Origin of the sequence: Shewanella zhuhaiensis (assembly GCF_022484835.1) — a bacterium.
Lineage (GTDB): Bacteria > Pseudomonadota > Gammaproteobacteria > Enterobacterales > Shewanellaceae > Shewanella > Shewanella khirikhana.
Window position 1 is genome coordinate 403,701 of the sequence record NZ_JAKUDL010000002.1, and the last position, 113,222, is coordinate 516,922.

Annotated in this window: 114 protein-coding genes and 1 pseudogene (2 of these 115 cut by a window edge); 72 read left to right on the forward strand and 43 right to left on the reverse strand. The window is 53.6% G+C overall.

The annotated features are described in order from the left end of the window. Nucleotides 1-322, forward strand: partial view of a nucleoside recognition domain-containing protein gene (locus tag MJ923_RS07365; RefSeq protein ID WP_240590525.1) — the end only. The gene continues 905 nt to the left of window position 1, outside the view; only the last 322 of its 1,227 coding nucleotides appear in the window; the start codon falls outside the window, past its left edge; it ends in the stop codon at nt 320-322. 96 nt (nt 323-418) lie between these two features. Here the strand turns inward: MJ923_RS07365 and MJ923_RS07370 are convergent, their stop codons facing one another. The 3 genes from MJ923_RS07370 to MJ923_RS07380 all read right to left on the reverse strand — a co-directional run bounded on the left by MJ923_RS07370 (nt 419) and on the right by MJ923_RS07380 (nt 2,744). Next, nucleotides 419-1,132 (reverse strand): ChrR family anti-sigma-E factor, encoded by a 714-nt coding sequence (locus tag MJ923_RS07370; RefSeq protein WP_240590526.1) that lies wholly within the window; start codon nt 1,130-1,132, stop codon nt 419-421. Beyond that, nucleotides 1,125-1,772, reverse strand: coding sequence for a sigma-70 family RNA polymerase sigma factor (locus MJ923_RS07375; protein WP_240590527.1), 648 nt, complete (start codon nt 1,770-1,772; stop codon nt 1,125-1,127). The genes MJ923_RS07370 and MJ923_RS07375 overlap by 8 nt, the downstream gene beginning before the upstream one ends. Before the next feature lie 417 nt (nt 1,773-2,189). Beyond that, on the reverse strand, nt 2,190-2,744 hold the full coding sequence (locus MJ923_RS07380; RefSeq protein ID WP_240590528.1) for an LON peptidase substrate-binding domain-containing protein: 555 nt from the start codon (nt 2,742-2,744) through the stop codon (nt 2,190-2,192). An 80-nt stretch (nt 2,745-2,824) separates the two neighbouring features. Between MJ923_RS07380 and MJ923_RS07385 the strand changes: the two genes are divergently transcribed. Next, nucleotides 2,825-3,421: a class I SAM-dependent methyltransferase gene (locus MJ923_RS07385; protein ID WP_240590529.1), complete on the forward strand. Its 597-nt coding sequence runs from the start codon at nt 2,825-2,827 to the stop codon at nt 3,419-3,421. 198 nt (nt 3,422-3,619) lie between these two features. Here the strand turns inward: MJ923_RS07385 and MJ923_RS07390 are convergent, their stop codons facing one another. Continuing rightward, the gene (locus MJ923_RS07390) at nt 3,620-4,144 is read right to left on the reverse strand and encodes a lipocalin family protein (protein WP_240590530.1); all 525 of its coding nucleotides are present in this window, start codon (nt 4,142-4,144) and stop codon (nt 3,620-3,622) included. 209 nt (nt 4,145-4,353) lie between these two features. Here MJ923_RS07390 and MJ923_RS07395 point away from each other — a divergent pair, with 209 nt between their 5' ends. Next, a complete protein-coding gene (locus tag MJ923_RS07395; RefSeq protein WP_240590531.1) occupies nt 4,354-5,295 on the forward strand; it encodes a chemotaxis protein CheV in 942 nt (313 codons plus the stop codon). Here the strand turns inward: MJ923_RS07395 and MJ923_RS07400 are convergent. Beyond that, entirely contained in the window at nt 5,292-5,939 is a 648-nt protein-coding gene (locus MJ923_RS07400) for a hypothetical protein (RefSeq protein ID WP_240590532.1), read from the reverse strand. The genes MJ923_RS07395 and MJ923_RS07400 overlap by 4 nt on opposite strands. After that, nucleotides 5,936-6,295 carry a DUF2750 domain-containing protein gene (locus tag MJ923_RS07405; RefSeq protein WP_126167166.1) on the reverse strand — a complete coding sequence of 120 codons (360 nt, stop codon included), beginning with the start codon at nt 6,293-6,295 and terminating at the stop codon, nt 5,936-5,938. The genes MJ923_RS07400 and MJ923_RS07405 overlap by 4 nt, the downstream gene beginning before the upstream one ends. A gap of 216 nt (nt 6,296-6,511) precedes the next feature. On the opposite strand from MJ923_RS07405, the gene MJ923_RS07410 reads away from it, so the two are divergent. The 3 genes from MJ923_RS07410 to MJ923_RS07420 all read left to right on the forward strand — a co-directional run bounded on the left by MJ923_RS07410 (nt 6,512) and on the right by MJ923_RS07420 (nt 9,202). After that, nucleotides 6,512-7,717, forward strand: a complete 1,206-nt coding sequence (locus tag MJ923_RS07410; protein ID WP_240590533.1) for a lytic murein transglycosylase — start codon at nt 6,512-6,514, stop codon at nt 7,715-7,717. A 65-nt stretch (nt 7,718-7,782) separates the two neighbouring features. After that, nucleotides 7,783-8,655: a WYL domain-containing protein gene (locus MJ923_RS07415; protein ID WP_126167164.1), complete on the forward strand. Its 873-nt coding sequence runs from the start codon at nt 7,783-7,785 to the stop codon at nt 8,653-8,655. Between the two features lie 64 nt (nt 8,656-8,719). Beyond that, entirely contained in the window at nt 8,720-9,202 is a 483-nt protein-coding gene (locus MJ923_RS07420; RefSeq protein ID WP_240590534.1) for an FKBP-type peptidyl-prolyl cis-trans isomerase, read from the forward strand. A 70-nt stretch (nt 9,203-9,272) separates the two neighbouring features. On the opposite strand, the gene MJ923_RS07425 is transcribed toward MJ923_RS07420, so the two are convergent. Next, complete coding sequence (locus tag MJ923_RS07425) at nt 9,273-11,138, reverse strand: M1 family metallopeptidase (protein WP_420854426.1); 1,866 nt, start codon at nt 11,136-11,138, stop codon at nt 9,273-9,275. Between the two features lie 318 nt (nt 11,139-11,456). After that, nucleotides 11,457-12,494, reverse strand: a complete 1,038-nt coding sequence (locus MJ923_RS07430; RefSeq protein WP_240590536.1) for a phosphotransferase family protein — start codon at nt 12,492-12,494, stop codon at nt 11,457-11,459. A 90-nt stretch (nt 12,495-12,584) separates the two neighbouring features. Here MJ923_RS07430 and MJ923_RS07435 point away from each other — a divergent pair, with 90 nt between their 5' ends. From MJ923_RS07435 to MJ923_RS07450, 4 genes are all read left to right on the forward strand, one after another. Next, entirely contained in the window at nt 12,585-12,809 is a 225-nt protein-coding gene (locus MJ923_RS07435; RefSeq protein WP_240590537.1) for a DUF3389 family protein, read from the forward strand. A gap of 8 nt (nt 12,810-12,817) precedes the next feature. Beyond that, nucleotides 12,818-13,498: an alpha/beta hydrolase gene (locus MJ923_RS07440; protein ID WP_240590538.1), complete on the forward strand. Its 681-nt coding sequence runs from the start codon at nt 12,818-12,820 to the stop codon at nt 13,496-13,498. Nucleotides 13,499-13,856: 358 nt separating this feature from the next. Then, nucleotides 13,857-15,572: a bifunctional UDP-sugar hydrolase/5'-nucleotidase UshA gene (gene ushA, locus MJ923_RS07445; RefSeq protein WP_240590539.1), complete on the forward strand. Its 1,716-nt coding sequence runs from the start codon at nt 13,857-13,859 to the stop codon at nt 15,570-15,572. 220 nt (nt 15,573-15,792) lie between these two features. Continuing rightward, entirely contained in the window at nt 15,793-16,236 is a 444-nt protein-coding gene (locus tag MJ923_RS07450) for an Hsp20 family protein (RefSeq protein ID WP_240590540.1), read from the forward strand. 52 nt (nt 16,237-16,288) lie between these two features. On the opposite strand, the gene MJ923_RS07455 is transcribed toward MJ923_RS07450, so the two are convergent. Beyond that, on the reverse strand, nt 16,289-16,582 hold the full coding sequence (locus MJ923_RS07455) for an antibiotic biosynthesis monooxygenase family protein (protein WP_240590541.1): 294 nt from the start codon (nt 16,580-16,582) through the stop codon (nt 16,289-16,291). A gap of 29 nt (nt 16,583-16,611) precedes the next feature. Further along, the gene (locus tag MJ923_RS07460) at nt 16,612-17,073 is read right to left on the reverse strand and encodes a hypothetical protein (RefSeq protein WP_240590542.1); all 462 of its coding nucleotides are present in this window, start codon (nt 17,071-17,073) and stop codon (nt 16,612-16,614) included. Between the two features lie 144 nt (nt 17,074-17,217). Here MJ923_RS07460 and MJ923_RS07465 point away from each other — a divergent pair, with 144 nt between their 5' ends. Next, on the forward strand, nt 17,218-17,661 hold the full coding sequence (locus tag MJ923_RS07465; RefSeq protein WP_240590543.1) for a MarR family winged helix-turn-helix transcriptional regulator: 444 nt from the start codon (nt 17,218-17,220) through the stop codon (nt 17,659-17,661). A gap of 43 nt (nt 17,662-17,704) precedes the next feature. Here MJ923_RS07465 and MJ923_RS07470 read toward each other — a convergent pair whose 3' ends face one another. From MJ923_RS07470 to MJ923_RS07490, 5 genes are all read right to left on the reverse strand, one after another. Then, nucleotides 17,705-18,361, reverse strand: coding sequence for a hypothetical protein (locus MJ923_RS07470; protein ID WP_126167154.1), 657 nt, complete (start codon nt 18,359-18,361; stop codon nt 17,705-17,707). A gap of 231 nt (nt 18,362-18,592) precedes the next feature. After that, a complete protein-coding gene (ilvN, locus tag MJ923_RS07475; protein WP_126167153.1) occupies nt 18,593-19,087 on the reverse strand; it encodes an acetolactate synthase small subunit in 495 nt (164 codons plus the stop codon). Continuing rightward, nucleotides 19,087-20,808: an acetolactate synthase 3 large subunit gene (locus MJ923_RS07480; protein WP_240590544.1), complete on the reverse strand. Its 1,722-nt coding sequence runs from the start codon at nt 20,806-20,808 to the stop codon at nt 19,087-19,089. Before MJ923_RS07480 ends, ilvN begins: the two co-directional genes overlap by 1 nt. Before the next feature lie 387 nt (nt 20,809-21,195). After that, the gene (locus MJ923_RS07485; protein WP_420854421.1) at nt 21,196-22,410 is read right to left on the reverse strand and encodes a multidrug effflux MFS transporter; all 1,215 of its coding nucleotides are present in this window, start codon (nt 22,408-22,410) and stop codon (nt 21,196-21,198) included. Nucleotides 22,411-22,564: 154 nt separating this feature from the next. Continuing rightward, on the reverse strand, nt 22,565-23,908 hold the full coding sequence (locus MJ923_RS07490; RefSeq protein ID WP_240590545.1) for an aminotransferase-like domain-containing protein: 1,344 nt from the start codon (nt 23,906-23,908) through the stop codon (nt 22,565-22,567). A 98-nt stretch (nt 23,909-24,006) separates the two neighbouring features. On the opposite strand from MJ923_RS07490, the gene MJ923_RS07495 reads away from it, so the two are divergent. After that, entirely contained in the window at nt 24,007-24,612 is a 606-nt protein-coding gene (locus MJ923_RS07495) for a LysE family translocator (RefSeq protein ID WP_240590546.1), read from the forward strand. A 254-nt stretch (nt 24,613-24,866) separates the two neighbouring features. Beyond that, a complete protein-coding gene (locus MJ923_RS07500) occupies nt 24,867-26,627 on the forward strand; it encodes a SulP family inorganic anion transporter (protein WP_420854427.1) in 1,761 nt (586 codons plus the stop codon). Between the two features lie 106 nt (nt 26,628-26,733). On the opposite strand, the gene MJ923_RS07505 is transcribed toward MJ923_RS07500, so the two are convergent. The 3 genes and pseudogenes from MJ923_RS07505 to ppk1 all read right to left on the reverse strand — a co-directional run. Continuing rightward, nucleotides 26,734-26,931: a hypothetical protein gene (locus MJ923_RS07505; RefSeq protein ID WP_126167148.1), complete on the reverse strand. Its 198-nt coding sequence runs from the start codon at nt 26,929-26,931 to the stop codon at nt 26,734-26,736. Nucleotides 26,932-27,281: 350 nt separating this feature from the next. Beyond that, a complete protein-coding gene (locus MJ923_RS07510) occupies nt 27,282-28,754 on the reverse strand; it encodes a Ppx/GppA phosphatase family protein (RefSeq protein WP_240590877.1) in 1,473 nt (490 codons plus the stop codon). 190 nt (nt 28,755-28,944) lie between these two features. Beyond that, nucleotides 28,945-31,065 (reverse strand): annotated as a pseudogene (gene ppk1 / locus MJ923_RS07515) (polyphosphate kinase 1); the annotation flags it as partial. A gap of 285 nt (nt 31,066-31,350) precedes the next feature. Between ppk1 and yegD the strand changes: the two are divergent. Both yegD and MJ923_RS07525 read left to right on the forward strand, forming a co-directional pair. After that, nucleotides 31,351-32,712: a molecular chaperone gene (yegD, locus tag MJ923_RS07520; RefSeq protein ID WP_240590549.1), complete on the forward strand. Its 1,362-nt coding sequence runs from the start codon at nt 31,351-31,353 to the stop codon at nt 32,710-32,712. A gap of 60 nt (nt 32,713-32,772) precedes the next feature. Further along, nucleotides 32,773-33,327 (forward strand): CreA family protein, encoded by a 555-nt coding sequence (locus tag MJ923_RS07525; RefSeq protein WP_240590550.1) that lies wholly within the window; start codon nt 32,773-32,775, stop codon nt 33,325-33,327. 113 nt (nt 33,328-33,440) lie between these two features. On the opposite strand, the gene MJ923_RS07530 is transcribed toward MJ923_RS07525, so the two are convergent. Together MJ923_RS07530 and MJ923_RS07535 are read right to left on the reverse strand one after the other, a co-directional pair. After that, nucleotides 33,441-34,181, reverse strand: a complete 741-nt coding sequence (locus MJ923_RS07530; RefSeq protein ID WP_240590551.1) for a carbonic anhydrase — start codon at nt 34,179-34,181, stop codon at nt 33,441-33,443. Nucleotides 34,182-34,335: 154 nt separating this feature from the next. Beyond that, on the reverse strand, nt 34,336-35,532 hold the full coding sequence (locus MJ923_RS07535) for a cystathionine beta-lyase (RefSeq protein ID WP_240590552.1): 1,197 nt from the start codon (nt 35,530-35,532) through the stop codon (nt 34,336-34,338). Between the two features lie 58 nt (nt 35,533-35,590). Here MJ923_RS07535 and MJ923_RS07540 point away from each other — a divergent pair, with 58 nt between their 5' ends. Continuing rightward, nucleotides 35,591-35,884 (forward strand): hypothetical protein, encoded by a 294-nt coding sequence (locus tag MJ923_RS07540; RefSeq protein ID WP_240590553.1) that lies wholly within the window; start codon nt 35,591-35,593, stop codon nt 35,882-35,884. Here the strand turns inward: MJ923_RS07540 and pdsS are convergent. Together pdsS and pdsR are read right to left on the reverse strand one after the other, a co-directional pair. After that, the gene (gene pdsS / locus MJ923_RS07545) at nt 35,864-38,014 is read right to left on the reverse strand and encodes a proteobacterial dedicated sortase system histidine kinase (protein WP_240590554.1); all 2,151 of its coding nucleotides are present in this window, start codon (nt 38,012-38,014) and stop codon (nt 35,864-35,866) included. The genes MJ923_RS07540 and pdsS overlap by 21 nt on opposite strands. Then, on the reverse strand, nt 38,014-38,706 hold the full coding sequence (gene pdsR / locus MJ923_RS07550) for a proteobacterial dedicated sortase system response regulator (RefSeq protein ID WP_240590555.1): 693 nt from the start codon (nt 38,704-38,706) through the stop codon (nt 38,014-38,016). Before pdsR ends, pdsS begins: the two co-directional genes overlap by 1 nt. Nucleotides 38,707-38,939: 233 nt before the next feature. Here pdsR and pdsO point away from each other — a divergent pair, with 233 nt between their 5' ends. The 3 genes from pdsO to MJ923_RS07565 all read left to right on the forward strand — a co-directional run bounded on the left by pdsO (nt 38,940) and on the right by MJ923_RS07565 (nt 42,581). Then, complete coding sequence (gene pdsO / locus MJ923_RS07555; RefSeq protein WP_240590556.1) at nt 38,940-39,668, forward strand: sortase-associated OmpA-like protein PdsO; 729 nt, start codon at nt 38,940-38,942, stop codon at nt 39,666-39,668. A gap of 101 nt (nt 39,669-39,769) precedes the next feature. Beyond that, a complete protein-coding gene (locus MJ923_RS07560) occupies nt 39,770-41,941 on the forward strand; it encodes a marine proteobacterial sortase target protein (RefSeq protein ID WP_240590557.1) in 2,172 nt (723 codons plus the stop codon). Then, nucleotides 41,928-42,581 (forward strand): class GN sortase, encoded by a 654-nt coding sequence (locus MJ923_RS07565; RefSeq protein ID WP_240590558.1) that lies wholly within the window; start codon nt 41,928-41,930, stop codon nt 42,579-42,581. The genes MJ923_RS07560 and MJ923_RS07565 overlap by 14 nt, the downstream gene beginning before the upstream one ends. A 23-nt stretch (nt 42,582-42,604) precedes the next feature. Here the strand turns inward: MJ923_RS07565 and MJ923_RS07570 are convergent, their stop codons facing one another. The 4 genes from MJ923_RS07570 to MJ923_RS07585 form a co-directional block, all read right to left on the reverse strand. Next, a complete protein-coding gene (locus MJ923_RS07570; RefSeq protein ID WP_240590559.1) occupies nt 42,605-43,660 on the reverse strand; it encodes a GGDEF domain-containing protein in 1,056 nt (351 codons plus the stop codon). A gap of 129 nt (nt 43,661-43,789) precedes the next feature. Then, entirely contained in the window at nt 43,790-44,650 is an 861-nt protein-coding gene (locus tag MJ923_RS07575) for a hypothetical protein (protein WP_240590560.1), read from the reverse strand. Between the two features lie 203 nt (nt 44,651-44,853). Then, nucleotides 44,854-45,783: an ATP-grasp domain-containing protein gene (locus MJ923_RS07580; RefSeq protein WP_126167137.1), complete on the reverse strand. Its 930-nt coding sequence runs from the start codon at nt 45,781-45,783 to the stop codon at nt 44,854-44,856. A gap of 20 nt (nt 45,784-45,803) precedes the next feature. After that, a complete protein-coding gene (locus MJ923_RS07585; RefSeq protein ID WP_240590878.1) occupies nt 45,804-46,241 on the reverse strand; it encodes a MaoP family protein in 438 nt (145 codons plus the stop codon). 135 nt (nt 46,242-46,376) lie between these two features. Here MJ923_RS07585 and hdfR point away from each other — a divergent pair, with 135 nt between their 5' ends. Then, nucleotides 46,377-47,261 carry an HTH-type transcriptional regulator HdfR gene (gene hdfR / locus MJ923_RS07590; RefSeq protein ID WP_240590561.1) on the forward strand — a complete coding sequence of 295 codons (885 nt, stop codon included), beginning with the start codon at nt 46,377-46,379 and terminating at the stop codon, nt 47,259-47,261. 4 nt (nt 47,262-47,265) lie between these two features. Here the strand turns inward: hdfR and MJ923_RS07595 are convergent, their stop codons facing one another. Continuing rightward, complete coding sequence (locus MJ923_RS07595) at nt 47,266-47,637, reverse strand: diacylglycerol kinase (protein WP_240590562.1); 372 nt, start codon at nt 47,635-47,637, stop codon at nt 47,266-47,268. Nucleotides 47,638-47,951: 314 nt separating this feature from the next. On the opposite strand from MJ923_RS07595, the gene MJ923_RS07600 reads away from it, so the two are divergent. Together MJ923_RS07600 and MJ923_RS07605 are read left to right on the forward strand one after the other, a co-directional pair. After that, entirely contained in the window at nt 47,952-48,794 is an 843-nt protein-coding gene (locus MJ923_RS07600) for a DNA ligase (RefSeq protein WP_240590563.1), read from the forward strand. Between the two features lie 36 nt (nt 48,795-48,830). Beyond that, nucleotides 48,831-49,307, forward strand: coding sequence for a low molecular weight protein-tyrosine-phosphatase (locus MJ923_RS07605; RefSeq protein ID WP_240590564.1), 477 nt, complete (start codon nt 48,831-48,833; stop codon nt 49,305-49,307). An 82-nt stretch (nt 49,308-49,389) separates the two neighbouring features. Here the strand turns inward: MJ923_RS07605 and ylqF are convergent, their stop codons facing one another. Beyond that, nucleotides 49,390-50,334 carry a ribosome biogenesis GTPase YlqF gene (ylqF, locus tag MJ923_RS07610; protein WP_240590565.1) on the reverse strand — a complete coding sequence of 315 codons (945 nt, stop codon included), beginning with the start codon at nt 50,332-50,334 and terminating at the stop codon, nt 49,390-49,392. A gap of 104 nt (nt 50,335-50,438) precedes the next feature. Next, nucleotides 50,439-51,278: an isopenicillin N synthase family dioxygenase gene (locus MJ923_RS07615; protein WP_240590566.1), complete on the reverse strand. Its 840-nt coding sequence runs from the start codon at nt 51,276-51,278 to the stop codon at nt 50,439-50,441. Nucleotides 51,279-51,478: 200 nt separating this feature from the next. On the opposite strand from MJ923_RS07615, the gene MJ923_RS07620 reads away from it, so the two are divergent. Then, nucleotides 51,479-52,399 carry a bifunctional methionine sulfoxide reductase B/A protein gene (locus MJ923_RS07620; protein ID WP_240590567.1) on the forward strand — a complete coding sequence of 307 codons (921 nt, stop codon included), beginning with the start codon at nt 51,479-51,481 and terminating at the stop codon, nt 52,397-52,399. A 79-nt stretch (nt 52,400-52,478) separates the two neighbouring features. Here MJ923_RS07620 and MJ923_RS07625 read toward each other — a convergent pair whose 3' ends face one another. Together MJ923_RS07625 and rne are read right to left on the reverse strand one after the other, a co-directional pair. Next, complete coding sequence (locus tag MJ923_RS07625) at nt 52,479-54,035, reverse strand: SulP family inorganic anion transporter (protein ID WP_240590568.1); 1,557 nt, start codon at nt 54,033-54,035, stop codon at nt 52,479-52,481. A 209-nt stretch (nt 54,036-54,244) separates the two neighbouring features. Then, nucleotides 54,245-57,520, reverse strand: coding sequence for a ribonuclease E (gene rne / locus MJ923_RS07630; protein WP_240590569.1), 3,276 nt, complete (start codon nt 57,518-57,520; stop codon nt 54,245-54,247). A gap of 591 nt (nt 57,521-58,111) precedes the next feature. Between rne and rluC the strand changes: the two genes are divergently transcribed. Further along, a complete protein-coding gene (gene rluC / locus MJ923_RS07635; protein WP_240590570.1) occupies nt 58,112-59,074 on the forward strand; it encodes a 23S rRNA pseudouridine(955/2504/2580) synthase RluC in 963 nt (320 codons plus the stop codon). After that, entirely contained in the window at nt 59,074-59,718 is a 645-nt protein-coding gene (locus tag MJ923_RS07640) for an HAD-IIIA family hydrolase (RefSeq protein ID WP_240590571.1), read from the forward strand. The genes rluC and MJ923_RS07640 overlap by 1 nt, the downstream gene beginning before the upstream one ends. A gap of 380 nt (nt 59,719-60,098) precedes the next feature. Here MJ923_RS07640 and MJ923_RS07645 read toward each other — a convergent pair whose 3' ends face one another. Together MJ923_RS07645 and MJ923_RS07650 are read right to left on the reverse strand one after the other, a co-directional pair. Then, nucleotides 60,099-61,469 (reverse strand): GGDEF domain-containing protein, encoded by a 1,371-nt coding sequence (locus MJ923_RS07645; RefSeq protein WP_240590572.1) that lies wholly within the window; start codon nt 61,467-61,469, stop codon nt 60,099-60,101. Nucleotides 61,470-61,652: 183 nt separating this feature from the next. After that, nucleotides 61,653-62,249 (reverse strand): Maf family protein, encoded by a 597-nt coding sequence (locus tag MJ923_RS07650; RefSeq protein ID WP_240590573.1) that lies wholly within the window; start codon nt 62,247-62,249, stop codon nt 61,653-61,655. Nucleotides 62,250-62,646: 397 nt separating this feature from the next. On the opposite strand from MJ923_RS07650, the gene yceD reads away from it, so the two are divergent. The 11 genes from yceD (at nt 62,647) to MJ923_RS07705 (ending at nt 72,036) form a co-directional block, all read left to right on the forward strand. Next, complete coding sequence (gene yceD / locus MJ923_RS07655) at nt 62,647-63,171, forward strand: 23S rRNA accumulation protein YceD (protein ID WP_240590574.1); 525 nt, start codon at nt 62,647-62,649, stop codon at nt 63,169-63,171. Between the two features lie 16 nt (nt 63,172-63,187). Then, nucleotides 63,188-63,358, forward strand: a complete 171-nt coding sequence (gene rpmF / locus MJ923_RS07660; protein WP_011760097.1) for a 50S ribosomal protein L32 — start codon at nt 63,188-63,190, stop codon at nt 63,356-63,358. A 14-nt stretch (nt 63,359-63,372) separates the two neighbouring features. Then, nucleotides 63,373-64,401, forward strand: a complete 1,029-nt coding sequence (plsX, locus tag MJ923_RS07665; RefSeq protein ID WP_240590575.1) for a phosphate acyltransferase PlsX — start codon at nt 63,373-63,375, stop codon at nt 64,399-64,401. Between the two features lie 14 nt (nt 64,402-64,415). Then, nucleotides 64,416-65,375, forward strand: coding sequence for a beta-ketoacyl-ACP synthase III (locus MJ923_RS07670; protein ID WP_240590576.1), 960 nt, complete (start codon nt 64,416-64,418; stop codon nt 65,373-65,375). A 57-nt stretch (nt 65,376-65,432) separates the two neighbouring features. Next, the gene (gene fabD, locus MJ923_RS07675) at nt 65,433-66,359 is read left to right on the forward strand and encodes an ACP S-malonyltransferase (RefSeq protein WP_240590577.1); all 927 of its coding nucleotides are present in this window, start codon (nt 65,433-65,435) and stop codon (nt 66,357-66,359) included. Nucleotides 66,360-66,370: 11 nt separating this feature from the next. Further along, nucleotides 66,371-67,117, forward strand: a complete 747-nt coding sequence (gene fabG / locus MJ923_RS07680; protein WP_240590578.1) for a 3-oxoacyl-ACP reductase FabG — start codon at nt 66,371-66,373, stop codon at nt 67,115-67,117. 159 nt (nt 67,118-67,276) lie between these two features. Continuing rightward, entirely contained in the window at nt 67,277-67,510 is a 234-nt protein-coding gene (gene acpP, locus MJ923_RS07685; protein ID WP_011760092.1) for an acyl carrier protein, read from the forward strand. Nucleotides 67,511-67,671: 161 nt separating this feature from the next. Beyond that, entirely contained in the window at nt 67,672-68,910 is a 1,239-nt protein-coding gene (fabF, locus tag MJ923_RS07690; RefSeq protein ID WP_240590579.1) for a beta-ketoacyl-ACP synthase II, read from the forward strand. Between the two features lie 117 nt (nt 68,911-69,027). Next, nucleotides 69,028-69,507 (forward strand): acyl-CoA thioesterase, encoded by a 480-nt coding sequence (locus MJ923_RS07695; protein WP_240590580.1) that lies wholly within the window; start codon nt 69,028-69,030, stop codon nt 69,505-69,507. A 90-nt stretch (nt 69,508-69,597) separates the two neighbouring features. Further along, nucleotides 69,598-71,136: an FGGY-family carbohydrate kinase gene (locus MJ923_RS07700; RefSeq protein WP_240590581.1), complete on the forward strand. Its 1,539-nt coding sequence runs from the start codon at nt 69,598-69,600 to the stop codon at nt 71,134-71,136. 24 nt (nt 71,137-71,160) lie between these two features. Beyond that, a complete protein-coding gene (locus MJ923_RS07705) occupies nt 71,161-72,036 on the forward strand; it encodes an NAD(P)-dependent oxidoreductase (RefSeq protein WP_240590582.1) in 876 nt (291 codons plus the stop codon). Nucleotides 72,037-72,134: 98 nt separating this feature from the next. Here MJ923_RS07705 and cdd read toward each other — a convergent pair whose 3' ends face one another. Beyond that, on the reverse strand, nt 72,135-73,025 hold the full coding sequence (cdd, locus tag MJ923_RS07710) for a cytidine deaminase (protein ID WP_240590583.1): 891 nt from the start codon (nt 73,023-73,025) through the stop codon (nt 72,135-72,137). Between the two features lie 96 nt (nt 73,026-73,121). After that, on the reverse strand, nt 73,122-74,534 hold the full coding sequence (gene sbcB / locus MJ923_RS07715) for an exodeoxyribonuclease I (RefSeq protein WP_240590879.1): 1,413 nt from the start codon (nt 74,532-74,534) through the stop codon (nt 73,122-73,124). Nucleotides 74,535-74,717: 183 nt separating this feature from the next. On the opposite strand from sbcB, the gene MJ923_RS07720 reads away from it, so the two are divergent. Together MJ923_RS07720 and MJ923_RS07725 are read left to right on the forward strand one after the other, a co-directional pair. Next, entirely contained in the window at nt 74,718-75,905 is a 1,188-nt protein-coding gene (locus MJ923_RS07720; protein WP_240590584.1) for a tyrosine-type recombinase/integrase, read from the forward strand. 346 nt (nt 75,906-76,251) lie between these two features. After that, the gene (locus MJ923_RS07725) at nt 76,252-77,409 is read left to right on the forward strand and encodes a hypothetical protein (protein WP_240590585.1); all 1,158 of its coding nucleotides are present in this window, start codon (nt 76,252-76,254) and stop codon (nt 77,407-77,409) included. Between the two features lie 216 nt (nt 77,410-77,625). Here MJ923_RS07725 and MJ923_RS07730 read toward each other — a convergent pair whose 3' ends face one another. From MJ923_RS07730 to MJ923_RS07755, 6 genes are read right to left on the reverse strand one after another with little or no spacing between them, the layout of a single operon-like run. Then, nucleotides 77,626-79,401: a DNA cytosine methyltransferase gene (locus tag MJ923_RS07730; RefSeq protein WP_240590586.1), complete on the reverse strand. Its 1,776-nt coding sequence runs from the start codon at nt 79,399-79,401 to the stop codon at nt 77,626-77,628. After that, complete coding sequence (locus tag MJ923_RS07735) at nt 79,402-79,701, reverse strand: hypothetical protein (protein WP_240590587.1); 300 nt, start codon at nt 79,699-79,701, stop codon at nt 79,402-79,404. Continuing rightward, entirely contained in the window at nt 79,698-79,925 is a 228-nt protein-coding gene (locus MJ923_RS07740) for a helix-turn-helix transcriptional regulator (protein WP_240590588.1), read from the reverse strand. The genes MJ923_RS07735 and MJ923_RS07740 overlap by 4 nt, the downstream gene beginning before the upstream one ends. Beyond that, nucleotides 79,926-80,228, reverse strand: coding sequence for an adhesin biosynthesis transcription regulatory family protein (locus MJ923_RS07745; RefSeq protein ID WP_240590589.1), 303 nt, complete (start codon nt 80,226-80,228; stop codon nt 79,926-79,928). Then, on the reverse strand, nt 80,225-80,494 hold the full coding sequence (locus MJ923_RS07750; RefSeq protein WP_240590590.1) for a hypothetical protein: 270 nt from the start codon (nt 80,492-80,494) through the stop codon (nt 80,225-80,227). Before MJ923_RS07750 ends, MJ923_RS07745 begins: the two co-directional genes overlap by 4 nt. Before the next feature lie 9 nt (nt 80,495-80,503). Beyond that, a complete protein-coding gene (locus MJ923_RS07755) occupies nt 80,504-80,821 on the reverse strand; it encodes a hypothetical protein (RefSeq protein ID WP_240590591.1) in 318 nt (105 codons plus the stop codon). 191 nt (nt 80,822-81,012) lie between these two features. Between MJ923_RS07755 and MJ923_RS07760 the strand changes: the two genes are divergently transcribed. After that, nucleotides 81,013-81,564 carry a hypothetical protein gene (locus MJ923_RS07760; protein WP_240590592.1) on the forward strand — a complete coding sequence of 184 codons (552 nt, stop codon included), beginning with the start codon at nt 81,013-81,015 and terminating at the stop codon, nt 81,562-81,564. Between the two features lie 11 nt (nt 81,565-81,575). Here the strand turns inward: MJ923_RS07760 and MJ923_RS07765 are convergent, their stop codons facing one another. Next, on the reverse strand, nt 81,576-82,265 hold the full coding sequence (locus MJ923_RS07765) for a S24 family peptidase (protein WP_240590593.1): 690 nt from the start codon (nt 82,263-82,265) through the stop codon (nt 81,576-81,578). A gap of 108 nt (nt 82,266-82,373) precedes the next feature. Between MJ923_RS07765 and MJ923_RS07770 the strand changes: the two genes are divergently transcribed. The 32 genes from MJ923_RS07770 (at nt 82,374) to MJ923_RS07925 (ending at nt 110,646) form a co-directional block, all read left to right on the forward strand. After that, complete coding sequence (locus tag MJ923_RS07770) at nt 82,374-82,565, forward strand: Cro/CI family transcriptional regulator (RefSeq protein ID WP_240590594.1); 192 nt, start codon at nt 82,374-82,376, stop codon at nt 82,563-82,565. A 32-nt stretch (nt 82,566-82,597) separates the two neighbouring features. Continuing rightward, nucleotides 82,598-83,188, forward strand: a complete 591-nt coding sequence (locus MJ923_RS07775; protein ID WP_240590595.1) for a hypothetical protein — start codon at nt 82,598-82,600, stop codon at nt 83,186-83,188. Further along, nucleotides 83,178-83,381 carry a hypothetical protein gene (locus MJ923_RS07780; protein ID WP_240590596.1) on the forward strand — a complete coding sequence of 68 codons (204 nt, stop codon included), beginning with the start codon at nt 83,178-83,180 and terminating at the stop codon, nt 83,379-83,381. The genes MJ923_RS07775 and MJ923_RS07780 overlap by 11 nt, the downstream gene beginning before the upstream one ends. Nucleotides 83,382-83,529: 148 nt before the next feature. Then, nucleotides 83,530-84,378, forward strand: a complete 849-nt coding sequence (locus MJ923_RS07785) for a helix-turn-helix domain-containing protein (RefSeq protein WP_420854422.1) — start codon at nt 83,530-83,532, stop codon at nt 84,376-84,378. Nucleotides 84,379-84,503: 125 nt separating this feature from the next. Beyond that, nucleotides 84,504-85,106, forward strand: coding sequence for an ATP-binding protein (locus MJ923_RS07790; RefSeq protein ID WP_240590597.1), 603 nt, complete (start codon nt 84,504-84,506; stop codon nt 85,104-85,106). Further along, nucleotides 85,093-86,388, forward strand: a complete 1,296-nt coding sequence (locus tag MJ923_RS07795) for a tyrosine-type recombinase/integrase (protein WP_338092217.1) — start codon at nt 85,093-85,095, stop codon at nt 86,386-86,388. Before MJ923_RS07790 ends, MJ923_RS07795 begins: the two co-directional genes overlap by 14 nt. A gap of 100 nt (nt 86,389-86,488) precedes the next feature. Then, nucleotides 86,489-86,716 carry a helix-turn-helix domain-containing protein gene (locus tag MJ923_RS07800; RefSeq protein ID WP_240590881.1) on the forward strand — a complete coding sequence of 76 codons (228 nt, stop codon included), beginning with the start codon at nt 86,489-86,491 and terminating at the stop codon, nt 86,714-86,716. Continuing rightward, entirely contained in the window at nt 86,706-87,107 is a 402-nt protein-coding gene (locus MJ923_RS07805) for a hypothetical protein (RefSeq protein WP_240590599.1), read from the forward strand. The genes MJ923_RS07800 and MJ923_RS07805 overlap by 11 nt, the downstream gene beginning before the upstream one ends. A gap of 316 nt (nt 87,108-87,423) precedes the next feature. Further along, the gene (locus tag MJ923_RS07810; protein ID WP_240590600.1) at nt 87,424-88,635 is read left to right on the forward strand and encodes a hypothetical protein; all 1,212 of its coding nucleotides are present in this window, start codon (nt 87,424-87,426) and stop codon (nt 88,633-88,635) included. Continuing rightward, the gene (locus MJ923_RS07815; RefSeq protein WP_240590601.1) at nt 88,626-89,147 is read left to right on the forward strand and encodes a hypothetical protein; all 522 of its coding nucleotides are present in this window, start codon (nt 88,626-88,628) and stop codon (nt 89,145-89,147) included. The genes MJ923_RS07810 and MJ923_RS07815 overlap by 10 nt, the downstream gene beginning before the upstream one ends. A gap of 656 nt (nt 89,148-89,803) precedes the next feature. Beyond that, nucleotides 89,804-90,127, forward strand: a complete 324-nt coding sequence (locus tag MJ923_RS07820; protein ID WP_240590602.1) for a DUF4406 domain-containing protein — start codon at nt 89,804-89,806, stop codon at nt 90,125-90,127. Between the two features lie 154 nt (nt 90,128-90,281). Then, nucleotides 90,282-90,785 (forward strand): lysozyme, encoded by a 504-nt coding sequence (locus MJ923_RS07825; protein ID WP_240590603.1) that lies wholly within the window; start codon nt 90,282-90,284, stop codon nt 90,783-90,785. Next, nucleotides 90,769-91,257, forward strand: coding sequence for a hypothetical protein (locus tag MJ923_RS07830; protein ID WP_240590604.1), 489 nt, complete (start codon nt 90,769-90,771; stop codon nt 91,255-91,257). Before MJ923_RS07825 ends, MJ923_RS07830 begins: the two co-directional genes overlap by 17 nt. Continuing rightward, nucleotides 91,199-91,402, forward strand: coding sequence for a hypothetical protein (locus MJ923_RS07835; protein ID WP_240590605.1), 204 nt, complete (start codon nt 91,199-91,201; stop codon nt 91,400-91,402). The genes MJ923_RS07830 and MJ923_RS07835 overlap by 59 nt, the downstream gene beginning before the upstream one ends. Then, complete coding sequence (locus tag MJ923_RS07840) at nt 91,395-91,748, forward strand: hypothetical protein (RefSeq protein WP_240590606.1); 354 nt, start codon at nt 91,395-91,397, stop codon at nt 91,746-91,748. Before MJ923_RS07835 ends, MJ923_RS07840 begins: the two co-directional genes overlap by 8 nt. Further along, nucleotides 91,672-92,205: a terminase small subunit gene (locus MJ923_RS07845; RefSeq protein WP_240590607.1), complete on the forward strand. Its 534-nt coding sequence runs from the start codon at nt 91,672-91,674 to the stop codon at nt 92,203-92,205. Before MJ923_RS07840 ends, MJ923_RS07845 begins: the two co-directional genes overlap by 77 nt. Continuing rightward, the gene (locus MJ923_RS07850) at nt 92,180-94,156 is read left to right on the forward strand and encodes a phage terminase large subunit family protein (RefSeq protein WP_240590608.1); all 1,977 of its coding nucleotides are present in this window, start codon (nt 92,180-92,182) and stop codon (nt 94,154-94,156) included. Before MJ923_RS07845 ends, MJ923_RS07850 begins: the two co-directional genes overlap by 26 nt. A gap of 20 nt (nt 94,157-94,176) precedes the next feature. Then, the gene (locus MJ923_RS07855) at nt 94,177-94,383 is read left to right on the forward strand and encodes a hypothetical protein (RefSeq protein WP_240590609.1); all 207 of its coding nucleotides are present in this window, start codon (nt 94,177-94,179) and stop codon (nt 94,381-94,383) included. 25 nt (nt 94,384-94,408) lie between these two features. After that, nucleotides 94,409-96,004: a phage portal protein gene (locus MJ923_RS07860; protein ID WP_240590610.1), complete on the forward strand. Its 1,596-nt coding sequence runs from the start codon at nt 94,409-94,411 to the stop codon at nt 96,002-96,004. After that, a complete protein-coding gene (locus tag MJ923_RS07865; protein ID WP_240590611.1) occupies nt 95,913-97,967 on the forward strand; it encodes a ClpP-like prohead protease/major capsid protein fusion protein in 2,055 nt (684 codons plus the stop codon). Before MJ923_RS07860 ends, MJ923_RS07865 begins: the two co-directional genes overlap by 92 nt. 66 nt (nt 97,968-98,033) lie before the next feature. After that, a complete protein-coding gene (locus MJ923_RS07870; protein WP_240590612.1) occupies nt 98,034-98,357 on the forward strand; it encodes a DUF2190 family protein in 324 nt (107 codons plus the stop codon). After that, complete coding sequence (locus tag MJ923_RS07875; protein ID WP_240590613.1) at nt 98,350-98,724, forward strand: hypothetical protein; 375 nt, start codon at nt 98,350-98,352, stop codon at nt 98,722-98,724. The genes MJ923_RS07870 and MJ923_RS07875 overlap by 8 nt, the downstream gene beginning before the upstream one ends. Before the next feature lie 11 nt (nt 98,725-98,735). After that, a complete protein-coding gene (locus MJ923_RS07880; protein WP_240590614.1) occupies nt 98,736-99,296 on the forward strand; it encodes a hypothetical protein in 561 nt (186 codons plus the stop codon). Between the two features lie 29 nt (nt 99,297-99,325). Then, on the forward strand, nt 99,326-99,742 hold the full coding sequence (locus MJ923_RS07885; RefSeq protein ID WP_240590615.1) for a hypothetical protein: 417 nt from the start codon (nt 99,326-99,328) through the stop codon (nt 99,740-99,742). A 2-nt stretch (nt 99,743-99,744) separates the two neighbouring features. After that, on the forward strand, nt 99,745-100,470 hold the full coding sequence (locus tag MJ923_RS07890) for a phage tail tube protein (RefSeq protein ID WP_240590616.1): 726 nt from the start codon (nt 99,745-99,747) through the stop codon (nt 100,468-100,470). A 169-nt stretch (nt 100,471-100,639) separates the two neighbouring features. Beyond that, nucleotides 100,640-104,362, forward strand: coding sequence for a tape measure protein (locus tag MJ923_RS07895; protein WP_240590617.1), 3,723 nt, complete (start codon nt 100,640-100,642; stop codon nt 104,360-104,362). Nucleotides 104,363-104,376: 14 nt separating this feature from the next. Next, nucleotides 104,377-104,760: a hypothetical protein gene (locus tag MJ923_RS07900; protein ID WP_240590618.1), complete on the forward strand. Its 384-nt coding sequence runs from the start codon at nt 104,377-104,379 to the stop codon at nt 104,758-104,760. 14 nt (nt 104,761-104,774) lie between these two features. After that, on the forward strand, nt 104,775-107,246 hold the full coding sequence (locus MJ923_RS07905; protein WP_240590619.1) for a hypothetical protein: 2,472 nt from the start codon (nt 104,775-104,777) through the stop codon (nt 107,244-107,246). 30 nt (nt 107,247-107,276) lie between these two features. Further along, nucleotides 107,277-108,266 (forward strand): hypothetical protein, encoded by a 990-nt coding sequence (locus tag MJ923_RS07910; RefSeq protein WP_240590620.1) that lies wholly within the window; start codon nt 107,277-107,279, stop codon nt 108,264-108,266. Continuing rightward, nucleotides 108,259-108,555 carry a hypothetical protein gene (locus MJ923_RS07915; RefSeq protein WP_240590621.1) on the forward strand — a complete coding sequence of 99 codons (297 nt, stop codon included), beginning with the start codon at nt 108,259-108,261 and terminating at the stop codon, nt 108,553-108,555. Before MJ923_RS07910 ends, MJ923_RS07915 begins: the two co-directional genes overlap by 8 nt. After that, entirely contained in the window at nt 108,555-110,384 is a 1,830-nt protein-coding gene (locus MJ923_RS07920) for a hypothetical protein (RefSeq protein WP_240590622.1), read from the forward strand. The genes MJ923_RS07915 and MJ923_RS07920 overlap by 1 nt, the downstream gene beginning before the upstream one ends. A gap of 46 nt (nt 110,385-110,430) precedes the next feature. Then, nucleotides 110,431-110,646, forward strand: coding sequence for a hypothetical protein (locus MJ923_RS07925; RefSeq protein ID WP_240590623.1), 216 nt, complete (start codon nt 110,431-110,433; stop codon nt 110,644-110,646). A gap of 10 nt (nt 110,647-110,656) precedes the next feature. Here MJ923_RS07925 and MJ923_RS07930 read toward each other — a convergent pair whose 3' ends face one another. Beyond that, the gene (locus tag MJ923_RS07930; RefSeq protein WP_240590624.1) at nt 110,657-112,633 is read right to left on the reverse strand and encodes an NACHT domain-containing protein; all 1,977 of its coding nucleotides are present in this window, start codon (nt 112,631-112,633) and stop codon (nt 110,657-110,659) included. 576 nt (nt 112,634-113,209) lie between these two features. Between MJ923_RS07930 and MJ923_RS07935 the strand changes: the two genes are divergently transcribed. After that, nucleotides 113,210-113,222, forward strand: partial view of a LexA family protein gene (locus tag MJ923_RS07935; protein WP_240590625.1) — the start only. 395 nt of this gene lie beyond the right edge of the window; only the first 13 of its 408 coding nucleotides appear in the window; the start codon lies at nt 113,210-113,212; its stop codon lies off the right edge, out of view.

Genomic DNA, 113,222 nt, shown 5'->3' on the forward strand with positions numbered 1-113,222 from the left:
CGCCATCGCCGGGCTTGTGAGCCTGTTTGGTCTCGACACCCGCTTTGTGGATGCCATGCCCACGGCTCTGATGAAGCCGTTCAGCGGCAGTGGCGCCCGGGCTATGATGCTGGAAACCATGGCGCATCAAGGGGTGGATTCTTTCGCAGGCCGATTAGCGGCGGTGTTGCAGGGCTCAACCGAAACTACCTTCTACGTGCTGGCGGTGTACTTTGGTGCAGTGGGGATCAAATACAGCCGCCACGCGGTAGGCTGTGCCCTGACGGCAGATGTGGCCGGCATTCTGGCTGCGATTGGTGTGTGTTACTGGTTTTACGGCTAACACGGCTGACTTCCACCTGAAAACAGAAAAGCGGGCATTTGCCCGCTTTTTTCTAGTTTGAGTGTGATGTGTGATTAGCAGCCAGCAGATGCTGCGTCAGTAAATCAGCTCACCAATGGGGTTTAGCAGCTTAGACAGCCCCTTGGTGAAGTGCAGCGGCGCATCCACCAGGGTGTAGCACAGGCAGCCATCCAGGGTCTTGGGGGTATGTTGGTGGCTGGCATCGGTCAACATAAAGTCACCCGGTGCATAGTCACCCATTTCATCGCTGAAGTGACCGTGGAGCAGCAGGGTTATTTCCTGCCCCTTGTGGGTGTGCTCGGGAATTTCACCGCCTGCTGCTATGTGCAGCAGACTGGCTCTGGCCTTGCCATCCAGCGTGTTCAGTCGCATCCGGCTGACATGGCCAAGTCCGCTCCAGGGGGAGGCGAGAGCGGCGTTGTCGACAAACTGACGAAACGCCCCTGGCAGGGAGAAATCCTGACCTTTGACCTGCGTGGCTATTGGGCGGCTGTGCTCCAGGCTCAGGCTTTTCTCGCCGAGAAGCTCGTTGACGTTTGCATTACTGCTAACAGCATCGTCTTCGGCTGTGATGGCATCGAACAGATTGTCCATGCCCAGCCAGTCGGCGTCGTCGGCCTGGGTTTCGGGTAAAAAGTGCTGTGCCAACCGGCTTTGCATTGTGGCAACTTTGGCGGCGCATTCACTGCACATCTCGCAGTGAGCGCTAATCGCGATGGCAAGCCCAAGGCTTGTTTCTCCCGCCGCGTGGGCGAGCAACATATCGTCGCTGGGGTGATGTTTAATCATGGTGTTTCTCCAGCAGGCTTTTCAGCTTTTCCAGGCCCAATCGCAACCGCGACTTGATGGTGCCCAAGGGCACGCCGAGTTTCTCGGCCAACTCCTGCTGACTGAGTTCCTGCAGATAAATGCCCTGAACCACTTCCCGTTGGAGCTTTGGCAGGCGAGATAAATACTGAGTGAGCAGGTTATCGAGTTTGTGATCGCCAAACTCACCGCTGCTGCTATCGGCCTCAAACAGTGGCCAGAGGTCATCCCCAAACGCATCTTCACGGTTGTGTTTAACGCGCCTTAGCATGTCGAAGCACTGATTCCGCATGATGGCGTAAACCCAGGTGCTGACATTGCCTTTATCGGCGTCGAACAGATGTGCTTTGGTCCAGACCGTGGTGAGGGTTTCCTGTACCAGATCCATCGCCAGCCCCTGCTGAGAAAGGCGAGCTAAACCAAAAGCTTTGATTTTGGGGCCGAAATGGTCAAACAGTGCGCGAAAGGCTGCCTTGTCTCTGTGATTGGCCACAGCCACAAGTAAGCCGCGCAAACTGTCTTCGCTGTTATCCTGTACTGAGTCCTGCATATCCCTGATAGGCGTTGTTGCTGTGCTTCTATCATAGCGGGACTCGCGTTGATTTTGCCTGAAAATTTGCATGTTTTTGCTCATTCAAGGGCGATAATGCCAAGTTCCAAGTGATACCAAATTCCAACTTAGGGAAGGTGCGAACAAGTCGTCGCACAGCTCTGACTTTGATAGCGACGACAGTTCAAGGCATTCAACTGAAGGCATGCCGAGGCATGGTGAAGTTGAATAACGCCGAAATGGTGTTGCTATCAAAGCCCCGTAGGGCGTGCCTTACAGCGGTATCTGCCGCGTTACAGTTCTTGCGAAGGACTAGGGCCATTCGCTGCGAACTGTGCCTTGCATCTATCCACTTTAAGCACACGCAGAGCAAGCACGTGACTTATTCGCACCTTCCTTAGCCGCTGCACAGTCGCAAAAGACTAAATCTCGTGGTTTGCCGCTTTGTTCAGCGCTTGAGTGCCAATACGCTGGCAGCGACAGCCTGGATCAGTCTTTTTCGAAAATTTGCTCAAGCAGAGTCAGGGTGAGTTCGGCATTATCTTCACGGTAGCAGCGCTGCTTGTGTTCAAGACCAATCGGCAGTATTTCCAGCCAGCGTTGACACACCCAGGTGAGGTTGTGAAAATCGGCTTGCTCGAAAAAGGCATTTTGGCGCGGATAAGCTTGAAATAGCTCAGTAAGTTTGTCGCCGAGCACCCTATAATCCTCGGTTAACTGGCGCGGTGGCCAAGGGGCCAGGGTACGTATAGTACCGCGTTTCAGCCCATCGGACTCACTTTGCCACGAGAGCACTTCCAGCCGCTCTTTTCCGTGGACGGTAATGCCGAGCAGACCGTCTTCCAGGGTTTCAAAATCAACGATTTCGACGCGGGTGGCCACTGGCAACGGCTGATTGTCTTCCCCCAACATGCACAGGGCAAATCCCTGAGCTGTGCTTAAGGATTCACTCACCAGCCGCTTATATCTGGGCTCGAAAATCCGCAGTTGGGTGGTGCCGCCGGGAAGCAGACAAACAGGTAGTGGGAACAGCGCCAGTTGCATAGAGGCTCCAAGGTAAACTTTTCTGGAGTGTTTTACGTATTGGATGCCAAAGCGGATCAGATTTTACCTTCGGAGCATCAATGAAACTGAATCAAACCGAACGCGCCGTCGTGACATCAAAGGGCCGTGCCTGGCTGCAAACCAGCGTGGAGGCGAGGCTCTTGTTGTCTTTGTTCCGTCAGGGTTTACCTGTGGTCGACGATGCACTTGAAATTGGCTGTGGCGGCGGTCTTGGGATGCAGTTTCTGAAAGGGCGCCTGGGGGCGCAAAACGTGACTGCCATGGACTTGGACGCGCAGATGCTTGCCATCAGTGCCGCGCGCTGGCAGCAGGCGCCCTGGGCCCATTTCACTGAGGCAGATGCCTGTAATATGCCCTTTGCGGACCGTCGCTTTGATTTGGTGGCCGAGTTTGCGGTGTTCCATCATATTCCCCGCTGGCAGGACGCGCTGGCGGAAGTGGCGAGGGTCTTGCGGCCGGGCGGGCAGTTTCTTTTCTGGGACTTGTACCGCGCCGCCATTTGTAACCCCATCAGCAGGCGACTCTTCGAGCATCCAATGGAGAATCGCTTTAATCATCAAGAATTTCTGGGCGTGATACGCGAGCTTGGGTTAAGTGCCGTTTCGGCGCGGGAACTGCCGGGGCTTGCGGGTATGGGGCTGTTTATTAAACCGTGATGAAGATTGAGGCATCGACGCTCGATGCCTCAATCTTCAACTGTGGTTCTGGGAGAATTAATCCTCAACGCACATTGCCAACAGCCAAGAGCCAACAGCCCGACTGCCAATCGCCGAATCAAATGAGCCTCGGTACTTAATAAAACACTTTGTTTAGACACCGCAGCTCCAATTGGAAGCTTAGGCGCTGCCCGGCAGTTACAGTGCAGGCGAATGGGTCAGCCAAACCAGGTCGTCTGGCTGAATGCCGAGGGCACGAATTTTCTCTTTAAAGAGGTTAAGCTCATCGTCTGGCAGTGAGCGCTGTCTTGATAGCAGCCATAAATAGTCCAAGTCGTTACCGGCCACCAATGCGGTGCGGTAGCGGCCATCATTTGATTTGGTGGCAGCGAGGATTTGATAATTCCCGTAAAAGGGTCCAAAGAAGGAGACTTCCAGTCTGCCTTCGTTGGCACTGGCGACAAATCTAGCCTTACCTATGGCTTGCTGCCACTCACCACTTTGGGCCGAAAAGCCGCGGTTGATGACCTGCACAGCATCGCCCTGACGCCGATACTGCGCTGTGACCTCAGTGAGGCCACGCTCAAAGCGATTGTCGATGCGGGCAATTTCGTACCAGGTACCCAGATAATTATCCAGGTCAAAGTCCTGAATCACAGGCATGGGTTTACCGGCGCAGCCGGTCAGGATCCAAAGTGCTAAAAGTACGACGAATTTTTTCATGGTTTGGCCTTTACTGAGAGGTGTTTGTCAGGCTTTACGCAAGGCTTGCAAAAAAAGATCACCCGAAAGCTCATCAAAGCACGGCAAAATTGCGCCATGCCATGGTTGCTGTGGTGTTAAAGGCCTATAATTTAGGGCGTTGGCACTTTCTTTGCGCAGACGCTGTGTGACAATTTCGGTTTGCGCCCATCGTTAAGAGACCTGTTTTTATGGCCAAAATTCTTGAAACCGTTGACCAGCGCACTCAGTTGGTAGGGGAAAACCGGCTGGAGTTGTTGCTGTTTCGGATAAATTCGACGCAGCTGTTTGCTATCAATGTGTTCAAGGTCAAAGAGGTGGTGAAGCTGCCTCACTTAAGCTCTATGCCGGGTGCCCACCCCAGCATCAGCGGCGTGGCCAATATTCGTGGATTGTCTATTCCCGTAATTAATCTGCGCCAGGCCATTGGTTTTTCTCCACTGCCTGCGGACGGCGAAGCCAACCTTATCATCACCGAGTACAACCGCTCGGTGCAGGGCTTTTTGGTGGGCAAGGTGGAGCACATCGTCAACATGACCTGGAGCGACATCATGCCGCCGCCCAAAACTGCGGGTCGCAATAATTACCTCACCGCCATTACCCGGCTGGAATATCAGGGAGTGACTCAACTGGTTTCCATCATCGACGTGGAAAAGGTGCTGGCGGAAATCATTCACTATGATGTGCGTCTCTCCGAAGGGGTGCTCGATGAATCCCTGTTACCGCAAATGCCCGGACGTAAGCTGTTGGTGGTGGACGACTCTTCCACAGCCCGGCGGCAGGTAAAAGAAACCCTTGGTCAGCTCGGGCTGGAAATCATTGAAGTTTGTGACGGCTTGCAGGCGTTGCAATTGCTTAAGTCATGGGCGGACGAGGGCATTGATGTGCCCAAAGAGCTGCTGATGATGATCACCGATGCCGAGATGCCTGAGATGGACGGTTATAAGCTTACCCATGAAGTGCGAAGCGATAACCGTATGAAAGACTTGTATATTACTCTCAATACGTCACTCAGTGGCAGCTTCAACAACGCCATGGTGGAAAAGGTGGGCTGTAACAAGTTTATTTCCAAGTTTCAGCCAGACCGCTTGGTTGAAGTGGTGCAGGAGCGACTGCGGCAGGTGCTTGCCTAATACGCCCCCTCATCCTGTTTAAGCTCTTGCAAAAACTGCTGTTTTTGCTTGTTATCCGCGCCCCGATACAGCCCGGCCAACCGCAATGCATAACCAAAACGGTTGCGCCCGAGCAATTTAACCAGTGCACATAAAAAGGCTTCATCCAGCCCCTGGACCCGGCTGTAATGGGCAGCAGCGGTACCAAGGCTTGGAAAATGCAATCCATCGTGCTCAAAAGCCAGCGCCATTGATGCGTCTTCCAGCGGCACACCATTCACTGACAACGGCCAGCCGCGGGCATTAACCCTGTCTCTTGCCACTTCATACATAAACCAGGCGCTTTTTTTAAAACCGCCCAGAATTTTGCAATCGAAGCCTGAGTCTTCCAGCTCTTCTTTGGTCCAATTCACGCCGATGGCGAGATGCCTGGCGTATTTTTTCAGCAGCCCGTCTTTTACCCATTGGCGATATTCTGCCAGTGAGTCGAGCTCTCGGCCTTTGGCGAGTTGGCGACATTCTTTACAGGCGGGCAGGGCGCAGGAGGGCGTTTCACGCTCCCGCGGGCTGATAAAAGCAAAGAGCCCATCAGCGGGCTCTTCACAAAACCAGCAGAGATGCCTTTTATCGAAGGGCACCTCCGCCAGGGGCAACGCCTGACTCACTCGGCTTCAATCTCCGCCAGTGACTGAGCCAGGTCGATTGGGTCGCACTCCAGACACTCTTCATTGGCCTGCCAGTCTACGCCAACCAACACGCCATCGTGGTTCAGGTCTTCAACCCAGTACTCGAGGAATTCAACCAGTGGAATGGCGGTAGCCTTGTAGGTTGACCATTCGTCGGTGCAATGCTCGCTGGCCTTGGCCTCGCTTGACCACAGCGGCATGACGTCGGTTTCTTCGTACTCGCTGGAGTCACATACCACCCAGCCTTCGCCTTCAGCATCCATAAGCCCCCACAGCATTTGGGACTCTTTGACATTGTCGATGAAGCTTTTCAGCGCGCCTTGCATTTCAGTCATAGCGGGATCTCTTTGTTTGTTAATGCATTGATTATAAGGCATGCCACGACAAACCCAAGGAGTTTTACGCCGGATTGATGATGAAATGGCGTATTCGCAGGAGTTTTTTGCTCCGACAATTGCCATAGCGGACGCCATCATGCAGGATGAGGGTTCGCCTGTGTCCCTTTTTTTAGCCACCCGGCCCGACCCAGGTCACACGGAGGAGTTGAAGCTTTGAAGTATCCATTCATCCTGGCCTCATCATTGAGTTTACTGGCGCAGTTTTCTGCCGGCGCCGAATCCCTGCCATTTGACAGCTGTATTGCCAACCTGAAACAACAGGCGCAGGAAGCGGGTATCAGCCCTGCACGCGTCAATTATCTCGATGCCATCAAACCCATAGAACGGGTGGTTGAGCTCGACCGCAGCCAGCCCGAATTTACCCAAACTTTTGCCGATTACTTTAATAAGCGGGTCACCGACAGGCGCATTGAAGAAGGCCGCAAGCTGCTAAAAACCCATGGCAAACTGCTGGCGAAACTGAAGCAGGAATACGGGGTGCCACCACAGTATTTGCTGGCATTCTGGGGGCTTGAAACCAACTTTGGTGGCTATAAAGGCAAAATGCCTGTGCTGGATTCGCTGGCGACTCTTGCCTGCGATGCGCGCCGCAGCACTTACTTTACCAGCGAGCTTTTGCAGGCTCTGCGGCTGGCTGACAAATACGATTTGAGTGCCGATATCATGGTAGGCTCCTGGGCCGGTGCCATGGGGCACACCCAGTTTATGCCAACCACCTTCCTTGAATATGCCGTCGATGGTGATGGCAATGGCAAGGTGGATCTGTGGAACAGCACCGACGATGCCCTGACCTCGGCGGCCAACTTCCTGATGCACTTGGGCTGGCAGCGCAACGAGCGCTGGGGCCGTGAAGTGATGCTGCCAAAACACTACGATTTCGCCCACCTTGGCAGAAGCCACAAGCAGCCACTCAGTGTCTGGCGCGAGCTTGGCTTCAAGCAGGCCAATGGCGCTTTGGTGCCTGCCCTCGAGATGCAGGCAGCGCTCTACGTTCCTGCGGGCCACACCGGGCCTGCCTTCCTCGGCTACAGCAACTTTGAAGTCATCCAGCGCTGGAATCGCTCAGAGTTTTATGCGCTGGCGGTGGGGCATCTGGCCGATCGGATAATGGGCGCATCACCTCTGAATGTGCCTGCACCTATCCAGCCAAGACGCACCCGGGATGGCATCAAAACCATGCAAACCAAGCTGATAGAGCTTGGTTATGACATAGGTACAGCTGATGGGGTGATTGGCGGCAAGACCCGCACAGCACTCCGTGATTTTCAGTCTAAAAATCAGCTGGTTCCCGATGGCTTTGCCGACGATGCCACCCTCAGGGCTTTAGGAATCGATGTGGCGTTAATCAGCTCAAAATGATTGCATCATCGGCAAAGGCCACGTAAGTTTGGGGCATTAACTGCATCAACCACAGGGAATGCCCCATGCCATTGGATGAACTCAGCCATGGCCAGCGACAACGACTGGCCTTTATCGATTTCAGTCTGCAGTATTTTGGTGAAATCAGCCGTCAGGATCTGATAAGCCGCTTCGCCACCGGCCTGGCGGCCGCCACCCGCGACTTTGCCCTGTACCGGGAGTTGGCGCCGGACAATATGCAGCTAATCCACCAAACCAAGCGCTACCACCGTCAGCCGGGATTCAAGGCGCTGTTTCCCCACGATCCCGAATCGATTCTCCACGGTTTGGCACAGGGCTTTGGTGATGGTTTGTCTCACCCGAAAAAGCCCAGTGAAGTCTGTTTCGATGCGGTGGCGCTTATTCATCCCGAACCAGAAATTGTGGCGGGAGTGATGCGGGCGATCCAGGCCAGCGCTTCATTAAAGATACGTTACGTGTCGACATCCTCCGGCGAAACCAGCCGTGAAATCGTGCCCCATGCGCTGGTGAATAATGGCCAACGCTGGCATGTGCGGGCATTTGATCGCCACAATGGCCAGTTTACCGACTTCGTGATCAACCGGATAAAGACCATCGGCGGCTTTGGTGAGCCGGTGCTCGAGCATGAAAGAAGTGGTGCCGATGGTTTCTGGCAGCGCCAGGTGTGCCTGCTGCTGATCCCCCATCCTTCGCTGAAATTCCCCGAAGCCATAGAGCTTGATTACGGCATGCAGGAAGGCGTGCTTGAGCTGCATTGCCGCGCGGCGCTGGCCGGTTACCTGCTGCGGCAGTGGAGCGTGGATTGCAGCAGTCGCCACCAAATCAGCTCCGGGGTGTGCCAGTTGGCACTTAAAAACCTGGAAGTGCTGGATGTGATTGAGCATCGCACCATAGTCCCGGGTGCGCAGAGCCGATAAGGCTGGAGGGCGGGGCGCTTCTTTGTTAAGCTCCAGCGGTTTTAATTAATGAACAGGACAATTCATGGAAATCAAAGACGATCTGGTGGTGCAGTTCAACTACACCCTGCGTGATGAAAAGGGCGAAGTACTGGAAACCAACGAAGGCCATGATCCGGTTGCCTACCTGCACGGCCATCACAATATGATGCCCGGCGTGGAAAATGCCATCGAAGGCAAGAATGTAGGTGACAAATTCAGCGTGACTCTGCCTGCCAGCGAAACCTATGGCGAGCGCATCGAAAATGCCGAGCAGCGCGTTCCAGCCAAGCACCTGATGGGTGCCAAGGTGTGGAAGCCTGGCATGCGCGCCATTGTGAACACCGATCAGGGTCAGCGTCAGGTGACCGTGGTTAAGGTGGGTAAGTTTATGATCACCGTTGACATCAACCACCCACTGGCTGGCCGCGAGCTGACCTTCGATATCGACATCGTTGCTGCCCGTGAAGCCACAGCTGAAGAAATCGCCCATGGCCACGCCCACGGCGTAGGCGGCCATCAGCACTGATTTTTTGAATCGATGCAACAAAAAGCCCGGCGATGCCGGGCTTTTTTATGGCTTGAATTTGGCGATGAGGTCAGCGAAACAGCCGCTCGACACTTTGGGTGGTCATGGGGTGGTATCCGGCTTTGGCGCGACTGAACACGGCTTCGGCCCAGGGACGCTCCTCGCTTGCGGCCAGTTGCTCGTAGAGGGGCACAACCAAGCGGCGACGGCCAATCCGCTCAAGGTACTGACCAAGCTCAGGTTTAACTTGGTAGTAGTGACGCGCCAGTGCCAGTGAGTACCAGGCAAAGGCGATTTCGCTGTTGCAGCTTTGGCTTAGCTTAAAGCGGCTATCCAGCGCCTTGAGTCTGTCGCTATCGGATGCATCAGGCCTCAGTTGCAACTGATGTAAAAAATGCAGCCAGTGATGGGTGCTCCATTCGCTGGTTTGCATGCCGTTGATGTGGGCTTGGCTGTCACTGATGTCATCAATGCTGTTATCAATGGCAACAAAGGCCGAGCGGTCGATGGCCGGTACGGACTCGGGCAGGCCATGACCGAATATCCAGCTGGTTAGCAGTGGCTCAAGCCGTGCCTTTTCGCCGGGGAAAGCGGCAAGCAGATAATCGATAAAACCCTGGGTATCGACACTCTTAAAGGCGAAATGGTCAAAGTAGCCGGAAAGGAACTTATCGAAGGCGTCGCGGCCGAGTGTATGTTCCAGCGCCCGCAAAAACTGCTGCCCTTTAACATAGGCGACGCTGGAGAAGGCATCGTCCGGATCTCGCCGGCCAAGGTCTAGTTTCAGTGCCGTGTCACTGGTATCGAGTGTCGGCAGCTCGGCTCTCAGTTCATCATCGGCAATCGCAAGCTCCATCTGCGCCCGGGCTTTGCCGTAAAGATCTTCCATAATGCGGTTTTCCACGTAGGTGGTGAAACCTTCATTGAGCCATAAATCATCCCAGCTGGCGTTGGTGGCAAGATTTCCCGACCAGGAGTGAGCCAGTTCGTGGGCAATGAGGCTGACAAGGCTCTTATCGCCTGCAATGACGGTTGGAGTGATAAAGGACAATCTGGGATTTTCCATGCCGCCAAACGGAAAACTTGGCGGCAGCACCAGCAGATCGTAGCGCTGCCAGCGGTAGGGGCCGAAGCGGCGCTCGGCAATCTCAATCATGTGCGGCGTTTCGGCAAATTCCTGCCAGGCGGCATCCAGCATGTCCGGCTCGGCCCAAACTCCGCTTCTATCATCGAAGGCTTTGTAGTCGAGCTTGCCTGCGGCAATGGCAAACAGGTAGGCGGGAATGGCCTGGGGCATCTCAAAGCGGGTGGTGGTTTCATCGATGGGCGTACGCTGCGCGCCCATTAGCACCTGTATGCCTTTGGGGGCATGAATGATGGCGTTGAAGGTGGTGCGTACCGCCGGGGTGTCCTGCAGCGGCAGCCAACTTCTGGCATGAATAGCCTGGTTCTGGCTGAACATAAAGGGCGCCTGCTTGCCCTGAGTTTGCTCGGCGCTGAGCCACTGAAGCCCGGAGGCCTCGGTACTGCTGCGATAACGGATGCCAATCTGCGGCACCGCTGTGGCTGTTTCGATAATAATGGCTTCGCCCATGACCGGATGGAGCTGACCCATACTAAAACCAAGCGGCGTATTCGCCGAGGGCGTCACGGCCCAGACGCTATCGATATCAAGGCCGCGGCTATCCAGAATGAGTTTACCTGTGTGCTGCTGCCAATTGAGGCTCAGCAGCGCTTCGCCGACAATTTGATGCCGATTAAAATCCAGCGTTAATTCAAGCTCGATATGCTCCAATCTCACTTGCTGATAATTAGCGAAGGTAAGGGCATCTATCTGTTGCAGGGGCAGCGGCGCAGGCGTTTTTGCTGGGATAGAGGCGGCGGGGATAGAGGCTGCTGGTATAGGCGCTGCTGCGATGGCGTGCGGCGCACTCATTAACGTCAGAGCAAACAGCAGCGCAGAAAATCCAGAGGACAACACAGCAGAAAGGCTTGGCTTCCCGGCAACGCGGTTAGCTTTGGGCAGGTTTAGGGCAGACATGGCATTGAATGTGAGGCTATTGTTATTTTGCATGCATTATACACAATGTGTGAGCCATGCCTACCCAGCGCAGATGCTGCCTATGCTGGCGGATTAAAAGACATATGACTCGCTTACATCAAAGCATTGAATCCATCCGCGGATCCAATACGCGTTTTCAACCCGCTACTTCATCACACAGTTGGGCGCTACTTCAATCGCGCAGTTTGGCGCTCATTCAAAATGGTGTTTCAGGTAACCAAGGCTGCTTTGTATGCCATCTTCGAAGCCATAGCGCTCGGCATACCAAATGACGAAGGCTGCTTTTCTCAGCGCCTGAAATTGTATCCGCTCCATCAGGCTTTCAGGATCCAGTGCCTGCCAATGCGTGTCACCAAGCTCGGTTTGATAGTGCGCCAGCAGCGCCGCAAAAAAGTCTAAAGAAGTGCGTCGCCACAAAGGCGCCAAATCCATGGCCGGATCGCCAAGGCAGACATCGGAAAAATCCAGCACGCCGCCAAGACTGCCATCTGGGCCAATCAAAATATTCCCAGGACCAAAGTCGCCATGGCAAATGTGCGGCTTGGGCGGGAGATTGTGCTCAAACCTGTTCACGGCATGCTCGAAATAGGCAAGGGCGTTTCGCTGGCCGTCGCGGCTTAGGTGCGCGGCAGCAGATGGCAGAATATCTGCTAAAAAATCATCATCGCCATAGGGAAACGCATTAAGCCCGAGCCCGACAAGCTCTGGGTCTCGGGGTAGCCGGTGCAAGGATGCCAGAAACCGGGCAAGCTGCTGAGCCAGTGGTTGCTGCGCTTCGAGGCTTAAGCTGTCGATGGCACGGTGAGCGCCATCGATTTTGGGGTACAGCATCACCTCAGGCAGTATGTCAGTGGCCGTGGAGCCTGCGGTGTTTGCCTTTGACGCAGAACTTAAGATCAGGGCTGGCATCAGAGATGGGGGTAGCCCATGGTGACAAAGCGCGGTGATTATCGCCTGCTCCAATGCAAAGCGAGGCGCAGGCAGCCCCTTTTCAGGGGCAATCAGCTGCTTTGGTAATCGCAGGATCCAGTGATGATTAATGTCGATAACAAGGTTGCTCCAGCCACTGTTATTAATGGAAAGGGTGGTGATTTCAACACCTGTCTTCGACACTGTCCAATCTGCCAGCCAGTCCGCCAGACGCTCAAGGGGTAAGCCTGTTGCTGCATCTGAGTGCACCTGCAGGGCACGAGACAGGGCAATAGGGGCGGCATTGGGCCCGTCCGGCAATTGCCCTGTTATGTGTCCTGATTTATGCAAACCTTCCTGATACAATTTGCCCCCTTGTATTGACCAAGCATGCCCACGGAGCACGTCGCCATGGTACTGCAACTTGTGAATGGAAAACTTATCCTTACCCCGATGGAGCTGCTTTGCAAGCTTGAAGGGGGCGTCCAGCTCAGGGCCCTGTGTGAGGATATCAGGCTGCTTGACTCGCCCAGGTTGCTGATAGCCGATGCGGGCGCGGTCAGCTGGACATTACCGCTGGATACCGATGAGCAGCTTGCGCTGATCCGCGACTTTTATGGATTACCAAAGGAATAATAATATCAATGACTAATCAAAAACAGCCACTGGACGCCATTGTCGTCGAGCCCAAGGTCGATGCCCGCTATGCAGTGATTTGGCTCCACGGTCTGGGGGATTCAGGGGCCGGTTTTGCCCCTGTGGTGCCCGCCCTTGGTTTGCCCGATGATGCGGCTATACGTTTTGTGTTCCCCCACGCCCCCGAGCAGCCGGTGACCATCAATGGTGGCTACATTATGCGTGCCTGGTACGACATCAAGAGCATGGATTTGCACGATCGGGCCGATATGGCCGGGGTACTGGAGTCTGAGTTACAGGTGCGTGGGCTGATTGAGGCGCAGATAGCGGCCGGAGTGCCGAGTGAGCGCATTGTGCTGGCAGGCTTCAGTCAGGGCGGGGTGATGAGCCTTTTCACCGGCTTACGATTTGACAAGCCATTGGCCGGGATTATGGCATTGTCCTGTTATTTGCCCGGTGGTGAGCAGCTGCCACAGGATGCCAGCGAGGCCAATCGCATGACAGCCATATTACAGCATCATGGCGAGCAGGATGAGGTGGTGCCCTTGTTTGCCGGTCAAATGGCCAAAGACGCCCTGGTTACCGCTGGCTATCAGGTTAACTGGCAGACCTACTCCATGGGCCACAGTGTGTTGCCAGCTCAGCTTGCTGACATTCGCCGCTGGTTGTTAGAAAAATTGGTCAATTAATCATCAATTGTTCATTTTGCCTTTTGAAAACGCACCTCGGGTGCGTTTTTTATTTGGAACAGTGCAAGCCGTTTACTTTGGATATGAAAACCCCTGTTTTTGGGACTTTAACAGAATGTTTACTCAGTCGTAGGTGTTAGCGTACGTCATTTATCAGAAAATCAGCATTGAGCTTGTTCTGTGAGGTAAACAAATGCTTGGTAAAAATGCTGTCAAAACCTACATTTAGCTCACGAAAATTCATATTTCTGCCACAATTGGGCGTCAAAATTGCTATTATAGTGCGCGACCAATGGCAAGATAGCCAAGTCTGCAATTGATGATGGTTAAAAATTAATAAAATCATGGGGTTGATAATATGTCACATAAACTGATCAAAGGAATGCTGGCCACAGCGGTTTTGGCAGCTCTCACTGGCTGTATGGATGCCGATCCAAAAGAGCCGGTTGTACCAACAACGTGCGCTGAAGCCGGTGATGCCTGTAAGACCTTTACTGTGCTGCATACCAACGATAACCACGGTCGTTTTTGGGAAAACAAAGACGGCGAGTACGGCATGGCTGCCCGTAAGACGCTGATCGACCAGATCCGCGGCGAAGTGGAAGGCAATGGCGGCGAAGTGCTGCTGCTGTCCGGTGGTGACATCAACACAGGTGTGCCTGAATCTGATCTGCAGGATGCGGTTCCTGACTTCATCGGTATGACCAAAATTGGTTACGATGCCATGGCAGTAGGTAACCACGAGTTCGACAACCCTCTGAACGTGCTGGACATGCAGCGCCAGCTGGCCGACTTCCCATTCCTGTCTGCCAACATCTATAAGGCTGACGGCACTCGCTACTTCGACGCTTACAAGGTGTTTGAAGTCAATGGTGTGCGTATCGCCGTTGTGGGTCTGACAACAGAAGATACTGCCAAGATTGGTAACCCTGAATTTATCAGCGAGCTGACCTTTACCGATCCAAAAGAAGAAGTGGCCAAAGTTATCAAGGAAATCAAAGACGGCAACAAGGCCGACCTGGTTTTCGCCGTAACGCACATGGGTCACTATGCTGATGCCCAAAACGGCAGCAACGCCCCTGGTGACGTGGCCATGGCCCGCAGCCTGAACAAAGGCGATCTGCAACTGGTTATCGGTGGTCACTCTCAAAACCCAGTATGTATGGAGCCTGGCACCAACAACTACGCCGACTTCCAGCCTGGTGACGAGTGTACACCTGATCAGCAAAACGGTACCTGGATCATGCAGGCCCACGAGTGGGGCAAGTATGTTGGCCGTGCCGACTTCGAATACTTCAACGGTGAACTGCACCTGGCTTCTTACAAGCTCATTCCGGTTAACCTGAAGAAATCAGTAACAGATGAAGCCGGTAACAAGACCAAGGTACTGGTTGCCGATGCCATCGAGCCGGATGCCGAGCTGAAAGAACTGCTGCAATACTACCAGGACAAAGGCCAGGCCTCTCTGGATGAAGTGATTGCGTCAACTGACGGTCGTCTGGAAGGTGATCGCAATTTCGTTCGTAACGAGCAGACCAACCTGGGTCGTCTGATTGCCATGGCGCAGGCTGTAAAAGTGAAGGCCGATGTGGGCGTGATGAACTCTGGCGGCGTGCGTGCTTCTATCGATGCCGGTGACATCTCTTACCGCGACGTGCTGACCGTTCAGCCTTTCGGCAACATGGTTACCCTGAGCACCATGGCAGGTGCTGATCTGGCTGAGTACCTGGCGGCTGTTGCCACCATGCAGCGTGGCTCTGGTGCCTATGCTCAGATCACCGGTGTGAAGATGACTGTTGACTGTACCGCCAAGACCGTGGACATCAGCGATGTGAACGGTAAAGGTTTTGCTGCCGATGCAAGCTACACCTTCACCGTACCCAGCTTCAACGCCGCCGGTGGTGATGGCTATCCAAAATTGGCTCCGGTTCAGACTGGTTATGTTGATGCCGACGTACTGTATGAATTCTTCAAGACCAAGGGCACCATTAAGGCTGCCGATTACAACCCAGTTGGTGATATCGTTTACACCAACTCTGACAGCCCACTGGGTTGTGAAGTAACTGCTCAGTAATCTTTGATACTGTGAACCCAAAAAGGCCGGATTTCCGGCCTTTTTGTTTTTCAGGGGTTGAAAGCCAAAAAGCTGCCCCTATATAGGATAGTGAGCCGCGATAAATCGGGCTCGGGCATTGCCTTCGGGGATGCCGTTTCTGGCGCCAAACTGGCCCACAACTCTGGTGCGACAATGGTCGGCCAACACTTTTATATTGCTTTTAGATGAGGATATAACGATGCGTAACTATGATTTGACCCCCCTTTACCGCAGTGCCATTGGTTTTGACCGCCTGGCGCAACTGGCCGAACATGCCGCCGCCAACAATGGTAATGCCGGCTACCCGCCATACAACATCGAGCTTCTAGGTGAGAACCGTTATCGGATCACCATGGCTGTGGCAGGCTTTGCCATGGAAGAGCTTGAGATCAGCAGCGAAGGCGACAAGCTGGTGGTGAAAGGTAACAAGCAAGACAAGAGCGCAGAGCGTAAGTATCTTTATCAGGGCATTGCCGAGCGCGGCTTCGAGCGTACCTTTCAACTGGCCGACTATGTGACAGTCACCGGTGCCTATCTTGAAAATGGCTTATTGAACATTGATTTGGTTCGGGAAATCCCTGAAGCCTTAAAGCCACGAAAAATTGAAATTGGCGCCCGTCCTGTGCTGGAAAACGTTGAATAACCACAGCTTCAGCGTAATAAAAAACGCCGGTCTATGACCGGCGTTTTGCGTTTCAGGTGCGGATAACCCGGTATAGCGCCGGATCGCCATGTAGACCTTCGACCTCACAAGGGCCAAGGGCGGCACGCATGTTCTGCGCGGCCTGGTAAAAGGCGTCTTCCGATGCCCATTTGGCCACATTGATAAGCTCAAAGGTGGCATCTGATGTGAGGGATTGATGCAACTGGGTAGACAGATACCCGGGCTGGGTCGCCATAAAATCGCGATGCCGTTCCCAGTAAGCGATACTGTCGGCGAGTTTCCCGGCGGGAACCGTAAAGGGATTGATCAGGGTAACTTCAGACATAGTGACTCCTCAGTCGATGAGCGGGTGGGTTATTTACCTGTGAGCGTTGAAGGCTGGCCCTTTTTGCCACGGCCACTCAGTTTCAGGCCATCGCGAATATTCAGTCCCATCAGGACAAGATTGCCGGCACCACTGACAAGCTCCAGCGCCTGCAGCAGATAAAATGTCGGCGTAAATTCACCTGCAGCGGCCAAAGAATTCAGCACCAAGGCGCAGGGCAGCAGGATAAGTAGGCCATTGGCGGCAACAATTTTCATCCGCTTTTGCTTTTGTTGAACCAGCTTTCCTGTGCGACCCATGGTTGAGCCGCTGGCACCCGTGGCAATCATGGCCGGGATCAGCAGCCACAGACCGGGAAACACAATCAGGCCTTTTACCGTGGCCACCTGTGCCGGGCTGCCAAACAGCTCCGTCAGCAAGGAGCTTGAAAAGAAAGTGGCAATACAAAGGGTTGCTATGAATGCCCCGACAATATGCAGTAATTTTTTCATGATAATGCTCCGGCTTGGTTGCTGACCTGGCAAGTTTTATGGGATAGAATACGACAACAAGTTGTCAATCGTGACAGCATGTTGTCATACTCAGTTCAAGCTGTCAATAATGACAATATGTTGTCATCTTCAAAGGAGTTCACCATGCAGCGTTCAGCCAAAGGGCAGCTGTTTACAGACATAGTGTTGGAAGTGTTTAAACTCGCGGGTTTGCTTGCCAACGAAGGTGATCGGCTCGGTAAAGAGCAGGATATGAGCAGTGCCCGCTGGAAGGTGCTTGGTGCATTGGCAAGGGAGGGGGCTCCCATGACAGTGTCACAGATAGCACATTCAATGGGACAAAGCCGTCAGGGGGTACAACGGCTCGCCAACGAACTTCACGTCCTTGATGTGTTGGAGTTTGTTGATAACCCTGCCCATAAGAAAGCCAAGTTACTCAGCCTAACCCCCAAAGGGCTGCAAGTACTGCAAATGCTTGAACAACAGCAAATTCCCTGGGCCGAAAATTGTTCCAGAGGTGAAGATATTCGGCGGTTGGAAGCGACACTGGAGCAGCTTAGAGCCCTGTCCAGCAAATTTCAGGGCTAAGGTAAAAATGCCGGACAAGACCGTCTTTTGGTGCCTGACGTGATCAGGTGTTTTCGACTGAGCCATCACGGAATATTCGTAAAAACTCGACCTTGTCTTTAATACTGTCGGCGTGTTTTTCGAATTTATTCAACGTCTTGAATTCCTCCAAATCGCCAGTATCGTTGTAGCGGAAGTGGGTGATTTTGGCGTCTTTCGGATCGAAGCCAAACTTGGCCGAGTAGCGACAATGCAAATCGCCAAGGAAAATGTCCTTAAATTGCAGGAAGTACACAGTATCGTACCAGGCTACGTGCAGAACGACGCTCAGACCATGCTGCATCGGTGACTCCCAGGTCCATGCCGGTTGCACCCGGGAGCGGATAAGCAAATCGGATACTGCTATCTCTTTAAGGCAGGCCCGCACCTGGCTTTCTTCTTTAAAGTGCATCTCAACCCGGCTCAGATGGGTGGGGGCCACATCGAAATTAACCGGTGTGCCCATGCTGATAAGTTGATGTTTGGGAAACTCTTTTCGAAGCAGATTCAAGAGCTTTACAAAGGTAATGTCCTTGGTCACCCGTTTGGTTTTACCAAACACATCGGTGACGTATTGGGGCACATAATCCACTTTGGACCTGACCAGAATGTCCTCGGTGGGGATGGAAGCGACCAGGGTAACTGTGTAACCGTCTTCCTGTTTGACGTGCAGGTATTTCATGGGACTCTCCTTGTGTTATAACGCCGGGCGGCTTTGCCCGGATGAAAAAACACTTATCCCCGTAAAACCTGATTATCTTTACTGCTCTTTTATTGGTTTGTGGTTAAAAATGCTGTAATCAGGATTTGGTTAGCATATTGAACTGATTTGCTTTGTAGAATCGGTTGAAAGTCGGACATTTGCCCATAAAAAAAGCCGGATTGACCGGCTTTTTTGGATGGAGAGCGCAAATCAGGCGCGCATGGACTTTTCGCCGCGGGAGAGGCCAACCACGCCGGAGCGGGAGACTTCCACCACCTTGGTTACCTCTGCCAGGGCATTAATAAAGGCATCAAGCTTGTCGCTGGTGCCTGCCAACTGAATGGTGTAGTGGCTGGCGGTTACATCCACAATCTGGCCGCGGAAGATATCGGCGCTGCGTTTGATTTCCTCACGCACTTCGCCCTGGGCGCGCACCTTCACTAATGCCAGCTCGCGCTCAATATGGGCCGATTCGGTGATGTTGGAGACCTTGAGCACGTCAATCAGCTTGTGCAGCTGCTTCTCGATTTGCTCAAGCACCATTTCATCGGCGGCCACGGTAATGTTCATCCGCGACAGGGTGGCATCATCGGTTGGCGCTACTGTGAGGCACTCGATGTTGTAACCACGCTGGGAGAACAGGCCCACTACACGGGAGAGGGCGCCGGGTTGGTTTTCCAAAAGTACAGATATGATTCGGCGCATCAGCTTCTCTCCGTTTTGCTCAGCCACATTTCGTTCATCGCGCCCCCGCGGATTTGCATCGGGTACACGTGTTCGGTCTCATCGACGTTGATATCCACAAACACCAGTCTGTCGGTGAGCGACAGCGCTTCGGCGAGCTTACTTTCCAGCTCTTCCGGGCGGGTGATGGTGATACCCACGTGGCCATAGGCCTCGGCGATTTTGGCAAAATCGGGCACCGAATCCATGTAGGAATGGGAATGGCGGCCAGAATAAATCATGTCCTGCCACTGTTTCACCATACCCAGGAAGCGGTTGTTAAGGTTGATAATTTTCACCGGCACATCGTATTGCATGGCGGTTGACAGCTCTTGAATATTCATCTGAATGGAGCCATCGCCGGTCACACACACCACGGTTTCATCGGGCATGGCCATTTTCACGCCCATGGCGGCAGGCAGACCAAAGCCCATGGTGCCAAGTCCCCCGGAGTTAATCCAGCGACGGGGCTTGTCGAAGGGGTAGTAGAGGGCAGCAAACATCTGGTGCTGACCCACATCCGATGCCACATAGGCATCCCCCCTCGTGAGACGATACAGGGTTTCAATCACTTGCTGAGGCTTGATTTTCTCGCTGCCTGTCTCGTAAGACAGGCACTTGCGGGCGCGCCAGCTGTTGATGTCTTTCCACCAACAGTCGATGGCGGCTTCATCCATTGTGCCTTGCTGACCTTCATCGAGCAGCGCCAGCATTTCATCCAGCACCTTGTCAGCGCTGCCCACAATGGGAATGTGCGCCTGCACGGTTTTGGAAATGGATGAAGGGTCAATGTCGATATGCAGCACAGTGGCGTTGGGGCAGTATTTCTGCACGTTGTTGGTGGTGCGATCGTCGAAGCGAACCCCAATGCCGAAAATCAGGTCGCTGTCGTGCATGGTCATGTTGGCTTCGTAAGTGCCGTGCATCCCCAGCATGCCGATATGATTTGGGTGGGTACCCGGGAAGGCTCCAAGGCCCATCAGGGTGCTGACCACAGGAATATTGAGCCGCTCAGACAGCGCCAGAATTTGCTGCTGACAGGCGGAGATAATGGCGCCGCCACCCACGTAGAGCACCGGCTTCTTGGCCGCCAGCAGGGTTTGCAGGCCTCGGCGAATTTGGCCCTTGTGGCCGGATACCGTTGGGTTATACGAGCGCATTTTGACTTCGGTCGGATATTCGTAGTCAAACTTAAGCGCCGGATTCAGGGTGTCTTTTGGCAAATCCACTACCACGGGGCCCGGGCGACCGGTAGCGGCAATGTAAAAGGCCTTTTTGATGGTGCTGGGGATATCCCGCGGATCTGTCACCAAAAAGGAGTGTTTTACAATGGGGCGGGAAATACCAATCATGTCACATTCCTGAAAGGCATCGTTGCCAATCAGGCTTGAGGGTACCTGGCCCGAGAGTACGACCAGCGGCACCGAATCCATGTAAGCGGTGGCGATGCCGGTAATGGCGTTGGTGGCGCCGGGGCCTGAGGTCACCAGTACCACGCCCACCTCACCGGTGGCGCGGGCATAGCCATCGGCCATGTGTACAGCGGCTTGCTCGTGACGAACCAGAATGTGTTCTATGTTGGAACTTTCATGCAGGGCATCGTAGATATCCAGTACGGAACCGCCTGGGTAACCGAAAATATGCTTTACGCCTTCATCGATAAGAGATCGGACGATCATGCTGGCGCCGGAAAGCTTTTCCATTCGTGCATCCTCAAAAAATACCGTTACGGTAAACAGTAAATTGTTACAGCGACGGTAATCGCTCTAAAACCAAGCCCTTGGGGTACCAAGAACTCGCACAATTGCCAAAGCTTCGGGTAAGAATCTAAACACCGAACCGGATCGGCGTGGCAACTGTCACTCGTGGACAGGCCTTCATCTTTCAAAAAAGCTTGCTCAATTTCAAGCCATATTTCAAAAAAAACAACGAACTTAAAGAAAATTCAACATTCATGGTCGTAACTTCAGCAATTGAGATAGCTGACTTTATGCAGGTTTTAAATCTAATTCATTGGAATAAAACAAGAAGTTTAAGATTTGTGCCCGGCGCGGCCGCGCCGGGCGAATTGAGTGCTTTTTGCAGAATCCTTAATCCTGAGTGCGACGGCTCAGATGTTGGCACCAAAGAGCAACCACCACGGCGAGCAGCATCAGGACGGAAAATGGCAAAGCCGTGCCCGTATAGAGCAGCGCAAGCAGTGGGCCTGCGGCGGCGCCAATGCCAAACCTCAGGGTGCCGATAACCGCCGTCACTGTGCCGGTTTCCTGCTGAAACTTAAGCAACACAATGGCATCGGCATTTACCGACATCACCCCAAGACAGGCCATCAGCGGCATCAGGGTAACCATGGTAGCCATCAATCCCAGCTCAAGCGCATTGGCGCCAACCAGTAGCAGCGCAAATATGACCCCCAGTACGCTGGAAGCCCTGAGAAGCCTGAGGGACCCATAACGGCCGACAATCCGCGAGTTGATCACGTTGGCCAACATCAGCGCGCCCACATTGGCTGCAAACACCATGGCAAAATGGTGGCTATCCAGAGCGAACACTTCCATAAACACGAAAGCCGATGCGGTGAGATAACAGAAAAATGCAAACGAGGTGAGCACGCCGCTGGCGATAAAGCCCTTTACTCCGGGGCGCGACAGCACGGTTTTGTATGCCTGGATAAACCCGGGCTTTTGCTCACTCGTTTTGCCGGGCTCCGGGATTTTCAGGCCAAAAAAGACCAACACCAGCGCGGCAAAGGCGTACACAGCGAGAACATAAAACACCATCTGCCAATGGCTTATCTTCAAAATAAAACTGCCGATACTGGGCGCGATCAGCGGTGCCAGCATCATGATCAGGCTGACATAGGACATGCCCTTGGCGGTGTTGTCGCCATATAGAATTTTGACATAGCCAGGCACCACCACAGTGGCGGCGGAGCCAATCATCGCCTGGATAAACCGCAGCACGAAAAAGCTTTCAGGTGTCGTGGCATGGGCCAGCAATAGACTGCAAATACCAAAGCCACTTAGCCCCAGCAACACCAATGGGCGGCGGCCATATTTGTCCGCCAGCGGCCCAAACAGCAGCAGGCCGCAGGCGTAACCGGCAAGATAAACGCTGAGGCTTTGCTGCAGCCGGGTGATGTCGGAGTTGAGGCTGTCGGCAATGGACGACATGGCAGGCAGGTACATATCAATCGCCAGCGGCGTGATGGCGACTATGGATGCAAGCAGCGGGATAAGCCAGGTTCTGCCGGGCTGCGGGCTTGCACTTGATTGGGTGGTTTCGGGCTGTGACTGAGCTCCCACTGTTACCTCTCGTGGATGAATGTCGAAAAATCAGGCGTATCTTGGGTGATTTGGCCGGGGTCCCCACCCATGGCCGAACTTGTCATCTTAGGGCAGGGCGACAATGCCTGCCAGTCGCCTTTCGGCGTCAATTGCAAACAATTGTTGCTGCTGCTCACACCACCGCATTGGCGTGGGAAAAAAGCTCCGCCAGGGTGGCATGGATCCGGGAAAATACCTCATCTTCCTGGCCCCTTGGGATGCGCCCAAGGCTTAAGCGCACCCCATTGGCCGGGCCGCCAAAATCCGACAGACTGCGGCCAAGGATCCCCTGACTTGCCAGGGCGCCGATAAGGTGACTGGCACGGTAGCCCTCGGGCAACATCAGCAACCCATTGAGCCCACGGCTTTTTGCTTCCAGCCCTAGGTCATTTGCCATGGCGATAAAGCGCTGCTGCAGGCCGGTTATCCAGCTGTCGCGGTGCTGGTGCACGCCGCCTGCACGGATAAGATCGCAGCCAAGCTCAATCAGTAGCGGTGACACCATCCAGCACTGGGCGTGAATAAGTTGATTGATGCGGCCAAGCAGTCTTGGCGGCGTGAGCATAAAGCCAAAACGAATACCGCCGGCAAAGCGTTTCGACAAGCTGCTGATGTACACCACAGAGTCAGCATCTCCCGCCAATTGCCACAATGGCAGTTGCCACTCATCAGCGGTGCAGTAATTTACATCGTCTTCGATGACAGTGATCCCATGATGGCGGGCAAGGGCCAGTACCTGGCGCCTTTGGCGCTCGCTGTAGCCGATGCAGCCCGGGTTCTGGCTGTTGGGAGTGAGGTACATGGCCTTGGGGCTGTGGCGCAGTATTGCTTCCTCAAGGGCTGCTAAATCGAGGCCATCATCGGTTAACGCCACCCCGGCCAGATTGAGTTTAAGCTCGGCGGCGGCCTTATTCAGACCTGGATAACACCAGGCTTCGTGCAGCACCCAGTCGCCCGGTTCACAGCAACTGGCCAGTGCGGCATAGAGCGCCTGCTGCGCCCCCTGGGTGAATACCAGTTTGCCACCAAAGTCGTCTATCCCCATGTTTTTGAGGTAATCGAAAACTGTGCTGTGCTGCGCATCCAAAGGGGCGGCGTGATAATCAAGCAGGCTGGCCAGCCGATGCGGGTCGCGGCCAAGGCGATACAGTACTTCACCAAGCACAGTGGCCTGATCGGTAATGGCTTGTTGGCAGGTGGCCAAATCAAGTGGGCCTTGCTGCACGTGGCTGAGCTGACGCACATAGGTGCCGTCACCGACACGGGCCTCTACCCAGCCACGGTGGATAGCCAAGGTATAGGCGCGGGTGACAGTACCTAAGGTGATACCCAGTGCATAGGCCAGTCGCCGCTGGGGAGGCAGCTTACTGCCGGGGGTCAGAATACCTTCATCGATGGCTTCGCCGATGGCACTGGCGAGCTTTTCGTATTTGCTGCCGCTGAACTTTTCCAGCGAAGGCACCCAAATTGTACGCATGACAATATTCCCATTGATCTCATTTTGTCTCGATATAGTATGGAAATAATTCAGTGATTTCCAGCCTGTAATGTATCAATACAATTTTGAGGTTGTTTATGGATCCGACCCTGACCACTCTAATAGTTTCAGCGGCATTGTTCTGCGCCACCATGACCATGACTCCCGGCCCCAACAATGTGCTGTTGGCCCAGTCCGGGGCCAATTTTGGGGTGCGGCGCACCTTGCGCCATGTGGTGGGTATTCGGCTTGGCACTACCTCATTGCACGTGGCGGTATTGCTTGGGCTTGGCACTTTGTTTGAAGAGTTTCCGATGCTGCATCAAAGCCTTAAGCTGGTAGCACTGGCGTACCTGCTATGGCTTGCCTATAAAATTGCCACCGCGCCGACCGGGGATAACAACGGCGGGCGCACCGAACCTATGGGAGTGATGGAGGCCGCAGTCTTTCAGTGGATTAACCCCAAAAGCTGGCTTGCGGTAATGACGCTTTGCAGTGCTTTTACCCTCGCGGGCGATGGTTACTGGTACAGCGCCCTGATGATGGTGCTGGTATTCAATCTGGTGGGACTGCCCGCTTCATTCACCTGGGTGTTCCTCGGGCAGGCAATTGGTCGTTTTCTCAATACCGCCGGACGCAGACGCGGCTTTAACCTGGCCATGGCGATATGCCTTTTGGCGACTCTGCCGATGGTCGTTTTGTGATAGTGGCTCGCTAATGGTGCTAAGGTAAGCTAAGAGTTACCTCACTCACTCTCATGAGCCTGGCCCCGGAGGCGGCCGCTTTTGTGGCCTCTCTAAATGACCTCCCAAGAGACAGCAACTTTGCATCCGTTTCAGCCCATCGCACCCGAAAAGCTGACACAAATCTGTCATTCATTGGACTATTTTTGCTGGCGGGGATAGACAAATTACGCTAATTCAAGGATAAGGCAGGGAATTGACAGTGTTTGCAAGGAGTGGGCATGTCGCGTGTGTTGTCCCTGATGCCGGGACTGGCATCAATCAAAGATTATCAAAAAGACTGGTTAAAGGATGACGTCAGGGCTGCCTTGTCGGTCAGTGCAGTGGCTTTGCCGGTGGCGATTGCCTATGCCCAGCTCACGGGCGTGAATGCCCTGGTGGGTCTGTATTCCTGTATCTTGCCAATGCTGGTGTACGCGCTTTTTGGCACCTCCAGGCAGTTGATTGTTGGCCCGGATGCGGCCACCTGCGCCGTGATTGCCGCCGTGGTGACCCCACTTGCTGCTGGAGACAGCATCAAGCACTGGCAGCTGGTGATGACCATGACTGCCATGACCGGTTTTTGGTGCTTACTGGCCAGTCGCTTCAAGCTTGGGATCCTGGCCGACTTTTTGTCCAAACCCATTCTGATGGGGCTGCTCAACGGGGTGGCCATTACCATTATCGTCGGTCAGGCATCCAAAATTTTGGGCTTCAGTTTTGACGAGCGTTATCTGCTTGACCGCCTTGCCGCTGCGCCTGGCTATTTCAGTCAAATTCACTGGGCAACGCTTGCCATGAGCCTCAGTGCCGTGTTGGTGTTTTTGCTGGTAAAACGGATTAAACCCAACTGGCCAGCGGCCATGGTGGTGATTGTTGCCTGTACTCTGGTGGCCTGGGCCGGAGGGCTTGAGCGCTTCGATGTGGCGCTGGTGGGGGATTTAAGCAGCAATATGCCGACATTTCAGTTGCCTGCGTTTGATATCGGGCTTGCCCGTGAACTGGTGATGCCAGCGCTGAACCTGGCCATGGTGAGCTTTGTGAGCATGATGCTGACGGCCCGAAGCTTTGCGGCCAAAAATGGCTATGATATTGACCCCGATAAAGAATTCCGTGCCTTGGGACTTGCCAATATTGCGTCTGCTTTCTCTCAGGGCTTTGCGGTAAGTGGCGCCGATTCGCGCACGGCAGTGAATGATGCCAGTGGCGGCAAGAGTCAGTTGGTGTCGGTAATCGCCGCGCTGGTGATTGGAATTGTTGCCTGGTTTTTTACTGCGCCGCTGTCGTTTATCCCTCAGGCCGCCCTTGGCGTGGTGCTGGTGGTGGCGTCCTGGTCGCTGATTGACCTGAAAACCCTGTGGAAGCTTAGAAAACGGGACAACCGGGCGTTTTTGCTCGCGGCCACCACCTTTGTGGCTGTGCTCTTGATTGGAGTCATTCCCGGGATCACCCTGGCGGTGCTGCTGGGATTGTTTCAGTTTTTGCAGGTGGTAATGCGCCCAAGCGATCAGTGTTTAGGGCTGGATTCCAAAGGGACACTGCGAAGCCTGGACGGCTCAGATAAAGCAACTCCGGTACCCGGCGTGTTTATTTACCGTTTCAACTCGCCGCTGACCTACTTTAACGCCAGCTATTTCAAGCGCCGGCTGATAGAGAAAATCGCTGCCGAGGCGGAAACGCCGGATGTGGTGATTATCGATGCTGTGCCTTGTTTTACTCACCCTGACATCAGTGTGATGGCAATGCTGTCGGATCTGTTTAATTTCTTTAAACGGCGCCATATACGGCTGATATTGGCAGGGCGAAAACGTCAGCTGATAAGCTGGTGTGATGCCCAGGGGATCCCCACAGGGGATGGTGGCCTGCTTATTCGCTCGGATCTCTATCTGGCACTGAAGATGAGTCAGTCTTATAAGCAGGCGGTGGCAGACGGTCAGGCGCCGGTGCTGAAGCGGCCGCCGGATTTGGATTTGGTGCTGGAGCACAGCCAGATCTGATGGCAGAGTTAATTGGATACAAAAAGCCCCGCATTGGCGGGGCTTCTTTTTGTGCGTATGACTCTGGCCTGCTGCGCATCTGAATCGCGTATTTTGCGTCCCAGGTTTATTCACGTCCCAGCATATCGCAGGGGATCAGGCCTTGATAAAAATAGTATCCGGCCGGGCCCAGACTCAAACTCAACACACACCACAGCAGTTTTTGCGCGGGTGTTATTTTTGCATCGTTGCTGATGGCCTTATAGCCAAAAAGGCAATGCAACACCACAAGCAAGATAAGCAGCGATAAAATCGTGATTTCCATATACAAACCTTAAGGTTTTCCCAGAAAGGCTGCGCGTCGTGCGCTCTCCCCAATGCCTCGGATAATGGTCCCAAAAGACCCTTATCATCCTTGTTGTACCCTGAACGGTAATGCGCTTGTTATGGTTAAAAGTCCGAACAGAAACTGGTACTAACGTGCAGAAGTTTAACGGTATGACGCTCTCGTTGCCACCGTAAATTGAAAAAGGACCCAAAAATAATCCACATTTGTGAGCCACTCTTTTTGTTTGACCCAAGCCGATGCGATTTGTTCACTTGGGTCTTGCTGTTTTACCCAAGTTACGGCAGGGAAAAGAATATATCCATTAAAAACAGCGCCTTGTAAAGACGTTAGAAGTCGTCCAGTGCCGAGGGAATAATTTCGCTATCGAGCCGCAGCAGCAGCCCAAGCTGGGCCATGTGTTTCTTTTCCCGCTTTAGGTCTTTAAGCAACATGTCCACCCGCGCGCTTTGCTCGGGGATTAGCGCAAGCTCGTTATCTCCAAGGGGCGAGCAGCTTAACCGCAGCGAGCGGGCAACCCGGCCAAGGTTCACCAAAATCGCCAGTCGCAGTAAACACAGCAATTTGACCAATATTTCGCGGCGGCCATCGGGCAAGGCGTTGATATTGTCGAACTGGGGCTTTTTGTGCTGATTGCCAATCAGCATCGCAAGATCTTGCTGCAGATCTTCGGAAAAACCAGGCAAGTCACTGTTGGCAATAATGTAGTTGCCATGCTTGTGATGGGCGCGGGAGCTGATATGAATGCCGATTTCGTGCAGCGAGGCGGCGTAGGCCAACAGACGCGCATGGGGACGGATATTCCAGGCGTCGGCCACGGCATCAAACAAAGTCATGGCGGTGGTGCGTACCCGGGCGCCATGTTTGGTATCCACATGATAAAGCTGGGCAATGCTCTCTACGGTGCGGTGGCGAATGTCCTGAGACTGGTCGATTTGCGCAAGCTCATACAGCACGCCTTCACGCAGGGCGGCGGGTGTGGGCTCGAGCTTTTCAATTTCGAGGCGTTTGAAAAAGCCGATAAGGATTGCCAGGCCTGCAGGCACCAAAATAATCCGCTTGCGGTCGATATTGGCAAATTCCAGCGCATCCACATGCCCGGCCTGCACCAGCTTTAACTTAAGCTCCTTGAGCCGTGCCAGGGTCACAGTCTCTTCGCCGACGGTTTCGGCCAGCGCCTCACAGATGGCTTTTACAGAGCCGGAGCTGCCGAGTACCAGGTCCCAGCGGCCATCGAAATACTCTTTCGACAGTGAGGAAAACTGCTTGTCGGCCGCGGCCTGCGCAGCGCGAAAGGCACTTAAGCTGAGTTTGCCGTCGGCAAAGAAGCGCTCGTTGTAGCTCACACAGCCACAACGCAAACTGGATAGCTTAACTGGCTGACTTTTCTCGCCGATGACGACCTCGGTTGAGCCGCCGCCGATGTCGATAACCAGATTGTGTTTTTCCAGCACCTGACTTTGGGCAATGCCAGAATAGATAAGACGCGCCTCTTCATGGCCGGAAATCACTTCAATCGGGTAGGGCAGTACGGTCAGCGCCGCTTTGAGGAATTTATCACGGTTTCGTGCCACCCTCAGTGTGTGGGTGGCCACCAGGCGTACCCGGGTTTCACACAGATCCGAAAAGCGCAGACTGAAGTTGCGCAGACACTCGAGTCCGCGGGCGATGGCCTCATCGGACAGATAGCCCTCGGGGCTCAGGCCCTGGGCCAGCCGTACCTGTTCTTTTTCTTTGTGCAGGATCTGCAAACTGCCATCCTGCTCTCTGGCAATCATTAAATGAAAGCTGTTGGAGCCCATGTCGATGGCCACAAAATGACGCTGAAGGCTTGCTGACAAATATTTTCTCCCGATTAACTCAACCAGCGGCCGCGAGTGAAGCTGCGTCTGCGGTTTTTGACTCGGCACACGCGGCTTCAGTGTCCATTAGGTCACTGCTACCATCGCCAGCCGAAAGGCCTGTCAGCTCCTCGACTTTGGCCGCTTCTTCCGCTCTGGCTTGTGCTTCGGCCATTTCCCTGGCAACTTCCTCGGCGATGCGTGCCCGCTCAAGTTTTTCGTACTGGCAAAGATACTGATATACCGCAATTTGGGAGCGTACTTTACGTTTATTTCCGCGATTGCGATAGGGATTGCTTTGCTCTTTGTTGATGATACGCGCCTTGGTGTTGTCGGACAGCTGCAACGCCAGCAAGTCAATCACCATTTGCTTGAGGCGCGGATCATAAATAGGAGTGGTCACTTCTATTCGGCTGTCGATATTGCGGCTCATCCAGTCGGCGGAGCACAAAAACAGCTTATTTTCGCCACCGGCATAGAACTGCATCACCCGCGAGTGCTCCAGGAAACGGTCGACAATACTGATGACTTCGATGTTGTCGCTGATCCCATCGATGTGAGGGATAAGCGAGCACATGCCGCGAATGATCAGACGTATTTTCACTCCGGCCATGGAGGCATCATAGAGTTTGCCGATCAGTTGCTCGTCCACCAGGTTATTGAGCTTGAGGGTAATAGCGGCCTTGCCGCCCATGCGGGCGTTGAGGATTTCATCATCAATCAGCGAAATCAGCTTTTGTCTGGCGTCAAAGGGCGACACTATCAAATGGCAGAAGTTATCACGTCTGTAAGGATGCTCAATTAAATCAAATACCTGCTCAACTTCGCGGGCAATTTCCTGATTGGCGGTAAACAGCGAAAGGTCGGTGTACACCTTGGCGGTGCCTTCGTTGAAGTTACCTGAGCCCACATGACAATAGAGGCGGGTTTCTCCTTGTTCTTCACGGCCTATCAAACAGAGTTTCGAGTGCACCTTGAGGGTAGGAATACCGTGGTGCACCTTAACGCCGGCTTCGGCGAGGATGCGGGTCCATTCGATATTGTGCTCTTCATCGAACCGGGCGCGAAGCTCAATCACCGCGGTTACCTGCTTACCGTTTTTCACCGCATCGATAAGCGATTGCATCACCCGCGACTTTTTGGCTACCCGGTACAGGTTGATTTTGATGAATTTTACCGCCGGGTCGAAGGCGGCCTGGCGTACAAGCTCGGTAAAATGTGAGAACTTGTGGTACGGGTAGTTGAGCATGATATCGCCCTTGGCAATGGCATCGAAGCTGTTGCCACAGCGCTCAAAGCCGGCGCTGTCGAGGGCAGGAAGTTTGTCATTTTCCAGATACTTGCGCCCCGGATTGGGGAAAGCGATAAAGTCTTTGAAACTGTGATAACGGCCGCCGGGCACCAGACACTCGGTGGAACTTATTCCCAATTGTTCCTTGAGCATCATCAGCATATGCTCCGGCATATCCCGGTCGTACACCAGGCGCACCGGCTCGGCGGTCAGGCGTTTTTTCAGGCCGCGGGTCATCTTCTCAAGCTGACTTTGATCCAACTCATCGGTGATATCAAAATCGGCATCGCGGGTGAGCTTCATCGAGAACGCATCAATGCTTTCGTACTCAAAGAAGGGCGAGAACAGGTCATCAAGGCAGTGACGAATGATGTTATCAAGCAAAATCAAATGCTTTTTAGCTTTCGATTTTTCTGCAGGTAACTCAACAAAGCGGGGCACATTTTTAGTGGGTACTTCCACAAGCGCATACTGACGGCGGTCTTTTGCGTGCAGGCATACCGCCAGATAGGTGGCGTTATCGGCAATGTGTTTTACCACAGAGCGGTGGCTTGAGATGATCAGCGGCGCAATATGGCGCTTAAGGTGATCGCGAAAATGCACCTTCAGCCACTGGCTGTGAAATTCATTCAGCTGGGATTCGTTGATAAGCAGAATGTTGCGGCGAATAAGCTCGCGCATCAGCTCGCCATAAATGGTGTCAAAGCGCTCCTGCAGGGTCAGTACCCGGGTCTGGATTTTGGCCATCAAATGGCGGCTGTTATTGCGGCCTTCCTGCAAGCTGGACAGCAGGATCCCACGCCGGACTGAGGCTACCCGTACCCGGAAAAATTCATCCATGTTGGAGGAGAAGATCCCCAGAAACCGAATGCGCTCTACCAGGGGGACGTCGGGATCACAGGCTTCCTGAAGCACCCGTTCATTGAAAGACAGCCAGGAAAGTTCCTTGTCGATAAACATCTTGTCTGTATTGGGAGACACTCGAAAACTCCTTTGAGCGCACGCAGCCGGCAGGCTGATATAGGCACACAATATCAGGCGCTTATGACTTTGAAAACCGGTGGTTCACCGTAAATGCAAAGCATCGCCAAGTTATTGTGAATATTGAAAAAGTATACTCGATTGACTGAGATTACTTCAAAAATGTGTCAGATTTATGAAGTGCGGCTGCTGTGGCCGCTATCAAGGCTTTTACGCCAAAGGCTTTCAAGGCAGGCGTCAATTTGATAACGTGGCCGGCTTTTTAACGCCAGCGGGGAAATTAGCGTGTTTGCAGGATTTGACTATGGCAGTGCCAACTGTGCTCTGGCGCTGTGGGAAGAAGGCAGTGTAAAGATGTTGCCCATCGGCGATCAGGGCTCCGACTACCTGATGTCCGTGGTCTACGCGCTGGATGTCAGCTTCATCACCGAGGCTTTAGTGGCCAGGTTGCCAAAGGATAAAGCCACTGAACTTGCGGCCAATCGCAGTGCCGAGCTTGCCCGCGCCCGGCGGATGCGCAGTGAGCTTGATTTACTCGCTGGCGATGACACTGTGTTCATTGGTGAGGCGGCGCTCAGCGCCTACCTTGAAACCCCGGAAGAAGGCTTTTTCGTGCGCTCACCCAAATCCTTTTTGGGCGCAACGGGCCTTAGGGCCGAGCAGGAAGCGCTGTTTGAAGACATAGTCACCCTGATGATGCTTGAGGTAAAAAACCGTGCCGATAAACTGCTGGGTGAAGCCGGGCCCTTAAGCCGCGCCGTGATTGGCCGACCGGTCAACTTCCAGGGCATTGGCGGCGATGCGGCCAATCAGCAGGCCGAGCGGATTTTACGTACCGCAGCGGGGCGTGCAGGCTTCAAAGACGTGCACTTTTTGTTTGAGCCACTGGCGGCTGCCTTCGACTATGAAGCCAAACTCGACAGCGACAGCCGGGTGCTGGTGGTGGACGTGGGCGGCGGTACTACCGACTGCTCGCTGGTACAAATGGGCCCAAGCCGCCGTGATATCAGCGATCGTGCTGATGATTGCCTCGGCCATAGCGGCCAGCGTATCGGCGGTAACGATTTGGATATCGCGCTGGCGATGGAATGTTTGATGCCCCACTATGGCCTCGGCAGTGAGCTGTTAACCGGTAAACCTATGCCGCGGCAAACCTTTTGGCAGGCAGTGGCCATCAATGATGTGGGTGCGCAGCGGGAGTTCTTTTCTCTGGGTTACGCCACCTTGCTCAAAGAGCTGAAAAAGGATGCCAAAGATCCAGCGCCACTGACCCGGCTTGAAAAGCTTAGGCGCGATCAGCAGCATTATCAGTTGGTTAAAGCTGCTGAGCTTGGCAAAATTGCTTTAAGTGACGAGATTCAAACTCAGGTCATTCACCCCGATGGTGACCCAAGTGATATAGGTCGTGATGACTTTGATGCGGCGATTTCTCCCCTGATGGGTCGGATCGAAGCCCTGATGTTGGCAGCTGTGGGGGACAAGGGCGCGCCGGAAGTGATATATGTTACCGGCGGCAGTAGCCGTTGCCCCTCGGTGGCAAGCCGCATTGCGGCTGTGTATCCTGAGGTGCCTGTGGTGTATGGCGACCACTTTGGCTCTGTAACCTCGGGCCTTGCCCGCCGCGCCGCACTTATTTTTGCGGACTGACGTTTGCAGACTGATAGGGCTAACGCCGCAGTGCAAATCTGAACAAAAAGGAGCGAGTCCATGGGAAATCCACTGAAACAACTCAGCGCGGCCGCCTTGCTGCTCACCACCGGCCTTATCGGCGGCTGTGGTGATGATGTGGGGAAGGTCAGCCTTGGGCTTTTTACCACCAAGGATGTGGTGATAGATGCGCGAAAAGATCCCAAGGTGCCCGGGGTAACCTGTCATATCAGCCGGGTTGAAGCGGATTTGTCCCTTGCCGACCCTTCCGATATGTCGATAAGTTGCCGCCAGACCGGACCAATCCTGCCATCTCAAATTGAAGCGATTGATAAAGGTAAAAGTGGCGAGGTGGTGTTTTCAAGCTCCTTAAGCGTGCTGTTCAAAACCTTGAAAGTGAGGCGGATTTACGATGCAGACTCCCAAAGCCTGCTGTATTTGTCTTACTCGACCAAGGAAACCTCCGGCAGCCATAAACATTCGCTCTCCACAGTGCCTCTGTATGGCACTGACGCCTGGCAGGCGCCTGGCGTGATCCAGGGCAAGGTGTCCGAAAAATCGTCGGGCTCGCCAGCAAAAGCGCCCGCAACTGAGCCCACAACTACGGCCAACTGAAATTGGCGCGCAGGTTTCCCTTCATATAAAAAAGCCCGGCATTGCCGGGCTTTTCGCTATTGAGCCGTTATCCAACTGCTTTTTTACAGCGGCCTATTAGCTACTGCGCAGCATTATTCCACGACGATGCGAGCGTTTACCGGCTGTACCGGACGGGCATTGTTGGAATAGACCGAGGTGAATGCCTTCAGCTCGTCAGCAGACAGGGTTTGTACCTGCTTGAGCACCACCCAGCGCACGCCTTCAGAGCAAGGTGGCGTGGTCAGTGAACCGTTGAAACGGAAGTAATCCAGGCTCTGTGGGAAGAAGGCCTTGGGCGACAGCTCGGCGCCAAATGGCACGGCGTCAGAAGCCTTGGCCGGATAAGCCGGCGCGAGGGCGGCAAAGCCTGGGTTTGAGGCGCCTTCTTCGAACATGATGCCAATCACTGCCAGACGGCCATCGGCATCGGCGTGCACGAAGTGAGCTTCAAGCGGGTATTGCTTGCCATTGATGGTGTTTTCGCTGGGGGCGTGCATGTGCACCTGCTTCAGCTCAAAGCTGTTGCCTTCAAGGGTGAGCTGGTTGCCAGTGCCAAAGTTGGCCTGCAGGGTGTGGCCATTGTTGATCACAGACGCTACTTTGCCCTGATAATCCAGTTGCAGCGGTGACAAATCGGCATCGGCTAGGGCACGAATGTCGATTGGGCTTTGGTTTACGCCTTGTTTACACAGGGCAAATTCATTTTTCAGTGATCCCCAATGCTCAGGGGCTCCTTTGCCTTCATATGACCAGTGGCCTTCACCGGCAACCGCAGTGCCGGCAAGCGCCAGCAGGGCGCCGGCAATCACAGATTTGTTGAATGAAATGCTCATGTCAGTTCCTTTTTATTAATGTGGTTTTTGCTGATCGCGGCTAAGCTAGTGTCCAATCATTAACTGAAACTTAACAATTCCCTTGGGTGAGTGTTTCACTTAGAAAAAAACCTCACCAAAGTGAGGTTTTTGTTATAAACGTACGCCAGCCGAATTATTTGCCCGCCATCGCCTCGTGGTAGCGGGCGAAACCGGCTTCGAGATCGGCTATCAAATCCTCGGGATCTTCAAGGCCGATATGCACCCGGATAAGCGGTTTGCTGGCATCCCAGCGGGTGGCCGAGCGAATGTTCTGGATCCCCGACACCCATAAAATCAGGCTTTCATAACCACCCCAGGAAAAGCCCATTTTGAAGTGGTGCATGCCTTCCACAAAGGCGGTCATAGCTTCGGCAGTGCCTTCTTTGAGCACAAAGGAAAACAGGCCATTGCTGGCGGAAAAATCGCGCTTGAAGAACTCGTGCCCCGGGCAGCTGGGAAAGGCCGGATGGCGCAGGTGGTCTACCTCAGGACGACTTTGCAGCCAGTTGGCAACCGCAAGGGCATTCTTTTCGTGCTGCGCCATACGTACGCCCAGAGTGCGAAGACCCCGGGCGGCAAGATAGGCATCGTCCGCCGAGGTGGTTTGCCCCAGCAGATAGCTGTGTTCACGCAGCTGATCCCAGTACTGTTCAGAGGCTGTCGCCGTTCCCATCATCACGTCCGAGTGGCCAACGATGTACTTGGTGGCAGCCTGAATCGAGATATCTACGCCCATCTCGAACGGACGCGAATTGATAGGTGAGGCCCAGGTATTATCCAGCATCACAATCAAGCCGTGCTCGTGGGCAATACGCGCCAGGGTTGGCACATCCTGCACTTCCATGGTGATGGAGCCGGGTGATTCGAGGAACAGCACCTTAGTGTTGGGGCGGATAAGTGCGGCGATATCCTGGCCGATGAGCGGATCGTAATAAGTGGTTTCGATGCCGTAGCCTTTAAGCACCTTATCGCAAAGATCCCGGGTAGGCTCGTAGGCGCTGTCAACCATCAGCAGGTGATCGCCATTCTTGAGGAATGCCAGCAGACTGCCGGCAATGGCGGCGGCGCCGCTTGGGTAGAGTGCCGTGCCTGCACCGCCTTCCAGTTCAGCAATGGCGGCCTGAAAACCAAAGTGGGTAGGGGTGCCGCGACGGCCATAAAACATCTCACCATTGTGTTTGTTTTTGGCGGCAAAGCGCATCTCCTCGAGGGAGTCGAACACTATGGTGGAGGCGCGGAACACAGGTGGGTTTATCACCCCTTTGCTGTACTTTTTATCACGTCCCAAACTGACAATCTTGGTGGCGGTTTTCAGGTTTTTCTCTGTCATGGGTATATCCTGTACCTCAAGGCATATAATTTGGCCATCTTACCATGTAGATGGCTAAATGCGAGTGATCGAAGGCATCAAGGTAAAGCAAAGCCTGATTGTAAAGGCACAGCAGCCCTGGCTTACGCTCTGCGTTTTTGCTTGTTCTTTCCCGATGTTTTCCCTTCTTTTCTGGCTCTTTGTGTCTATTTTTCTATCTGTCTTTCGCGTATATGCCAACGCAGCAATTCGTCCGTCTGTACAAAAACTCACCACGGATGCAGGATTGCTGTTTTGGCAGTTCTGTTTAGCCTGCAATTGGCACAATCTAAATGGACAATCAGCAATGTCATCAGTGCTGGGGCAGCAGTAAGGTGAAAATTACTCCATCACCAGCGGGCTGGTTACTGCCGGCGAGGCTGCCGCCGTGGAAATCGGCAATCAGTCTTGCGATATAAAGCCCAAGGCCCAGGTGTGGTTTGCTGTCCTGAGTCGCGGGGCGAACGGTGATCATCGAGTCAAAAATCCGCTCCGCCATGTCCGCGGGTAGCAAGGGGCCTTTGTTGGCAACGCTCAGGCTGATTTGCCGCTGGCTATGACCAAGCGATATCTCGATGGTCGAGTCTTTTTCCATAAATTCCAGTGCATTACTAAAGAGCTTGTCGAGCAGCTGCGCCAGATATTCGGGCACGCCTTTCATCTGATAATTGCCCTCAGCTTCACTGAGCTGAATACGGATTTGAGGGTAGGTGAGCTGATAGCCCTGCACGCAGCCGCGGATAACCCTGGAGGCATCGAAACTGATGGCTTCGGCCTGGGATAGCGACTGCTCAAGCCGGGTGGCTTCACTCATATTGGCCAGAATAAGACTCAGGCGACTGACCCCTTCCTGGGCCCGTTCAACGTATTTTTGCTTATCTTCCCCGAGTGGCTGCATCGACAGATGCTCGAGACTTGAGCGTACCACGGCGACTGGGGTTCTCAGTTCATGGCCGAGGCGAGAGGACATGTTTTCCAGATACTGAGTGTACTGGGATAGCCGCTGCACCATGCCTGAAAGCGAGCGTGACAGATCGCCAATTTCATCCAGCGATTTGGATGGCACTATGCTGGCTTTTACCCGGCCCTGGGCATCGATGGCACTGTCGGCCTGATCGCGCAAATTGCGGATCCGGCTGGAAATATTGGAGGCGAAGAAAAACAGCGCCAGGGTGCCCATGCTCATAATGGTCAAAATCACGTTGAAGAGTTTTTCCAGCGCTCGGTTACGCAGGGTGCGAATACCGTGGGTGGTTTCTTCGGCCACCACGGCGCCCATCACCTTATCGTCAATCCAGATGGGGCTTGCGGCCGCGAGCACCACGGCCTTGTTGTCAGGCGTCAGGCGCCAGGTGCTGGCGGGGTTACCGTTCAGCGCACGTTGTATATGGCTGCCCTCAAGCTCGGTGGAGTCCTGCAGGCCATCGATAAAGTCCTTTGGCGGCTTGGTCAGCACCCGGTAGTAAAGCGGGTAAAGATACTGCTGCACAAAGTGCTCCAACATGCCTTCGGGTTTGTCGTTTTCGATGGCGCGGGTCCAGACACTGTCGCCATTGCGGATATCGCCCGAGCGTGCCAGCACCCGGCCATGGCGATCCACCACCCAAATACGGGCGCTGTTATGGCTCATCCCCTTGATAATGGCTTCGATTTCCGGAGAAGGTACCAGCACTGTGCCCAGATTATCCGGGGTATCTGTGGCCGAGGTACCGGTAATGCCTTCGATATCGCGAGTTCGGGGATTGTTGACATCATGGAGGGCAAAACTGATTTTGCCGCCAAGCATTTCCAGCGGGATCCTAAGCTCGATGTTGTAGCCTGTGGCCGAGGTGTGCCATTGGCCCTGAATACGCACTTCCGGTAATGCAGGCAAACTCAATGCCGCATCGGCGGGCAGCTCAAAGGCGTTTACCCAGCCATCTTTTTGGGTTGATACTACGTAACGGTGGAAAAATCCGGCGCCATCCAGAGTGGCAATGGCGAGATGATCGTTTCTGTCGACCCTCAGGCTGTTGCGGCCGCGGTACACAGGATGCGGGTCAGTGACTTCAAAAAAGGCGTACAGATAATTGCCGTAGCGGCCAATCATATGGTTGAAACTGAGCTTGCTGGTTGCCTGGGGCAGCAGCTGCATATCGGCGCCATAATGCATGGTTTTGTGCCGATAGGGCTCCCAGTCATCCAGTTTGCCGTCCAGCTGAATTGGCCCCGAAAGCGGGTGAGCATAAAGATCTTTGCGTTTTTCAACCTGGGCAAGGAAGCTGCTTTGGCTGTCAAACAGCCGTGGCCGCTCGTGCAGCGCGGTGGCAAGCGCTGCGGTGGTGCCCTCCAGGGTGCGTTCCTGACCGTGGCGCAGGTACTTTTCCATTTCCCACACATATTGGTAGCCAAGCCAGGGCAGGCACAGCAAAAACGCAGAAAGAATAATGACCTTGGAGCGCAGGCCTAGCGGCAGTCTTATCATCAGCCCTGACTATCCCAGCGGTAACCCATGCCGTACACGGTATCTATGCAGTCAAAGGCTTCATCGGCGGCAATAAACTTTTTACGAATGCGCTTTACGTGGCTGGTAATAGTGCTGTCATCCACATAGATTTTGGCTTCCTGCATCAGCTCTGTGCGGCTGCGTACATGGCCTGGGTGACGCGCCAGCGCGTGAACCATCCAGAATTCGGTGACCGTCAGTTCAATCGGGCGCTCCTGCCAGTACACCTGAATACGGTTGGCATCTATGGTCAGTGGCCCGCGCACCATCAGGTTTTCCGGTTCAGAAGGCGCACTCAACTGCTCGCAGCGGCGAAACAGCGCCGCCAGCCTTGCCAGCAAATGCGGAAAGCTCACTTCCTTGGACAGATAATCGTCGGCACCAAGCCGCAGGCCGGTCACTGTATCAAAGTCACTGTCTCTGGCGGTAAGAAAGATAATCGGCAAGGTGGCAGACATGGCCCGCAAACTCTGGCACAGGGTAAAACCACCGTCGATTTCACCTTCCAGGCCAATGTCGATAATGGCCAGATCCGGCAAGCGGGTTTGAAAGGCAACCATGGCGTCGGGGCGGTTGGCGAAGGTCTGTACCTGATAGCCGTGTGACTGCAGCACATCCTTGTAATTTTCGCGAATGGCAGCTTCATCTTCGACAATGGCGATACGTTTCATTTTCAAGCTCATTACTGCGGCCCACTGCTGGAGACCGGGGCCTGTTATCCAATCTATGGCCGACTATACAGCAATTTAGCGCTATTGAAAGCGAGCCCCGACGATTGCCATTTTGTTGCCACAATTGATAGTCGAACTGCCATTTTTGCTCCCTTCGGTTGCCATTTGACCGCGTTTTAATAAGTCCATCAACAACAGGCCGCTGCGGCGGTAAAGACAAGGAATGATGACTTATGAAAACCAAACTGATTGCCAGCCTCGTAACCCTGACACTGATGACCCCGGCTGCCTATGCCGAAGAACGTGAGCACACTGAAGAGCTGGTGGGCCTGGGTTCGGGGGCGCTGATTGGCGCAGCAGTCGGCGGCCCTGTTGGCGCCATTATCGGTGCGTTTGCCGGCGGCATTATCGGTAAGTCAGTTGGCGATGAAGAAGAGATTAAGTCGCAGCAGGTGGCAATTGCTGAGCAGGACAAGCAAATTCAGGCCCTGGCGGAGCGCAGCGCCAACTATGATGCGCTGGCAAGCGATTACGCCATGACCCGGGCTCAGCTTAACTCGCTCCACGCAGCCCGTGAAGCCAAGCTCACAGAGCTTACCCTCGGCCTTAACGTGCAGTTCAAAACCGGCTCATCGGAAATTGAGCCCCACTTCCAATCCCAGCTGGCGGCAGTGGCCAAGGTGATGGATGCCGACCCAGGTCTGTCCATCGACCTTAAAGGTTTTGCCGACCGCCGCGGCGACAGCGATTACAACCAGGCCCTGTCTGAGCAGCGTCTTGCCAATGTAATTGCCTTCCTTGAGCAGCAGGGCGTTGACAGGGGCAGATTGCAGGGCCAGGCCTTCGGCGCGACCAATCCATTAAACAGTGATGGCAGCTTCGAAACGGACTTCTTCGACAGACGCGTCACCCTTGAGCTGGTGCCCGGCGCTGCGTCCATGGCGGCCAATCAAAGCAACTGATGAGGCGTTAGGCCAACAACCCCGCCCGTTAAACCAGGGTGTTAACGGGCGAGCCCCACAGGCAGTGCCAGCGAGCTGGCAGCCAAGCACAGGAAAGCAGGATGAATATGGTAAAACGCGGAGCGGCCGCAGGGATCCGGGCGAGCATTTGTACTCTCGCACTGGGGTTTACAGCTTTTGGCAGCGCAAGTCAGTCAACCACAGCCGCGCAAGCGGCTGGCGGCGAGATTATCGGCATAGGTCAGGGTTATGTTTCCCCGGCGGCGGCAACGCCGCCTGCACCGGGTCAGGGTGGCGAGCTGGTGTTCGAGCAAGGGGGAAAGGAAGCGGCGCAGCTTGCGCTCTCCACCAATGTTGACCTTAAAGTCAGCGCCTTTGTCAGCCGGGTAACCCTGTCGCAAACCTTTGTGAATCAAAGCGGTGAACCCATTAATGGCAGCTACCGTTTTGCGTTACCACCCAATGCGGCGGTGAGCGGCATGCGTCTGGCGATTGGCGAGCGCATTCTGGAGGGGGATATTCAGGAGAAGCGCACCGCCGAGCGCACCTTTAACCAGGCAAGGCAGCAGGGAAAGCGGGCGAGTCTGGTCAGTCACAGCGAAAGTAACCTGTTCACGACCCGCATCGCCAATTTTCTACCCGGTGAAACGCTCACTGTGAGCATAGATTATCAAGAGGTGCTCAAGCCCAGGGAAGGGCGACTCGAGCTGCGGATCCCGACCGCGCAAACGCCCCGTTATGGTGCCTCTGTTGCCTCTGACTCGGCGGATGCCGCACCTCGGCGCTTGCATCCTGACAGCGCCCCAGCGCTCGATACGCCAAATGGCTTTTGGCCGCATGAGTCTCCCCAGTCCGAGCTTGCCCGGGTTGCCATGCCCAAGGTGGCGCTTAACGCCAGTATCCTGGGTTTTAATCTGGGGCAAATCGACAGTCCGAACCATAGCCTGTGTGAGCAAAGCTTTCGTGAAGGCGGCTGGCAGTTGTCGCTGTGCCCGGACGCGGACGCCGATAGGGATATGGTGCTCGGTTGGAGCGTTAACGAAGGCAGCTCGGCAGTGGCGGATTTTCTGGTGCAGCGGGGCTACAGCTACCCGGCAGAGGCACAGGAAGATATAAGTCATGGATTGGTTGCTTTTATGCCGCCGCAGCCCGCAATGGCGGCGCGGCTGCCAAGAGAGCTGATTTTGGTGATAGACACCTCAGGCTCGATGTCGGGGGACTCCATGACTCAGGCGCGCAGCGCGCTGCTGCATGCGCTGGGGGGGCTGAGGCCCGAAGACAGCTTCAATATTATCGCCTTTTCCAATCAGGCACGGCCGCTGTGGTCGGTGGCGCGCCCGGCCAGTGCGGTAAACCTTGGCATGGCACAGCAGTTTGTCCGCGGGCTTGAGGCCAATGGCGGCACCGAAATGGCCCAGGCGCTGGAGCTTGCACTGGATGGCCGAGAGACAGATGAAAGCGGGCGTTTACGCCAGGTTTTGTTTATTACCGACGGAGCCGTGAATGGCGAAGATGCCCTGTTTGCGCTGATTGAGCGCCGCCTGGGGCACTCGCGTCTGTTCCCTGTGGCCATTGGCTCGGCGCCGAACGGGTATTTCATGACCCGCGCTGCTATGGCGGGCCGGGGTACCTTCACCTTTATCGGCCACGGCGGTGAGGTGAGTGACAAGATGAGCGGGTTGCTTGGCCGAATCGAACACCCGGTCATCAGCAATCTGACCGTGACCTGGCAGGATGGCCGGGAAGTGAAGGGGTTTGTGCAAAAACTCAGCGACCTCTATGCCGGTGAAGCCCTGATGTTGAGCCTTAAAGCGGCCCCGGGCGAGCTGATGCCGCTGATTGTCCGTGGGAATACCGACGGTCAGCCCTGGGAGCGAACCCTGAGTCCAAGACCTGTGCCCGCGGCCAGTGGTCTGGATTTAACTTACGCCAAGGCCCGTGTCGATGCCCTTGCTGCAGAAGCAATGACAAATGACGCTCGCCGCGATGCCACTGTGGCCTTGGGGCTTGAATACCATCTGGTGACCGCCCATACCAGTTTGGTGGCGGTGGATAAAACCCCTGTGACCGACGGCAATGCCCGAAACGTGCGCTTGGCAGAAGCCACGCCCCATGGCTGGCAGGGTGGCCGCTTACCGCAAACTGCTACTTCAAGCCTTGGCTACCTGCTGGCGGGCATCATGTGTCTGTTGCTGGCACTGCTGGGGACCCTTGGCGGCCCCGATAAACTCGGTAGCCTGAGTATTCGGGGAAGATGCCATGACGCAATTTAACTTCAGTGCACGCAAAAAGCGCCGCTGGCCCTATTGGCTCGCCGCGATGGGACTGTTACTGCTGGGAGCCGGAGGATATATGCAAGCAAAAGCCTTTTTAGCCCAATACCTGATTGCCGATGCCTGGGAGCAAAGCCGCCGTGATGGCTTGCCCCACAAGCCCTGGAGCTGGGCCGATACCCACCCCATTGCCCGGCTTGAGCTGCGGCGCCAAAGCGGTGAGCGCGAAAGCTTCTATATTCTGGCGGGTGCCAGTGGTCGTAACCTGGCGTTTGCACCCACCTGGCTTGAAAACACCGCTGTGCCGGGTGATGGCGGCAATACCGTCATTGCCGGCCACAGGGACACTCACTTCGCGATTTTGCGAAAGGTGTCGCCGGGGGATGAGTTGTGGCTCGAAGACATGCAGGGCGAGCGGCACCAATACCGGGTGAAATACACCTCGGTGGTGCATGAAAACGAGTTGTCGGTATTGGAGCAAATATCTGACCGGCTTACGCTTATCACCTGTTTTCCCTTTTTCGGGGTGAGTGACAGAACCGATAAGCGCTTTGTGGTGGTGGCCGAACCGGATGAGCTTTGGAGCCGTCCCGAAATCGCCGCCAAAGCCATGGTGCTCAGTATGGGACATGGCCGCTAAGCTGCGGCCGGGCGTTACCTGTGTCAGCCTGAAATCGGCATAACCCGGTTGCGCCCCAACCGTTTGGCCTCGTACATCAGCTTGTCGGCGGCTTCAATCAGGGCGCGACTGTCCATTTTGGGCTGCCACTGGGCAACACCAAAGGATGCACTGATATTATCAATACGCTCATCCTTGCGTCTGTCTTTCAGGGTCAGTTTTTCAATGCCGCGGCGAATGGCTTCAGCCAACTGACGGGCGATACGCAAGTTGCTTCCCGGCACCAGCAGGGCGAACTCTTCGCCGCCATAGCGATAACATTTCACCCCATCGCGGCAGGCTTCGCTCAGGCGTCTGCCGACGAGTTTCAGCACCTGATCCCCAAGCTGGTGGCCATAGTTATCGTTAAAGGCCTTGAAGTGGTCAACGTCGCAGAGGATAAGGCAGGTGCCGTCGGGAGCCTGTGATAACAGCCCAGCCAGATCGGCATCGAAGGCGCGGCGGTTAAGGCAACCTGTGAGTGCATCGTAAAGCATGTCATGCTCGCTGGCGGCAAGCCGACTTTTAAGGGCGTCGATTTCCTGCTGCGCCTTGGATAGCTGACCAGTGAAATAGCTGGTGGAGGCGCGGATGGCGTCGGATTCCTTCACCAGGCTGCGCACCAATACCAGTACCTGCTCGAGGGTGAAACCTTCGTTTTCGATCCGGTTCAGTTTGGTGAAGTTGGCGTCGATTTTTTGCTGGAATTCAGTGGCATCGAGGTTGGTATCCTGCAACTTACTGGCCAAGTCGCTCGCCATGGCCTCGAGGTTCTGGCGCATATCGCGCACATCCAGTTCGATTGGATCGGCAATGTGCTCACGGTATAGCAGTTCCGAGGTCACCGGCGGGCAGGTTTGGTACTGACTGATTGCCTGGTTTATCGCCTGATTCAGGGCGGGCTGCTGCTCGCCCACATAGGCATACCAGAGCGCATAATTGGTCGGTGTTGTGGGAATTTGATGCTTGAGCATCAAGGGCACAGCTTTCTTCAGGCGGGTTGCGGCAGTTTGCATCAATGCCTTGGCGCCGTCATCGGGTGTCTGTGGTTTGTCAGACATGGAGAGTTCTGCCGGAAATATAAAACAATATTTCAATCATAGCGTTATTGGATGCTGATTCAACTGTCAGGGCCGTTTCAGGCAATAAAAAAGCACTCCCGGGAGTGCTTTACATGACACATTCAGCGATTAAAACTTATAACTGACTGAAATCATTGGGCCGACAAAACTGTAGTAGATGTTGTAGTCGGCGACCTTGATATTCTGGGCTGACTGGGTGATGTCCACATCGACTTTGTAGTAGTTGTAGGCCAGCGACAACTGCCAGCTGTCACCCAAGTCGGCACTGACACCGGCACGGATGTCTGTGAGTGAGCCTTTTAAATCGTCCAGTTTTATCTGGAAGTACTGAGCATGGCCGGTAAATTCCCAGCCGGGGAAAAACTCATAGCGGCCGATAATGCCGATATCCGGCAGCGGCGCAGTCACGTCATTTTCAACGATTTGCGGAATAGGGCGCTGACCACAGAGGTTTTCGTTCAGTTCAGTGGCCAGGCAAGCACCAATGGCACCTTCGAACATGGTTTTGATGAACATGGTGTGCAGGCCAATAGTGACACCCAGGGTGTAATCATTGCCTTCAAACACGTCATAACCATAACCCAGACGCAGAATGTCGATATTCAGGGTGGTATCGAGTTTGCCGCCGGCACGCACTTCGTAAACGGTATCGTCGATTTGGACCTGGAACGGACGGGCTACTGCGGTAGTTTCTGCGCTGCGGTGCAGGCGTTTCCAATCCAGGTACAGGTTGTGGCGGTTACCGAGGGCATATTCGAATTCAATGAAGGGCAGGAACTGGTTTTCGGCCAGCTGCAGGTCGCTTTCAAAATCCAGACGAAAATCTTCACCGACAATAGGATCGGTTACGTCGATGCTGGAGTCCGACTGAGAGTAGAAGCCACCGACCTTAATGGTCATGTCCTTGGCGAGCGAACACTGGCTGAATCCTGCCAGTGCGATACACAGTAGCGTTGCCGAGGCCCGCATGGTCGCTCCTGAAAATACAATGTTTATCGTTATAGTTTTGCTGTTACCCGGGTAGCGGATTATTGGTTAATCATGGTGTTGGTTAACCCCGTTACCGTACCGGAGTTTAACCATAAATGTGAGGCTTTGTGAAATATTTGTTTGCAATTTTTTGAATAAATTTGACCGGGAACAAAAAAGCACCCGAAAGGGTGCTTTTTGGCTTATTTTGCGTTGGGGTCTTCTTTGTTGAACATCCCCAAACGAATGCGGATAAAGTGCAGTATTTGCGAGGCAATATCCACCTGCAGGCAGGACTCCAGCCCTTCAAACCCGGGGGAGGAGTTGGCTTCACAAATTTTGTAGTGACCATTGTCGAACAGCAGGTCAATCCCGGCCACATCCAAGTCAAGGATATTGGCGGTTTGGGTGGCAAGCCATTCGATTTCCGGCGTCACTTCAAAGGGCAGCGCGGCGCCACCGGCACTGACGTTGGCTTTGAAGCTGTCCTCGGCGGCGCGGCGCTCAAAGCAGCCCACCACACGGCCGCCAATGGTAAATACCCGCAGATCCCGGCCGTGGCTGTTGGCGATAAACTCCTGCAAAATGATGTTGGCGTTCTTGTTGGTTGCCTCAATCAGTTGCATCAAATCGTCAAATTCACGGGGTTTGTGGGATAAAAACACGCCGCTGCCCTGGGAGCCTGACAAGGTTTTAATCACCACGGGGAAACCCAGGTGGCTGTGCACCAGCTCAATGTCCACCGGGAATTTTACCAACATGGTTTTTGGGGTTGGCAGGTTCTTTTCTGCCAGCAGCTGCTGGGAAAAGAGCTTATCTTTTACCGTTTCAATCGCCCGGGAGGAGTTGAGGCAGTACACACCCAAACGCTCGAGGTGGCGGATAATCGCCAGCGCGAAGTAGGTGGTGCCTGAGCCCATTCGGGGGATAATAAAATCGGGCAACTCCACAGGTTGCCCGTTGAGCAGGATACTCTTGTTGTCTTCCCGGGTGACGGTTAGATCAAACTCATCCGGGGCATAAACTTCCAGGTCTATGTTGTCGGCCTTGGCGGCCTGTAATAGACGTTCAATTTCATACAGTTCGGGTTTGAGCTGAGTCGCGGTTTCCTTATATAAAATCCAGCCGCGCATTCAGGTATTTGCCTCAAGCTTCATGGTGTTTCCTCGGGTTCCTCATCATCAGAAACCTCGTCATCGTCGATTTCGTCGAGTTCAATTTCAGCCTCAGGCGCGTTGGCAGCGGCGTGAACCGTACCAACAACAGCATAAAAGGGTTTGCCCTGAGCCAGTTTGCAATACTTTAACCAGATCTGTTCCAGTAAGCTACTGGGAGCCTTATTAGTGCGCACAACATCAACAAACTGGGCTTCCTCCGCGGTGACCGGCGGGCGGCTGCCTTCAGCCAGCGCTTTCATGGCTTCGCCGTGGGTTTCCAATAGTTCTGCTTCTTTGTTGGTGAAATCACCGCAGCGACGAAACCCCTTGGAAAAATTGGCATCGTCAAAGAAGCGCTTTTTACTTTGAAAGCTGCTCTGGGCGCCTTGAGGGTGTCCCTGGAAGCTTTGGCTGGCAACTAACTGTTCTGACATTGTCTTTTCCTTGCAAAACACAAACGCTGATGGCGGTTATTACCCGAGCTGTGGGATAATTTGCAACTGGAGTATTGGCGAGTATCCTTGATTTAGGAATCAAAAAATTTTGGTCTTGATGGTCAAAGAAATTTTATGGACACAGATCTGCTGAAAACCTTTTTGGAAGTTTCACGTACCCGGCATTTTGGCAAGGCCGCCGAGAATCTTTATCTGACCCGCAGCGCGGTGAGTTTTCGGGTAAAACAGCTCGAAACCATCCTTGGGGTTGAGCTGTTTGAGCGCCAGCGCAATAACATCCAGCCCACTCCCGCAGGGGAGCGGATGCTGAATCATGCCGAGGCCGTGCTCACGGCATGGGAGCGCGCCAAGCAGGATGTGTCGCTGAGCCGGTTGCAATCAACCCAGCTGACCATAGGCGCTGGCCCCAATATCTGGGATGCCTTCTTGCAGGGGAATTTGCAGTCGCTGCACAAAGGCTTGCCCGGGGTGGCGCTTAGAACTGAAGTGCTGCCGCAGAACGTGATGACCCGTCAGTTGATGGAACGCACCTTGGATATGGCTATCTCGTTCGACCCGCCAAAAATGGAGGATTACGAGCAGATCCGTGTTGGGGTGGTGCAGCTGCATCTGGTGACCAGCGAAGGCCCAATGACGTTAAAAGCGTGTCAGGAGCGGCATTATATTAAGGTGGATTGGGGCACGGCCTTTAATATTCTCCACGCTCAGGAGTTTGGCGAGCTGCCGCTGCCGGTGCTGCATACCAGTTCATCGCGAATAGCGCTGGATTTTGTACTGAATAACGGCGGCAGTGCCTTTTTACCTGATCATATGGTGCGGGCACTGCTGGAGAAGGGTGAACTGCACCGGGTAAGCGGCGCACGTTCGATTCAGCGTAACGTATATGTGGTTTACTGGGCCCAAAATGACAGGCTCGCCCAAATTGAGCGAGCCGTGGGCTTTTTGGCGCAGAACGTCGACACCGAGTTTGGTGACGAGGATATGGCGCTGACGTCCTGAGGCGTTAGAACACCAAAGGCAGCAGCACCAGTGCCCAAACGATGGCGCACAGGGCAAGACTCATAAACACCGCAGCCGAGGCGATGTCCTTGGCCTGGCCCGAGAGGGGGTGGATTTCATCCCCAATTCGGTCAACCACGGCTTCCACCGCTGAATTCAACAGCTCAGTGATAAGCACAATAAAGACCGTCAGGATCATCAACAGCTTTTCTATCAGGCTGACATCAACCCACAGCGCAAATGGCACCATGACCAACGCCAGGATAAGCTCCTGACGAAAGGCCGCTTCGTGCACCCATGCCGACTTCAATCCTTTAAATGAAAAGCCTGTCGCGCGAATGATGCGCTTTACGCCATGATTATTGGCAGGTTTCATATCTCCCCCGAGTCTGGCCAGCGCCGCCCACCAAAGGCGGAAAAAACACCGGGCCACAAAAAGTCGCCAGTATAAAGCAGCAGGGTTAAGAAAAACAGCGCAGCAGCAGGGCGAATTTGCGCAGCTATACTTGGCGTGGGACACAGTCACAGGGAGGTGCCATGAAACCCAGCAAACATCCATGCCTTGGCCGCAGACAAGGCGACATTCAAACAAGGTTTACGTCAGCAAACGCTTTCTTCACGTCGCTACATTTAAAAGGTGCATGCTTTGCCGCAGCGGCGTATGCGTCCGTTATGCTCCGGGCGATGCTCATGTTCGCCGTGCTCTATTCAAACACGGCGATAGCCACAGCGACTGAAAGTTCGCTTACTGCTGCCAGTCAGGCACCGCTGCAACTGGCGTCGGCCTTACCCTTGCCCGCCGAGGAGGAGCTTGGGCGGTATTGGGTAAGTGAGAAACTTGATGGTATTCGTGGCCGCTGGACCGGCAAGGCGCTGCTGACCCGAAATGGCAATCTGATTGCGGCGCCGGCCTGGTTTGTGGCCGACTTTCCCAGCGATCTGGTACTCGATGGTGAGCTCTGGGGTGGCCGGGGCCGGTTTGAGTGGACCAGTGGCGTGGTGCGCTCGTTGGGTCGAGAACAGGACTGGCATGAACTGCGGTTTATGGTGTTTGATTCACCTATGGAAGGTATGAATTTTTCCGAGCGGCTTAGCAGATTAGAGCGACTTTTGCCGAATACCAGCCCTTATATCGCGTTAATTGCGCAGCAGCGGTTTAAACGTCAGGCCGAGCTGCTCGCATTCTTCGAGACAGAAGTCGCAGCTGGCGCGGAGGGTCTTATGCTTCACCGGGAAGATGCCCATTACCGTGATGGCAGAAATTCTTTGCTTATCAAACTTAAACCCCTTAACGATGCTGAGGGCGAAGTGATAGGCTATAAGCCCGGCCAGGGGGAACTCAGTGGCCTGATGGGCTCGCTGAAACTGCGGCTCAAAGACGGCAGCGTATTCTATTTGGGCAGCGGCTTTGATTTGGCTACCCGCCGCGACCCGCCTGCGATAGGTAGCTGGGTCACCTTCCAATATCAGGGTCTCAGTGCCCGGGGGATCCCCAAAGGTGCACGCTTTGTGCGTGTACGGCCGCCGGAATAACAATAATCATAAATTTCAACGAGGTATAAAGAAAACATGCAAAACAGCATAGCGTCAGTGTTGTTTGTCTGTATGGGAAATATTTGCCGTTCGCCATCGGCTGAAGCCGTGTTCAGGCAGCGGGCAGAGCACGCAGGATTGGCGCTGGATATAGATTCGGCCGGGACCATTGCCTACCATCAGGGCGAAGCGCCGGATCCTCGTTCTGTCGCTGCGGGCGAGCTGCGAGGCTATGACTTTTCAGGGATGCGGGCGCGCCAGGTGACAGATGAGGATTTCTCCCGTTTCGACCTCATCCTGGCGGCGGACAGGCAAAATCTGAAAGATCTGAAAAGCCGCTGTCCGGCACAACACCAAGCTAAACTGAGACTGATTTTATCCTTTGGCAAAACCAGTACTCAGGAAGTGCCTGATCCATACTACGGCGGCAAATCCGGTTTTGAGACAGTGTTGGATTTGCTTGAGCAAAGCAGCGATGGGCTGATTGAAGCCATTCGCAGCGGCAAGCTCTAGCCTTGCATTTGCCAAACAAGTAAGCCAAATAAGCAAAAAGGGCCATTCGGCCCTTTTTGCTTAATCAGCGGCGTAAGCGAGATTAATTGTTGTGACGTTTGCCTGAACGGCGCAGTTTCTCGGCTTCTTGCTTGGCCTTTTTCTCGGCTTCCTTTTCGGTAAGAATGCGGGCAACTTCCAGCTTCTCGGCTTCTGCCATCTCCGGGGTTTCCAGGGTCAGCAGCCCCAGCTTGCCACTTCGAAACTCGTGCAGCAAAAGCTCAGATGCCTTGTGTAAATCCACGTAACCACCGCTTCTGAGCGCCCCCCGCTTGCGGCCTATGTCCTCCAGCAGTTCAACATCGTCCTGTGACAGTTCATCGAGCTTGTAACGTTCTTTCAGCTCGGCAGGATAGGCATCACGGAAAAACGCGGCTGCAAAGAGCGCCACGTCCTCGTATTCCATTGCAGTATCTTTGATGGCGCCCGTGACCGCCAGACGGTAACTGCTGGCCTCGTTGTCTACCTTGGGCCACAGAATGCCGGGGGTATCCGACAGCACAATGCCGTTTTTAAGGTTAATGCGCTGCTGCGCCTTGGTCACTGCCGGCTCGTTTCCGGTTTTGGCAATCACGCGGCCGGCGAGGGTATTGATGATGGTGGACTTGCCTACATTGGGGATCCCCATGATCATGGTGCGGATGTCTTTGTCGGCGCGGTCGCGCTCCGGTACCAGTTTGCGAACCAGTTCTGGAATAACGGTTTTGAGGTGCCCTGGCTGCAAGGTGGTCACTGCCATGGCCTTCACCCCTTGCTCTTTTTCGAGGTGGGCTATCCAGGCTTCGGTGGTGGCCGGATCGGCAAGATCGCATTTATTCAGCAGCTTGATACAGGGCTTGTCACCGCGAAGTTTGGCAACCATGGGGTTTTCGCTGGAATAGGGAATGCGGGCGTCCAGCACCTCTATCACCAAATCGACCTGGGGCATGGCCTCGGCAATTTCTTTTTGTGCCTTGTGCATGTGTCCCGGATACCATTGAATCGCCATCGTTTAAATCCTGTTTGCCACAACTTTGGGGCGCATATTCTAGCGCTTATGGCGCCAAGGCACAAAAAAAGCGTCCAAGGGACGCTTTTTACTTATTGGGTGACTCAGATCACCCCAAGCTCGCGCAGACGTTCCATCAGGTAGCTGTCGGCGGTATAGCGCTCAGACAGCACCACATCCGGACGCGGGTGCAGGAACAGTGGCAGCGAAATCCGCGACTTGGTTTTGTCCATGCCCTCTGGGTTAATAACCCGGTGAGAGGTTGACGGGAAGTAACCGCCTGAGGCTTCCTGCAACATATCACCGATGTTAATGATAAGGTTGCCAAAATCAGAAGGTACATCAAGCCAGGTGCCGTCTTTCGCCTTCACCTGCAGGCCAGGCTCGTTGGCGGCAGGCAGCACAGTGATAAGGTTGATATCTTCGTGGGCGGCGGCGCGGATAGCGCCTGGCTCTTCACTGCCGGTCATCGGTGGGTAGTGCAGCACACGAAGCAGCGTTTTATGGCTGTTTTCAATCATCTTTGGCAAAGGCTCGTTAAACAGCGCTTTGACATCTTCCGGGCTGTGCTCTTCAATCCAGCCCAGTAGCTCTGCCGCCAGTGCATTGGCGTTATCGTAGTAGGCCAGGATCTTGTCGCGCAGGCTGTCTGGAATACGACCCCAGGGATAGACGTGGTAGTACTCCTTGATGTCTTTAACGCTGTGACCCTTGGCGGTTTCAGAGACTTCAGCCGGGAAGTAGCCATCCTGAGTTTCAGGCTTGAACAGGAAGGCGTCCTTGTCGCCTTCTTTGAAGAAGGCATACCACTGGGCGTAGATGTCTTCCACCAGAGACTGCTGGATAGGATGGTTGGAGAGTACCCCAAAGCCGGTTTCCCGCAAAGAGGCCACAAATTTTGCCGCGGCGTCGGGCGCGCGGTAATCGATAGTTTCCAATTTCATGATATGTTTTCTTTTTTGTTGTTGGTTTAACCCCGGGCGAGAGTCTAGTGAAGGAATGGTCCGGGTGCAAATTTTGTGATCTGGTTCGCACGGCGTTCTGCCGATTTAAAGGGCCGATAAACCAGCAACAGCGCATCAATGAAATAAATTGGTGGCCCGACAGGTCTTTTGCCCGGGTTAACCACAACTGAGGAGTTGTCATGAGAACACTGACCGACTTTGAAAAATATGTCATCGAAGAGAAGGGCACAGAACGGCCTTTCAGCGGCGAGTATTATCGCCACGATGCACCGGGAGTGTATTGCTGTAAGAAGTGTGACGCTCCGCTGTACCTGTCTGAGCATAAGTTTCCGGCACACTGCGGCTGGCCTGCATTTGACGATGAAATCCCGGGCGCGGTAACCCGTCATATTGATGCAGACGGCAGGCGTACCGAAATCGTCTGCTCCGGCTGTGGTGGCCATTTGGGGCACGTATTTGAAGGCGAATACCTGACCGAGAAAAACCTGCGCCACTGCGTCAACTCGGTATCCATGGTGTTTAAAAGCCGCGAAGAGTCTGAGAAAGGACATAATGCCATGAATAACACAAACCCTGCTTTTGCCACCTTTGGTGCAGGCTGCTTTTGGTGTGTGGAAGCTATTTTCGCGGCCCTGAATGGCGTTATCAGCGTTAAGCCGGGCTATGCCGGTGGCAATGCCGCCGACGCCGATTACAAAAAGGTGTGCGGGGGTGGTACTGGCCATGCGGAAGTGGTGCATATCGAGTATCAGCCCGAGCATGTCAGCTTCGAGACCTTACTTGAGGTGTTCTTCCAAAGCCATGACCCGACCACGCTGAACCGTCAGGGCAATGATGTGGGTACCCAATACCGCTCTGTGGTATTTGCCCACAATGAAGCCCAGGCAGAGGCGGCAACCAACGCGATTAAGGCGCTGACGGACGCAGGCGCTTTCAGCGACCCGATTGTCACCGAAGTCGTCGCCTTCGATGCGTTTTATCCCGCTGAGGATTATCACCACGATTACTTTGCCCGTAACGGCGAGCAGAGGTACTGCGCCTTGGTGGTGAAGCCCAAGGTAGAGAAGTTCAAAAAGGCGTTCGCTTCGCTGTTGAAATAGTCTTGTTGCTGCAATCGTCAGCGCTAAATCCAAAATGAAAAAGCGGCCTTCGGGCCGCTTTTCTATAGGTGGTCCCAGATTAATCGAGCTTGTCGTCGGCAACCCGGTAGTGCGGGTCTTCCATCAGATTAACTTCCACCAGATCCCCCGCCTTGGCCAGCAGCGCTTTACAGTCTTCACTTAGGTGTACCAGATGCAGGGTCTTGCCCTGTGCGTTGTAACGCTCCGCCAGGGTATCTATGGCATCCAGCGCCGAGTGATCTGCAACCCGTGACTGGCCAAAGTCCACTATCACATCTTTGGGGTCGTTGTTGGCATCGAAAAGTTCAAGGAAGTGCGACACTGAGCCAAAGAACAGCGGCCCTGTGAGATGGTACACCTTGCTGCCATTGGCATTGATTTCGGTGCGGGCACTGATGTGTTTGGCATGCTCCCAGGCAAATACCAGCGCTGAGACAATTACGCCCACAAACACCGCCACGGCCAGATCGGTAAACACGGTCACAGTGGTCACCAGCACAATCACAAAGGCATCGTGCTTTGGCACCTTGCGCATCACTTTAAAGCTTGCCCATTCAAAGGTGCCGAGGACCACCATAAACATCACACCAACCAGTGCGGCCAGTGGGATGATTTCGATAAAGGCGGCGCCAAACAGAATAAAGGCCAGCAGTGCCAGCGCGGCGGTGATCCCCGACAAACGGCCACGGCCGCCGGAATTGATGTTAATCATCGACTGCCCAATCATGGCGCAGCCGCCCATGGCGCCGAAGAAGCCGCTGGTGATGTTACCCACGCCCTGACCGACACATTCTTTGTTGCCGCGGCCACGGGTGCCGGTCATTTCATCGAGTACAGTCAGCGTCAGCAGCGATTCAATCAAGCCAACGGCTGCCAGAATGACAGAGTAGGGCAGGATGATTTGTAAGGTTTCCCAGGTAAAGGGCACTTCTGGTATGGCAAAGGTTGGCAGCGAACCTGCGATAGTGGCGTTGTCATCGCCGCTCATGGTTTTGAGGAAGTCGACCACGGTGCGGGTATCGAGCTCAAAAAACACCACCAGGCCTGTCACCGTCAGAATCGCGGCCAGAGAGGATGGAATGGCGGTGGTAATTTTGGGCAGGAAGTGAATGATGGCCATGGTGAGCGCCACCAAACCCAGCATCAGATAAAGGCCGTCGCCGGTGAGCCAGGTGAGCTCGCCATTGTCGCCAGGCACCTTGAATTGCCCCAACTGCGCCAGGAAAATCACAATCGCCAGACCATTCACAAAGCCAATCATGACCGGATAAGGCACGATGCGGATAAATTTACCCAGCTTGAATATCCCGGCGGCCACCTGCAGCAAACCCGCCAGCACCACGGCAGCGAACAGATACTGCACCCCATGGGTGGCAACCAGCGCCACCATCACCACGGCCATAGCGCCTGTTGCACCGGAAATCATGCCTGGGCGACCACCAATCACGGCAGTGACCAGGCCCATGATAAAGGCGGCATAAAGACCAACCATAGGCTCCACTCCGGCAACAAAGGCGAAGGCAACAGCCTCTGGAACCAGTGCCAGGGCTACAGTAAGTCCTGACAGGAGATCCGCCTTGTGGCTGGCGGTTTTGTGACGAATAAGCTCGAACATGAGTCCTCTGTAACGAGTGTGACTTGGTTAACAAATAAAGCCGCGCAGTCTAACAAAATTCACCGGGTGATTGAACCCGAAAGCCAGGTTTTTCTCATAGGAAACCGCGAGGCTTTATCGGCAAGTTAAGCAGAAAATGGCGGCACCTGTAATGTAAAATGCAAACAAAAAGCCGCGCTGTTGCGCGGCTTTTTTTCACAGCTCAGAGCTTATGGGCGAGCCATATCTGAGCCAGCACTGTTGCTGCTTTGTACCTTGGCGCTGCTGGCCTCGGCGGCATCGTACTCACGACCCTTAGGGGTTGCTACCTGTTCGCGGGCCTCAACGGTTGGCTTGGTCATTTCAGAGTTGACCATGCTGCCGAAGCGGCTACCGGCAGGGCGGGCCGGTGCGGCTGGCGCTTTGTTCACGGCGATGTCAGCCGCGGGCTTTTCAACCTGCTTGGCGCGGGCTGGCATCACAGCAGCGGGTTTGGCCATTGGGGCTGCGGAAGTTACTTTTTCTGCAGCTTTGGGTTCAGTAGCTTTTGGTTCAGTGGCTTTAGCTTCAACAGCGGCTTCGACAACTTGAGTTTCTACAACTTGAGTGTCAATCGCCTTTGCTTCAACCGCTTGTTCAACCACGGCCTCTACCGGAGCAGCAGGCGCTGGCGTGTAGGCAACTGGCGCGGCTTCGGCAACAGGAGCACTTTCACTAACCTTGGCCACGGCCTCCACAGGTGCGGCGGCCACTTCGGCTTCAGCAACTGGGGCTTCAGCAACTGGGGCTTCTGCTTTAGGGGTATCGTTAACGATAACCACATCGGCAGTTTCTTCAGCCTTCTCGAGCACGCTTTCCTGAGTAACGGCTTCAGCTACCGCTTCTGCTGCTTCCGGAGTAACTGACTCCTCAGCTACTGGGGCGGCAGGTGCATCGGCCTGTGGCAGATCCAGTTCGGCCTGAGTCAACTCAGTACCTTCGGCACCGGTTTGCTGCTCCTGCTCGTCACGGCGACGGCGCTGACCGGCAGCACGCAGATGGCGTGGGCTGCGGCGGCTGCGGCGCTGACCGTCACGGCCATCGCGGCGTGGCTTGTCTTCACCTTCAACGTCATCGGCAGAATCGTCCTGAACGTCATCAGCAACGATTGGTTCGGCGTCAGCTGCTTTTACGTCTGCTTTGGCTGCCAGGTCGCTGGCGGCTTCTGCTGGGGCGGCATCCAGAGCTTCTACTGCGTCAGCGGCTTCGGTGGCGTCTGCGTTTTCAACCTTGTCTTCAGCCTTTGGCTTACGGCTTTGACGACGGCCACGGCTAGGCTTGTCATCGGCTTTGGCTTCGGTCTTATCGGCAGTGGTGGATTCAACAGCCACTTCGGCCTGGGCAGCTGTGGCGGCCAGGGCTTCTTCGGCGTCAACGGCGTTAGCTGCAACTTCAGTGGCGCTGCCGTCATCCATGCGAACCTTGCGGCGCATGTTGCGGCGCTGACGACGCTCACGAACCACTTCCTGTTTTGGCTCCAGCGCTTCTTCGGCAGCTACAGCTTCAACGGCTTCTGGCTTTTCCCGCTTGGGTGCGCGTTCACGTCTTGGCTTTTCTTCACGGGCCTTGTCACGGGCTGGCTTGTCGGCAGCAGCTTGTTCAGGCTTGTTGCGATCACGGCGATTTTTGTTGTCGCTGCGGCGCTTGTCGCCATCTTCACGGCGGCTGTCGTCACGGCGATCACCACGGCGGTTACGGCTGCGGGTGTTTTGCGGACGGCCTGACTTGGCCGCTGGCTTTTTCTCACTTTCCTGCTCTTCGCTGCCACCGAACAGAGAACCAATGGCGGCAAACAGGCGGGCAAAGAAACCCGGCTTGGCTTCTTCTTTGGCCTTTTCTTCTTTAACAGCAGGCTTGGCAACCGGTGCGCTTTCAGTTGGGGCAGAGAAGCCCTTCAGCACTGGCTCAGGCGCCTGGGCGCGCTCAAGCTTACGTGGCTCGTACAGCTTGGCTTCAGGCTTTTCCACACGCTTGTAGCTGGCTTCTTCGATTTCATCGTCCTTGCGATGACGAATAACCTTGTACTCTGGGGTCATCATGTGCGGATCCGGGATCACGTACACTTCAACCTCGTGGCGCTGCTCGATGATACGAATGGCTTTACGCTTTTCGTTCAGCAGGAAGGCGGCCACATCCACAGGCACAATGGCTTCAACCTGAGAGGTGTTGTCCTTGATGGCTTCTTCTTCCATCAGACGAAGGATAGACAGTGCCAGCGACTCGGTACCACGGATGGTGCCCTGACCATGACAGCGTGGGCAGATGTGGGCGGCAGACTCTTCCAGTGAAGGACGCAGACGCTGACGGGACATTTCCATCAGACCAAAGCGGCTGATGCGGCCCAGCTGAACGCGGGCACGGTCCTGATGCACGGCATCACGCAGACGGTTTTCCACTTCGCGCTGATGGCGAACCGGTGTCATGTCGATAAAGTCGATAACAATCAGACCACCGAGGTCGCGCAGGCGCAGCTGGCGGGCGATTTCATCGGCCGCTTCCAGGTTGGTGTTCAGTGCGGTTTCTTCGATATCGCCGCCCTTGGTGGCACGGGCAGAGTTGATATCGATTGAGGTCATGGCTTCAGTTGGATCGATAACAATCGAGCCGCCGGAAGGCAGACGCACTTCACGCTGGAAGGCTGATTCAATTTGCGATTCAATCTGATAGTGGGTGAACAGTGGCACTTCGGCCTTGTACTGTTTCACGCGCTCAACAAAGTCAGGACGAACGGTAGCAATGTGCTGCTTGGCCTGTTCGTAAATCTTTGGATGGTCAATCAGGATTTCGCCAACATCGCGGCGCAGATAGTCGCGAATGGCACGTACGATTACGTTACTTTCCTGATGGATAAGCAGCGGAGCAGGGTGCGCTTCAGAGGCTTCTTTGATGGCGTCCCAGTGACGCAGCAGCACTTTAAGGTCCCACTGCAGCTCGGCGGCATCTTTGCCCACACCGGCGGTACGCACAATCAGGCCCATGCCGTTTGGTACTTCCAGATCGGCCATGGCTTCTTTGAGTTCGGTGCGCTCGTCACCCTCGATACGGCGGGAAATACCACCGGCACGTGGGTTGTTTGGCATCAGCACCAGGTAAGAGCCAGCCAGGCTGATAAAGGTGGTCAGGGCTGCGCCCTTGTTGCCACGTTCTTCTTTATCAATCTGAACAATCACTTCCTGACCTTCGCTCACCACCTCTTTGATGTTGGGGCGGCCCTGGAAGGAATAACCCTTGGGGAAGTATTCGCGGGCGATTTCTTTGAGTGGCAGGAAGCCATGACGCTCGGCACCGTAATCTACGAAAGCGGCTTCGAGAGAGGGTTCTACGCGGGTGATTTTACCCTTGTAGATGTTGGCTTTTTTCTGTTCGTGACCTGGACTTTCGATATCCAAATCATAGAGTTGTTGCCCATCAACAAGGGCAACGCGCAACTCTTCAGATTGAGTTGCGTTAATCAGCATACGTTTCATGGTGACGTCATTCTTCTTTAAATGGGTCACCGGGGTCTGAGTGGTGCATTCCGGGCCTGATCTTCACTACAACGTCTCACGACGGGTTATCAGGCAGGTGGGAGCGCATTGCTGTAAGACGCAATCACTGCGTGTCGCTTCCGATTTATGGCTTATTTTTCAATGATTACAAAAACAAGGAATTCGTTGTTAAACGTCAACCAACCCCATAAATTCTTTAAATTACTTCCGTGAATGCCTAAACCGACTCAATTCATCCGGTGACTGGTTTCAGTCAAAAATTCGATTCAGGGGTGTTTTCCACAGGAAACCATATGAAAATGGCGGTGTATTGGATTTAACCTTTCATGCTTGCCGAAAAGCAGCTATTACTTAGACGATGGTTTGCAACTCAATGAATTGCGATCCTTCAACCGTTAATTTTACTCTTGTGGGAACACCTAGCGGACGCTGGTTTTGTGAACACTTTATCCACTGTTAATCCCCGTCCGCGATTGGAATATAGCAACAATCAAAATTTTCGGCAATGCAAAGCCACATTTAGCGTGACTTTGATGTACAATGCGCTGCGTTCCAGCCAGACGGTTTACCATGAATAAAGACACTTCCCCAACCCAGGTTCAGTTTATCTGCATCGACGAAGACGGTGCCGGTCAGCGTATTGATAATTTCCTGCTTGCCAGGCTCAAGGGCGTGCCCAAGAGCATGATTTACCGCATCGTCCGTAAAGGCGAGGTGCGGGTAAACAAAAAGCGGGTCAAGCCCGAGTACAAATTGGAGGCGGGTGACGAGGTGCGGGTGCCGCCGGTACGTGTGGCCGAAAAAGATTACCGCACTGCACCATCGGCCAACCTTAACCGGGTGGCGCAGCTGGAAGAACGCATTCTGTTTGAAGACAAGCACATCATAGTGCTGAACAAACCTGCCGGGATTGCCGTGCATGGCGGCAGCGGTGTGGATTACGGGGTGATTGAATCCCTGCGTGCCTTGCGACCCACCTGCAAATTTATGGAGCTGGTGCACCGGCTTGACCGTGATACCAGCGGCGTGCTGCTGATTGCGAAAAAGCGCAAGGCGCTGCGTCATCTGCACGAACAGCTCAGACAAAAGACCATGCACAAGCAATATCAGGCGCTGGTGCGTGGTCAGTGGCAGGAGCATGACCGTGTCGTCAAGGCGCCGCTGCTCAAAATCACTCTCAAATCCGGTGAGCGCATTGTCAGGGTCAACAGCGAAGGCAAGCCCAGTGAGACCCGCTTTAAAGTGCTGGGTCGTTTTGAGGGCGCCACCCTGGTGGAGGCAAGTCCAGTGACCGGGCGTACCCACCAGATCCGGGTTCACTGTCAGTATCAGGGCCATCCTATTGCCTGTGATGAAAAATACAGTGAGCAGAAGTTTGACGACAGCATGCGTGCCAAGGGCCTTAGCCGCCTGTTTCTGCACGCGGCTCAGCTGACCTTCACCCATCCGGATACCGAAGTGGAAATGTCAGTGCAGGCTCCGCTCGATGACGAACTGGTTAATTTGCTCAGCAACTTGGAGACTCTCAAATAATGCAGAAATTCGACCTGATTATTTTCGACTGGGATGGCACCCTGATGAATTCCATCGGAAAAATCGTCGACTGCATGCAGGCACTGGCGAGGGAACTTGAGATTGCCGTTCCCTCAGAAAAAGCGGTGAGGGATGTGATTGGCCTGTCGATGCCGGAGGCCATGCGCGCTTTGTTTCCCGATGAGTCGGATGCTACCCGGCATAGTTGGATTGATAAGTACCGTGCTCACTATCTGATTTTCAACGCCACGCCGAGCCCGCTGTACGAAGGGGTGCCCGAGCTGCTTGCCGAGCTTCACGGCCGGGGCAAGCAGCTTGCCATTGCCACCGGCAAGGCCAGGGCCGGGCTAAACCGCATCCTCGAGGAAACCGGTCTTGGGCCTCGATTTCATGCCAGCCGCTGCGCCGATGAAACCCAAAGTAAGCCCCATCCACAAATGTTGCATGAGCTGCTGGCTGAGCTGGATGTGGCTCCGGAGCGAGCAGTGATGATTGGCGATTCGGCGTTTGATTTGCAGATGGCGAGCAACGCCGGTATGGCGTGCATTGGGGTGGATTACGGTACCCACGACAGACAAACTCTGCTGGCGGCATCTCCTCTTGCCATCGTGTCAAAGCCCCTGGCACTGCTGGATCATCTTTAATGCCGGATACCGGATTGCGCCATGGCAGCCGTTGCAGCGCAGAGCTGAATTGAGCGAAATCGAGTAAAACCAAATTGAGTTGAGCGGAATTAAGCTGAGCGAAGTTGAGTTTAGCGAAGTTGAGTTTAGCGAAGTTGAGTTGAGCAGAATTCAGCGGCAAAAACGGGTTAACTTAAACAAGCCGACACTAAGTTGTCGGCTTTTTCTTGCCTGAAATATCACAGGTTTGCAGGTTGCTATTGAGGGGGGCTAAAAAGCGTCGCGCTCATAGGCCGCGATTGACTTGCAGCAAACCGTTATTCGTTCACTGTGTGTAGTCGCTAACTGCTTTTATTGGGTAGAACAGAGTGCTATCGAGGTGATTGAGTCTTGTTTACCGATTAACGGGCGTGGCGATCCAGACTCATTTTGGCGAGGTCGATTTCTTTTTCTACCCGTGCGAGTTCATCATCAATGCTGTCCAGTGGATTAAGGCACAGACGGGCGCCGCTATAGGCTTTGAGCTGATAACTTTTGCCATCGACCCTGATGGGCTGCCCAAGGCGGCTTAAAAGCCGGTCTTCCAGATGCGACAGCTGGCTTATCAGCGCTTCCTGTTGTAAAACCCAAGCATCGTCTTCACTGCCAAAACACACCAGCACCACAAACTCATCGCCAGCGATACGGGTCACCAGATCGTCACCGCTGACATCGCCCGCCAGCCGCTTGGCCACTATGGTTAACACTTCGTCGGCTCTGGTGCGTCCAAGCTCGTGATTGATAGACGAGAAGTCGCTGATATCCAGATAAATCAGCCCAAAAGGCACCTTGGCCTGTTTCATCGCTTCCATATGCTGGATGAGGGTATCGCGGTTGGCGACACCGGTCAGGGGATCGTGGGCGTCCAGATAGGCGCGCTGTGCTTCGGCTTCCCGAATCGCCGTTATATCGTGGGCCGAGATAATCACCCCTGTGATGTCACCGTTTTCATTGATGTAGGGGTTATGGTGCACGCTCACGAATACCGGCGGCTGAGGAGAGGGCGGATAAATCCAGTGCTGGGTGTGCAGCACTTCTCCGGCAAGCGCCCTGTCAATCAAAGGCTTGATGTGTGCGTCAAAGGTTTCTTCGCCGTGAAGTTCGGCCACCCGTTTGCCTTCAAGCTCGCTGGCAGCTTTACCAAAGGTGATTTCATAGCCGCTCGACAGCACCTGATAACGGTAGTCGGTATCCACGAAGGACATCATGTGGCGGGTGGCTCGTATCATTTCTTTATGCAGGTTAAGCTGGCGTGACACCAGCAGACGCCGATACTCAACACCAATGCGCTGTGCCAGCAGGCGGAAGAACTCCCGCGACTTGGTATTTTCTTCCTGGGGCAGGGGATCCATTACCAGAATATGGCCAAGGGGCTCGCCGTTATCTGCCAATATCAGTTCACCCTGATAACTTTGGGCGCCAATTTGGTGCACCAGACCAAAATCAGGGAAGCTTTTTTGCAGATCTCGGGCAAACAGGATGTGGGTGGCGGATTTCTGCCGATACAGTTTTTCACAGGGGCTGTGGTCGATGGGAAAGCTGAAGCCGGGTAACAGCTGCTTATTGTCGCAAAACCAGAGAATGTCGATGCGGGACATATCGGCGGAAGGTCGGCCAAAGGCTGCCCAGCGGCATTGGGTTACCAACGCCAGCGCCTTCAGAGCTCGCTGAAAGAAACGATCATCTGTGCAGGGTGCTGCCAGTAACGCCAACGCTTCTTCGATATCCGTCATGGTGATCCGTTTCCTGCTCTGGCCTCCGTGCCGTGAAGTGATTTCCCTATGTTAATTACATGTTGCCCAAAAGATCCATTTGTGACAACTGCAGGCTAGCAAATTTTAATTGGTCGTGCGTACGCAATACGGATGTAACTGCTTGTAATTGGGTTTTCTTTGGTTGGATACTCTGTGTTAAGGCTAGCACTTTTTGGCAAGTAATACAGGGAAGCCAGCGCTGATCAGCAGTTCGTTCAGGGCAATCAGTGGCAGGCCGACCAAGGTATTGGGGTCGCGGCCTTCCAGGCGTTCAAAAAGACAAATCCCCAAGCCTTCAGATTTAAAGCTGCCTGCACACCAAAGTGGCTGCTCGGCCTTAACGTACGCAATAATTTCATCGTCCGTAAGGTCACGAAAATGCACGGTAAATGGCTCAACCAATGCCTGGGTGCGTTTGGTGAGTCCATCATACAGCGCCAGTGCCGTATAGAAGGTGATGGCTTTACCACGCTGAGCCTTTAGCTGGGCGATGGCGTTATCTTCCGTCAGCGGTTTCCCGACGATTAGGCCATCAATCAGCGCCACCTGATCGGAGCCGATAATGAGCGCATCGGCAGGGGAGTGAGCTATCAGAGCTTCGGCTTTGGCGATAGCAAGTCGTTCGGTCAGTTGCAGAGCCGATTCCCCCGCCAACGGCGTTTCATCGACATCAGGCGCATGGGCAGAAAAGGGCAGGCCAAATTTTTCAAGCAGTGCTTTGCGCGATGAAGAGGAGGATGCCAGCACCAGAGGCCGCATGGGCTGTACTGTTGCCAAAGGCGCAGATTGGGTTTGGTTCGAAAGCTTTTGCGGTGCAACTAACGGCTGTTCCGGTTTGGAGACAGACTCTGATTGTTTGGCAGGCATAGGCGCGACTATTCTATAGTGATATCGGGAGTGGCATTGTCGCTAACCGTACTCGGCGGGACAAGGCTGCGGCCGATTTTTATTCACCGTTTTACCCATAGCTACAGCTGGCTTTTACAAGCGCTTCTATTTTAGCCGACAGGCGCTTGTGCAGTCCGGGGGCCTTGGGTAGAATTTTGCCTCCGTCAATTTCACTGCTGGCGTCAGGGCGAAAGTGAGATCCCGATAGTGGATTTCACCCTAAAATTCCTTTGACTCCGGCGTGTTGAAGCTATAATATGCGCGCCTTATGCAAACAGTAAAGATACCGGTTTCGATCGATCCGATCCGTGCTGCGGCGAATCGCCTGAGTTATCAGGGGATTGTACCCAGCAAGGTGTTAAAACGATTGAGAGAATTGACAGCCGGCGACTGTTCCGATGTGACAGTGTCGTTGGAATGTGGTGTTGATTTACAGGGGATAGTCTACCTGAAAGGGACGGCTGTGACGGAGCTCACTCTGTTATGTCAACGTTGCATGACACTTTATACCACTGAGGTTACGGTCGACTTTTGCTTCAGTCCTTGCCGGACAGAAGCAAAAATCGATGAGCTCCCGGATGCGTATGACCCTATTGAGTGCGATGAAATTGGCGAAGTACGTCTGCAGCAACTGGTCGAAGACGAGTTGATTTTGGCCATGCCTTTGATCCCGGCGCATCAGAATGATGATTGCAACCAGGGTTCCCAGGACATAGTCGTAGGCGAGATTGAAGCCGCTCAAGAGGAGCGTCCAAATCCGTTTGCAGTGTTAGAAAAACTGAAGAGCAAGTAATCCAGGAGACAGACAAATGGCTGTACAACAGAACAAAAAATCTCGTTCAAAGCGCGGTATGCGCCGTTCACATGACGCTCTGAGCACTGCTCAGCTGTCTGTAGACGCTACCAGCGGTGAACTGCACCTGCGTCACAACGTAACCGCTGACGGTTACTATCGTGGTAAGAAGGTTATCAACAAGTAATTGTTGAACCGCTTATGACGAATCTGACGCTTGCGTTGGATGCGATGGGGGGCGATTACGGCCCCCAAGTCACGGTGCCTGCGGCTGTGCAGGCACTACGACTTCACTCCAAGCTGTCACTGATCCTCGTTGGTGACGAACAACAGCTATCTCCTCTTCTCGCTCAGGCAGACTTCCTGCCAAGTGATCGTTTCTCCATTGTGCATACCACCGAAGTGGTGCGTATGGACGATAAGCCTGCTACTGCCTTAAGAAAAGCCAAAAACAGCTCCATGCGTCTGGCCATTGAATTGGTGCGTGACGGGAAAGCCGACGCCTGCGTCAGCGCCGGTAACACTGGCGCGCTGATGGCCATGGCCAAAGTCATTTTGAAGACCTTGCCCGGTGTCGATAGACCAGCGCTGGTAAGCTGTCTGCCCGCTGTGAGCGGCAAACCGGTTTACCTGCTTGACCTTGGCGCCAATGTGCAGTGCGACTATGACACCTTGTTCCAGTTTGCGGTGATGGGCACAGTATTGTGCGAAGCCGTTGAAAAAATTCCCCGCCCCAAGGTGGCGCTGCTCAATGTGGGCATTGAGGAATTTAAGGGTAATGGCGATGTTCAGCAGGCTGCTCAGCTATTGCAGCATACTCCTCAAATCAACTATGCCGGCTTTGTCGAAGGCGATGAAATCTACACTGGAAAGGTAGATGTCATCGTTTGTGACGGCTTTGTGGGCAACATCACGCTAAAAACCTCAGAAGGCATTGCCAGACTGCTGGTTCATCAATTAAAACAAGGCCTGACACAAGGGTTCATGGTTCGGCTGCTCGCCCGCATGCTGGCGCCCCGTATACAGAAAGTGCTCAGTCAGATGAACCCCGACCACTATAACGGAGCAAGTCTGTTAGGATTGCGCGGGATAGTGGTAAAGAGCCACGGGAACGCAGACGAACACGCCTATATACAAGCAATTAGTCTTGCCTACACCGAGGCCAAACGTCGACTGCCTGAGATGATTAGTGATCGCCTCGAGTCGATTCTTTTAGATATCAATAGCTGATTTCTCCTTAAACTATGCATACAAAAATTCTTGGAACTGGCAGCTATCTGCCGGCTCAGGTGCGTAGCAATCAGGATCTGGAAAAAATGGTGGAAACCAGTGACCAGTGGATTGTTGAACGCACAGGTATTTCGGAACGCCGCATCGCTGCCATGGACGAGACTGTATCTACCATGGGTTACCAGGCCGCATTGAAAGCCCTCGAGATGGCGGGTATTCAAGCCGAAGAACTGGACATGATTGTCTGTGGTACCACCAGCGCGGCCAATGCGTTTCCGGCTGCAGCCTGTGAAATTCAGGCGCTGCTGGGCGTACACACCATTCCAGCCTTCGACGTTGCCGCAGCGTGTTCCGGTTTCGTTTACGCGCTGTCGGTGGCCGATCAGTTTGTGAAAACCGGCGCTGCCAAAAAGGTGCTGGTCATCGGTGCCGACGTGCTGTCACGCCTGTGTGAGCCCGAAGACCGCACCACCATTATTCTGTTCGGCGATGGCGCCGGCGCCGCCGTTGTGGGCGCCAGTGATGAGCCGGGCATCATCAATACCCATATCTATGCCGATGGCCGTCAGGGCGATTTGCTCAAATGCGCGTTCCCGCCGCGTTTGGGTGAGTCTTCAGAAGCCGTGGGCTTTATGCAGATGAAGGGCAACGATGTGTTTAAGGTTGCCGTGACTCAGCTGTCCCATGTGGTAGAAGAAACCCTGCGTCTGAACAATGTCCAGAAGTCAGAAATTGACTGGCTTGTTCCCCATCAGGCGAATTTCCGCATCATCAACGCGACCGCCAAAAAGCTCGATATGAGCCTGGATAAGGTCGTACTGACACTGGCCAAACACGGTAATACTTCTGCTGCATCTGTGCCGATTGCACTGGATGAAGCGGTGCGTGATGGCCGAATTCAGCGCGGCCAGTTGCTGCTGCTCGAAGCCTTCGGTGCCGGTTTTGCCTGGGGCAGTGCGCTGGTGCGCTTCTAAATCCGCCAGGATTTCTGCTAGGCTTTTTACGCTTTTACTCAAAAAGGTTTAATAACAATGGATAAATTTGCCTTTGTATTTCCAGGGCAGGGCTCGCAGGCCGTTGGCATGTTGGCCGATCTTGCTGCCGAATTTCCTGTGGTAACTGAGACATTTGCCGAGGCGAGTGCCGCCCTTGGTTACGATCTGTGGGCGCTGGTGCAGGATGGCCCCGCCGAGCAGCTCAATCAAACTCAAAAGACCCAGCCTGCGCTGCTGACAGCCAGCGTGGCTATTTGGCGCGCCTATCAGGCCAGCGGCAAGCCGCAGCCTGCCGTGCTCGCCGGTCACAGTCTGGGCGAATACTCAGCGCTGGTGTGCGCCGGAGTAATCCAATTTGCCGATGCGGTGAAGCTGGTTGAGCTGCGTGGTCAACTGATGCAGGCCGCCGTGCCGGAAGGAACCGGCGCCATGTACGCCATTATTGGTCTGGATAACGATGCCATCGCTTCTGCCTGCGCCGAGTCTGCTCAGGGCGAAGTAGTGAGCCCGGTTAACTTCAATAGCCCAGGTCAGGTGGTGATTGCCGGTAATAAAGACGCCGTTGAGCGCGCTGCTGCTGCCTGTAAGGCTGCTGGCGCCAAAATGGCTGTAGCTCTGCCAGTGAGCGTGCCTTCCCACTGCAGCCTGATGAAAGGCGCGGCCGATAAGCTCGCCGATGCCCTGGCTGCCATCGAATTCAGTGCACCTGCCATTCCGGTTATCAATAACGTAGATGTGCAGGCGCCAAGCGACGTAGCCGCTATCCGCGATGCACTGGTGCGTCAGCTTTACTGCCCGGTTCGCTGGACCGAAACCGTTGAAGCCATGGCTGCCGACGGTATCACTTATCTGGTGGAGTGTGGCCCCGGCAAGGTGCTGACCGGTCTGGCTAAGCGCATCAACAAATCTGTTTCTGCACAAGCGGTTAATGACGTAGCAAGCTTTGCTGCGCTGACCGAATAAAGGAGTTTTCCATGTCTGTATCTTTGGATCTGACTGGCAAGGTAGCCCTGGTTACCGGCGCCAGCCGCGGTATTGGTAAAGCCATCGCCGTGACCCTGGCCGAAGCCGGCGCCACTGTTGTGGGTACTGCCACCAGTGAGAAGGGCGCCGCTGCCATTTCTGATTATCTGGGTGACAAGGGTTTTGGCCTGGTACTTAACGTAACCAGCAGCGAATCCGTTGCCGAAATGTTTACCGCGATCAAAGAAAAAGCAGGGGATGTTGATATTCTGGTCAACAATGCCGGGATTACCCGTGACAACCTGCTGATGCGCATGAAAGACGACGAGTGGGAAGAGATCATCGATACCAACCTCACGTCACTGTACCGCCTGTCCAAGCCGGTGATGCGCAGCATGATGAAAAAGCGTCATGGCCGTATCATCAGCATTGGCTCAGTGGTGGGTACCATGGGTAACGCCGGTCAGGTAAACTACTCAGCTGCAAAAGCCGGTTTGATTGGATTTACAAAATCTCTCGCCAGAGAGGTTGCATCTCGTCAAATTACGGTTAATGCTATTGCTCCTGGATTTATCCAGACTGACATGACCGACGAGCTGACGACTGAGCAGCAGCAAGGCATCATGTCGCAGGTGCCGATGGAAAGATTAGGGCAGGCGCAGGAAATCGCCAATGCCGTCCTGTTCTTGGCCTCGGACGCTGCCGCTTACATCACGGGTGAAACCCTGCATGTAAACGGCGGAATGTACATGGTTTAAGGGCGAATGGCAGGGAACTGTCGCGTTTGGGTAGTGAGTGGCTGATTAGCTTTGATTTTCGTGGTTAGACCACAAAATCGGGGCTTGCAATGTCAGCCAGATCGAATAAACTACTCGCAATCTTACGCAAGTGCGTAATTTGAATAGGAAAGAAAACTAATGAGCAACATCGAAGAACGTGTAAAGAAAATCATCGTTGAGCAACTGGGCGTTAAAGAAGAAGACGTTAAACCATCTGCCTCTTTCGTAGACGATCTGGGTGCCGATTCTCTGGACACTGTTGAGTTGGTAATGGCTCTGGAAGAAGAGTTTGACACCGAGATCCCTGATGAGGAAGCCGAGAAGATCACCACTGTTCAGGCAGCGATCGACTACGTTTCCAAGAATCAGTAATACTGAATTCCAGAAAACAGGCGGCTTATAAGGCCGCCTGTTTTTGTTTGGGCGCCGGAATTTTCCGCTGGTTGTACCAGCCTCCTTTTGGATTGCCATCTCGCACAATCCGGCGCAATTTGGGCTTCTAGCCTCAAATACAGTTATAAAAGGTGACTCCTGTGACAAAACGTCGCGTAGTGATAACCGGTCTGGGACTGGTAACCCCGGTCGGTAATGATGTTGATTCCACCTGGAAGGCGCTGCTCGCCGGTCAGAGTGGTGTGGCGCCCATCACCAAGTTTGACGCCAGTGAATTTGCGACCCGTTTCAGCGCGTCGGTAAAAGATTTCGACGTTGAGCAATACCTGTCCAAAAAAGACGCCCGCAAGATGGACCTCTTTATCCAGTACGGCATGGCCGCGGGTATTCAGGCCATTCGTGACGCTGGTCTCGACATGGAAAAAGAAGACCCGACTCGCGTGGGTACCGCTATCGGTGCCGGTATGGGCGGTATGTGGCTGATTGAAGCCGGTCACTCTGCGCTGATGGCTGGCGGCCCGCGCAAGATTTCTCCCTTCTTTGTTCCCAGCACCATCATCAACATGATTGCCGGTCACCTGTCTATCATGTACGGCATGCGCGGCCCCAACTTTGCCGTGACCACTGCCTGTACCACAGGTGTACACAACATTGGTTTCGCCGCCCGTTCTATCGCCTACGGCGATGCCGATGTAATGGTAGCCGGTGGCGCCGAAGACGTGACCTGTCCGCTGGGCGTGGGTGGCTTTAACGCCGCCAAGGCACTGTCGACCCGCAATGATGACCCACAAGCAGCCAGCCGCCCTTGGGATCGCGACCGCGATGGTTTTGTGATTGGTGACGGCGCTGGTGTACTGGTAATGGAAGAGTACGAGCATGCCAAAGCCCGCGGCGCCAAGATTTACGCCGAACTGGTTGGTTTTGGTATGAGCGGTGACGCTTTCCACATGACCTCACCGCCGGAAGATGGTGCTGGCGCCGCACTGGCCATGACCAATGCCCTCAAAGACAGCGGCCTTGCCCTGGAGTCCATTGGTTACATCAATGCCCACGGCACCTCAACCCCAGCCGGTGATAAGGCTGAAGCGGCTGCGGTGAAGTCGGTGTTTGGCGACCATGCCTACAAGCTGATGGTCAGCTCCACCAAGTCGATGACCGGTCACTTGCTCGGTGCGGCCGGTGCAGTGGAAGCCATTTTCACCATTCTGGCGCTGAAAGACGGCGCCGTACCGCCGACCATCAACCTGGATAACCCGGATGAAGGTTGCGACCTTGACTTCGTGCCCCACGAGGCGCGTCAGACCAGCTTCGAGTATGCCCTGTGTAACTCGTTCGGTTTCGGTGGAACCAACGGCTCGCTGCTGTTCAAAAAAGGCTGATAGCTTCCACAGCTTCAGTGAAAAGGCGCCTAAGGCGCCTTTTCTTTTGGGTTGCGGATTCCCGACTTGGCCCTTTTCGCGTAAGCTTAAATCACTTTAACAAGATAGGGTTACATCATGGCCGGACAAGACAGGCACCTGACCTTACGTTTTCTCGCAGAGCCCGCCGATGTGAATTTCGGTGGCAAGGTTCACGGCGGCGCCGTGATGAAGTGGATTGACCTTGCAGCCTACGCCTGCGCGGCAGGCTGGAGCGGCAAATATTGCATCACCGCTTACGCTGGCGGGATCCGCTTTGTAAAGCCCATTCATGTGGGCAACATAGTCGAGGTCAGTGCCAAGGTGATTTACACCGGCAACAGCTCGATGCACATCGGCATAGATGTGCGGGCAGGGGATCCCAAGGTCTCCGAGCGTCAACTGACCACTCACTGCATTGTGATCATGGTGGCGGTGGATGATGCCGGTAACCCAACCCCCGTGCCTGAGTGGGTGCCGCAAACCGAAGAAGACAAGGCGCTGCGGGACTCCGCTATCCGGCTGATGGAAATGCGCAAAAAAATCGGTACCGAAATGGCCGCCCACGTTGCGCCCTGAGGCTAATTCGTTTGAAGCCTGGGTGCGGCTCCCCGCGCTCAGGTCACGCTCACAAAAACAACCATAAGCCCGCAAAAGGGCACAGCGCCTATGTCTGAAACCAGCTATTACCTTGCCCTCGACTACGGCACCCAAAGCACCCGTGCGCTGGTGTTTGACTGCCGCGGTAATCCTATTGCCGTTGCGGCGGTTGCCAACGAAAACTGTAAAGCCGGACAAGCGGCCAAAGCTGCCGTGCAGGACGGCGACTACTGCTATGGCCAACTGGTGGCGGCCTGTCGCAAGCTCTTTGCTGAACACGGCTTACGCCCAGAACAAATTGTCGCCGTTACTCTGACCACCCAACGCGCCTGCACCTTGCTGATGGATAACCGTGGCAAGGCGAAGTCGGACGTGTTTATGTGGTCAGACAGACGCATGGTGGAAGGGATGCTTTCGCCGATGAGCTGGTTTTATCGGTTCGGCTTTTGGGTAAGCGGTATGACAGGGCGCATCGATTATTTGCGCCGGGCCGCCAAAATCAATCTGATACGTGAGGTTTTTCCCGGCAAGGTCGATGCCAGCGATAAGATTGGCCTCTTGAGTGGTTATCTGCTGAGTCGCCTTGGGGGCAAGCTGCTGGATTCAAGGGCATCGCAGGTGGCCTATTTGCCCTTTGACTACCCAAATCAAACCTTTGCCGCCAGGCGCAGTTGGCGCTGGCAGGCGCTTGGCTGTAAACCGTCGCAGATGCTGCCACTCATTGATGCCGCAAGGCAGATAGGCACTGTTACTGATGGCTTTGCCGAGCTTACCGGCCTTAAGCCAGGCACTGCGCTGGTCAGTGCCGGTGCCGACAAGGCCTGCGAGGCTTACGCCAATGGTGCAGGTGAGCCGGGCGTGCTGTCATTGAGTCTTGGCAGCGCCGCGACTGTGACCTTGGGAACCCATCGCTATTTTGAAGTGTTTCGCTATGCACCAGCCTTCCCGGGGCTGGAGCCGGGCAGTTTTATGCCCGAGGTGCAGCTTGAACGTGGCTTTTGGTTGCTGTCGTGGGCGCTGGACGAGTTTGGTGCCAGCGACAGGGCCGAAGCAAGCACCCTCGGGCTCACTCCCGAAGCCTATGTGATGAAAGCCATCGCCGCGATCCCACCTGGTGCCGATGGCCTGATGCTGTGCCCCTACTGGGCCCAGGGCGTTATTTACCCCGGCCCGGAAGCGAGCGGGATAGTCGCAGGTTTTCGCCCTGAGCACACCCGCGCTCACCTCTACCGGGCACTGATTGAAGGGGTGCTGATGACCCTTGCACGGGGTGCCAGGCAATTGGTAGCCAAGTCCGGTGGATCCGTCAGGCTTATTCGGGTGAGTGGCGGTGGCAGTCAATCCGACCTGGTGATGCAGCTTGCGGCCGATATCTTTAACTGCACCACAGAGCGATTAACCGTGCGCGAAGGCTCTGGCTTGGGGGCTGCCATGTGCGCCGCAGTCGCCATGGGGGATTATCCAGACCTCGCCAGCGCCAGGCAAAATATGGCAAAATCGGCCAGTCGTTTTGAGCCCGAGCCCGCCAATGTCGCGTGCTACCGGCAGTTATCACAGCGGCATCAACGCCTGTACCCGGCAGTAAAATCATTATTTAAAACACGCTGATCGCGAGACACGAAAGGAATAACAATGGCAAAAGTGGCATTTCTCGGACTGGGGGTGATGGGATATCCCATGGCCGGACATTTGGTTAAGGCCGGTCATCAGGTAACTGTGTATAACCGCACTACCGCCAAGGCAGAAGCCTGGGTTAAGCAGTTTGGTGGCTCCATGGCGCTGACACCAAAACTTGCGGCGCAAGATCAGGACATCGTTTTTACCTGTGTAGGCAACGATAAAGACCTGCACCAGGTTGTGCTTGGCGAAGACGGGGTTATTCATGGCCTCAAGCCAGGTGCCGTGCTGGTTGACCACACCACTGCGTCGGCCGACATTGCCCGCGAGATTGGCGCCTCGCTGACTGCTCAAGGTTTTGGCTTTATCGATGCACCTGTGTCCGGCGGTCAGGCCGGCGCCGAAAATGGCGTACTGACCGTGATGGCAGGCGGAGATGAAGCCGTGTTTAATCAGGTAAAAGACGTCATCATGAGCTACGCCCGCTGCGCTGAGCTTTTAGGCGATACCGGTGCCGGACAGCTCACCAAGATGGTGAACCAAATCTGTATCGCAGGTGTGGTGCAGGGGCTTGCCGAAGCACTGCATTTTGCCCGCAGCGCAGGCCTTGATGGCGAAAAAGTAGTGGAAGTCATCAGCAAAGGCGCGGCTCAAAGTTGGCAGATGGAAAATCGCTACAAATCCATGTGGGCCGGTGAGTACAACTTCGGATTCGCCATCGACTGGATGCGCAAAGACTTAGGCATCGCCCTGGAAGAAGCCCGCCGCAACGGCTCGCACCTGCCGCTGACGGCTCTGGTGGATCAGTTTTACTCCGAAGTGCAGGGCATGGGTGGCAACCGCTGGGATACTTCAAGCCTGCTCGCCCGCCTCGAAAAAAGCCGTAAATAGTCATTGGTTAACGCCATCGTCAGTCAGTTCGGTGGCAGAGTATTTCCAGATAAAAAAAGCCCGCATTATGCGGGCTTTTTTACAGCACTTCTATTGGATTACACAGGGTCTACCACCAGGTGTTCAAGCTCCACAGCGGCGACGGCGTGCAGTGCGTCCATGGTGGCGCCGACCAGAGAGATTTTGCCCTGGGACGACTCGAGCAACACGGCCCGCTTGATGTCGCTGAAGTCACGGTTGTGTCGCACCAGCGCTGACAGCGCCATTTGCATCGGCAACATTGACGGGTTGAAGGCAGCATTTTCGGCGTAGCGGCCACAGAAGCTGGCGCCATCTTGGGTTTGCAGCACCACAGCTGCGTGGCACAGGCTGTATGGCGCGTAAGATAACCCAGCATGATCAAGGGCTTCAATCAGCAAGGGGTCATCGCTTTCGAGCTCAAGTTCGGTTTGCTGCTTGGTAAGCAACGGGGTGGTTATGTTGAGATCTGTCGGCCCAAAGGCATAGGGCAGGTAGTGGCTCAGCGGCGCAGTATCCTGACCGGGCAGGTGAATACGAATGGCCTGACCATCAACCAGTTCATTCATAAACTGGCGACAATGGCCGCAGGGGCTGGCGTTCACTATGATGTCGCTGATGTGGGTCTCACCGCTAAGCCAGGCGTGACTGATGGCACTTTGCTCGGCGTGCACCGAGTGAAACAGTGCCTCGCCCTGAAGCTCAAGATTGGCTCCCATGTAAAAGTCGCCGCCGCTGCCTACGGCAATGGCGCCCACGTAAAAGTCACTCACAGGTGGCCTGGCAAGGGCTGCTGCGATGGGTAACAGCGCCAGTCCCAACCCATGGCTGTCGAGGCCGGAGACATCACAAAGATGCTTGACCTGCTGCGCATCCAAGTGCCCACAAAAGTGCTCGCCCAGCATTGGCATAAGCGCGTCGGCAAGCTCCTTGGGCAGTTCGTTTATCCGGCGGACAAATCTGTCTTGCATGGCCGTTTCCTTCATTGTTAATTTCGCTGACTGACAGTTTAGTGATTCTGTTACAGCGAAAATGGGAGAAGACTCCCATTTTCAGTGGCATTGCCGTTAGAGCGATTGAAGATACTGACACAAAGCCCCAAGAAGCTTTTGCTTTTTTTCATCCTTGGCTGTTTCTTCAAGCAGGTTTTCCAGGCGGATAACGTAATCCGGTGAGCTCAGGCGACCCTGGCAAAACTCACGCCAGCGCAGGTTTTCATCATAGGACAAGGTGAGCGGATAGTTGCGGGCACGATAACGAAACAGCATTTCCGGCAGGCGGGTATCGTCAAATTGCAGCTCAAGGGCGGCCAGATGCTCAGGGGCGGTGGCTCGGATGATGTCCATCTTGGCGCGATCGGCCGGACTGAAAAAACCGCCACTGTAGAGCATATAATCGGGGTCGGTACTGGTATTTTGCGGCTCGTCATCGAACAGTGCAGTGAGCTTTTCACGAATTTCCGGGTGTTGCTTCAAGCGTTTGTACTGTTCGCGGGCAAAGGCCTTATCAATACCAAGCCGCTCGGCATTGGCATCATCCAACGTCTTGGCAGTCGCGATAAAGGGGCACTTGTTCAAATGAATTTGCTTGACCGGCACCGGCAGCTCGTCACTGGCGAGGTCTTCCCGTTTGGTATAAAGCCTTGCACGCAGCGCCTCTACATCCAAATCGATAAGTGGCTGAATGTCCATGGCAAGATTCACACATATCACCGCATTTTTGTTACGCATATGATGCGCGACCGGGGAGATAAGCGTGGCGCAGCCCTGAGCTGCCGGGATTTTTGAGCTGATGTGCACCAGCGGCTGCATCGCCAGTACGTCGATTTGCTCGGCCACAGCCTGTTTGCGTCTCAAGCGGAAATAGTAATCGTACAGCTTGGGCTGCTTTTCTTTGATAAGCCGGGCAAGGGCGATGGTGGCATACACATCCGACATGGCATCGTGGGCTTTGTCGTGGCCAAGGCCATTGGCTGCGGTCAAATGCTCGAGTTTAAAGCTGGGGCTGCCATCTTCTTTTTCAGGCCAGTTAATGCCATCGGGGCGCAGGGCGTAGCAAGCGCGAACCAAGTCGATGATGTCCCAGCGGGAATTACCCTGTTGCCATTCACGGCCGTAGGGATCGATAAAGTTACGGTAAAAGCCATAGCGGGTAACTTCATCGTCAAACCGCAGCGAGTTATAACCGGCTACGCAGGTGTTCGGGCGGCTGAAGATGGCCTGAATGCGGCCCATAAACTCGGTTTCCGGCAAGCCCTGGCGATTGGCCAGCTGGGGCGTAATCCCGGTAATAAGAATGGCTTCGGGGGCGGGCAGATAGTCAGGCGCGATACGGCAATAAAAGGTTTCCGGCTCCTCAATGATATTCAGATCCAGATCGGTTCTGACACCGGCAAATTGCGCTGGTCTGTCCTTGGCGGGACTGGCGCCGAAAGTTTCGTAATCGTGCCAAAATATTGAAGGCGCTACATAGTTGTCCATCATTGATTCAAATCCGTCAAATTCTTAAGTAACGCATTGTTTTTGTGTTTCATTGGTATTTGCAGCCCATTAAAACAATTCAATCCGATTTTGGTTGCTTCTTAACGTGATGAGTACATGTATGTGTACATCAAGTAGCTCTTGTCATAAGCTCTTATTGAAATATGTACACATGGCGTCAAAATGTCTTTATCCGATACCCAGTTACGCGCTATTAACGGCAAAGTATACACGGGGCCAGCGGAGCTTGCAGACCGTGACGGTCTGGGGGTCCGTATTACACCCAATGGCACTATAACATGGCAGTGGCGTTTTCGCTGGCAAGGTAAGGCCAGCCGGCTAACTCTTGGTCGATATCCCGATCTTAAAGTCGCTGCGGCGCGGTTGCTTGTCCCCGAGGTGCGTAATGCGCTGGCCAACGGGACAGATCCGCGGCTTTATTGGAAACATCGCAGCACTCAAGAGGGCAAGCTTACGCTGAAGGAGTTGTGCCAGCAATTTTTGGATGTGCGTTCGCCTGGGCTTAAACCTGGCACTGTGGCCACTTATCGCTCGGCGTTTAATACGCATCTGTTTGATGCGTTCCCAGGGCGCCCGGTAGAGGATGTGGCGATGGGGGAGTGGATTGATTTTTTTGACGGGATTGCGAAACAGAGCCGCGTTACTTCCGGGGCAATGCTTAAGCACGTTAAGGCCATTCTTAATTGGGCGGTCAGGCGTCAGCTGATTTCGAATGTTGATGTGCTACTGCTTAGGGTTGCCGATGTGGGGTCACCTTCAAAGGTAGGTGATCGGGTGCTGACGGTGGTTGAGTGCGGCAAAATCTGGCGGGAGCTGGACAAGAGCCGTGCCACCAATTCGGTGCTAAATGCCATCAAGGCCTGCATGCTGAGTGGGGCACGGATATCGGAACTACTGAACTCGCGGCGGGAAGAGTTTGATCTTGAGTCTATGGTGTGGACCGTGCCTAGCCGAAACAGTAAAACCAATCTGGCGATTCGGCGGGCTATCACGCCAGCGCTGCTTGAGATTTTGCAGCAGCAGTGGTCGCTGTATCGGTCGCCATGGACTTTTCCGGCCCCTAATGAGCACCGGAAGCCACTTGGTATTGCCTCGGTGAATAAGCTAACCAGGGAGCTTCGTGAGCGCATGGATATTCCCACCTGGCGCTTGCATGATTTTCGGCGCACCTTATCTACCCGCCTCAGTGAGGCGGGGGTGCTGCCCCATGTCACAGAAAAGATGCTGGGGCATGTGCTCGGCGGGGTGATGGCGGTGTACAACAAGCATGATTGGCTGGATGAGCAAGCCAAGGCTTATATGCTGTGGGCGGATAAGGTGCTGGGTGCGGTAAGGACCGAACAGCGATGATATGGTGTTGGTAAATTAAATCAGCCTTGTCAGGATTACTTGTATCTGTTTTCTTTTCCAAAGAACTCATAATTTGAACTGGACAAATTCCGCTAAACCAAGGAATAATCAGTGAAGTATCCGATATTCTTTAATTGGGATGAGATTATATATTTGACATACTTGACAAAAGATGGTTTCCCCGGAGGAATCATGAAACAATTTGCAAATTCAATAAGAGTGGCATTGAAGGTAGAGGATTGGTATGGGTCGCTATCGTCATCTATTAAATTTGCTGTCATTTACAGGATAATGAAAACTCCTAATAAGCATCTCGTAGTTAGTGTATATTAAAAAAGGTGTAAACATGTCTTCAACGGATGGTCATGATGAATTTAAGGATCTTGAAACAATTATATGGAGATCATCTTTAACAAGAAGGGTTGAAGATTTTAAAAATTTAATTAATCAAGAAAACAATTTTGAAAAATACTTTGGGATAGAATATTTAGAAAAGCTTACAGAAAAATCTAATGGATTAGATGCTAAATTATTCAAGCTTATAACATTCTACTTCTTTATAATGCTTTTGCTATATGCGACTCAAAACTTAAAAGGCATAGAATTAAGCTTCTTTGGTTATAATTTCAAAAATTTAGGGCATTACAAAGAGTTTATTTTATTCATTGCGGCAATTATCACTCCGGTATCAGCAATGATGGCGTCATATAAAAAATTTATTGATGCTCTGATTAATGAATGTTTAGTGAAAATTGCTCCAGATGAAAACATTCGTGAATTTTATAAGCACCAGTGGATAGATAGCCCCTCGGACGGTTTGTTGAAAAAAATAAATGTTAATGAGAAGGTTCGGGAACATGGGTTTAACATGTTTCTGCTAGGGGCGTTGATTTTAGTGCTTGGATTGTTTTTGATTACATTGGTGTTGGCATCATTTTTTATACAAATTGTTGTTATATATGATGTTGCAGTTAACCCTGCAACTGACTGGTATATTAATAAGTTTGTAATATTTTTTGCTCTGTCGTCCATTGTCTTTTCTTGGTTGCTTTTAATACTTCAAATGCCAATGCCTGAAGTTGATTATTCCAATTATGAAAAAATTTCCAAGCTTGAGAAAGATGAACCTGAAAAATATAAAGCCGTAATAAGTCGGATTTATAAGAAAAAAGCTAAGAAAGATGAGTTGGCGAACATTATTTTTTCGGCACTCATCTACTTAGTCGTTTTTTCATTGGTGAGTTATATTTGGTATGGTTTAGTCTTAGGTGATATTGATGCGTTTTTGCCAAAGGCATTACTTGGATCTATTCTTGTAATTGTTTCGTCGAAAGAATTGCTTGAATATTTTAATAGGCATTCATATAGATGTTTCTTCAAAAAATATACCGAATCATCATCTAATAGATTGGAAGCATTTGGTAGATTGCAGAAGTTTCAATTTACTTTAAAAGTGTTTGTTCCAGCGTTACTGACAATTTTGTATACACAATTTACTTTCTAAATGTTTCCAGCTAGTAATGGTTAGTCAGAGGGTATGTTAACTACAAAAAATAGCAGAGGTTGTTGAAAAGTAAAGTCAAGTAAGTAAGAGTCAGGAATAGTGATTGTTAAGAACCATTGTTCTTGGGCAAGACTCATTTAAGGCAGGAAGAAATAGAATCAGGACAGACACAACTACTTTGAATTTGTACAGTCTGTCGAGTTTCATTCTACATCCTTACGCCACCCGGCAGATGGCTGGTTGCTCAACAAAGTTGGCGCGCACCAAGGCTGCGGCCAGATCTGGTGGCACAGAGTTGCCGCAGCGGGCGACTTGCTTAGCTTTGGAATAGCGGGTGCCGGTGTAGTCCACATCGATGATGTAATCTGCCGGGAAGCCCTGGGCGGCAAACAGTTCGTGTGGCTCCAACATGCGCATGCCTATATCGACAATCTGGTACGGCTCGCCGCGCACCATGACCAGCCCGAAACGGTGCTTGGTGGTGATGGTTTGCAGTGGCTCATCGGCTGCGTGGCCAATGTTGGTCCCGTAGTATTTGAGCAAGAATGCCCGCACTTCACCTACATGGGTGCCGCCGGCAGTGATGGTTGGCATGGGCTCTGTGACGGGTTGACCGTCTTTGCAGGTGCCACGCAGTTTAATCAGTGAGCTGCTCACCAGCGCCTGTTTGGATTTGGTGAGCACGGTCGGCAGCGGTGTGTCCGGCTCGGCGCCGCTGTCTTTGCCGTGGAATTTGCTCAGCTGCGCTGTCACCAGCGCGTGATGGTCTACGGTGGTCACTGTGTGCATGGGGTCGGTGAGTTCGGCCCCTGCGCCGGTGTAGTTGCCGCCGTAGTGTTTGGCAAGCAGGGCTGATACCAAAGCGAAGTGTCCGCCTTTAACCTCGGCGCAGATAGTGCGTAGCGGCTCCCCGGCAGGCATGTTGCGCTGACTGCTGGCGTTGGCATGCTCGGTGATTAGTGGCGCTAAAACGGGTGTAACAAGCCCATGTGCATCACGGCTGGCACAAATGGTTTTCATGGGCTCTTTTAGCCCCTGGCCTCTAAAGCTGTCGCCGCTATGGTTGCAAGTGACGATAAATGGCTCACTAGCGTCAATCACAAAGCGCTGGATCCCTTTGGCGATTCGCGCCATGGTCTTTTCTGCCAACGGCTTCTTGCGCTCAAAAATGCTGGGGCAGGGGATTGACCAGTCGATGCAGTCTGCTGCTGTGCGCCATGGCTTGAGCCCTTGCTCTTTGGTTTGTGGGTTTGCTGGGTTGCCATGGGTGGCGGCGGGCCAGATGATTGGCTGACAGTCACAGCGGGCAATCAAAAAGAAGCGCTTGCGGATAGTTGGGGCGCCAAAGTCGCAGGCGCGCAGTTCGCGCCATTCAACTTTGTAGCCGCAGCCGTTTTTGAGGGTTTTGTAGGTTTCGAGCTTTTGGCGCAGGTCGTAGTTGCAGCGAAGCATGGACTGATAAACGTCTTTCCATGCCTGGTGTTCTTTTCCAAGACCTGTGCTGAGGGCTCTTACAAAACCATCAAAGGTTTGCCCTTTGCGCTGCTGGCAAGGCTGACCGTTAACCACTGGCCCCCAGGTCTTAAACTCTTCGACATTTTCCAGCATGATGATCCTGGGTTTCACTGTGGCAGCATAACGCACGGCCACCCACGCAAGGCCCCTGATCTTTTTCTCTACCGGCTTGCCGCCTTTGGCTTTGGAAAAGTGCTTACAATCTGGTGAAAACCACGCCAGGCCAACGGGGCGCCCGGCGCACAGCTTGACCGGGTCCACGTCCCATACGCTTTCGCAATGATGGCGGGTTAATGGGTGGTTGGTTTTGTGCATGGCGATGGCGGCGGGATCGTGGTTTATGGCTTCATCCACCGGCCTGCCGATTGCCAGCTCAATGCCGGTACTGGCACCGCCGCCCCCGGCAAAGTTGTCGATGATGAGTTCTTGCTCATCGAGGTTAAAAGCGAATTGGGTAAGCCCCCGATAAATGCCCATTTATGCGGCCTCCTTTTTTGCGGTGGTGTCTTGCAGTTCTGATGCGGCAAATGCCACGCGGATAGGGTGATTGGCGTAGGATTTGACCACCAGGCGGCGGATGCCTTTGGCGAGGTTGTTCTCGCCGTTACCCAGGGCCTGCCAGTAGAGGCAATCAAGGGCGCCCAGGCTTAAGGTGACGCGCCGCAGCTCATTGGCGCCGAGCGGTTTCAGACTGCATTCAAACACCAAGGCCTGCTTGTGGGTGCGAAAATGACGCAGCAGGTGGCGCATGTCGGCACTTTTTAATCCGTGGCTCATGCGGCTTGCTCCTGTGCTTTGTTTTCGGCGGATTGTTCCTGGGCCAGATCCCAAGCTTCCAGTTGGCGCAGGGAGTAAAAGCGACCGTGGTGAACGGGGCCGGGGAAGCCAAGTCTTTTGCGCCAGTTCCACAAGGTGGCGGGGCTTGCAATGCGGTAGCGCTGCATCACTTCTTTGGTGGTGAGAAACTGCGGCTGCTGGGTTGGGGCTGGGGTGGCGTTCATTTATGCGGCCTCCTCGTTGCTGGATGTGCCCTGGCACTTGGGGCAGTGTGATTGGTAGCCGTGGCGCTGCCAGTCGAGTTCTTTGATTTGCTCGATGCGCCTGGCCTCGGCTTCAAGTGATTTTTGGGCGTTGCTGAGGTTGCCGTGATCGACACCGTTCATGGCGGCGGCCGCGGCGGCGCCATAGCCTCGGACGTAGTGATCTTCCAGTGCGCTGATGATGTGGTCGCTGCGAATGTCGGTGCCTTCAATCAGCAGCGCCAGGCGGTCGGGGCATTCCAAGCCCTGCAGGAGGTAGTTCATGGGTTTTCTCCTATGGTGCTGTCTCCTGCACGGTTTGATTGTTGCAACTCGGCTTCTATTTCCTTGAGTTCTGTTACGCATGTTGGACAGAGACAGGGCCGGTGTTCGTGCTCTGTTTCAGCCTGCTGCCAGCGTCGGGCTGTGACGGTGGCGCCGATATCGCTGCCGGATTCGATAAACAGTGTATTGGTGCAACTGGTGCAGGTAAGCAGGTAGCCGACCTTCAGCTCGAGTTCGCCAACGTGGGGTGTGGTTATTTTCAACATTGGATGCCCTCATACATTCATGCGGATGAGGTCATGCGCAAGGCGGTTCGAGAAGACAGTTACGTCACCCTCTTTGCTGACTTTCAGGGCATAGTCATTTCCTAGCTCTCCAACTCGGTTTACAAATTGGTCGTAGAATGTTTTGCTGGGCTGATTAAAGTGAAGGTATGTCGCCAGTTGCGCCAGCCGTGCCTTCACTCTGGTGCTATTCATTGGATCTGTGCCGGGATTTTGCAGTTCGTTCATTACACAGGCGAAGCGAATTGATACGAGTAAGGCAAACTCTTGCCGTTGTTTGGCTGTGCTTGGCAGATTGGTCAAGATCATGCTGCTTTCCTTTGGTTCGTGTAGATACAGCAAAGTTAAGATAACTTGACAAAATGGTCAAGCGGAATTGTTTAGAAAAATTGACTTGGTGTTTTTGGAACCAGTAAAAATCAAGTTTTTGTGTAGTTTGTGCAGTGGCAACATCTAAGAACGATTTGGCCGCAGGGAGGCATGTTATGGTGAGAGGGTGTTTGGTTTTGCTGCTCGGTGTTGGCGTTTGTTCTGCTTCGGATGCGTCCATTTTCCAGTGTACTGAAGGTGACAGAGTCGTTTTTCAGGACGTGCCTTGTGCCGGAACTGAGGGGGAAGAGATTGTCTTAGCGGGGAAGAAGCCTCGTGAGCGTTCAATTGTTTATTTGCCATTTCAACACATAGGTCAGCCGCTCACTGCGGTTGCCAATCGATATGGACTGCAGGCAAATGCCGCCGGCAATTTGGTTCATATGGATGATGGCATTGAAATTTTGTTGGAAAGTGAGTTGGACCTGGTTAGTTATGCTGAGATCAGGTTTGGCCTGCATACCTGCAAGCAAGAGTCACTTTCGCAACGGGATGCCGCTCGATACCTTAAACTTATTGGGATAGATGAAGCGGATTTGAAACTGCGAATTGTTGTTGCGGGGCCTGACCATATCAGAACATATGACGATTATGATCACAGATTAAAGGTGTCAGTTTTTTGCCCTTACAGTGGGGGCGAGTGGTCTGTTGGATTCAGTCCGAAAGGGTATAAAGCTGGCTAGGGCGAACCAGCTTAAAGCAAAACTGAATACCAGAAAACTCGGCCAACTATCTGAATAGATTTACTTTGATCGGATGAGTACATTTCATCAGGGTATTCTTCTAGGTTGTAACTTCTCAGTCTTAATCCGTTGCCTGGGAGGCGATAGACCAATTTTACCCTCAACATGCCATCGTGATTGATAGCATACATTTTGCCATCAACTACGGTGGTGTTGGCCAGATCGATCCCTACGGTTGAACCGTTGGGGAGAACAGGCTCCATGCTGGTACCGATGACTTTGACACACACTGCGTGCTGAGGTTCTACCCCCTGGCGCCTGAGTGTGGATTTGCTGAACCTGAGTTTTGGACCGTGGTTCTCGGTGGATGCGAATGCGCCAGCGCCGGCGGCAAAGGCGACTTCTGTGTAGAACGGAACGTCGACTTCGTCAGAACCCAGTGGAGTATGGTTTGACCATGGCTCCATAGCACCGCCAAACTCTGCGTTGGCAGTTCCTGATTTCTTTTCCTGACCGTAAAGCAGCCACTCCACAGAGCACTTCAACTCTTTAACCAGAAGGTGGAGGTTTTCCCCTTTGGGTTGAGTTGTACCATTTTCCCACAGGGAGATGGTCGCTTTGGACACGCCAACACTCGCGGCAACTTGTTGCTGCGTCAGGCCGATGGCTTTACGCCTTTCTTTGATTCGTTCGTTCATCATAGTAAACCTATCTTAACTTAACTTAAGTCAAGTTTGATTTGTTCGGTTTGACAACAAAGTCAAGAAAACTTAACATAGATCTTGGTTTAAACATCTGGGTACCGTTACATGAAAAAAAGCGCTGCAATTGCCCATTTTGGGAGTGAGTCGAACCTGGCCAAGGCTCTTGGTATTACTCGGGCTGCTGTCAATCAATGGCCGGATGATGTGCCGCGGCTGAGAGCGTTTGAATTAGAAAAGCTGACCGAGGGCAAACTTAAGCGCCTTGATCAGGCCGACTTGGCCTGTAAAGCCGCGTAATGAGGAGTATTCCAATGACAGGAGTAGGGGGCATGAAACATAAATCACGGTTGGAGCTGTTAATGGTTGCGGTACACAGATGGCTGGAGTTGCCTCGTGTGAGCCGTGCGGGACTTGCGGCAGAGGTTGTAGCGGCAGTTGGCAGTCTTGGCATGGAAAGAGACCTAGCACGTGAAGGTATCAGCTTTGCCAAAACTGATGACCCTTACAACGATTCTAGGATTAACGCCCAGAAGATTTTCCGATGGCTCGGGCAATATCAAGAGTGCCACCCAAACCCTGAGCGGCTTTTTCATGTTGAGCAAGCCTTATTGGCAGCTATGCCAGCCAAACTGCGGGTTACCTATTTGAATGATGTGTTCGGCCTAACCGGTGTCACTGTGGTTGGAGATAGTTGTAGTGATGCACAGGCGATTTCGCTCGAACAGATGGCGGCGGTGCTCACTAAGGAGAACTCTGAAGCACAGATAGCAGTTATCACTCTGGGACCAAGTCCAAGCCGTGAACAGCTTATCGAATGCCACCGAGAACTTAAAGAGTCTCGGGCGAGCACTGAATCCAGCATTATGCTGCTGGAAACGGAGTTCCCATTTTTACGGCCGGGGAGGGTACATGACGCTTGAAACCGAAACACCTGAAGAGTGTGAATTCTTTAAAGCTCTTTCACGTAAGCAGGCTGAACGTCATTGCCCTCGCTGGCGGGAGATAGAACGTATTGCTGCTGTGGTGAGAAGTGCTGAGCAAAGCTCAACTGCGATTGCGGTGGCTTTGTATGTGAAGGGGTGCCGCCTTCCGGAAGATCCGGAGGCGGCTTAGCCAAGTGTTCACACCCGCGACTGTTTGGCGACGAGAGCGGGTATCAACGGAGAGGCATTTGTATGTTAACTCACAAGATTGTGCCGGGTAAATACGGCACATCAAGACCTTGCTGCATCTTAAATTCAGCAGGAGGTCGTGCATGAGTATGCTGTTGATGGTGCAGGCGATGGGCCTGAAAGTAGGTAACCCACTGCGGAAGCTGGTCCTTTTGAAGCTTGCCGACAATGCCAGTGACAACGGGGAGTGCTGGCCAAGTTATGGCCATATTGCTGATCAGTGCGAGATTTCCGCCAGCTCGGTGCGCTCGCACATCAAGGCGCTGGCAAAGGATGGCTTTTTAACTATATCGCCGCGCTTTAATGACCTTGGTCAGCAGTCAAATATGTATCTGTTGCACCTGTTGAAACCCATGACAGCAGCTGACACCCCCCTGTCAGCAAATGACACCCCCCATGCCAGCAGCTGGCACCACCCCCCCTCAACAGCTGACACGGCCCCCCCCCAAGAGCTGACACCAGAACCAGTCATTGATCCAGTCATTGAACCTAAAGAGAAAGATCTTGGTGCTGACGCACTGAAAAAACGGACTTCATCGAAAGCGACCTCTGCAAAAGTGAGTGAGCTGGATTTTGGCCGTTGGCCTGCTGCGCCATCGGCTCAGGTGCTGGCTGACTGGACAGCGGTGCGTAAGGGCAGGAAGGCGCCTTTGACGCAAACGGCAGTTGACCGGATGGCGGGGGATCTTGCCAAAGCGGCGGCGGCGGGCATGAGCGTGGATGACTGTTTGTCGCTGTGCTGTGTAAAGGGCTGGGTGGGCTTTGAGTTCGCCTGGGCGGTGAATTGCGGCGCGGTTGTTAGGGCAGGTGCTGTCGGTCAGGCAGCACGGCATCAGCCTGTGGCTGTAAGCCAGCATAGTTCGGGTGAGGATGATTTTGCCGATCTTGGGCAGGCGTGGGGCAATGTTCCAGATGGCTTTGATGGGGAGGGTGAGTGATGACGGCATCGTTACAGCAACTTTTGGGCAAACTCAATTGCCCTGCACATATCAAACCTTGCTTGCGGGAAGAAATTGACCGGAGGAAGGCAGAGGATGAAGCCAAAGCCACGGCTGAGCACCAAATGCGCAGGTCACAGGCGTTGGTGGGTAAAAGCGGCCTCAATAAGCACTTTTTGAAGTGCTCCTTTAACAATTTCAAGGTTGAACAACGTGGGCAGGCGCAGGCACTGGCGGCCGCCAGAGAGTACGTGGCCCGCTTTGCTGAGCATGCCAGTGTTGGTCGGGGCTTTTTGTTTTATGGCAACCCAGGTACCGGCAAAAACCATCTGGCTTCGGCCATGGCTAATGCCTTGATGGCGACCAATCACTCGGTGGTGCTTTTGAGTGTAATGGAGCTGTTTGCCAAGGCGCGCACCAGTTTTGAGGGGGTGTCGGAAGAGCGGATTTTTGCCGAGTTTTGCCGCCCTGAGCTGCTGATCCTCGATGAAATTGGCCTGCAGCGTGGCACGGCTGATGAACTCTTGTGGCTTACCCGGGTGATTGATCGGCGCTTGTATGCCAATAAGCCGATGGGATTTATCACTAACTTGAACGCCAATGAGTTGCAGGGGCTTTTGGGTGAACGGGGCTATGACCGGCTGAAAGATGCAGTGGGGATGCGGGTGCGGTTTGACTGGCCCAGCCTGCGTGGACGAACGGTTGGAGGCGCCAATGAAGCAGCCTGATGAACAACAGAACAAAAGGTCAAACCCGAAATCAAGTGGGGTTGATATAGGCAATCTGAATCAAGCTGCATTGCGCCGTTGGCTTTCGGGTGGGGTGACCCGTGATTATCGGGATCCTCAGTATCCGCAGCTCAGGCTGAGAGCCAATAGAGCCAGAAGTAAAGCCTCGGTGTTTTTGGTTCTGAATGAAAACAACAAAACGCCGTGGAAGAAGTTGGGGGAGTGGCCTGGTATGTGTCTTAAAACTCTTACTGAGCAACTGCCGGTGATGTTGGCTGAGCGCGCAGCCGGCGGTGAGCTGGCTTATGGTGAGTTTACTACCGTGGGCGCTCTGCTGGAGTGGTACGCCGAGCGAGTTGGGCAGATGGCCCGTTACAGTGACAGCTGGCGCAGCAATGTAAAAAGCTTGGTTGGCAAGCAGCTGCTGCCGCGCCTGGGCTCGGTGGCACTGAGCAATCTGCGGTTTGTTGATGTGGATGAAAAACTGGTGATCCCGATGACTCAGGAGGGGTATGCCCAGGGCTACATCCGTGAGGCCGTGAGTAAGCTCAGAACTGCAATGGCTGCCGCTGCGAAAAGGCGTTTGATTGGCAACAATCCGCTGGCTGGTTATGCGGTGGCTGAATCGGTTGGCTCGACCGTATCCGACACTCGCCTGTTTGAGTCGGATCTTGATTTGCTGTTTATCAAATTGCGCCAAGCGCTGATGCCGGTAGCCATGCTGTTTTTGCTGATGATGATGTTTGGTACCCGCATCAATGAGACTCGCCAGGCTCGGTGGGAGCATTTTGCCGGTGGGTTTTGGGTGATCCCGGCAAGCCATACCAAGAGTGGCCAAGAGCACCGGCTGCCGCTGACCGAAACGGCGCAGAGGCTGATTGAGCACTATCGTCGCTGGCAGCTTAAGCACGTAGGTAAGCGGGCATGGCTGTTCCCTGGCCGTGAAGTAGGGCCGGTGAGCATTCGCACTGCCCAGCTTTGGAGTGAGCAACTGCGTTTTAAGCACTTCACCAGCCATGACTTGAGAAAGCTGATGCGTACCCTGGTGGCTGACCTGGGAGTAGATACCGTTATCGGGGAACGTCTGCTTAATCATGCCTTGCCGGTGCTTTTGCGTACCTATGTGAAGTCAACCTTGGACCGCGGTATGAGTGATGCGCTGGAGCTGTATCACCAGCATTTGATTGAGCTGGGTTTTGCGAAGGTGGCGCCCGAGATAATCTCTAGATCCTCTGTCGATGTTGGGAGTGGTGAAACCAAGATGGCAAGCGGGTGGCTGTGATGATGACTGCATCATTTATTAAAGAGGATGCAATAGGGCCGAAACGGGTGATTTTTGCAAAGAGCGCGGTGATTTTGGGCTTGGGTTTGGAGGCGGCGTGATGGTGATAAGTGGTGGTGCTAAGGGGGCGGATTTGCTGAAGTTGGCGCGGGCGGTGCGTAAATTCACTCAGCTTGAGGTGGCCACTGCCTATGGGGTGGATGTTAAGACCTACCGCAGCTGGGAGATGGGCACCACGCAGGTGAGCTATGACGATTTGTGCGCGCTGCTTGATGGGGTGTTTAGTCTGGATTTGGATTTGCTGAGGGGAATGGCGCATGCAGCGTAAGCAGTTGACGGCGTTCTTGGCTGGTAGGGTGGCACTTATTCAGGCTGAGCAACAGGTGATGGATGTGAAGGTGGTGCGGCTTGAGCTACGCACCTGGGGCAACTGGTGGATGCGCCATGAGTATGGCCGTGGCTTTGCGGGCCGCAGCGCCTGCGACAAGCTCAAGGAACCTGTGACCTTTGGCAATACTTTCCGCCCTGTGCCTGAGATTAATCCGCCATCACACATCGAGCGCACCGGCCGGCGCGTGGAGCAGCTGACCCCTGATGCCAGGCGTGCCATCCGCGCCGAGTACCTGTGCCGTGGTAACTGGGCACTGTGTGAGTTTGAGAGTAAGAGCTCGTTTATCTTCTGGATAAGGAGCGCTGAACGGGCGATGTTAAATTTTTAACTTTCTTATGTACGGATCTAGTGGTATGTTTTTCGTGTCATAAATGTAGCATGAGATTGTAAGGAATTTATTTTATGGAAGGTGGAAATAAGTCCAATACTTTCTCTGCGTGTGCTTAAAGTGGATAGATGCAAGGCACAGTTTGCAGCGAATGGCCCTATCCTTCGCAAGAAGAACTGCAACGCAGCAGGCTTGGGTATGCCTTCAGTTGAATGCCTTGAACTGCTTTCGCTATCAAAGCCAGAGCTGTGCGACGACTTGTCCGCACTTTCCTTAGTAGTGATAAATAACTTATAAATAATTTCAGTGAGATTTTATGGAGAAAATTTCTTTGAAACTGAAGTTAACCGCGGTGGCATTAATTGGGATTATATTTCATCCAGTTTTTAGTAAGGCTGATGAAATAGATTACGATAAATATAATAGCGTTTTGCCTAAATCTTATTCAGTAGTGATTGGCTCTTGTTCTTATCCAGTTTTTGGTAAGAAAGAGGGGATAACACTGCAAGAGTGTAAAGATGATTATATAAAACCACATTTTGATGAATACCACCGAAAAGACGATTGCGATGTTCATTCTGGTTTGGCACCACATCGTGTCGTACTTATCGAAAAGGAAGTTAAAGAAGGCCAAACAGCGTTTTATGTTGCGAGAGAGTATTGTGATGACGGGGCAATACAAGTTTATAACAGCAGTTATGCATTTTATAGAGCCTGGACCCCGACAGACGCGAAATCTTGTCCACCTGATGAGTTCATAGAGTACACTCATGGAAGAGACGTTGATGGTGATGGGCAACCGGACCAGTGCTATAATCCAAATGACTTTGTACGAGCTAGAGAGAAGGTGCCTACGGTTTGCGATTTTGAGACTGCATATAGCCTATCTTCTGATGATGAAGCCAAGCTAAAAAAAGCTGCTGAGGATGCTTTAAAATTGCTTGAAGAAGTTGAATCGGATTTACGGAGCCCAAATAGTACAAACTCTTGCCGATTGAATGGTCTCGCACAATTAATAGGTGTGCCTGACTATACAAGTACTCACTTTTTAAGCTTATCTAAATTTATGTTAAAAAGAAGTTCTTCAATAAAAAATGAGTTAAATAAGCTAGTGAATGATGTAACAGGTACAAGGTCGCCACGATATTTAGTTACAGATAATGAAATCGCACTTAAATATGGATTTGTCGGTTCTCATTGTAGAGCGTCTAACAAATATCCATTTATTGATAATGAAATAGTTTTTGCTGACTACATACTATCTTCATATAATGGCAATATATCTTTCTTTAATAAGGGAGTGCCTGATTTACGTAAAACTTTGATTCATGAAATTCATCATTCAAAAAGAGGGGTTCATGAGAAAAACAGGACGTTGGAATGGCATTATGATTTTTTTAATGACGATTTAAATGTGTTTCGCAGGCTTGTAGAAAACCCAAAGTTTGGTAGTGACGCATTTTTCGAAAGATTCACTAGAAACCCATATCATTATATCTGGATGTTGGAGGCTATGAAATGTTCATAAGATTAGTGTCTGTTTTTATTTTTATAGTAACTACCGTTGCTCCTTTGTCAGTTTATGCAAAGGAATTGAATAATGACGAGAAATATCTTTCTATTAATATATCGCCTGTGTGTAACAATGAAGGGCAATTTAAAATAGTCTTCACTAATGTATCATCTGGAAAAATTTATATAGAAAAATGGATGGTTGATCCTGAACTTTTTGAACCTGTGGAAACAGGTCTTTTACTGTTTGACTCTGCAAATAAAGTTGGAGTTGAATTATCGTCTACTAAAATGTTCAAACATACTTCTGACTTTGCAGTTTTAACTTCAGGTGAATCTGTTGAACATATAGTAAACGTTAATAATCATTTAGATGGAATATACCTAGACCGTACCCTTACATATGAAGTCGGATACGATGTTGGCTCAGATATAATACTAGAGGATGGTCGCAAAATAGCAGTACGGCTAAATACTTGGTTGTCGCAAAAATCTTTAGTTATCGAACCCAGCTGCTGGGTACAATAGATGGATTGAAAGGGATAGAGCTATCCTTCATTTTCAAAATTTAGAGCGGGTCCTTCCTAACGGGTGACATGCGGGGGCGGGGACTCGCGGGGAGGGGCTACATATGAAAATTTTTGGTGGTTGGTTGTAGTTTTATCACCCTGGCGAATAACGGGCTTTTGGAGTTGCTGGCTGGAAGCCCATTTTTTCAGGCAGGCTGCGGCTTTGCTGGCCCGTGTTACTTGGTCGTTCGATTATGGCTCATTGGCAGGGTGAAACACCAACCAGCGCGATCCTTTTCAGATCCTTCATTCTCACCTTGCTGAAACCTGGAGTTTGGTCCAAGCTGAATCTGGAGCTTTGCTCCTTTGAGTCGATAAAAGCCCGCCGCTCCCAAATTGGCGGGCTTTGTTTTTCTTGTCTTTGTACTCGCAAGTTTTATCGCTCTCCTCTGTGCGCTTGTCGCTATACTCGCAAGTTTGTCGGGTTGATTAAGAGAATGGGGCGATTTCTCCCCAAAATGGGGCGTTTTTTCCCTTTTTTAAGCCGCTAAAAACGCTATGTTTGTGCCATGCTCGCCAGAGCTGTGATACGTAAACGCCCTCCGAAATCCAAAAAGCCCACTCATTTGAGCGGGCTTTTTTATTTGGTGATCTATGCCAAAGCGAAAACCGATCGTGTACATCGCCGGACCCATTTCCAGTGCGCCTGACATTGAAGCCGCTCGGTACGCTTTTCACCTGGCGGCCGCGGTACAGGAAGAACTTGGTTGCGAGGTGTTTAATCCAGCCACGTTGCCAAAGGGGCTGCTTGAACCCCAATACATGAGTATTTGTCTGTCGATGCTGATGTGTGCTGACAAACTCTATTTGCTCGATGGCTATGAGCAAAGTTCGGGGGCGCTGACTGAAATCGCGCTGGCAAAAAAGCTTGATATCCAAATCACCTATCAGGAAGGAACAGACCATGAAGTAGCATTGATTGGTTTGCGGGGCAGTTAGCCCTGCCGCAGCAGCTCAGCAGTGAAACCACCCCTTATTGAGCACTCGCATAGGAGCGCAGTCAGCGAGAAGTGCCCGTGGCCTTTGGCCTAGTGGGATGACGCAGCCGCCGGTTGGCGCCCGGTTAATCCATAAGTAGCCGTGAGACAAAACGATGAAGAACCTTAAAGCCTTTTTGCTTGCAGCGGGGCTATCAGGGGCCGCCATCACAGGCGGCCTTTTTATTGCCGATCATGAGGGCCGGGTACTCAGTACCTATGTTGACCCGGTAGGGATAACCACCGAATGCTTTGGTCAACGTGCTGACGGTATCGCGCCTGGCATTGCCAGAAGCGAGGATTACTGCCTCAACCAGCTGGCGCGTAATCTTCACTTATTCAACAGGCAGCTGCTTAGGCTGACTGACGGGGTGGAACTTACCGAAGGCGAGCATGCGGCATATCTGAGTTTTACCTATAACGTGGGCGCCCAGGCATTTGCCGATTCTACTCTGCGCAAAAAAGTCTTGGCCGGTGATCGTGTTGGTGCCTGCAATGAGCTTAGCCGCTGGGTATATGCCAAGGGCGTCAAGTTGCCGGGGCTCGAAAAGCGAAGGGCAGCGGAGCGAACCATGTGCCTGCGTGATTTAACGGGAGATAACGATGTTTTCAGTCCTTAAAGCGGCCAGCGGCCGTACCCATTTATATCTGATTGGGCTGCTGATTGTGGCCTGTGTTGCCCTCGGGCTGGCGCTCACTGTTACCCGCGCCGAGGTCAGCGTGTTGCAGGCCAACATCGACACCGCCAGCGCCAACCAACTCGGGCTGCAACTTGATGTGTCGGCATTGACCAGAGCGGTTGAGCAATCCGAAGCCGACAAAGCCAAAATCTGGCAACAGTTGGCCGCCATCCAAGCCGCAGAGCAGCAATACCGCCTAGACCTTGCTGGGATCCGTGGTCGTCAGGAGGCGCTCAGTGTCACCCTTAATGAATACAGGAGCAGCGAGGATGAAAGTCTTAGCCTGTGGATGGGCACTGCTGTGCCTGATGATATTCAGCGGCTGCTCGGCAACGCCGCCCATTGTGCGCACCGTGACCATCGAGGTACCGAAACCTGCCGAGATCCCACAGCAGCTAATCGGTCGATGTGACCCGCCACCTTATCAGGTTGGTGGCAACGATAACGGTGACCACACCAACTACATCAATCAGTTGCTTGGTGTGATTGCCGACTGTGACTCTCAATGGCAACGGCTCGAACTGTGGCTTAACGAGCAAGGCAAGCCCGATGAATGACCTACCGGCACAAAAGGCCTTTAACCTGGCCAGCTATGTATCTTCTTTCGCCAGCGCCATTGGAGGGCTGCTATCCGTGGACAAGATGGCTGTAGTGCTCGGGATGGTGTTGGCCATTGCAACCTATTTGGGTACCCGCGCCCACAACGCATATCTGCGGCGCATTAAAGACAAAGAGCACACCAGTGCAGAGTTGCGGGCGCAGGAACTCCACCAAATTGAAATGCAGCTGGCCCAGGCAAGGCTGGCACAGCTAAAGCAGGAACCCCATGGCAAAGATCCAGACCAAAGCGCCGGAAGTGGTGCTGCTGAACAAGCGGGATCTGTGCTCAAGCCTGGGGATTAGCACCCAGGCGTTTGATAAGTGGGGCGTACCGTTTCGGGAAAAACGGGGCAGGGAGTGCCTGTACGCCATGGCCGATGTGGTGGCCAACCGTGTCGGTCACGCCGAACGTAAGGCCAGCACCGTCATGCCTGATGATGACCCGGATAAGCCCAACATTGACTATGAGCGCTACCGGCTCACCAAGGCCCAGGCTGACGGGCAGGAACTTAAAAACGAAAAAGAGCGCAAAGAAGTGGTGGAAACCGCCTTTGCCACTTTCCTTCTTGGCAAAATTGCGGTGCAAATTGGCCCTATCCTCGACCAGGCACCGCTCAGCGTAAAACGGCAGCACCCTGAAATTGACGAGTTTCAACTGGAGTCCATGCGCGCCGAAATTATTAAGGCGGGCAACATTGCCGTCAATATCGGGGATCGCATAGAGGATTATTTGGATGAATATCTCCGCAGCACAGGTTAACAATCTGAAAGCTGCGGTGGCGGCTGGCCTTAAGGCCATGTGGCGCCCGCCAAGGATGACTTGCGCCGAGTATGCAGACGAGCACTTTTACATGTCCTCCGAGTCCAGTTACTCCGAGGGCAAATGGAAGAGCCTGCCGTTTCAGATAGGCATACTCAACGCCATGGGTAATGACCTCATCACCACGCTGAATGTGATGAAGTCGGCGCGGGTGGGTTACACCAAAATGCTGATGGCCAATGCGGCCTACAAAATTGAGCACAAAAAGCGCAATGTGCTGATGTATCAGCCCCGCGATAAGCAGGCCGCAAGCTTTATGAAAAAGCACGTTGAGCCCGCAATTCGTGATATCCCCGTGTGGGGCGCCCTGGCCCCCTGGCTTGGCAAAAAGCATCGTGACAGCACCCTTGAAGATAAGGTGTTTTCCAACGGGAAAACCCTGATGGTGCGCGGCGGCGCAGCGGCTGCCAACTACCGTGAAATCAGTACCGATGATGTGATTTATGACGAGCTCGCGGGTTTTGATGAATCCATCGAGCGAGAAGGTAACGCCACTGGCCTCGGTGATACCCGTTTAGAGCTGTCGGTTTTTCCCAAGTCCATCCGTGGATCAACGCCCAAAATCCTGGGTAGTTGCCAGATGGAAAAGGCCTGCAGCGAAAGCCCGTACCATTTTCACTTTTACCTGCCTTGTCCCCATTGCGGCGAGTTGCAACGGCTTAAGTGGGGCGGCAAAGACGAGCCTTTCGGAATTAAGTGGCAAGGGGACGACCCTAAAACCGCCTATTACCTGTGTGAGCACTGCGCCTGCGTTATCGAAAACAAGTGCCTCACTGCCATGCAGGAGAGCCCTGCAGCCAAGTGGATTTGTGAGAAAACCGGCATCTGGACTCGCGATTTCCTGGCGTTCTTCGACAGCGAAGGCAACGAGATAGCCACTCCGGATAACGTTGCCATTTACATCTGGTCGGCCTACAACCCGCTATCCAGCTGGCGCAAGCTGGTCACCGATTTTTATAAAGCCAAAGGCGACAAGGAGAAGCTACAAACCTTCGTCAACACCAAGCTCGGCCAGCCCTGGGATGATGACACCGGCGAAAAGCTGGAATGGGAAGATCTCGCCCGCCGCCGGGAAATGTACCCCGCTGGCAAGGTCCCAAGTCGGGTGGTGTATCTCACCGCTGGGGTAGACACCCAGGATGACCGATACGAAGGCCGCGTGTGGGGCTGGGCCGCAGGACAGGAAGCCTTTTTGGTTGACCGTTTTATCTTAAACGGCAAGCCCGACAGCCAGCAGCTGCTGGATGCCGTGGCCGAGCGGCTTAACCGCACCTACACCCGCGCCGATGGCATTGTGATGCCCATTGGTCTGGTGGCGTGGGACTCAGGGGGCCACTACACCGATGTGGTGTACTCCATGAGTAAAAAGCTTGGCCTGATGCGGGTTATCCCGGTTAAGGGTGCCAACGTCTACGGCAAGCCCATTGCCAACTTTCCGCGCAAACGTAACAGCAAAGGCGTGTATCTCACCGAAGTGGGTACCGACAATGCCAAAGAGCTGATTATGTCGCGCCTTAGGCTGCTGCCCGATATAACCGAGGCTAAACCCGGCGCCATTCACCTGCCGCTCAATGAGGCGGTGTGCGATGACGCCGAGCTGCAGCAGCTCACCGCCGAGCGCAAAATTCCGGTGCGCCGCGATGGCCGTATCGTGTACCGCTGGGATGCAGGCAAAAAACGCAACGAGGCGCTGGACTGCTTTGTGTACGCCCTGGCGGCGCTGTATATCGCCCTCGAGCGCTTTGGTATCGACCTTGACAAGCTCACGGCCAAAGCCGCTCAGACTGCCGAAGTAGAGGCCGAAGCCGAAATGCGACCGGCCACTCAACCTAAACCCACAACATCCAAATCCAGCGGCTGGCTCAAAACCAGCGGCTCGGGCTGGCTGTAACCGAGCAGTAAGGACTATCCGTGAACCAGACCCAAATCGAGGCGATGATCGCCATCTACGTGCAGGCCGAAATCGATGTGCTGCAGGGCAAATCATCCACGGTGAATGGCAAGCAAATGACCATGGAAGATCTCGGTGAAATCCGCGCCGGGCGTAAGGAGTGGGAGCGCCGTCTTGCGGCGATTGGCCGCCCCCGCGGCGGTGCCAGTCAGGCCACCTTTAACTGATTATCGACCCCAAACTGAGGCATCCATGAGCTGGATTAATGAACTGATCTCCATAGTGGCGCCTGCCTATGCCCGCGACCGTGCCTTGGCCACGCTGCAATATCGCGCCATCTACGACCGAATGAATGCGTATGAGGCCGCCAGTCCAAGCCGCACCCACAAGGGCAAGCGCGAAAGCCGTGGTGCCAATCAGGCGGTGTTTGCTGCGGGCAAGAACCTGCGCGAGCAGGCCCGCTGGCTGGACGAAAATCACGACCTGAGCATTGGCATCCTCGACCGCTTGGAAGAGCGGGTGGTTGGCGCCAATGGCATCGTGGTAGAGCCCCAGCCCAAAGACAAAGACGGCAATATTTTATCGGACCTTGCCGAAGAACTGGTCCGCCGCTTTGCCGCCTGGAGCTTAAAGCCTGATGTAACCGGCCGCTACACCCGCCCCGAACTTGAACGGCTAGTGCTGCGCACCGCCATGCGTGATGGCGAGTGCTTTGGCCAGCATATCGTGGGCAAGGTCCCCGCGCTTATCCACCCCAACCCCCAGGGCACCCCTTACAGCATTGAAGCCCTGGAGCCGGATTTTGTGCCCTTCGAGCTCAATGATGCCGCCAAGAAAATTCGCCAGGGGCTTACGGTTAACGAATGGGGCCAGATCACTGCTTACAACGTACTCAAACAGCACCCCGCTGAGGTGATGGGGTTTAAGCATGTCACCAAGGCTGTCCCCGCCAAGTCCATGTTGCACCTGGCCCAGCTTAAGCGCTTGCATCAGCTGCGTGGCGTCAGCGTGTTTCACGGCATCTTAACCCGCCTGGCGGATATCAAGGATTACGAAGAATCCGAGCGGGTGGCGGCGCGGATTGCCGCGGCGCTGGCGTTTTATATCAAACGCGGTAACCCGGATATGTACACAAGCTCGGGTGATAAAGGTGGCAGCCGCGAGATCCCAATCGCCCCGGGTATGACCTTCGATGACCTCGCACCCGGTGAGGATGTGGGCATGATTGAGAGTAACCGCCCCAATGTGCATCTGGCCGAGTTTCGTAACGGCCAGCTTAAAGCGGCGGCTGCTGGCACCCGCACCAGTTACTCCAGCATTGCCCGTGAATATAACGGCAGCTACTCAAGCCAGCGTCAGGAGCTGGTCGAACAGGACGAAGCCAACCGGATCCTGCAGCAGTGGTTTTGCGCCGGTTGGTCACGCCCTGTGTACCGTCAGTGGCTGGCGGCTGAAATGCTCAACCGTGTGGACCCGCTGACCCTGCCGCCCGAACTCGATATGCGCAGCCTCTATGATGCCCAATATTACGGCCCCACCATGCCGTGGATTGACCCCCGCAAAGAGGCCGAAGGTTGGGAAATGATGATTGCCGGCAATGCTGCCACCGAAGCCGAGTGGGCAAGAGCCCGAGGCCGAACGCCATCCGAGGTGAAGCGTCAGCGTAAGCGTGAAGTGGATTACAACCGTGAAAACGGCTTAGTCACTGCAAACGACCCGGATCCCGCTCAAGCCAACCCAAACAAGGATAACCCCGATGAAAAAGACGATTCTGGCAACGGCGTGCGCAAGCGCGCTGGCAAGCGCAGCGATGATCGCGCCAAGCGCCAACAACGCGACACCGATTAGTGGCAAATATGAAATGAAGGCCTCGGCCGATGGTGCCTTAACTCTGGTGATGTACGGCGAAGTGGGCTGGGACTTTACCGCCAAAAGCATTGCCCGTGACCTCGCCAACTATCCGAAGATCACCTCGGTGTCAGCCTATATCCAGTCGGGCGGCGGCAGCGTGATGGACGGTTTTGCCATCTACAACATGCTTGCCCGTTTGCCGGTACCCAAAACCCTGTACGTGGAAGCGGTTGCCGCGTCCATGGCCACGGTGATCGCCATGGCCTTCGACAAGGTAGTGATGCCCTCAAACACCTTCATGATGGTGCATTCCAATTGGGGCGGCGTCTGTGGTACCGCCGAAGATTTGCGCGACTATGCCGACTTGCTCGACCGCTGGAAGGAGAGCATGGCCAAGGCCTACCGCGATAAGACCAAGCAGCCGGATGAGGTAATCAACGGCTGGATGAGCAAAGACACCTGGTTCAGTGCTGATGAGGCGCTGGCCGTTGGCCTTGCTGATGAAGTAATTGAGCCAATTCAGATGGCCGCCTCAATTGACCCCAAACGACTCCAGGAGTTCGACAATATGCCAAAAGAACTGCAAGCCCTGTTTGCCCCTCAGGGCAACACTCAACTGCCAGGCGGTCAACCCGCACCGGCTCCTACTCAACCCGCCCCAGCCCCTGCGCCGGTGGCTATCACAGCTCCGGCGCCTGTCGCGGCGGTGATTGAAAACCCGCAGGCGCGCATTGATTCGGTGAAGGCCGTATTTGCAGCGTTCCCCCAGCACAACGATCTGCTGCTTGAGTGCCTGGGTGATGCCAGCATCACCGCCGACATGGCCAAGGATAAGATCCTCGCCAAGCTCGGTGAAGGCACTACCCCGGCGGCAGTGCAGCCCCGCAGCGTGATCATCCACGCCGGTAACGGCAACATCGTGGGTGACTCTATCCGTGCCCACCTGATGGCCCGTGCCGGTCATGCCGCCCATGAAAAAGACAACGGCTATTCCAGCTATAACCTTCGGGAACTGGCCCGAGCCTCGTTGGTAGACCGTGGTATCGGTGTGGCCAGCATGAACGTGATGCAGATGGTTGGTCTGGCGTTCACCCATTCAACATCTGACTTTGGCAACATCCTGCTGGATGTGGCCAATAAGTCAGTGCTCAAGGGTTGGGAAGCACAGCCGGAATCTTTCGAGCGCTTCTGCAAGAAGGGCCAGCTGAGTGACTTCAAGATTGCCAACCGTGTTGGCCTTGAAGGCTTTAAGGCGCTGGATAAGGTAGAAGAGGGCGCCGAGTATAAATACGCCACCCTGTCTGACCGTGGCGAGAAAATCATGCTGGCCACCTACGGCAAAATTTTCTCCATCACCCGTCAGGCTATCATCAACGACGATATGAACATGCTGCAGTCGGTACCAGAAAAAATGGGCCGCGCAGCCAAGCGCACCATCGGCAACTTGGTGTGGGCCATCATCACCGGCAACCCCAAGATGAGTGATGGCAAAGCGCTGTTCCATGCCGACCACAAGAACCTGGGTGCCGGTGCGCCGAGCGTTGAAACCATCAGCGCCCTGTGTGAGCTGATGGAGTCGCAGATGATTGGCGAAGATCCGCTGAACATTCAGCCAGCCTTTGCACTGGTGCCGCCAAATCTGAACCGCACAATGCTGCAGATCATCAAGTCCGCTTCTGTGAAGGGTGCCGATGCCAACTCAGGCATTGCCAACCCAATTCAGGACCTGCTGGAGGTGATCAGCGAGCCTCGCCTCAAGACCCACAGCGATAAAGCATGGTATGTGGCGGCAGGCCTCGGTGAAGACACTATCGAAGTGGCCTACCTCGATGGCATCGATACCCCGTACATCGAGCAGCAGGACGGCTTCACGGTTGACGGTGTGGCCACCAAGGTGCGCATCGATGCCGGTGTGGCGCCGCTGGATCACCGTGGCCTCGCCAAGTCCACTGGTGTGTAACGACAGCCAACATAGCTAAGCCGCCATCTGGCGGCTTTTTTGTTCCGATGATTGAAGGATAACCCCATGAAAAATCGTGTTCAGGATGGCAAGACCATCACTTTGATCCCTACTGCCGATGTTGCCAGCGGTGGTGCGCTGCTGGCGGGCGCTATGCTGGCTGTCGCAATTACTGCGGTTGCCGAAAATACTCCAGGTGAGTTTGTTGCCGAGGGCGTGTATGAGCTGCCCAAAGCAAGTGCTGACACAGTGACCGCCGGTGACCAGCTGTATTGGGATGACACCGCCCAGGAACTCACCACCACCGCCACCGACAACACCCCGGCGGGCAAAGCCTGGGCTGACGCTGGCAACGGTGAAACCTTGGTATCGGTGAAAATCAATGCCTGATCTGCTGGGCTCACCCCCAAGCCTTGATGCCTTGCTGGCGATGAGCCCAGCCGAGCGTCAGGCGGCGAAGGAGCGCCGCCTGTTCGCCCGTTTGGGCCAGCCTTGCCGCTTTTATGGCGCCGAGGAAACGGTGCGCTCTGTCAGCATTCGCACTGTCGCTGCCAATCTTAACGATGAGTATGTGAAGGAGCCCACCCAGGTGGCGGAGTTCCTGCGCTCTCAGGGCAGCGCGGCGCCTGATGATGAGTTTGAAACCGGTTCACTTGCCCAGGATGGCAGCTTTACCGCCGATGGCCGCCGCTACCGCCTTACCGCCCCCTTTGATATGGACGACAGCGCGGTGTGCTTTGTGATTGTCCAGCTGTGAGGTAAGGGCTGATGGCACGACTCAGGGTAGAAGGATTACCAGCGGTTAGCCGGGAGCTTGAGCGGATCCGCAAGGCTCAGGCACCGGCCATTGCCGCCGCTGTGGAAGCGGCGACCAGCTTTGGTCACAAGCTGGCGGTGGATGAAGTGTATCGCCGCTATGGCTTTCGGGAACGCGCCTACGTAGAGCAGCACCTGACGGTGAGCTTTAACCCGCGCACTCTCGAAGGTCGGGTTATTGGCCGGTACCGGCCATCGAGCCTGAGCCGCTTTATCGTTCGGGAAAACACCCGTACCAGCAAGCTTGGGGGCAAGGTGGTGCGCGATGGCGTCACCATTGCCAGTATCCGCAACCAGCCAAACTGGCTGAAAGGTGCCTTTACCTATATCGGTCGCAACGGCAACCGCCTGGTGGCTGAACGCAGTAAAGGCGACAACAGCTGGCGCAGCCTTAAAGGGCGCAAGACGCTTTATGGCCCCAGCGTGGCTGGCAGCTTTGCTGTCATTCGCAGCCAAATTGAACCACCCATTATTCAGCACCTGCGTGACCGTTACCGCCAATTAGCCAAATAACCCGGCGCTTTTTATCTCCAGAGGTCCCCATGATTGAGCAACTGCTTGAGCGCCTGCAAATGGTGCCCGATGCCGTGGTGCGCGAAGGATTTTATGCAGCTCCAATGGCCCGTGAAGACAAATTCATCTTTTTGCAACCCTACGACTCAGGCGGCGACATAAAAGGTGGTCCTGAGTACCCGGAAGACGTGACGCTGCAGGTAGTTGCCGGGATCAAGTTATCAAGCTCGACAACCCCAACCATGGACCTTATCAAGATGGTCCGCCAAATCCGTTCCGCATTCTTCAAGAAACAAAGAAACCCACTCAAGCCTGAATGGTTACAGGAAGGGTTTGGGTTCAAAGAGCTTGAGCGCTGCAAATTCATCATGCCGGAGGCCCATGAAAAGCATGGGCTTGCGGTGCTGACCTTTTCCATCTCAACCAGCCAGACCTTTGAGGATTAATCATGTTAGAAATTGAAAGCTATACCGGCGCCGGTATCGTGTATGTCGCGGGCCGCGATGTGGGCTTTGCGTCATCAGTCAACATCAGTATTGAAACTGATACCCAGGAATTGCAAAGCAACCGCCCGGGTGGTGGCCTTGCTGACTCTGTTTCCCGGATTAAAAACGTCAAGCTGAAGATGACCCTGAACACCTTCAGTAACGCCAACATGGCACTGGCGCTGCGCGGTAAAGTCGAAGTGTTGGCGGCAGAAGCGCAGCAGCCTGAAACCCTGACAGCCATTTTGGATGGTCTGGCAGAAACCAGCTATATGCTGGACCCCACTAAAGCTGTCACTGTCACCAATGACGCGGGCGATGAGACCTATGTCGAAGGCGTTGATTATGTGGCCAGCGCGGCCGGTATTCGCGCCCTGTCTGATGGTGGTATTACCGAAGGTCAGCCAATCAAGGTTACAGGCACCTCACTCGCCGGTAACGCTCTCGAAGCCTTGGTGGAGTCCGGTGTCACCGTACCTGTAACTGTGGATGGTGTTAACGATTCTACGGGTAAACCGTTTGTGATCACCTTCTATCTGTGGAAGCCATCGCCAACCGCTGGCCTCGATGTGCTGTCTACAAACTTCGGCAGTTTCGATATTGAAGGTGCTGTGCTCGCCAACCCCAATATCGTGGCATCCGGTAAGTCCAAGTTCTTCCGTCGCCGTGCTGCCTCCGTCAGGGTGTAACCCCTGCTGCCACGGATGGCACTCCTTTCCACAACCAGTTCCGCGCTATGCGGTAATAAGGCGGCCTGCGCCGTCTGGCTCGCCAGTTCCCATTGCGGGGCTGGCGTCCAACCCGCCGCCCGGGTTAGCCCGAGGCGGCTTTTCTTTTATCTGTATCTGCAGGTGACCCATGAGCTTTAAAGACCAAATCATTAACCTGATCATTCAGGGGCGGGATCTCTTTTCTTCCGAGGCCGAGAAATCCGAAAAGGCCTTGGCAGACCTCGCGCTGCAGAGTGAGCAGCTTAATGAGCGGCTTGATGATCTTGGCAGCCAGCAAGCGGCTATCGATGCCATTGATACCCTGAGCGCCGCTATTGCCAAGGGTGAAAGCAATTACAAGACGGCCGCCAAAGCGTTGGATGTGCTTGTTGGCAGCCAGAAGGAAGCGACTGCAGAGGCCAAAAAGCTCGAGCAGGCGCAAAAGGCCGCGGCAGGTGATACTGAAAAACTGGAATCCGCCTGGCAGCAGGCTGAGCAGCAGCTCAAAGGGTACGATGCCGCCATCAAGCGCGCCCGTGCCAAGGTGGCAGAGCTTAGCCAGGAACAGCAAGAAGGCGCCACTGCCAGCAAGGCGCAGGCCAAAGCACTGGCGCAGGCCAAAGCCAACCTCACCGAGCTTGAACGTGCTCAGAGCGGTGCCGGTCAAAGTGCCGCCGAGCTCGCCCGCGAACTCGAATCCTCCCGCGTCAACCTGCGCGAAGTATCCGCCGCTGCCGCTGCCGCAGCGGATAAAAAGGCCGACTATGCCCTTGAGGTGAAAAAAGCCCGTGGCGAACTGACAAGCCTTGGTGGAAGTCTCACCCGCAATCAGCGAGAGCTGGAAAAGCAGCAGGCTGTGCTGGCCAAAGCGGGGATCAGCATGGACGAGCTGGCCGATGCCAGCGCCGAACTCAAGCAGCAGCAAGCCGCCGCTGAAATTGCCCTGGGCGGTGTTAACAAACGCCTCGAGAAGCACAACCGCCTGCTGGAAACCAGTAAAAAAGAGGCGGGAGATTTTGGCGGTTCCATTAAAGCGGCCACCGCATCATTACTGGCAATGGCGGGCGCCTATGTCGGCATTGACCGCCTGTGGGCCTCACTCACTGGCGTATTAAGCCAGGGCGACAAAGCCGCGGCCTTTACCGCGCAAATGACCGCCATGATGGGCTCCATTGAGGCGGGTGAGCAGGCAACCGCCTGGATCAAAGACTTTGCCAATAACACCGGTAGTCAGCTCGATACGGTTAAGCAGGCCTTTGCCAGTCTCAAAGCCTTTGGTATCGACCCGATGCAGGGCGCCCTGCAATCCATGGTGGATTACAACGCTAAGCTGGGCGGCAGTCAGGAAAATCTCGAAGGCATTATCCTTGCCGTGGGCCAAGCCTGGGCCAAGCAAAAGCTGCAGGGCGAAGAAATCCTGCAGCTGGTCGAGCGTGGCGTCCCTGTGTGGGAGTTGCTGGAGCAGGTCACAGGCAAGAACTCGGTAGCGCTGGCCAAACTCAGCGAGCAGGGCAAGCTTGGCCGCGATGTAATCAAAAACCTGTTTGATGAAATGGGCAAGCAGGCTAACGGGCAGGCCGCAAAGAGCCTTGAGCGCCTTGGTGGCCAGCTCAATGTACTCAGCAACAAATGGCAAGAGTTTCAGCAAAAGATTGCCGATTCCGGCACCTATCAGGTGGCGGTCACCTTTTTGCAGGTACTCAATGCCAAGTTCGATGAGCTGAACCAATCCGGCAAAATCCAGCAGGCAGCGCAGGCGGTCAGTGACTTTTTCACCGCCTTGATCCGCGATGGTGGCGGCAGCCTGAAAACCATGCTGGAAAACATCAGCGCCTTTGTGTCGGCAATGCAATTTGTGGCCGGCAGCCTGCAGCTTATTTGGAACGGGATCACCGCGGGCCTGAGTGGCCTTGGTGCAGTATCTGCCAAGGTTAGCCAGCATATGCTGGATAACTTTGCCCGTGTTGTGCAGTTCATGCCTTTTGTCGGCAAGGCTGTGGCAGATGCAGCCCGCGAAGCCGCCAGTGCGATGGGCGCTATCTCCGAAGGCTATATCGAGCAAATTCATCAGGACGGCGAGGATATACGCCGTGCCTGGGACAACATTTTAGATTCGGTATCCGACAGCACCCAAAAGAGCTATCAGGTGGCTGCAGACATCGCCACCGAAAGCGCACAGTCACAGGTTCAAGCAGCAGAGAAGGTAAGAAGCGCCCAAGACCAGCAGATAGACAAGGCCAAAGAGCTGGAACTCGCTATGGCCAAGGCGGGGATCACCACAGTGAACTCGCTCAAAGAGCAAGCGGAGGCAGCTCAGGAAACCTACGAGCAGGTGAAAGACGGGGCCAAGCAAGGCATCGCCACCGCCTTTGAAGTGGAGCAGGCCTATAAAAAGTGGGCCGAGGCCAGTATCAAGGTGGCCCAGGCTCAGGGGCAGCCGGTACCGGAAATCCTTAAAACCGAGGCAGCGGCTCAAAAGCTGCGTGACACCTTGGCTGGGCTGATTGACAAGAGTAGCCAGCTTGGCAAAGAGCAGCAGGCCGCCGGCAAGTTTAGCGGCGAATATGCCAAGGCAATTGATAACACCAAAAACGCCATAGAGCAGCTGACCCGTATCACCCAGGATTCTACCGTCAGCGATAAGGACAAAGCGAAAGCCCAGGAAGAACTCGGCAAGCGCAAGGTGGAGCTGATGCGTCAGACCCTGGCACTTAAAGAAGTGCAGGATCTCGAAACCGCCAACTACCAGGAGCTTAAAGCCAAACAGCAAGCGGTAATCACCCAGCTCGAAAACCTCGATGTGGCATACCGCTCAGGTCGGTTGACTCAGCAGGAGTATGCCACCGAGCAAGAGAAGCTGATGAAGGTGCTGCAGCTGATTAATGCCATGACCGCCACCTACAGCGAGGAAACGGTAAAAGCGGCTGAAAGTACAGAAAATACCACCCAAACCCTGCGTGACCAACAGATAGCCCTTGAGCAGCTGGAAAAGCAGATGGGCCGTGCCACCGAGTACACCAATTTGTTTGCAGGTGCTCAGGCGCATCTTGAAAAGGAGTTCAACCTCACCTCCACCGGCAGCGAAGACCTCTACAAACGCCTTGATGATTTAACTGACATGATGGCGCGCAATGCCAGGGTAACCACCGGATTTTGGGGAGAGCTGGCACGCGCAAGCAATGAGGCATTTGGGCGGGAGAAGGAAATCATCCAGGCCACGCTTCGTTGGCGTGAGTTAATGGGCGTTTTGGATGGTGGCACTTACACCCTCAAAGACCTCAAAGACATGGCCTACATCGCGGCCAACAACATGAGCTACCTCGATGAGCAGAGCCTTGCCACCCTCAATGCTGGGATTGAAGAGGCGAGGGCACGCTTGCGAGGGCTGCGGGATGACCTGTCGGATACGGTGGATGATCTCAAGGAAGAACTCGATGAGCTGAACGGCATTCGCAAAGATGCCGCTTTAAAAGAACTCGAAAACCGCCGAGAGGAACTGCGAGCCAAGCTGGCTGAGGCAGAAGCCGCCAACGACCGGGAAGCTGTTGACCGCGCCCGCGAAGCCCTGCGCCTGGCAGAGCAAATCTACCAGACCAAGCAGCGCCAAGCCCGCGCCGAGGCTGCCGAGGCCGCCAAGCGCGAGCAGCAGCGCCAGACCGAGCAAAAGCAAGCGGGCGCCGCGGCCGCCAATCAGGTGCCGACACGGCAACCTCAAATTCCCGCGCCAGTGCTCCAACAGCCGCAATCCGATGGGCAGATCACCACCCTGCGCCTGGTGGTCGGCAATCAGCAGTTTGATGGCAACTTTAAGCGCACTGTGCTGGCAGAACTTATGGCAGAAATCCGCCGTCAGCAGCAGACCGGCGGTTAATCAAAGGAGCTGTAATGCAGCAAATTGACACCATCCCCCTCAGCGACAACGAGGCGCAGCTGCTGTGGCTCAATCGCAACGAGCAGCAAACCGTATTCTCGACCAGCAAACGCGCCAGCAACGGCGCGTTTCATTTTTTCACGGCGCAGGTATCCAGCGGTTTGCCGCTGCTGATTGGCACCGGATCCAGTGGCCTGAGCCGCGCCACGTTCGCCGCGCTGCAGGCCCACGCCAACAGCACCCTGGGCCAATTCAATATTGACCTGGGGGGCGGCGAAACCTTCACCGTGGTGTGGGACACCACATCCGGCCCCGCTGTTACCGGCAAAGACCTGTTTGATGAGGTTGGCGGCCATGCGCTGGTGACAGAAGTCCAGCTTAAGTTTTTTACAGTTTAACAGGGACAATCAGCATGACTTACACCCGTTCCAATCTGGCAATTTTCAAGGCGCAGCAGGGCGGTGATTCACCGGATGCCGGTGGTCAGCGTACGCTCAATAAAGTTGCGTCAGGTGTCATTAACGCCTTGTTCCCCGGCCTGTCTGATATTGACCATGCAGAAAGCGCGGTCGAGATTGCCAAGTGCTTTCCGGCGCTCGATACGGCTGACACAGAAAGCCTGATTGACGCGCACATTTTCATCAGCGAACCCCCCACAGATCCACTGGTCACCCTGATGATTGCGGAAAGCTCTTTGCTGGATGATGAAAGCCGCCGTAAGGATATGGTGGATATTTTGGAAAGCTCAGTGCGGGCGGGTCAGCTAATCCGTGAAGGCTTGATTGGCCTGCTGGCAGGTCAAGACAGCTTCCCACGGCCTTATCTGCAGTCGATGTACCGCTTTAATGACCGCGACATTTGGGCCAACGTGACCTTGGTGCAGGGGCAGGTTATTTGCATTTCCGTTGAGTATGAGGGCAACGAAGATGCCCGCTATCCTCGGTTTGAGCATTTTTGCGAAATTCAACGCACAGTGACCGGCGGCCAGGAAGGGCAGGTGCAATTCAAGCCGCCCATTCCGTATGACACCCCAGACCGTGATGTGGTCATCAACGGTGAGTCTGGCTGCACCAAGCTGCGCTTAACCAGCCAGAATGCCGATGTGAAATATCACGGCGTTACCCGATTGACCGCTGAAAACAACTCATCATTGCTGGCGGTACAAAATACCGTGGCTGAGTTGCTTCCCCGGGTGAAAACGTCAAAGCCGCACTCAGGTCTATCACTGTCGGCGCAGGGTTCCTCTGATGTGCCGTCACAGGTGATTAAACGGGTGGTTTCATTGCCGGAGGTGGCGGGCCAATCCACGTATATTTTTGATGTGCCTGACCTTCTTAATACCGACTTTGTCAACAAGGTATTGGGCTTGGCACCAACTGCCAGAGGGATAAGCAGCAATTATCGCTGGAGCGTGTCAGTCACTGGCTCCAAAGCATCAGCGACCCGCAGCATCACCATTGGCGGCGGGGTCAGTGTGGCGATAAATGGTGTGAGCCTGGAATACGTATCCGGCCTGCGGTACCACCACTATGAGTCAAGCAGTCCACTGCCAAGCTCTGACAAGATTGCTATCGGTACCGTGATTATGACCATCACCTTTACAGATGGTTCGGGCAATATCGTGCTGCGGGAAACTGAGGTGGGCTTTGTTGACAGCTCAGGCCGTAAGTTTGTCGAATTGGACTATGCAGATGGCACTGCTACCAAGTTCCCTGATGCGCGTGGCGACTTCACCGTCAGCTTTGAATGCCTGGCTGAGCCAGGACTGTCTGAGGAAAACGTAGCGGCATTCAATATGTCGATTGCCCGCCCCATTCCAGAAACCTTTTATTTCAACGTCAGCACCGCCGATGGCAGCACCTTGCTCAGTGGCAGCAGTGATGCTGCAGGCGTGATTACCGGAAGCGGTGTAACCAGTGGCAGTATCAATGGCAGCACTGTTCAAATCAGTTTTGCCCAGGACGTTGACCTGGCCAGCTTCCGCTATGACGTATCTGAATTGGTGACGCTCAATCCACCGCCTGAACTGTTCGGCCTTAATCCGCTGCGGCTGCAAAATGCCGGGGTGGTGCCAATCTTCAACGCCTGGGGCTCGGTAGCGATCCAGCATACGCAGACGCAGCTGGTATCAAGCCCGGCGAGCGGGCAAACCAAGAACGTTCGGGCAGGTGCTCAGTTTGTCGATATAACCGATGCAGCAGGCCAGAGCCTGTGGACGGAAGCCAACACCCATTACAGCTATGACTCAGCCACCGGCGTGGTGACAATTAACAGCGATTTTGCCGGTTTCACTGCCCCTTATTTGCTCACCGATACCATTGGCGAGCTGGCGCAGGTGCTGGAGGTGTACGAAAAGTCATTGCAGCTTTCAAAGCCACTTAAGGGTACATATCCAGCCGGTGCCGTGGTGGCCTCAGTACACAAGCTGGGCAGCCTGCAGGCGCGGGTGGGTACTGTCAGGGATATGAGCAGTTGGGATGATAACTGGGATCAGGATGGCACCCCGGCCACCGCCAGCTTCAACTATGTGGATTATCCCATCGAAGTGCAAAACGACAGCGCCGTGAATGAAGAATGGTTGCTGATTTTTAGCAGTCCAACCACGTTCCGCTGCGTGGGTAAACGCATTGGCCAAATCGCCACTGGCGACACATTAAGCGACTTTGCCCCCATTAACCCGTTAACCGGGAAGCCTTATTTTATCATCCGTTTTCAGGCGTTTGGCGGCGGCTGGCAAATTGGTGAGGCCATTCGGTGGCCAACCTATGCCGCCAGCAAGCCAGCCATGATTATCCGTACCACTGAATCAGGCCACAGCCAGATAGAGGTTGACCGTTCAGTGTTGGGTTTCCGTGGCAACCGTTCATCAAATCCAGCCCCGTAAAACGGGGCGCATTCTTGGAGATAGCAATTTATGGCAGCTTTACCCGTCATTGAGTACCGCTGGGACGACCCAGGTGCCCCACAGCTTGTCAATCGTACGCCTGCTGAGTGGATTGATGTATTTAAGAAGTGTTTGGTGGATGGTTATGGTACCAAACCCGGTGCCGGTTGGTCGGTAGCGTTTGAGAACGAGGCCAGTAAACAGGTGATGTTTCAGACGGCACTGAACATCCCTGGCCATATCGGCGGCTTTTGGAAGCTGTGGCCCAAGGACGGACAGGAAACTCAAACTAACACCACCATGTTTTGTCGCTCAGGTGTGTTGGTAACAAGCCTTGATCCCGATTGGAATACGGTGCCAAACGCAAGTTACCAGAACGCATTCTATGCCTATTACGCAAACAAGTGGATTATTCTGGCGACACCTATCAGCTTTTACATTTTTACCAGCTCTGATTATCGGCCATATATGTTTCACGGTACGTCAGAGCATCCCTGCTTTGGCGTGGGCGCATTGGACACCGCCTATACCAATGACGTCTCGGAGCATGTTTTGATGACTGCTTCATTGGCGGGCGATGCCAACACTGGATCTTGGTCGAGGGCGCTTGGATATATATCGTCAGGCAGCAATGCTTTCTTGCTGGATGAAACATCCGGCGCACAAAGTAAACAGTGGTATAGGCATAAACTACCATTTGATAGTATCGGCTATTCTAACTCAACGCCTACGCCCGGAACGGGGTGCCCCAATCCTCTGTACGCCCCGCATATGCTGTACTGCGCCGGAGCAGGCAATAACTCAGGCGTGGATAGTGAAGGCACCTTACTGAAAGACAGCCTGTTGTCCCCGCTATTCAGGGGCGGATACCCCGGCCTGCTGCAAATGTCTTCATCAGGATTCTCAGACCAGCTTTGGCCTCAAACCAGAGTGATAAACGGTCACAAGCATTACTTGATACCGACCCCACACAATGGCGGCTCCAACCTGTGGGTAAACGCAGAGGAATGGTATGGATAAGCTGATTAAGATTGGGATTGATAAAGCTATCCCGCGCCAGATGGCCAAGCTGGCCATCGTGAATGCTGACCCTAATGCAGAGCGCTTTATCGTGTTGAACAGGCGCTCCATGGCAGTACTGCGGCATGGCTCTTTTGCCAATGGCCATACGCAGAATTGCTTCTTTGCCCTTGGCTATGAAAACCGCAGCGATTTATTACTGCTGATAGTCGATGATGATGAGCAATTCAACGCCAAGGCTATGGACGGCATTCAGGCAGAATTAGGGGATGCCAACGAGGTGGGCTAATGCCAGTCACAATCCTGTTTGATGAATCGTGGCCTAATGCCACCTCACCCCTGGATTTAAGCCCGGTGGTAACGGGTGTTTCCCCTCAGTTTGATGAGGCTTGGCTCAATGCCAGTTCGCCAGTATCCCCTCAGTTTGGTGATAGCACGCCAACTGAGCCGGTTGATGATTCAATCGGCATTCGGGTGGGCATTGCCTGGGCCGACTTTTCAGCGGCAGAGCAGCAGCTGCTGCTGGCCAGTGAAAGTGTCTCATTCGACACCCGCGCCGCTATGGCGTGGCAGGCTGACCCAATCAATACCGCGCAGGATATTGAATGGGATTCACCGAACGCAGAGGAAAACCGCTGCAGCTTGTCTCAGGAAAATCCTTTGCCTGTTCGTCAACTGGCGGGGGTGGATTGGGACAGTCCGGCGGCCGTTGAAAGTCAAAGCGCCTGCGACTGGCAGACGATGCCCGCCTTGCGGGATGCGCCCGAGCTGGCATGGTCTGACATATCATCAGACGGGCAGCAACATCGTGCAACCTGGATAAAAGAACGCCCCATTGGTGTGCAACCAAGGCTGGCGTGGTTTTCACCGGCTGCCGGTGTCTGCAGCACGATCCGCTGGGGCATACCAGAGCGTAAACAGGTTTGCTCCACTCGATACCGCAAGCCCAAGAGCCCTATCACCCCCGTTTTTGATAAGCCCTATGGAACCCATATTGGGGTAACGGATTTGCGCTTTGATACAGAGCCGCTGGTCTGTGAGTGGGTAGGGGGCGGCGGTCTGATTGACGGCCCGCCAATCCTGCCACCACTCAATCTAAAAATTCCGATAGAGCCCCAAATTCGCAGGACATACATCATGCAACCAACCCTGACATGCCATCGCGTCAGCGATAACCGCGAGCTGGCCATTACCGCCGTTCGTCTGTCCCGCCGCCGGGGCCAGTGGGCCTGGGATGGCAGCATTGACTGGTGCAGCAAAGGCGATGCACTGCTGGGCCACAATGAGCTTTTGCGCCTCAGTATCAATGGCTATGAGTTTTACCTGATAGCCGAGCAGCAGCAAAGCGGTACCGGCTGGCTGCAGGAACAGTATTCGCACTCATGCCGTGGCGCCTCAGCTGCGCTCAGCAGCCCCTGGCGGGCACCCATCAGTTACACCAACATAGCGCAGAGTTTTGGCGGTATGCTGCAAAGCCTGCTGGCCAATACCGGATGGACAGCGGAATTGGTGGGCGTGACTGACTTTAGCCTGCCCGCTGGGGTGTTTTCGGTATTTGCCAAAGATCCCATTGCGGCAGTCAGTGAGGCCGCCGCCCAGGTGGGCGCGGTGGTGATCCCGCAGGACGCCGAGCAGAAACTGAAAATTGTGCCGCGCTGGCCGGTGGTGCCCTGGGCCATGGCCTCAGCCACCCCGGATATAGCGCTGCACGATTCGGTGATATTCAGCTGCAGCGAGGCAGAGCAGTTGGCGCCGCTGTATAACACCTGCATAGCCAGGGGAGAGCAGCAGGGCATTAGCCGCGAGATTGCCCGCCAAGGGCTTGGCAGCACGGCCCCGGCCCCTGATTTTGTGGCGCCGCTGATTGTGGATGTGCAGGCCGCCATCATGGCCGGTACCGCCGCCATTGCCGACAGTGGCAAAACCAAGGTCGTCACCATCGAGTTGCCCATTATGGCAGACTTGCCACCGCTGGAACCCGGGCAGCTGCTCGGCGTGACCTATCGGGCCGAGCTGTATAAGGCCACCTGTGATGGCATCAGCATCACGGCCAGCCGCAGTGACAACGGCCTTGAGATAACCCAAAGCGCCGCGCTTATCCGGCATTTGGAACACTAGCAGCATGGTGCCGCCATTGGTGGCGGTACCATTAACCGGAGGCTCTATGCTCAAGCAGTTTCAGCGCACCCTGCTGCCGCCCAGGATGATAATGAAGGTGGCCGCCGATAACGGCAACGGCACCGTGGCCGTGGTGAGCCTGTCGGGCTCGCACGGCATGAACGCCATCGGCAGCGGTACGGTTGGCGGCCATGTTTACGTGCAGGATGGCCGGGTGCTGGGCAGCGCCCCCGACTTGCCCCATGGGAAGACGGAGGTGTAGTTAATTAAATTTAAAAATCAAAGGTTTGCAACTTTTTATGCTTAACTTCAACGGATCTTATAGTTTCATTAACCTCTAAGATGTGGTGGTGCATGGAATCACAAATATTAAGTATGACGTTTCGAAGGTGAGTGTTTTGATTTAGATTTAAAAGTTTGAACACTTCGCACCTATAATAGCTACAATTCTGTTGATATAAAGGTATGTCATTTGAGTCTTTGGTAATTTCTATTCTATGCCCTATTTTTAAGCATATCGATTTAAGAATATCGTTGTTGTGGAAAACCAGTTCGGAAAATTCAACGCTTATTGATTCTGCGATCTGCTTTAATGTCTCGGAATCAGTATCAAATTCAATGGCTTCAAATAATATTCTTATCAGATGGAATGCAGTTCTATTTTTTTCATCCTTACCTTCAGAAATGGATATGTTTTCATTTTCAACCAAGTGGACTAGCGACGTTCTAATGGAATGGTTTATCGATGTCTTTTGAGTCTCCACATGGTCAACTCCTATAATATATCGTGCAATGGACGGAGTTATAGTTTCATTGTCTTTAATGATGTTAATAACGTCCGACTGTTCAACTTCTTTTAGAATTTTCTTTGCAAAGTATAAATAGAAACAATTTTTATCGATTTTGTGTAGAAATTTCAAAACATTCTCATATCTACTGTTTCGTGAGTTAATTATATATTCGTAGAAACTCTCCCTAGTTTCTTCTGGAAGGTTTGCTATATATTTTGCAGAGAAAAATTCTATTATTGATTTATGGAGAAATGAGTGTGTCTGCCCCTCATCTTTAATTAGTGAGGTTTTGTCTATTATATCTATATGAGTATTTTTCGCATCAAAATTTAGTTTTGAGCAGGCATCTTTGAAAGTGGAAACTAAGAAATCAGAATCAAATGTTATATCATTTTTGCTGCTGAGTAATTTAAAAGAGGCGGCATGTATAATTCTTTCTAATTCATAGTTATCCAAACCAGATTTGCTTGATCTTTCGTAAAAGGTTTTTAGCCTATCATGTGTTGATGCAAGCGATTGAAATAGTTGGTTATAAAAGTCAATCAAGTTTTTTGGTTCTGTTGTTAATGAATTATAGGTGCTGCAGAATATGTCAACTAGAATAGGGGTTACTAAAATTTCTGATATATATTTTTTCTCAGATATAACTCTGATAAAGATATCTTTATCTTTATTCGGAATGCTAGGGTGTTCAATTATTATTCTATTTACATCATTTACATCTAGGTCGAGCAAATCAAAATTCGATATTCCTGGCGTGTAAGTTATTTCAGTGTTTGGTCTAGATGTTACTATTACATCTAGACCAAGACTGTAGTATGCATATTCAATAGTTTTTAGAGCTGTCTTTGCATATTCATCAGGAACTTCATCAAACCCGTCGAAGAGCAGTCTCAATCGCTTCATTGACAAGAGGTGAAGACATGCCTCCGGACAGATATCTAAGCCTAAAGAGCATATTTCTTTTACTATGACAGATACCAAATCACAATCTCGAACGTAGTCAATATTTCTTAATGTAATTATTAATGGGAATACACCATCTTGATTAGTGATGCTGTTAAGGAATATTTTTTTTAAAAGAGTGGTTTTACCTTGTCCGGCTTTTCCAATTATGCATGATATTCTAGGTAGATCTAATTTACATTTCTCATCTATTTCGATAGTGTAATTGCTCTGCCTGTTTTTAATTTGTAAGGGCTGATAAATTTCTGATATGTGAACGTCAGCATCTCTTGATAATAGAGTTCTAAATTTTAAATATTTGTTTTCAATTTTTTTTGTTAACTCTAATTCCCTTTCATGAACTAATGGTGCTAGTTGACTAATTTTTTCTCGCGCTTCAGTATGAAAATTAAGATTTTCGAAGATGCTTGAAAATTTACTAAATGTTTTTTCTTGGATTTTTTTAAACGGTTCCGTACTCAAAAGCATAGAAATTATTTGTGATTCTTCCATTGTCCATAATTCCATTTAAAAATTTGGATTATTATAGTCTGTCTATTATAAATAATTCAAGGACGCTTTTTGGGAAGGTGAAACAAGACCTCAAACGTCTATGGCTTTGATAGTGATAAAAGCCCGAGGTATTCAACCGAAGGCATGTTAGACATTCTAAAGTTTAATAACGTCTACATGGTGTTGTTATGAAACCCCGTCGGATGATTACTAAAGTGGCATCTTGCTTATTTATGGGTCTTGCTTAGGTCTAAATAAGTGGCCCTAATTGTACTACACATGATGAGAATCACCTTGGCATAAGTCATCGCTGCCAAGTCGTCTTGTGACCCAGTGCCAAGGGACTTGCAACACATTTACATGAAAATGGGCCGTATCGCGGCAATTGCTGTCAGTGATCTACATTTAGGAACAGCTATTTAGGGCCATTCGCTGCAATCTGTGCCTTGCGTAAATACTGGGCTTTTTGTATCTACCAAAGCGATAGTGAAGATTTTAGTGTTTAAGCCTGCAAAGTTGTTTATTATTCAGGAATACGCGATACTGTATAAATGTACAGCTTTTGGTGTTCATAAAATGAAAGTCATCC

Excerpts from the sequence above, each read along its gene's own strand:
- MJ923_RS07695 (WP_240590580.1), top strand. The coding sequence starts at position 69,028 with ATGGCCGGACAAGACAGGCACCTGACCTTACGTTTTCTCGCAGAGCCC.
- MJ923_RS07605 (WP_240590564.1), top strand. The coding sequence starts at position 48,831 with ATGCAAAACAGCATAGCGTCAGTGTTGTTTGTCTGTATGGGAAATATT.
- MJ923_RS07585 (WP_240590878.1), bottom strand. The coding sequence starts at position 46,241 with ATGTCAGAACAGTTAGTTGCCAGCCAAAGCTTCCAGGGACACCCTCAA.
- pdsS (WP_240590554.1), bottom strand. The coding sequence starts at position 38,014 with ATGATAAGACTGCCGCTAGGCCTGCGCTCCAAGGTCATTATTCTTTCT.
- MJ923_RS07910 (WP_240590620.1), top strand. The coding sequence starts at position 107,277 with ATGGCAGCTTTACCCGTCATTGAGTACCGCTGGGACGACCCAGGTGCC.
- rluC (WP_240590570.1), top strand. The coding sequence starts at position 58,112 with ATGAATAAAGACACTTCCCCAACCCAGGTTCAGTTTATCTGCATCGAC.
- MJ923_RS07600 (WP_240590563.1), top strand. The coding sequence starts at position 47,952 with ATGTTCGCCGTGCTCTATTCAAACACGGCGATAGCCACAGCGACTGAA.
- MJ923_RS07510 (WP_240590877.1), bottom strand. The coding sequence starts at position 28,754 with ATGGGCTCCAACAGCTTTCATTTAATGATTGCCAGAGAGCAGGATGGC.
- MJ923_RS07525 (WP_240590550.1), top strand. The coding sequence starts at position 32,773 with ATGGGAAATCCACTGAAACAACTCAGCGCGGCCGCCTTGCTGCTCACC.
- MJ923_RS07845 (WP_240590607.1), top strand. The coding sequence starts at position 91,672 with ATGGCAAAGATCCAGACCAAAGCGCCGGAAGTGGTGCTGCTGAACAAG.
- MJ923_RS07795 (WP_338092217.1), top strand. The coding sequence starts at position 85,093 with ATGAAGCAGCCTGATGAACAACAGAACAAAAGGTCAAACCCGAAATCA.
- MJ923_RS07840 (WP_240590606.1), top strand. The coding sequence starts at position 91,395 with ATGAATGACCTACCGGCACAAAAGGCCTTTAACCTGGCCAGCTATGTA.
- rpmF (WP_011760097.1), top strand. The coding sequence starts at position 63,188 with ATGGCTGTACAACAGAACAAAAAATCTCGTTCAAAGCGCGGTATGCGC.
- MJ923_RS07750 (WP_240590590.1), bottom strand. The coding sequence starts at position 80,494 with ATGTTGAAAATAACCACACCCCACGTTGGCGAACTCGAGCTGAAGGTC.
- fabG (WP_240590578.1), top strand. The coding sequence starts at position 66,371 with ATGTCTGTATCTTTGGATCTGACTGGCAAGGTAGCCCTGGTTACCGGC.
- rne (WP_240590569.1), bottom strand. The coding sequence starts at position 57,520 with ATGAAACGTATGCTGATTAACGCAACTCAATCTGAAGAGTTGCGCGTT.
- cdd (WP_240590583.1), bottom strand. The coding sequence starts at position 73,025 with ATGCAAGACAGATTTGTCCGCCGGATAAACGAACTGCCCAAGGAGCTT.
- ylqF (WP_240590565.1), bottom strand. The coding sequence starts at position 50,334 with ATGGCGATTCAATGGTATCCGGGACACATGCACAAGGCACAAAAAGAA.
- pdsR (WP_240590555.1), bottom strand. The coding sequence starts at position 38,706 with ATGAAACGTATCGCCATTGTCGAAGATGAAGCTGCCATTCGCGAAAAT.
- plsX (WP_240590575.1), top strand. The coding sequence starts at position 63,373 with ATGACGAATCTGACGCTTGCGTTGGATGCGATGGGGGGCGATTACGGC.
- fabD (WP_240590577.1), top strand. The coding sequence starts at position 65,433 with ATGGATAAATTTGCCTTTGTATTTCCAGGGCAGGGCTCGCAGGCCGTT.
- MJ923_RS07880 (WP_240590614.1), top strand. The coding sequence starts at position 98,736 with ATGGCACGACTCAGGGTAGAAGGATTACCAGCGGTTAGCCGGGAGCTT.
- MJ923_RS07380 (WP_240590528.1), bottom strand. The coding sequence starts at position 2,744 with ATGCAACTGGCGCTGTTCCCACTACCTGTTTGTCTGCTTCCCGGCGGC.
- MJ923_RS07915 (WP_240590621.1), top strand. The coding sequence starts at position 108,259 with ATGGATAAGCTGATTAAGATTGGGATTGATAAAGCTATCCCGCGCCAG.
- MJ923_RS07755 (WP_240590591.1), bottom strand. The coding sequence starts at position 80,821 with ATGATCTTGACCAATCTGCCAAGCACAGCCAAACAACGGCAAGAGTTT.
- MJ923_RS07780 (WP_240590596.1), top strand. The coding sequence starts at position 83,178 with ATGACGCTTGAAACCGAAACACCTGAAGAGTGTGAATTCTTTAAAGCT.
- MJ923_RS07535 (WP_240590552.1), bottom strand. The coding sequence starts at position 35,532 with ATGACAGAGAAAAACCTGAAAACCGCCACCAAGATTGTCAGTTTGGGA.
- yceD (WP_240590574.1), top strand. The coding sequence starts at position 62,647 with ATGCAAACAGTAAAGATACCGGTTTCGATCGATCCGATCCGTGCTGCG.
- MJ923_RS07925 (WP_240590623.1), top strand. The coding sequence starts at position 110,431 with ATGCTCAAGCAGTTTCAGCGCACCCTGCTGCCGCCCAGGATGATAATG.
- MJ923_RS07920 (WP_240590622.1), top strand. The coding sequence starts at position 108,555 with ATGCCAGTCACAATCCTGTTTGATGAATCGTGGCCTAATGCCACCTCA.
- MJ923_RS07540 (WP_240590553.1), top strand. The coding sequence starts at position 35,591 with ATGCGAGTGATCGAAGGCATCAAGGTAAAGCAAAGCCTGATTGTAAAG.
- MJ923_RS07800 (WP_240590881.1), top strand. The coding sequence starts at position 86,489 with ATGGTGATAAGTGGTGGTGCTAAGGGGGCGGATTTGCTGAAGTTGGCG.
- MJ923_RS07735 (WP_240590587.1), bottom strand. The coding sequence starts at position 79,701 with ATGAGCCACGGATTAAAAAGTGCCGACATGCGCCACCTGCTGCGTCAT.
- MJ923_RS07530 (WP_240590551.1), bottom strand. The coding sequence starts at position 34,181 with ATGAGCATTTCATTCAACAAATCTGTGATTGCCGGCGCCCTGCTGGCG.
- MJ923_RS07455 (WP_240590541.1), bottom strand. The coding sequence starts at position 16,582 with ATGTCTGAAGTTACCCTGATCAATCCCTTTACGGTTCCCGCCGGGAAA.
- MJ923_RS07875 (WP_240590613.1), top strand. The coding sequence starts at position 98,350 with ATGCCTGATCTGCTGGGCTCACCCCCAAGCCTTGATGCCTTGCTGGCG.
- MJ923_RS07565 (WP_240590558.1), top strand. The coding sequence starts at position 41,928 with ATGACGCAATTTAACTTCAGTGCACGCAAAAAGCGCCGCTGGCCCTAT.
- MJ923_RS07745 (WP_240590589.1), bottom strand. The coding sequence starts at position 80,228 with ATGAACTACCTCCTGCAGGGCTTGGAATGCCCCGACCGCCTGGCGCTG.
- MJ923_RS07730 (WP_240590586.1), bottom strand. The coding sequence starts at position 79,401 with ATGGGCATTTATCGGGGGCTTACCCAATTCGCTTTTAACCTCGATGAG.
- MJ923_RS07370 (WP_240590526.1), bottom strand. The coding sequence starts at position 1,132 with ATGATTAAACATCACCCCAGCGACGATATGTTGCTCGCCCACGCGGCG.
- MJ923_RS07570 (WP_240590559.1), bottom strand. The coding sequence starts at position 43,660 with ATGTCTGACAAACCACAGACACCCGATGACGGCGCCAAGGCATTGATG.
- MJ923_RS07450 (WP_240590540.1), top strand. The coding sequence starts at position 15,793 with ATGCGTAACTATGATTTGACCCCCCTTTACCGCAGTGCCATTGGTTTT.
- MJ923_RS07825 (WP_240590603.1), top strand. The coding sequence starts at position 90,282 with ATGAAGAACCTTAAAGCCTTTTTGCTTGCAGCGGGGCTATCAGGGGCC.
- MJ923_RS07790 (WP_240590597.1), top strand. The coding sequence starts at position 84,504 with ATGCGCAGGTCACAGGCGTTGGTGGGTAAAAGCGGCCTCAATAAGCAC.
- MJ923_RS07770 (WP_240590594.1), top strand. The coding sequence starts at position 82,374 with ATGAAAAAAAGCGCTGCAATTGCCCATTTTGGGAGTGAGTCGAACCTG.
- MJ923_RS07720 (WP_240590584.1), top strand. The coding sequence starts at position 74,718 with ATGTCTTTATCCGATACCCAGTTACGCGCTATTAACGGCAAAGTATAC.
- MJ923_RS07670 (WP_240590576.1), top strand. The coding sequence starts at position 64,416 with ATGCATACAAAAATTCTTGGAACTGGCAGCTATCTGCCGGCTCAGGTG.
- MJ923_RS07425 (WP_420854426.1), bottom strand. The coding sequence starts at position 11,138 with ATGAGTGCGCCGCACGCCATCGCAGCAGCGCCTATACCAGCAGCCTCT.
- MJ923_RS07885 (WP_240590615.1), top strand. The coding sequence starts at position 99,326 with ATGATTGAGCAACTGCTTGAGCGCCTGCAAATGGTGCCCGATGCCGTG.
- MJ923_RS07420 (WP_240590534.1), top strand. The coding sequence starts at position 8,720 with ATGGAAATCAAAGACGATCTGGTGGTGCAGTTCAACTACACCCTGCGT.
- MJ923_RS07810 (WP_240590600.1), top strand. The coding sequence starts at position 87,424 with ATGGAGAAAATTTCTTTGAAACTGAAGTTAACCGCGGTGGCATTAATT.
- MJ923_RS07460 (WP_240590542.1), bottom strand. The coding sequence starts at position 17,073 with ATGAAAAAATTACTGCATATTGTCGGGGCATTCATAGCAACCCTTTGT.
- MJ923_RS07815 (WP_240590601.1), top strand. The coding sequence starts at position 88,626 with ATGTTCATAAGATTAGTGTCTGTTTTTATTTTTATAGTAACTACCGTT.
- MJ923_RS07640 (WP_240590571.1), top strand. The coding sequence starts at position 59,074 with ATGCAGAAATTCGACCTGATTATTTTCGACTGGGATGGCACCCTGATG.
- pdsO (WP_240590556.1), top strand. The coding sequence starts at position 38,940 with ATGAAAACCAAACTGATTGCCAGCCTCGTAACCCTGACACTGATGACC.
- MJ923_RS07435 (WP_240590537.1), top strand. The coding sequence starts at position 12,585 with ATGGTACTGCAACTTGTGAATGGAAAACTTATCCTTACCCCGATGGAG.
- MJ923_RS07805 (WP_240590599.1), top strand. The coding sequence starts at position 86,706 with ATGCAGCGTAAGCAGTTGACGGCGTTCTTGGCTGGTAGGGTGGCACTT.
- hdfR (WP_240590561.1), top strand. The coding sequence starts at position 46,377 with ATGGACACAGATCTGCTGAAAACCTTTTTGGAAGTTTCACGTACCCGG.
- MJ923_RS07615 (WP_240590566.1), bottom strand. The coding sequence starts at position 51,278 with ATGAAATTGGAAACTATCGATTACCGCGCGCCCGACGCCGCGGCAAAA.
- MJ923_RS07860 (WP_240590610.1), top strand. The coding sequence starts at position 94,409 with ATGAGCTGGATTAATGAACTGATCTCCATAGTGGCGCCTGCCTATGCC.
- MJ923_RS07905 (WP_240590619.1), top strand. The coding sequence starts at position 104,775 with ATGACTTACACCCGTTCCAATCTGGCAATTTTCAAGGCGCAGCAGGGC.
- MJ923_RS07765 (WP_240590593.1), bottom strand. The coding sequence starts at position 82,265 with ATGATGAACGAACGAATCAAAGAAAGGCGTAAAGCCATCGGCCTGACG.
- MJ923_RS07850 (WP_240590608.1), top strand. The coding sequence starts at position 92,180 with ATGAATATCTCCGCAGCACAGGTTAACAATCTGAAAGCTGCGGTGGCG.
- sbcB (WP_240590879.1), bottom strand. The coding sequence starts at position 74,534 with ATGGACAACTATGTAGCGCCTTCAATATTTTGGCACGATTACGAAACT.
- MJ923_RS07490 (WP_240590545.1), bottom strand. The coding sequence starts at position 23,908 with ATGCGTACAATTTGGGTGCCTTCGCTGGAAAAGTTCAGCGGCAGCAAA.
- MJ923_RS07580 (WP_126167137.1), bottom strand. The coding sequence starts at position 45,783 with ATGCGCGGCTGGATTTTATATAAGGAAACCGCGACTCAGCTCAAACCC.
- MJ923_RS07725 (WP_240590585.1), top strand. The coding sequence starts at position 76,252 with ATGTCTTCAACGGATGGTCATGATGAATTTAAGGATCTTGAAACAATT.
- MJ923_RS07775 (WP_240590595.1), top strand. The coding sequence starts at position 82,598 with ATGAAACATAAATCACGGTTGGAGCTGTTAATGGTTGCGGTACACAGA.
- MJ923_RS07495 (WP_240590546.1), top strand. The coding sequence starts at position 24,007 with ATGGATCCGACCCTGACCACTCTAATAGTTTCAGCGGCATTGTTCTGC.
- MJ923_RS07890 (WP_240590616.1), top strand. The coding sequence starts at position 99,745 with ATGTTAGAAATTGAAAGCTATACCGGCGCCGGTATCGTGTATGTCGCG.
- MJ923_RS07700 (WP_240590581.1), top strand. The coding sequence starts at position 69,598 with ATGTCTGAAACCAGCTATTACCTTGCCCTCGACTACGGCACCCAAAGC.
- MJ923_RS07395 (WP_240590531.1), top strand. The coding sequence starts at position 4,354 with ATGGCCAAAATTCTTGAAACCGTTGACCAGCGCACTCAGTTGGTAGGG.
- MJ923_RS07390 (WP_240590530.1), bottom strand. The coding sequence starts at position 4,144 with ATGAAAAAATTCGTCGTACTTTTAGCACTTTGGATCCTGACCGGCTGC.
- MJ923_RS07440 (WP_240590538.1), top strand. The coding sequence starts at position 12,818 with ATGACTAATCAAAAACAGCCACTGGACGCCATTGTCGTCGAGCCCAAG.
- MJ923_RS07620 (WP_240590567.1), top strand. The coding sequence starts at position 51,479 with ATGAGAACACTGACCGACTTTGAAAAATATGTCATCGAAGAGAAGGGC.
- MJ923_RS07385 (WP_240590529.1), top strand. The coding sequence starts at position 2,825 with ATGAAACTGAATCAAACCGAACGCGCCGTCGTGACATCAAAGGGCCGT.
- MJ923_RS07505 (WP_126167148.1), bottom strand. The coding sequence starts at position 26,931 with ATGGAAATCACGATTTTATCGCTGCTTATCTTGCTTGTGGTGTTGCAT.
- MJ923_RS07705 (WP_240590582.1), top strand. The coding sequence starts at position 71,161 with ATGGCAAAAGTGGCATTTCTCGGACTGGGGGTGATGGGATATCCCATG.
- MJ923_RS07625 (WP_240590568.1), bottom strand. The coding sequence starts at position 54,035 with ATGTTCGAGCTTATTCGTCACAAAACCGCCAGCCACAAGGCGGATCTC.
- MJ923_RS07575 (WP_240590560.1), bottom strand. The coding sequence starts at position 44,650 with ATGCGGGCCTCGGCAACGCTACTGTGTATCGCACTGGCAGGATTCAGC.
- ilvN (WP_126167153.1), bottom strand. The coding sequence starts at position 19,087 with ATGCGCCGAATCATATCTGTACTTTTGGAAAACCAACCCGGCGCCCTC.
- MJ923_RS07375 (WP_240590527.1), bottom strand. The coding sequence starts at position 1,772 with ATGCAAATTTTCAGGCAAAATCAACGCGAGTCCCGCTATGATAGAAGC.
- MJ923_RS07405 (WP_126167166.1), bottom strand. The coding sequence starts at position 6,295 with ATGACTGAAATGCAAGGCGCGCTGAAAAGCTTCATCGACAATGTCAAA.
- MJ923_RS07470 (WP_126167154.1), bottom strand. The coding sequence starts at position 18,361 with ATGAAATACCTGCACGTCAAACAGGAAGACGGTTACACAGTTACCCTG.
- MJ923_RS07415 (WP_126167164.1), top strand. The coding sequence starts at position 7,783 with ATGCCATTGGATGAACTCAGCCATGGCCAGCGACAACGACTGGCCTTT.
- MJ923_RS07650 (WP_240590573.1), bottom strand. The coding sequence starts at position 62,249 with ATGCGGCCTCTGGTGCTGGCATCCTCCTCTTCATCGCGCAAAGCACTG.
- MJ923_RS07465 (WP_240590543.1), top strand. The coding sequence starts at position 17,218 with ATGCAGCGTTCAGCCAAAGGGCAGCTGTTTACAGACATAGTGTTGGAA.
- MJ923_RS07740 (WP_240590588.1), bottom strand. The coding sequence starts at position 79,925 with ATGAACGCCACCCCAGCCCCAACCCAGCAGCCGCAGTTTCTCACCACC.
- MJ923_RS07895 (WP_240590617.1), top strand. The coding sequence starts at position 100,640 with ATGAGCTTTAAAGACCAAATCATTAACCTGATCATTCAGGGGCGGGAT.
- MJ923_RS07480 (WP_240590544.1), bottom strand. The coding sequence starts at position 20,808 with ATGGAAAAGCTTTCCGGCGCCAGCATGATCGTCCGATCTCTTATCGAT.
- MJ923_RS07930 (WP_240590624.1), bottom strand. The coding sequence starts at position 112,633 with ATGGAAGAATCACAAATAATTTCTATGCTTTTGAGTACGGAACCGTTT.
- MJ923_RS07830 (WP_240590604.1), top strand. The coding sequence starts at position 90,769 with ATGTTTTCAGTCCTTAAAGCGGCCAGCGGCCGTACCCATTTATATCTG.
- MJ923_RS07595 (WP_240590562.1), bottom strand. The coding sequence starts at position 47,637 with ATGAAACCTGCCAATAATCATGGCGTAAAGCGCATCATTCGCGCGACA.
- acpP (WP_011760092.1), top strand. The coding sequence starts at position 67,277 with ATGAGCAACATCGAAGAACGTGTAAAGAAAATCATCGTTGAGCAACTG.
- MJ923_RS07785 (WP_420854422.1), top strand. The coding sequence starts at position 83,530 with ATGCTGTTGATGGTGCAGGCGATGGGCCTGAAAGTAGGTAACCCACTG.
- MJ923_RS07645 (WP_240590572.1), bottom strand. The coding sequence starts at position 61,469 with ATGACGGATATCGAAGAAGCGTTGGCGTTACTGGCAGCACCCTGCACA.
- MJ923_RS07870 (WP_240590612.1), top strand. The coding sequence starts at position 98,034 with ATGAAAAATCGTGTTCAGGATGGCAAGACCATCACTTTGATCCCTACT.
- MJ923_RS07560 (WP_240590557.1), top strand. The coding sequence starts at position 39,770 with ATGAATATGGTAAAACGCGGAGCGGCCGCAGGGATCCGGGCGAGCATT.
- MJ923_RS07865 (WP_240590611.1), top strand. The coding sequence starts at position 95,913 with ATGAAAAAGACGATTCTGGCAACGGCGTGCGCAAGCGCGCTGGCAAGC.
- ushA (WP_240590539.1), top strand. The coding sequence starts at position 13,857 with ATGTCACATAAACTGATCAAAGGAATGCTGGCCACAGCGGTTTTGGCA.
- MJ923_RS07900 (WP_240590618.1), top strand. The coding sequence starts at position 104,377 with ATGCAGCAAATTGACACCATCCCCCTCAGCGACAACGAGGCGCAGCTG.